Here is a 110836-nt window from a genome sequence, read left to right as displayed (position 1 = left end):
GGAAGAGGCGGCGCCCAGTGCACCGCCTCACCCATAGCGCAGCACCCAGCGGCCACGACAGCACCAACTCACCGGAACAGCAATACCAACAACCCGGAACACGCGTACCAACTCAAGCTATCTGCCATTCTGGGCACCGACGCTGTTCCAGACCGTGTTGATTCCACCGGCGACGGCAAAAGCTTCCGAAGCAGGGAAATAGGCGATGCTTCCACGTTCAAACTTTTGGTAACCGCCACCAAACCGTTGGGCTGTGATTTCGTCCGTTATCGGATTGCCAACCAGGGAGGCTACCGTGGCGTGTTTGGCCGCGATGGAACCCTGGACAGCAAGAGGCTCTTGGCCTGCGTCGATTTTGCCCTGAATCGCGAAACGGTCTGTCCGCAGGGTGCCTATACCGGGCCCTTCCACCTGAAAGAAGTTGTTCCCCGTCGGGCTTCCGACCACCGCATGCTCCACATTGGGATCACCAACATAGCCCTCCGGTGCTCCCGAGGTCCAGCGCAGGAACGGGCCGACGGTTCCGTTTGCTGCCCGCCCAAATTGTTCTTGAGTACACGGGGCGTCAAAGCAGCCTTCGTCCAGGGTGTAGTTGATGGTGCCGGTCGCGTCCGCGTCCTTGGTAACGGTTCCATATGGGTGCGTGATTGTATAACTCGTATTTGGAGTCACGCCGGCGACGCGAATACGGATTCGGCCAAAGGCCACCTGGTCACCCGCCTTGACTGCTTCGTTTGCAAAAGCGGCTTCTTGCGCCATCACCAGCAAGGCACTTGTGTTCCCGGACTCGATGGACGCCTCTCCTGCCCACCAGAACGCCTCATCCGGGAAGTTGTCGGGGTAGGACAACGGCTGGTCGGGGCGGGGCGAAAGTCGGTCGCCAGGCACAGCGGCCCGTCCAGGCACAGCTCGAGTTGCAGCGGACCCAGCCCCGCTGCAACGTTGCCTGCATCGGAATACCAGGCCGGAAAGCCATGGCTCGGGTCAATTGGCCCCGTGTCACTCAGTGCCGCTTCTGCGGGAACTGCAACGGTGGCGACCAGCATTGCTCTCGCCGCCATCCCGACAGTCGTTTTGCCCAGCCATCGCCGAGGCAGCCAGTGCCCATGACCTCCGCGATGGGACCCGCTGCTCAATTTGGTCGGATACATCTGAAACCATCTCCTAATACTTGATCGGGAGCGTTTCCACCCGCGGCTTCCCGTGCCGCCAAGTATCCGGGGACGAGCTTGCGGAAACCCTTTGGTAGTTAGGACCGGAGGTTTGTGCTTCGAGCGCAGGGACTTAGTCGATATAGCCGTGCCTGCGCGGACGCGAAGAAAATGCTCAACGGGACAGCCCCGGCTGGCTTTCTTCAGTCAGGCACCCCTCGACCAGGAACACCCCAATCAGGGCCGAATGTGCGCCCTGCCGATGCCCGCCGCTTGCGTTCTCAATCCCTTCCGAATGACGATGGAAAGAGACGACCGGGGACTGAGCGTCAGTCCCCGAAAGGACTCGTCCCCAGTCGCAGCCGAGGGCGCCGCCTACCGCCGCCGACTCACTGATCAGGATCCCTGTAGGTCCAGCAGGCCACCTAGAAGCGTGTGTAGGAATAAACACCTGCACCGTAAGGCTCCAGGCCTCGCACAGCGCTAGCCAAAACAGCTTTCCGGAGCGCACGTGACGCGTACGACCGGGCAGTGATAAGCGTGGAACCGCTGGTCCTTGGACGAGCTATTGTTCGTTTGGAAGTCCCAGCCCATGAACATACTCTTTCAAAGCCTCTTTCGAATCCCGCGGTGAGAAGCCCTGAGAAGCCAGTTTGCTGAGATCCAGTGTGCTGTTAAGCGGTCTCGGAGCAGCCCACTTATCTTTGAAATACTCGGCTGTGCTGACTCCCGTTACGGCTTGCCCGTCCACGCCGACCAACTCATACACTTCAGCAGCGATGTCAGCCCAACTCTGTGGTATGCCATCGTTAGTCAAGTTGTAGGTTCCGTAAGTAGCACCGGTTTCAAGGAGGTGCCTGATTCCCGAAGCTATGTCTGTAGTGAAACTCAATCGGCCGATCTGATCATTGACAACGGACGGTTTGACGCCGCGCAAGGCCAGGTTCGCCATGGTCCGTACGAAGTTGTTACCGTCGCCAATTACCCAACTGGTCCGCACGATGTAATGCCGCGGCACCACGGTAACAATAGCGTCTCCAGCGGCCTTCGTCTGTCCATATACACCCAATGGCGTGAACTGCTCGGCCTCGTCATGTACGTCACGGACGCCGTCGAACACATAGTCGGAAGAAATGTGAACCAGAGCAAGGTCATGGGCGACGGCGGTCTTCGCCAAGTACGACACCGCCGCAACATTGACGGTCCAGGCGGCCGCGCGGCCTTCAACGGTTTCCGCGGCATCAACTGCTGTATAGGCGGCAGCATTGATGATCGTGGAGTAGTTCTTCCAGTTCCGGGACTTGTAAGCGTACTCGTTGGCCAGGTCAAATTCTGCACGCCCAACGAACTCCACGGATACGTCACCGTCGTAAAGGTCCCGCAATGCCTTGCCGAGCTGTCCATCGGCGCCTACCACCAGGATCTTCTTCCCGGGCATGGGGACCACGTCCGCCAGGCGTGGATGCGCTTTGTCCTTGTCGGATAGTTCGGCCCGCTCCAAGGCGATGGGCCAGTGAATGGCCGCCGTCTCATCCGCAAGATTCAGGAACGTGTACTGGCCCTGTGCGTCCGCCGACCAGTGGTCGTTGACCAGGTAGGTGTAGGCCGTATTGTCTTCCAGGGTCTGAAAGGCGTTGCCGACGCCACGCGGGATGAAGATTGCCTGGCTCGCGTCCATCTCCGTGGTAAATACTGCGCCAAAGGACGGGCCTTCGCGCAGGTCGACCCAGGCCCCAAAAATGCGCCCTGTGGCCACCGAGATGAACTTGTCCCACGGCTCGGCGTGGATACCGCGGGTGGTGCCGACCTTCTGGTTGAAAGAAATGTTGTTCTGGACTGGACGGAAGTCCGGCAACCCGAGGGCAACCATTTTTTCCCGCTGCCAGTTTTCCTTGAACCAGCCACGATTGTCACCGTGGACCGGCAAGTCGTACAGGACGACGCCGGGAATCGGCGTTTCGTGTGCGGTCAGCTTTTTCGAAAACTCGATCGACATCGGCTACTGGCCCTGTTCCTTGTACTTGGCTTCGGTCTGGGCCTTCTGTGGCCGCCACCAGTCTTCGTTGTCCCGGTACCAGGCGATGGTGTCCACGATACCGGCGTCAAAGTTGGAGAACTGTGGCTCCCAGCCCAGCTCATTGCGGAGCTTGGTGGAGTCGATGGCGTAGCGCAGGTCATGGCCCGGGCGGTCCACCACATGGTCGTACGCATCCGGGGCCTGGCCCATATGCTTCAAAATCAGCTCAACAACATCCTTATTGTTCTTCTCCCCGTCGGCTCCGATCAGGTACGTCTCACCGATCCTGCCCTTGGCAATGATGGCCAGCACCGCCGAGGAGTGGTCGTTGGCGTGGATCCAGTCACGGACGTTCTCGCCCTTGCCGTAGAGCTTGGGCCGGATCCCGTCGATCACGTTGGTGATCTGGCGCGGGATGAACTTCTCCACGTGCTGGTACGGCCCGTAGTTGTTCGAGCAGTTGCTGATAGTCGCCTGCAGGCCAAAGGAACGGACCCAGGCGCGGACCAGCAGGTCAGAGCCGGCCTTCGTAGAGGAATACGGGCTTGAGGGGTTATACGGGGTCTGCTCAGTGAACCGCTCCGGGTCATCCAGTTCGAGGTCGCCGTAGACCTCGTCGGTGGAAATGTGGTGAAAACGCTTGTCGTGCTTCCGCGCAGCCTCAATCAGCGTATAAGAACCGATGATGTTCGTGTCCAGGAAGGGGCGGGGATCGTGCAGCGAGTTGTCGTTGTGTGACTCCGCCGCGTAATGGACAACAACGTCGGTCTCCGCCACCAGGCGGTCCACCAGCTCCGCATCAGCGATATCGCCGCGGACGAACTCAAAACGGTCTTCCGGCAGGCCCCGCAGAGACTCCAGGTTCCCTGCGTATGTCAGATTGTCTAGCACGGTGACCTGGTCATCCGTATTTTCCAGGACGTAATGGACAAAATTTGAGCCTATGAACCCGGCACCGCCGGTTACGAGGAGTCGCGACATATTCATAGGTTACCGGCTGGCTGTTGGTTCCTTGTCATCCATCAGGGTGTCCAGGCCCTATCGGCCTCGGCTCAATAACTGGGCGCCGGCGGATATCCGTAGTACTGCTCAAGGGTGGCAATGCCACGGCGGTGCATGTCCATAGCTATGTCCTTGCCGACGTACCTTAGGTGCCATGGTTCTTAGGCATACCCTGTCCAGTAGCTCATTCCTGCGGGGTACCGGACGATAAAGCCGAACTCATGGGCACGATTTGCCGCGAATTGCCCGGCGGCCGTTTGGGCAAAACAGTCCTGGAGCCCGCAGGCTCCACCAGGGTTCCCGATATCGACGGCCAGCCCGCTTTGGTGCTCGGAAAATCCGGCGCGAGCAGAGATCGTGTCAGCGCGTTCCTGCCCATACATAGCCACATAGCTGTTGTAGAGCGTCGCCTGGGTTGCGTAGCTCCGGAAGCCGCTGATCACCGTCACCGGCACGCCTGTGGTAGTTGCGGCATCGGCAAGCTGCCAGAAGCCCAGAGCTGCCTGATAACGCAAGGGGTGCCCGCCGACATTCACCATGTCGGAAGGCACATAGTCAATGGGCGAGAGTGGACAGCGCTTATTGATGACCCGCTGGTACTCCCCCGGCAGGTAGTACGTGACGGTAACGCCTATGGATGGGTGCCAGGCCAGGGTGCCGCCCTGGAAATTCTGGGTGCAGCCGGCATCACCGACGCAGACCTCCTCGGTCAAGGGGTAGCCCAAACGCCAGTTCTCCCATCCGAGGGTTCCCAAGACGTAATCAATGGAACCTCCCGTGGCATAGGCGCCGATGCCCGCCGCCCAATGGACCTGACCTCCCTGGAAGGACTGATAGCAGCCACCTGCCCACTAAGACCGCATCGTTTCGCGGCCACCGGATAGCCCAACGGACCGGATTCGAAGCCTCCGCCCGCCCATCTGTTTCTGATGGCCCCCCAGTGCGTCTGCTGTGCACCACTGGCAGTCGACCAATGGATTTGCCCGCCCTGAAAGCTCTGATAACAGCCCGACGTGACAAGCCCGCAGAATTCATCCGTAACCGCATAACCGAGCCGGCCTTGTTCCCACCCCTGCTGCTGCCAGAGGGCGCCCGCCGCACCCCAGGTGGCACGGGCTCCAGTGGCGGGCGTCCAGTGGATTTGGCCGCGTTGGCAGTCCTGGTAGCAGCCTCCGCCGGCGAGCCCACATCTTTCTCCGCCGATGGCGGCACCAGGATTGCCAGCCGGTCCCCCGAGCGCCTGATATTCGTCCTGGATCGGGGACGCTGCCCAACCGGGGGGTGACGACCAGGAGTCCGGCCAGTAGGCACAGGACGGTTAGGACCGTTGATACAGCGGGAACCCGAATGTACTTCATGTTCACCTGACTACTTGGTGGAAAGTAGAAATTTCCAGATGGACCCTCGCCGGGCAGGTGTATCACTGGCTCGTGCAGGTGATTCAATAGGCCCCGAAGCAGTACGGAACCATGGGCTTTTGCACCTTGTCTCGAGAACGGGCTAAGGCCGAAGCAAGAGCCTTATCGTAAGATCGAAAGGCGCCTGGGAAAGCCAGGTATCGCGTCGCCACGGAAAGCCCTCAATGAATTTGCCTTGGAAAAAGTCCGCCTCTGCGCAACCAGAGGAGGAGCCTGACGCTGCCAGTGACCGAACCATCAGCTCCAGAAGTGCGTCGGGCGTGGGCGCTGCCTCCATCGTCTCCGCGGCTGCTGGGTTCACCATCCTGGTGATTGCCGGAAACCACCTCCGCCCCGAGGAATATGCACAGTTCAGCGTGTTTTGGGGCGCATTGTTTGGCATCTTCGGTGTGCTGTCCGGCATCCAAAGCGAGACCACCCGAGCGGTTCGATCGGCGGAAACCCTGGGCGGAGCCCCCGGCGGTGCACAACGGCACCCCTCGGTATTGGCAAACGGCGTTCTGGTGGGGGCAATCCTGGCCGTCCTTGTCCTGGCATCCTCCTGGCTGTGGGCGCCGTCCGTCCTCGGCATTAACACCCCCTGGCTTTTGCCCACCCTGGTTACCGCCGCAATCGCCTATTCTGGCCATTCCGCCCTGGCAGGCGCCTCAGCAGGAACCCAGGATTGGAATTTGTACTCCAAACTAATGAGCGCTGAGGCAGTGTTCCGCCTGGCGACCGTAGGCACCGTGGCGCTGCTCGGCGTCGGACTCCTGGGTCTCGAACTCGCCTGCGCACTGGCTGCGATCCTTTGGCTGGTTTTCCTACTGGTCGCACCCTCTGCACGCCGCGCCGCAGTTGCCCGCGCCGATGTGCCCCGCACGGCGTACATGAAGCAGACCGGCCACGCCATGCTCTCCTCAAGCGCCACGGCTGCCCTCATCGTAGGCTTCCCTGTGATCCTGAGCTTCACCAGCAGCGCGCAGGAACTGGCCGCGGCCGGCGGGCTCCTCCTCGCCATCCAACTCACGAGGGCGCCCATCATGGTTCCGCTCCAGGCGTTTCAGGGTGTGGCCATCGCCGCGTTCGTGAACCAGCGCGATCGGGGCGTCCACGCGCTGATCACACCCGCGGCCCTCTTCCTCGCGGTGGGTGTGGCAGGCGGGATCGCAGCTGCTCTGCTGGGTCCCTGGCTCATGGAACTGCTGTTCCCCGGCAAATACGATGTACCTGCCTGGCTCTTGGCCGCGCTGACATTCGACGCCGCGCTCATGGCTGTCCTGACGCTTACCGGGACAGCAGCCCTAGCGGTGGGCATGCACCGCGGCTATTCCGCAGGCTGGGTCAGTGGCACGGTGGTCAGCGTGCTCTGCCTCCTGTTGCCGCTGCCGCTGCCCATCCGGACGGCTGTGGCCCTTGCGGCAGGACCCGTCGTAGGCGCGGCTATCCACGTGGCTTCGATCCTGCGTCTCGGGAGATCAGCCGCTGCTGCGACCACCTGATCTGACACCACTCTCCCCCGCCGACCACCCCAACGAAGGAAGACCTGTGACGAACAATTCCGACAGTCCGCGGACCACGGTGATTCTGCCCGCATACAACGCCGCTGGCTTCCTGGAACGGGCGGTGCGCAGTGTCATGGCCCAGACGGACCCAGACTTCGAACTGGTCATAGTGGACGACCACTCCACCGACGGAACGCTGGATTTGGCCAGGAGGCTCGAGGAGGAGTTCGAAAATCTGACAGTTATCGCTTTGCCCTCCAATGCGGGAGTGTCGGCCGCGCGGAACGCCGGCCTGGATGCGGCCCGGGGATCCTGGATCAGCTTCATTGACAGCGATGACCAGTACCTGCCCGCATTCCTCGAAACCATGCACGCAGCCACCGCACCAGATGTGGACCTTGTGGTCGGCGGCCGGATCGTGGTGCAGCCGGACGGCACGGAAACGCGCAATGGTTCGCGCGCGCTCGGCGAATTCGACGGCGCAGAAGCCTGCCGGTTGGCCATGTGCGACCAGCTCACTCCGTTCCCATGGGACAAGCTGTATCGGCGGGAACTGTTCAGCAAGGTCCGGTTCGCCGAAGGTGCCGCACGGTTCGAGGACATGGCTGTCAACGTCATTTTGCACTCACTATCCCGCCGGGTTCGATCCATCGATACGCCGGTTTATCGGTACTACATCATGGATGCTTCCCTTACCTGGGGCAGGGTTCCCACGGTGGCGGACACCACGGTGGCCATGAACCACCTGAACGAACACCTGGACCAGCGGTTCAAGGAGGGTAAGTACGGTGCCGCCTATGACTGCATGCGCTCTCTGGTAATCCTGCTGGTGGCACAAAGCGCGATCGCCCGCGGCACCGGCTCACCCGCCGCTGCCGCCACAGTGGCCGAGTGCCGGAAAGACCTTAGCTGGCGGATGCTTTACCGGACCCTCGCTGTGCACATAATCATCGGCGCCGGCGCCGTGTTACTCAAGCTGACGCCTTCCCTGTACGCCTATCTCTACCTCCGCCACATCCGCGCTGCATATGGCATGGGAAAGCCCCAAACGGCCTCGTCAGAAATGCCTGCAGCCGGGCCGCCCGCCACCCCCGCCAGCGGTTCTGGTATAGATTAGTACCTATGTCAATCCCCCCCTACACCCGCGCCCTCGTAATCATGCCGGCGTGGAACGAAGCGGAGTCCGTTGGCAATACCGTCCGCGAAGTGCTGGCGCTGAGTGAGACATATGACGTTCTGGTTGTGAATGACGGTTCCCAGGACAACACGGCTGCGGTAGCCCGAGAGGCAGGAGCCGTAGTTCTGGACCTCCCCTTCAACCTTGGCGTAGGCGGGGCCATGCGTGCCGGCTTCAAGTACGCAAAGCGTAACGGATACGACGCCGTCATTCAGGTGGACGCGGACGGCCAGCATGATCCCAAGGAAATTTCCCGGGTGCTGGCTGCCTTGGCGGATGCAGACATTGCCATCGGCGCCCGCTTCGCAGAGCGCGGCACCTACAAGGTCACGGGACCACGGCGCTGGGCCATGGTCCTGCTCGCCAAGGTCATCTCCGGCCTGGCCCATACCCGCCTGACGGACGTCACTTCTGGATTCAAGGCTGCCAATCGTCGTGGCATCGATCAGTTTATCGACCACTACCCGGCTGAGTATCTGGGCGACACCATCGATTCGCTGGTTGTGGCCATCAGGTCCGGCTGCGTGATCACCCAGGTTCCCGTGGAGATGCGGGCGCGCCAAGGCGGAACGCCCAGCCACAACCCGCTGAAATCTGCCATCTACCTAGGCCGGTCGGTGTTTGCCCTGCTCTTCGCCCTGACACGGCGACGCTCGCAGATCCAAACACCTTCCCCACAACTCGAAAGTGCATGATCTTGCCCGTTCTGGCTGCTTTCATACTTGCCCTCGTCATCGTCGTCCTCGTTTTCGAGATGCTCCGCCGGAAGAAGCTCCGCGAGAAGTATGCGGCGCTCTGGCTGGTGGTCGGTCTGGCCACACTGATCCTTGCGGCATTCCCGCAGCTTTTGGCTCATACGGCCCAGCTCCTCGGCGTGCAGGTCCCTTCCAACCTCCTGTTCTCTTTGACCATACTGTTGGCGCTGGGCGTCTGCCTGCACCTTTCGTGGGAAATCTCTGTGGTTGAGGATGAGACCCGCACCCTGGCCGAGGAAGCAGCAATCCTGCGAACCCACATTGAACGGCTGGAAGCCAGGATGGACGCCGAATTGGCTGGGTCTTCCCGGCCCTCATCAGCAAACGAGCCCGCTCCCCTTGACCGCGGCTAAAGCCGCACTGCCCAAAACGCATTGGATCCCTTATGGCACTTGATATTTTCATTCCCTACTGGGGCGACCCGGACTACATGAAGCAGACGGTCCGCAGCGTCCTCGAACAGGACTCTGACGACTGGCTCCTAACCGTCGTTGACGACGCTTACCCTGACCTCGAGATCCAGCGGTACATGGCCGGGATCGACGACCCCCGCGTTAAATACATCCGCAAGGAGCACAACGCCGGAATTACTGAGAACTACAAGAGCTGCGTCGCCCTCGCTACCGAGGAGGTCATGGTCATCCTGGGCTGTGACGATGTCCTGTTGCCCAACTACGTGAGGGTAATCAACGCCGCCCATCAGAGGTTCCCCGAGGCCGCCATCATCCAACCTGGCGTACGTGTCATCGACGGGGACGGCAGCGTAGTGCGAACACTGGTGGACATAACCAAGCAGCACCTTGTCCGGCCCCGGACCCAAGGGCCGCGTCTCCTGTCCGGCGAGTCTCTTGCGGTCAACCTGATGCACGGCGACTGGCTCTACTGGCCTTCACTCGCCTTCCGCACTGACAAGATTCGTGCCGTCGAATTCCGCTCCGGCTTCCCCATCATTCAAGACCTCGCCCTGGTGATGGACATGGTCTACCGGGGAGACCAGCTTCTCCTCGAGCCCACAGTGTGTTTTTCATACCGCCGGCACTCGGAAAGTGCCTCATCCACCAAGTTGGTTGACGGCTCCCGCTTTGCCGGCGAACGCGAGTACTTCGCGGTATCGGCAGAACAGGCCAGGCTCAACGGCTGGACCAAGGCCTCCCGCGCGGCAAATTTGCGCCTAACGTCCCGCGCCCACGCACTCGCCCTCTTGCCGAAGGCCGTGGGCAGGAGGAACTTCCCGGCCGCGAAGGTCCTCCTTGGCCACACATTCGGTAACTAGATGTCAGCTTCAGAAAGGCCCATCATGACAACAACGAACCCCGAAGCCGAGTCCCAGGGAACGGTCCTGGTGACCGGCGGCGCCGGCTTCATCGGGTGCGCAATCTCAAGCGACCTCGTGGCTAACTTCAGCCGTGTGGTGGTGGTGGACAACCTGCACCCGCAGATCCATGCCTCCGGTGAGCGCCCCGGCGGGCTTCACGAAGGTGCCGAATTGGTGGTTGCTGACATCACCGAGGCACAGACCTGGGACCAGGTCCTCGCCGACGTCGCTCCCGACTTCGTCATCCACCTCGCCGCCGAAACCGGGACGGGGCAGTCGCTGGAGGAATCCACGCGGCATGCGCACGTCAACGTAGTGGGTACCTCGCAGATGCTTGACGGATTGAACCGCCACGGCAAGCTCCCCCGGCGGATTGTCCTGTCCTCCAGCCGCGCGGTCTATGGCGAAGGCCCCTGGGACGATGCTGAGGGCCACCGGTTTTACCCCGGGCAGCGCACCAGCGCCACTCTGGACAAGGCCCAGTGGGATTTCCCCAACGCCACGCCTGCAGCCATGAAGGCCTCCGAGACCTTCCCCGCTCCGGTCAGCGTCTACGGCGCCACAAAGCTTGCCCAGGAAAACATCCTTCAGGCCTGGGCAAAGTCGTACGGCGTTGAGACCGTTATCCTGCGCCTCCAGAACGTCTACGGACCAGGTCAGTCCCTCATCAATCCCTATACAGGGATTATGAGTTTGTTCTGCCGCATGGCTATGGGCGGAAAATCCATTCCGCTGTATGAGGACGGCGAGGTCCGGCGGGACTTCGTCCTCATCGACGACGTAGCCTCGGCTATCGTGGCTGGCGCACTTTCCCCTACCGTTCAGGGAGAGCCGATGGACATTGGCTCCGGGGAATTCCAAACTATTGGTACCGCCGCCAAGATCATTGCGGCCCGCTACGGCGCGCCGGATCCGCACGTCACCGGCCAGTACCGTCAGGGCGATGTGCGGCATGCCTGGGCTGACGTCGAAGCTGCGAAGGCCACGCTTGGCTGGAAGCCTCAGTACAACTTGGAACAGGGCATCGAACGGCTCAGCACATGGATTGACGCGCAGCCGGACGTTCAGCCTTACTAGGCCATTGCCGGCGGAACAGCAGGCGACGGCGGTACCGGAAGCTTGAGTTCTAGCGGTCGTTGCAACACCCCGAGATTTTGGGAGTTGCAACGACCGTGCCGTCTTTAACGGAAAGATCGCGTTCTAACAGGACGTGCAGCCAGTTCGATAAGGATCTGTTTTTCGAGGCTCTGGACCGTGGCGGGACTGTCGCGTCGGTGGCCCGCGAGCTCGGTCTGGACAAGATGGCCTGTTATCGGTGGACACGGGCTGCAGGGATGCAGCTCCGGAAGCAGGAAGCCTCGCCGGACCAGAAAGATGCCTTCTTCGATCTGTTTGGCCGGCTTGGTAGCGCCACGGAAGCCGCAGCGCAGCTCGGACTGAACAGGAACACCTGTTACCGGTGGATCCAGAAGGCCGGGCTGGCCCGCAAGCGCGCCGATCAGCCCAGCCGGGAGGACTTCCGCCGGTTGCGCGAGTCCGGGCATTCGCGCCGCGACGCGGCCCGCGCGTTGGGCATCCATCCCACGACCGCGGGTGAGTGGGATACCGGGGTCCGCAAGACCGGCAGCGGACGTATTTACCCGGACGGGCGGGTGGTGGACTACAAACAAGGAGTGAAAAGCTTTGACACCCCTTCGGGACAAGCCTTGGGAACAGCATCGCCGGGGCTGGCCGCACTGGAGAGGGCCATCGACCCCCGTTACCTCTCGCTGGAAGAACGGGAAAGTATCCGGGACCTGCGGGAAGCCGGCGATTCCCTTCCCCGCCCCAACGGGCCCAACCCTGAAGGAACCCACCAAAGCAGAGGAACCAGCCCCAGCAGCAGGCTGAGCGATAGGGCAATGCGCGCAGAAAATGTCCGGGCTGTAGGGAGTGCCAACAGGCAGGCCAACAACAGGCCGATGGTCCAGCCACCGGTCAGGAAATCTGTAAGGCGCAGCGCAATCACGACTGCGGCCGCAGCAACAAAGGCGACGGTTCCCCTCAGCAGGGCGCCTGGTTTGGCTGCCCGCGGGGCCTGGAGGAACCAGCCGCTCCGGCCAGGCACGGCACGGTGAGTATCGCGACGCTGGGCCCCGCGACGGGTCTGCCCAGCGGTCACGAGGAAGTACGTACGGAGTCGGTCCTTGTGGCAGCTTGTTCAATAGGCGCGATAGCCATCGTTCTCTCCACCGGTATGGCTTTGGGCCGGTGATCCTTGCGGCGGACTCTGCGCATCACTGGCCGCTCAATCCAAACCCAGCTCGCGATCGCCGTAGGGATGGTGAGGGCCGCGGCAGCCAAGGAAAACAGGACAAGGCCCCACTCCTGGCCCCCGAAGACTGCCAGCAGTTGCTGGAACGCAAAGGCATAGATGTAAACGCCGTAGGAGACGTCATTCTTTGCGATGAGGCTGGGCTGCGGAAGCCAGGTTGAAATCCACAGGGTGCCGTAAGCAATCAGAACCCCGGACGCCTGACCGCCCCACAGCGGAAAAGCGGAAACCATGAGCAGCGACACGATGAGGCTGGCGACGGCCGGAACCCAATGGATTCCGATCCGGGACTTCCAAACGAACAGGACAGCACCGCCGAGGAAGAACGGCAGGAGCTTCAACAACAGCACTACATCAAAGTTCCCATTGGTGTACCGGTTGATGACGTCAATGTTTGCCTGCGCTGCGACCGAAGCGGCAAAAATCAAGGTAAGGAACCAAGGGGACTTCCGGAAAATCGCGAAGCACCCGAGCGCGGCCACTACGAGATAGCACAAAAACTCATAGTAGAGACTCCACAGCGAGCCGTTCCACGCCCCTGCGTAGGGGACATTGAGGGGCGTTCCAGCAACGTCGTAATGGTTCATTTTCAAGGTCAGGTTGGAAATGAGGAAATTCAACGGTGACGTGGCCGTGCTGAAATAACCCGACAGGCTTCCCCGAGCGACGAAGTAACCGATAGGTGCGAAGAAGGCCACCATTGTCAGCAGACAGACAATGAACGCCGGCATGATCCGGGCCACGCGGTGTACCAGATAGTCACCTAGTCCGTGGCTGAACCTGCTGCCGGTGATGAGGTAGCCGCTGATTACAAAGAAGCCAGAAACCGCCCATCCGCCCAGCGTCTCCCCGGCGAAGACCGGCTCGTTAGCGGAACCAGTCAGCGGCCAGCTGTGATGAACCAACACGGCCAGGGCCAGGATCAGCCGGATGAGGTTCAGGCTGTTGTTCCGGGGATCGAGTGGCTTGCCCAGGAGGAGTCCTGCAGGGGCTTTTTTTGATGACACGCGGGCTCCGGTTCGGCTCATGGGAATTGACACTGACATGCAATTCTACCGTGCCACGCTTAGCCCCCCAGTTTGCCCCGCGCGACAGCTAAGGCAATGATGGACTAATGCGCGGAATCATCCTTGCCGGAGGCACCGGATCCAGGCTCCATCCCATCACTCTTGGCATCAGCAAGCAACTGGTCCCGGTGTACGACAAGCCAATGATCTACTACCCCTTGTCCACGTTGATTCTTGCGGGCATCCGGGACATTCTCATCATCACCACGCCCCAGGACTCGGACCAGTTTCAGCGACTCCTGGGTGACGGTTCGCAGTTCGGCGTCAACCTTTCCTACGTTCAGCAGCCCAGCCCGGATGGCCTGGCGCAGGCATTTATCCTTGGGGCCGATCACATAGGCGACGACACCGTTGCTCTGGTTCTGGGAGACAACATTTTTTACGGCCAAGGCATGGGCACGCAACTGCGCCGGCACGCGAATATCAAGGGGGGCGCCGTCTTTGGCTACTGGGTCAAGGATCCGTCAGCCTACGGCGTGGTGGAATTCGACGGGGAAGGCAAGGCACTGTCCCTTGAGGAGAAACCAACCACCCCGCGTAGCCACTATGCCGTTCCCGGCCTCTATTTCTACGACAACGACGTCATCGACATCGCAAAGGGCCTCAAGCCGTCGGCCCGTGGGGAGTTGGAAATCACCGACGTCAACAAGGTGTATCTGGAGCGCGGCGATCTGCAAGTAGAAATCTTGCCTCGTGGAACCGCTTGGCTGGATACCGGGACCTTTAACGACCTTAGCGACGCATCGAACTTCATTCGGACAGTGGAAAATCGCCAGGGACAGAAGATTGGCGCACCGGAGGAAATAGCGTGGCGTTTGGGCTTCCTCACCGACGACGACCTGCGCCGCCGCGCGGAGCCGCTGGTGAAGAGCGGTTACGGCGCCTACCTTCTGGAACTCCTGGAGGAGTGACGCTTCGTTCTCCCCTAATAGGGTCTTCCTGCAGGGGTCGGACCGCAAGGAGCCGCGGCTGGCCGGGAAACCTTGGAAACTGTAGTAACGACGATTGCCACCGGCACTATCAGCAGATCAGATCCACTATCGCGAAGGCTGCACTTCAGCCAAGGAGCATCATGCGAACCCCACTCAAAGTAATTCTCTCGATAGTTGCTGCCGGTACAGCCCTCAGCTCATGCAGTATTGCCGATGCGCCCCCCAAGAGTTCGCCCACACCCACGCTTCAACCGACCCAGACCACCAGCCCCACGTACCCTCCGTCAGCCGGGGAACCAAGCGTGCGGCTGACTGTGACCACCCTGAGCGGAAATGCCGGGCAACAGTCGACACACCGTCTTGTTTGCGTTGGTACTTCCGCCGTAGAAGGAACAGATCTTCCGGACGGCGACGACGCCTGCAAGGTTTTGGACCGGCAACCGAACCTCCTGGAGTACGAGCCCGCCGAAACCAGTGAAGATTGCGAAGGGGTTAGCCAGGCGAACATTGCGGACGTTTTCGGCGAGATCAATGGCACGTCAGTCAGGACAAGCTTCCGCCGCGACAACGAATGCAACGTTAAGACTTGGAAGAAGCTGGAATCACTGCTCGGAACGGTTCAGGAGAAGTAGGCCGTCCGGTCCTGAAAATCAACTGGGATATTTTTCGGCTGCACGCCAGCCTCATCTGCAGGTAGGCGAGATGTAGGTGTCACTGCCGGTCCGGTATGCCGGCGCCTTTTTCCCTACCAGCACGCAACCACTTTGAACAGCCGGGCATCTGATCCTTCCGAATCGACGAGCTCCAGGCTTGCATTCTCTTCAAGATCCATCACACCGCCATAGCCGGCAAGGGTTCCCGTGACGGTCCTGGTGCCGAAGTCCAAAACATATCGGACGTTAAGGCGTCGAACAGACTCACAGACCGCCGGGAACTCAGCAGCGTCCTTCAGGCCAGCATTTACAACGTCGATATCAGACCCGTGCGTTGTCAGAATGTGGGGTTGTATAACAGTACGGCCAGACAACGCGTAGGCCAGAGCGGTCCCGCTGCTTGGCAGACCCGCAATATTGGCACCCGGCTCAGTTGATTCAGGAAGGCGCTCCAACAGTCTCCTTTCCTCCGGGGACAGCAGCGCAGAATTGGCGTCGCTGCGGTATTGCCAGTGTGCTTGGTAAGCCGCGAAATTAACCGGCATCAGTTGAGGTGCTATGAGCACAAGGGCCACGGCGTAGACAGCCGAAACCAGGACTGCTTGCCGTGTCGGACCGGGTTTACCGGGAAGCAGGGCCTTCCCAAGGACGGAACCGTCAGCCGCCCTGATCTTTTCCCTCACAAGATCTGAAAGGAACAGGGCGCCAATCACCGCTGGCCCTAATACGACAACCGGCAGCAATGCTGCCAAGCGGTAGCTGTCGAAGTACCAGACACCGGTAATAAACTGCCGAATCGGCGCGTTGTATCCTGCGGCAAAGAAAAACAGGGCCGCTCCGATGAGATAGGTTCCGATCAACCATCGTCGGGACTTCGTGGTCCACATATGGATTATGCCCGCAAGAAGGCAAACACTCAGTATTTCTTGGGACGGACGTCCCAACGGAGCGTTAAACAGGAGTTCGCCCACTGCCTGGGGAGGAGTCTCGACAACCCTCCAGTTCGCTGCATCCGACGGGGGCCGGAGGAAGTACCAAACTACTGTCAGCAGAGCCAGTCCACCGAGCAGCGCGGCGGTCAGAACCCACGCCTGGCGGCTGGAGTCCTTCGTTCGTGGCGGACAAAGAAGCCGGATTCGGAAGTAGTAGACCGCCAGTGCACCTGGAAGAGCGAACGCCAAGAACGCCATCAGCGTACTGGGGTGCGCGAGTGCGACTCCCGCGACGGCAACACTCAGGCTCAACCACGCGATCAGCGCCGGCGGACGGTTGTGGTAACCCAGCCCAAGCGCAGTAAAGGCAAGCCCCAGCGCAGCAGGCAGGACAGAGATCGAAAGCAGGTTTGGATACAGCACGCCCCAATCGATCATCAGTATCGGAAATGTCGCAAACCCGGCGGAGAAAACGAAGGTTACGATCGCCGTCGCCTTGCGATACCCGGCGACGGCGAAGGTGAGGAAGAGAGCGCTAAGCGGCCAGGCTACGGCACCGATGGCAATGCTCGTGGAATTCACGAGGACAGGTATGCCAGCACCGGTGAGCTCCCCGACGATTGCCACAATTGCGTGCCAACCCGCGGGGTAGGCACTGATCCCTGTAAAGGCTCCTAGGTTCAGAGGCGACGAATTTCTTGACTCCATGGCCCAACGGACTGCATTCAAATGGAAAACATTGTCGTAGGTCTGCGAGATGGAGTCGGGGTGGATCATTGCAGTTGCCATTTGCAGACCGACGACCAAAGCCGTGACGACGCTTCCGATGCCCACTACCAAAGATAAATGTTGCGTACTTGGACGCCGTGCTGGACGAGTCCACCCCGATCCCCAAGTCCGGGACACAAAGAACGCCACAGCGGAGACACCCGCGCAACCAACGAGTACCGGCACTGGCGCCCACGGGATTCCGGCAAATGGAAATATCAGAGCGAGGAAACCAATGGTTCCCACGCTAAAGGCTGGCGCAATCAGCACAGCAGGAATTCCGCGCATGCGTACAGCCAACGAAGTGGCCAAGCCAGGCAGCAGTAGCAGCAACACTGCTGTGAGGATTATTGGCAATGATTGCCACCAGGACACGTAACACCACTCTCGGGAGATTTGGGACAGATACTGACAGTTAGGTGCCGGCCAGGAAACCTGGTAACGCTAATTCACCGGCTTCTGTTGCTAGGTCTCGGTGAGTGACCGGCGGCGCAGTTCCGAAACCACGTCGTGCACATCTCCGTCCATGATGACTTGGCCGTGCTCCAGGAGGACGCCTCGCTCACAGACAGTTGCTACCAGGTCCAGATCATGGCTGACCACAAACAGGGTCTTGCCCAACTCGGCCAGTTCCTTGATTTTTGCGATGCACTTCCGTTGGAAGGGTTCGTCGCCGACAGCAAGAATTTCGTCGATCAGGAACACTTCCGGATCGGTGTGTACTGCTATGGAGAAAGCGAGTCGGAGATACATTCCAGACGAATAGAACTTGACTTCCGTGTCGATGAACTCGCCAATCTCGGAGAATTCGACTATCGAATCAAACATGCTGTCGATCTGTTTCTCAGTCATCCCAAGAATGGCGCCATTGAGGTACACGTTGTCGCGGCCACTGAGGTCATGATGAAACCCGGCACCCACTTCAATCAGTCCGGCCACCCGCCCCCGCGTCCGGACTGTCCCGCCGTCGGGCTGTAAAACTCCCGAAATGAGCTTCAGCAGTGTGGACTTTCCAGAGCCGTTCAGGCCCATCAGCGCCACAGTCTCCCCTTGTTTCACCTCAAGGGAGACATCTTTAAGGGCCAGGAACTTCTTGGACAGGTCCCCCTTGCGGCCCTTAACGAGCCACACAAGGGCTTCCTTCAACGAGCGCGTATGGCGAAGAACAAACTGCTTCCTGAGGCCCACACAACTGATGGCCACGTTGCCGTGGGAAGTCATCTCAAAGCTCCTGTGCAAAATGGATGGCAAGGCGGCGGAACGTCAGCTGGCCCAGGAACAGCACTGCCAATGTCACCAGCATTGCTACGGGCAACCAGAGCGTCAGCAGATCGGGCGGCATTGTGTCGGCTACCAGCTGATCAGCTTTCAAGGTCGGTTCCCAAAACGCCCAGTGGAAGACTTCGACGGCTACTGTCATCGGGTTCAGCTGATAGACCCAGAACCACGGTCCCATCACCCGTTCGACCATCGACCAGACGTACAGTACGGGAGAGGCCCAGGTCACGACCATTACGATCATATCCACAATGTTTTCGGAATCGCGGAAATATACATTGACAGCACCGAACATCAGGCCCAGCCCGGTGGCAAGAACAGCGACCATGCCGAAAATCAGGACCACGGCCGCCAGTTGCAGGATGGACGGCGTCCAGCCCACAACAAGACAGGCACCAATCAGCACCAGAAGCTGCGGGAGGAAATGAGCGGCCGAAACCCACACAGTGGACACGGGAAACAGTTCCCGAGGGAGGTAGATCTTCCGAATCAGATCACGGTTGTCCACGATCGAACGGGTTGCGTTGGACAGCGACTCTGTGAAGAAGTTCACCAGGACAATGCCGGCAAACAAATAGATAGCGTAGTTGGGAGTGCCCCGCTGGAGGTTCAGGAAGATGCCCAGTGCAACGAAATAGATGAGGAACTGCACCAACGGCTTGACGTAGGACCACAGCAGGCCCAGTACCGAGCCGCGGTAGCGCACCTTGATTTCCTTGCGCACCAGCAGCTTGAGCAGGAACCTGTCCCCGTAGACGTCGAGAAGCCCTCGTCCGCTTCCAGGTTTTATCAGCTGGTCGGTTTGACCGGCCATCTAGGCGTCGTCCTTCGCGTTCGCTTCAAACGTTTTTTTCCAGGCGTCGAAGGAGCTAATTTCCGGTACAGCCCGTCGATACTGGTCGGCGAGCTTGTCCCACTCGCGCAGTAGCTTGGCATGTAGCAGTGTCGCTTCGGCGAGCATTGATTTGAGCTTCTTCGGGTCCCGCTGGTACCAGGAGGCACCCGTTCCTTCGGCGTTAGACACCACAACGCTGTCATAGTGGGCCACCCGGAACCATCGGTTATCCCGGTGGGCCAAATATCCCTGAGGGCGCTCGGCGCTTTCCGGCCCGGGTGCTTTGATCAGTTGCCGGGCAACGGTCTTTATCCCCCAAGGAATCAGTTCCTTCTTGCTGGGCATCCCCACGACTGTGCCCCCCATTGGTCCACGGCCCAGTTTCGGTGCCGGGAAGTCATCCACGTCTTCCTTCAGTTGCGCGTCCGGGTACTGTGCCTTGAGGGAGTTGATCTCCGGCAGCTTAGTTCCCAAAACCTTGTGCAGATCGTCCGGGCCGTTCAGGAGGTCGCGCAGCGCGTCGATCCGGCCGTGCTCAGTGAAGTACTGCATCGACACCAGGTGCTTGACGTCCGACTGGAACGATTCCCGCAGTACCCGGCCGCCCTTGGGGTACGGGCTGTGGATCAGCGTTGTGATCAGCCGGTTGCGTGCGTGGAAGTATGCCTGCCAGCCGACGAGGTCGTCCTTGTCGATCCAGGACACATGCCAGACGGCGGCACCCGGCATTGAAACTGTGGCAAAGCCGGCTTCACGGGCGCGCAGCCCGTACTCGGCGTCGTCCCACTTGATGAACAGCGGCAGCGACAGGCCGATTTCGCGGATCACTTTCGTCGGGATCAGGCACATCCACCAACCGTTGTAGTCCACGTCCACCCGACGGTGCAGCCATGGTGTCTGCCGCAGGTTTGAGACGCTGAAATCGTGCCGTGTCTCCATGTCGGCGTGTGGCAGGGCCGGGACGATCCGGTACGGGTCGACGACCTCGCCGAAGGTGTGCAGGATGCTGCGGTTGTAGAGATCGAACATGTGGCCGCCGACGATGGTGGGCTTGCGGCAGCGGTCGGCGAACGTAAGCAGCCGCACGATGCTTTCCGGTTCAACTACGATGTCGTCATCCAGCAGCAGTGCGTAGTCACTTCCGTTCTCCACGGCCTCGAACATGCCGCGGGCGAAGCCGCCGGAACCGCCGAGGTTGGCCTGGTTGATGATGCGTAGCTTGCCCCCGAGGGCGTCCCTGACCTCCGCGAAGCCCGGCTGGTCCTCAACTTTCTGCGTGCCCTGGTCAACGATAAGGATTTCTTTGACATTCTCAAGGACGTCCGGGTTCGCGGCCAGGATGCGAGCGTTGTTCAGGCAGAAATCCGGCTTGTTCATGGTGGTGATTTCGACGGTGACCTTACCCTTGGTGGACGGGCCTGCCGCCGTCTCCCACTCACCGTTCCTGAGAATCAAGTCATCCGTGCTGGCTGCCAAGTCAAACCAGTACCAGCCGCCGTCACCGAAGGGTGTCAGAGACAAGTCAAAAGTGGAGGTTGCCTCGCCGTCGACGTGTCTGCCGTCGACGCGCTGTACCGAGCCGCGAGCGTTGGACTTATATACAGTGACGGTTCCCGGGCCGCTCGTCTCGACAACTAGGCGGACGTCCCGCACCGACGTCCACCTGCGCCAATAGCTGGCCGGGAAGGCGTTGAAGTAGCTCCCGAAGGAAACCTGCTCGCCCGAGCGCACCCGCATCGAGTGCCGGCCCAGGAGGTCTTCGAAGTGTGCCTCCCGGCTCTGCGAACTAAACATTTGAAGCTTGTCTTCGAGCAGCTTCGGCGTGCGCGCGAATTCATCGTTCTCGCGGAGCCGGATGCCGCTGGCCGTACCAGCATCGACGTAGAGGGGCACGGTGTCGGCCTGATCCGCCGAGGGCAGGATGACCCGCTGAATCGGGTTATAGCCGGTTGTTGTCTCTGTCGCGGCACTCATGCGTCCACTCCTCCGCTTTCCAGTTTGGCGCCGCTTTCGAAGTGCGGACGGATTTTGTTGTCGAACATACTCAATGCCGAGCCGATGGCCATGTGCATGTCCAGGTATTTGTACGTGCCGAGCCGGCCGCCGAACAGGACATCCTTCTCTGCGGCTGCTAGGTCACGGTACTTGAGCAGCCGTTCCCGGTCCGCTGCCGTGTTGATCGGGTAGTACGGCTCATCGCCCTTCTCGGCGGCGCGGGAGAATTCGCGCATGATGACGGTCTTTTCCGTCTGGTACTCGCGCTCGGGGTGGAAGTGGCGCGGCTCAATGATGCGCGTGTAAGCCACGTCATCGTCGTTGTAGTTGACCACGGACGTTCCCTGGAAGTCGCCGACGTCGAGAACCTCTTCTTCGAAGTCGATAGTGCGCCAGGAGAGATCACCTTCGGCGAAGTCGAAGTAACGGTCAACCGGACCGGTGTAGATGACTGGGATGTTGCCGACAACCTTGTTCTTGCTGTACTCGTGCGATTCGTCGAAGAAGTCAGTATTCAGACGTACTTCGATGTTCGGGTGTTCCGCCATCTTTTCGATCCACGCCGTGTAGCCGTTGGTGGGAAGGCCCTCGTACTTGTCGTTGAAGTACCGGTTGTCGTAGTTATAGCGGACCGGCAGTCGCGAGATGATGCCGGCGGGCAGGTCCTTCGGATCGGTCTGCCACTGCTTGCCGGTGTAGTGCTTGATGAACGCTTCGTACAGCGGCCGGCCGATGAGCTGGATGCCCTTGTCGTTCAGGTTCTGTGGATCGGTTCCGGCGAGCTCGCCCGCCTGCTCCCTGATCAGTTCCTGCGCCTGGCCCGGGGTCATGTTCGCGCGGAAAAACTGATTGATCGTGGCCAGGTTGATGGGCAGCGAGTAAACCTCGCCTTTATGCACGCCGTAAACCTTGTGGACGTAGTTTGTGAAGGTGGTGAAGCGGTTCACGTAATCCCACACTCGTTCGTTCGAGGTGTGGAAAAGGTGAGCACCGTAACGGTGCACTTCGATTCCCGTCTGCTCTTCCTTCTCGCTGTAGGCGTTTCCACCAATATGGTGGCGGCGGTCGAGAACAACCACCTTCAAGCCGAGCTCGGTGGCGGCCTGTTCTGCGATTGTCAGGCCGAAAAAGCCGGACCCTACGATGACGAGGTCAGCGGTCACAAAATCTCCTGGTTCGAATGCGGGCAGCGCAATGGTGCGCATTGTCTGCTAAACCAGCCTACCCGAGACCCCATCGTGACCTACTAATCCGGGGAGGCCGCCCCGATACCTAGCAGGGCCAAGCCGCCGCCTAATCGCTCACCTCGCGGAGGCCGCCGTCGTGCTCCCCATATCGGCTCCCCGTTTGCGGGCACACCCACGTCCCGTTGTCCGCGCGCAGCGGCAGTCCAGCTTTGCCCACCCAGCCAATGCGCTTGGCGGGGACGCCTGCCACCAGTGCGAAGTCCGGCACGTCGCGCGTCACCACTGCCCCGGCCGCCACTGTTGCCCAGGAGCCGATGGTCACCGGCGCAATGCACACTGCACGGGCGCCGATGGCTGCGCCCGCGTTGATCGTGACACCCACTTTGTCCCAGTCGTCCTCGGTTTTGAGCGTCCCGTCGGACGTGATCGCGCGGGGAAAAACGTCGTTCGTCAACACCACGGCAGGCCCGATGAATACCCCGACGCCAAGGACTGCAGGTTCGTACACCAAGGCGTAATTCTGCACCTTGCAGTTGTCGCCGAGCTTTACGCCGGGGCCGATGTAGGCGCCGCGGCCAATGATGCAGTTCTCCCCCAGCGACGCCCCCTCACGGACCTGCGCAAGATGCCAGATTTTCGCCCCCTGACCGATGGCTGCGTCTTCCGAAACATCGGCGCTTGCTTCCACTGAAATCACAGTGACGCTCCTTCTGCTGGGGCTGCTCGGCAACGGCGTAAGGCGTGGTTCCACTGACTCTAACCGAGCTGTACCTGCCGTGACAGGCCCCCACGGAGCCCATGCGCTTTTCCACATACGGCAACGCCTCCCGCGACACTTGGCCGCCCGATGGCTAGCTTGGAATCACGTTGAGCGTTAGGACTTTCACATCATGCCCCTGCACTGCACACTCGTTCGAAGTCCGCGGGCAGCCCTGCGGGAATCACCCGTGGAACTCACCATCGAGGGCCCGGACGGTGCGGCCGGGGCCGACTTGCAGAAGGAACTGACGTCCACGTTCGGCGCGGGCAGCGTCTCCATCGATGACCAGGAGCTGAGCTCGCTCCAGCTCGGGCTTCCGCCGCTGGTCAACGGCGCCATCCTGGTCGATGCGGCCGGAACGACTGCCCGCCGCCCGAGGCAGCGTCCGCCGGAACCCCCGGCTTCCCTGGCACTGGCTGTGCATAGCGGCGCCGGGGCCGGCCTTGTGGTTCCGCTCCGGCGCGGCAGCTATACCATTGGCCGCAACGATGCCGACATTGTCATTCCCGACCCCGACATGTCGCGTGCGCATGCACGCCTCGTGGTAACCGAAACCACCATCATGATTGAGGATCTGGGCAGCGCCAACGGCACCGAAGTGGACGGCGCGCGCCAGAGGAACGCCATCATCACCACCAACTCCACCATCCGGTGCGGCAACTCAACCATGTCGCTGGTCCTCCTGGAGCAGCCCGACAACCAACTGCATGACGCAGGGGCTGACGTCCGGGAGCCGATTATCCTCCGCCGGCCTGTGGACCCGGCGAACCGCGCGGCGCTCCTGCTGACCGCCATCCTTCCCGTACTCCTTGGTGTAGGCCTTGCCGCCATCACCGGAATGTGGATGTTCCTGGCCTTTACCGCTGTCTCCGCGGTGTCCGTCCTGGTGCCTGTGATCGGCGGGCGCAGGCAGCGCCGCGAACTCGCTGCGGCTGTCTGCTCCGCTGTCTCTAAAGACCAGAGCCGACGACGGCGGGCCGCGCCGGCGCTGTCCGCCCTCACCATCGGCGGTGGCAAAGGCAGGAACCGGGATGCTCGCGACTCAAGCAGCGGTGTCTGGCTGAGACTGGGGCAAGCCGTCCAACCAGCCAACCTCACATTCGAGCCGCCGGATCCGGCCCGTGTCATCCCGTCAGGAGGCATGTTACCGGTCACTCTCGACCCTGCACGTCCGCTCACGAGCATCAGCGGGCCTGGCGACTTAGCGGATGGCCTGGCGCGTTCCTTCCTCATGCAGTTCGCCGGCTACCCGCTCGGCAGCGATAGCCGCATCGTGGTCCACGGAATCGTGGACCGCATGCCCCTCGCAGCGCGTTTCCTCAACAACGTAACCTTGGCCAGCCGTCCCGCCGCCGCCAGGACACTGCTGCAGCGCGGGTTCAGGCCCTCGCATCGGCATGGCGTGTTGGTCCTTTTGGGCACCTCGAACACCTCTGGGATCATCGACACCGCTCTGGAACATGGGTGGCAGGTCATTCATTTCCACAACGACGGCGAACTCCCCTTCACTGCCGACATCCAATTGGGTGAACGCCGCTCCGAGTTCAGCGCGGGAACCGAAAGAATCCGATTCCTGCCGGACCTTGCGCCCGCAGGCGTATTTGAGGGCTTTTGCCGCCGTCTTGCCAAACATACCGACAAGCCGGGCAGGGCCAGCGAAAGCATCCCAATGTCCTGTCGATTATGGGACCTTCTACCAGCCTCCACGGACGAAGTAGCCAGGCGTTGGACTAATTTAGGAGGTCGACACGGTTTGGTTGTTCCTCTGGGGATAGGTACGGGGGGCATGCAGGCCCTGGACATCCAGTCCGACGGGCCGCATCTCTTGGTTGCCGGAACTACGGGCTCGGGAAAGTCTGAACTGCTCCGCAGCCTGACAGTTGCTTTGGCTCTCAGCTACCCGCCGGACCGCGTCAACTTCCTTTTTGTGGACTTCAAAGGGGGCTCCGGTTTGGGGCCCCTGACCGGGCTGCCGCACTGCGTAGGCATGCTCACCGATCTCAGCAGCCACGAACTTGAACGGTACCTGCAGTCGCTCGGTGCCGAAATCAGATTCCGGGAAGAACTTCTGGCAGCAGCGCAGGCACCCGATCTGACGTCCTACCGCGCGGCTCCGGCCGGGCTGGCGTCACCGCTCCCCCACCTCGTCATTGTCATCGACGAATTCCGCATGCTCGTGGAGGACGCCCCGGAGACGCTGCACGAACTCATGAAAATTGCCGCCATTGGCCGTTCACTGGGGATACACCTCATTATGGCCACACAACGACCCCAGGGCGCACTGACAGCGGACATCCGAGCCAACGTCACCACCAGCATCGCCTTGCGGGTCCAGTCGGAGATGGAGTCGATGGACATCATCAATTCAAAAGCCGCCGCCGGAATCAGCGTGGATAATCCGGGGCGGGCCTACCTGGCCCGTGGCACCGAGTCTCCCATCGAGTTCCAGTCCGGTTCCCTCACTGCCGAAGGCATTACGTCACCACCCGCCGGACTCTCGGTGCACTTGGCGTCCGACTACATCGACAGCCCTCCGACAGGAGACGAACCAGCAGCCGCCGGCGCTGAAAGGACACCAGCCCAAGCAACCATGCCGCTAATCGCTGCGCTGTCCGACGTGTGGGACGCCATGAATCGCGATCCGGTCCGAAAACCGGTCTCTCCTCCGCTCCCCTGCGTCCTGCCCTGGGAATCCGCCCCGCCGGACCAGGACTCCGCCAGACGGAACGGCTGGTCAGTCATGCTCGGCTTGATGGACCTGCCTTCCGAACAGCGGACGGCGCCGCTGATCTGGGAACCCGCCGGGCATGGACACCTGGCCCTGGTGGGAGGAACGGAATCAGGTGCGGCTGAGGCAATCGGGTTGGCCGTTCGTAGCCTCGCATGCCACCCGCGGGAATCACACCTCTACATCCTGGATCATGGCGGCTCATTTTCAGGGCTCGCTTCGAACTGCCGGGTGGGAGCAAGAGCGGGTCTGCACGAGCTTCGCCGGGCCGTGCGCATCGTGGAGCGCCTGGCACAGGAGCAATTGCGGAGACTGGCCGATCCGGCTGCCGACGCCACGCCTCTCGTGCTGGTGATCTCAGGCTGGGGTTCCTGGGTGTCGGCCTTTCGTGCCGGACCGTTAGCCTGGGCGGAGGATCTGGTCCACGACCTTGTTCGCGATGACGGCACGGCCGGTATCACCGTCATCATCTCCGGCCAACGCGAACTCGTTACCGCAAGGTTCTTCGCCGCCATTCCCAGCCGGGTCTACTTCCCCGCCGGTTCCAGCGAAGAGAGCCGGGTTGCGTGGCCGAACCTGCCGGCGACTCCGTCCGTCACGGGTCGGGCCGTGGCGATGGGCACAGTGTCGGCAGGAAAAACAGCGGTCTGCCAGTTCTACAGCGCCGGACCCGAAGAGGAGGGGCCAGGCGGCGGGCATAGGATTACGGTTTCCCGCAGGCCGTTCCGCGTTGAGCCACTGCCAGTGGTGGTTCCTGCGGCCCACGTGCTGAAGAAGGCCGGGACAGCCGGTCAGGCTAACGCGCCCGGCCTGACGGCGTCCGGGATGCAGGTCGGGGCCGGGCAAAAATCCGGGCTGCTCCTGATCGGAGTGGGCGGCGACGAGCTCGAGCCGGTCTCCGTTACGGCGCCTACAGGCGGGGTCCTGGCCGTGCTGGGCGCCTCTGCGTCAGGAAAATCAGCGTTTCTCCGGCTGCTGCCGACCCTCAGCCCCGCTGCGGGTCCCTGGCTCAGGCCTGGATCGACTACCCCGCCGACGGCCTATTGGCCCGAAATCCTGAGGCGGGCCTCAACCGGCGGTCTCGCTAAAGGATCCGTGGCCTTGGTGGACGATGCGGACCTCTTGCCGTCCGACGTGAACCGCCAACTCGCGGAGCTGAACATGCTCGGAATCACTGTGGTCATAACGGCAGGTTTCAGCCCCACACTGTCCCAACGGGTGCCCCTCGCACTCCACGCGCGTAGCCAGGGCACCGGGGTACTGATCGCTCCGCGGACGTTCCTGGACGGCGACCTCTTCGGCGTGCGGTTTGAGGCAGAACCCAACCCTCCACCGGGGCGCAGCGTCCTCATCCAGAACGGGCGCGCCGTGCCCGTCCAGCTGGGCTGGGTACCGCCGGGCTAAGCGCCGATCAAGACGCGCGCGCCACGGGCGCTCACCCACAATCCGCCAACAGCGCCCCACACAATCCCGTGAAGAATCAAAGGTGGCAGGACAACAACTTCCAAACGGCTTCAGAGTGCGGGGGGCGAGCCGCCCGTCCGGGATGCATAGCTGATGACGCGTTTATCGAAAAGCAGCACAATGGCGGTCAGCGCCGGCACGAGCATCGCCAGCCCGGCAAGCACCACCCCGGCGGAGAGCGTGGGAAAGCCGATGGTCAGGACAAACAGCTGGGCCACCAGCGCAGCAGCCCTGGTCCACCGGCGCCCACGGAAGAGGAAGTGTCCCACTGAATAGAGCCACGCCGAGAAGGCAAGCAACAGGGCCAGAGTGAAAATGGCGCCCCAGAACGAAAGTACGGGCGCGCCCGTCACCAGCTCGTAGGCATACCAGCCCCCTGCAACCAAAAGGGCTGTGGCCTCTGCCGCGACAATCACTGCAATCACCAGGATTCCGGCCGGCCGCACGGATGGCGCGGAACCCGTCTGCGGCGCACGTCGAACACCTTCGGGAGTGCCTCGGTATTCCGGATCGGAGGAAGACTCAGGAGTCGCACCGGCACGGCGTCCCAGCCTGTCGCCGGCGGACGAACTTGCGTTCCCGTGGTCGGGTTCGTGCAGCGGGTCTGAGGGGTCTCGGGGGGCTCTTGACACATTGGCACCCTACCCGACATAGTCGGACAGTGGTGGGGGTCGGCAACACGGATGTGATGTATCGCTCAGGAATCCGGGGATTTCAAGCTGTATTACCCCTTGTTTACACAGCGTTAACATGACAATCTTGATGAAGATGACCGATGGGGCCCACAGGGCCCTTTTCCTTTGTAACCCCTAGTGAATAATTTCACAAATGGCTTTTCCCAGAATTGGAGCAACTGATCAGCATGGATTGGCGTAACCGCGCGGCGTGCCTCGACAAGGACCCGGAACTGTTTTTCCCCGTTGGAAACACAGGGCCGGCGCTCCTCCAGATCGAGGAAGCGAAAAGCGTTTGCCGTCGCTGCCCCGTGGTTGACACCTGCCTCCAGTGGGCCCTCGAATCCGGCCAGGACGCAGGCGTCTGGGGCGGCATGAGCGAAGACGAGCGCCGCGCCCTCAAGCGCCGTGCCGCCAGGGCCCGCCGCGCTTCCTAGGCACAACACATTAAGCACAGGCATACGGGCGCCGGAATAGGGGTCCTGCCCTGAAAAAGCACCAGCTAGCTTGCGCAAAGCGATGGCCGCGACCCAATCCGGGTCGCGGCCATCGCCGTTAACTCAAAGCTTTACCGTGCCGCAAGGCTCAGTCGGATCTGGACAGCGGTACCGCCGCCCTCACGGGGTTGCCACTGAATGGTGCCGCCCAGCTCACTGGTGACCAGTGTCCGCACAATCTGCAGCCCCAGACCCTCAACGTGAGGCGTATCCGGCAGCCCCACACCGTCGTCGGCAACGGTCACGGTCAGCAGTTCCTCACCGTCCTCCTCTTCGGAACGGTCCGCGATGAGCCAGACCGTTCCGGTGCGCCCCTCCAGACCATGCTCGACGGCGTTGGTCACCAGCTCGTTAATCACCAGTGCCAGCGGCGTGGCAAAATCGCTGGGCAGTTCGCCGAATAGCCCGGCACGCTCGGTCTTGACCTGCTGGGAAGGGGACGCGACCTCCGCCGAAAGCCTGAACTGGCGGCCGATGAGCTCGTCAAAGTCAACGCTCTGCGCCAGGCCCTGGGAAAGAGTTTCATGGACCAAGGCGATAGTAGCCACACGGCGCATCGCCTGTTCCAACCCCTGTTTGGCCTCATCGCTGACCATCCGCCGTGACTGCATCCGCAGCAGGGCCGCCACCGTCTGCAGGTTGTTCTTCACCCGGTGGTGGATCTCGCGGATAGTGGCGTCCTTGGTCACCAGCTCCATCTCCCGGCGGCGCAGTTCCGAGACGTCCCGGCACAATACCAGCGCACCAAACCGCTGCTGTTCATCACGCAGCGGAATGGCCCGCAAGGACAGGCTCACACCCCGGGATTCAATCTCACTCCGCCACGGCATGCGCCCGGTGACCACCAGCGGCAGCGTTTCGTCGACCATGCGCCGGTCCTTCAGCAGGCTCGCCGTCACTTCGGCCAGTGACCTTCCTTCAAGCGATTCCCCGTCGCCGAGCCGTCGGAAGGCCGATACGCCATTAGGACTCGCGTACTGCACAATCCCCTCCGCATCGAGCCTGATCAGGCCGTCCCCCACGCGCGGAGCACCGCGCCGCGAGCCCGTAGGCGACGCGAAGTCCGGCCACAGCCCCAGGGTTCCCATCCGGAGAAGATCGTAGGCACACTGGCGGTAAGTAAGTTCCAGGCGGGAGGGCATCCGCGAACTGGACAGATCCATGTGCGTGGTCACCACGGCCAGGGTGCGGCCGTTGCGGACCATGGGCACGGCCTCTACCCGCAACGCCATGTCCGAGCTCCAGTTGGTCTCGCTGGACCGTTCGATGGCGCGGCTTGCCCAGGCCTTGTCCACCAGCGGCTGAAGGTCGGCCCGGATAGGTTCGCCCACAAAGTCACCGTGGAACACCGTGTGCGTGGTTGAGGGCCGCACATGCGCGAGCGCAACATAACCATGGTCCGGGTGCGGGAACCACAGGGCTAGGTCCGCGAACGCCAGGTCCGCAACCATCTGCCAGTCACCCACCAGGAGGTGCAGCCATTCGGCATCGCCCGGCCCGAAATCAGCATGTTCCCTGATAGGGTCCGTAAAGATTGCCACTGCACCTCCAGTTGCGACGCCAGGATTCCTAGCGTCGGACGATTGACCTCAAGAGCCTCAATGCTACCGACAGTGAGGCCATGTCGTCGGCCTCGAGTGCGTTAACCTCGTCGAACATGCTCTTTGCCCTGCCCAACTGCTCGGCGTTCTGGCCCTCCCAGTCCTTCAGCCGGTTCTCGGCAGAGTCCCCGGACGCGGTCGACTCCAGCACCGCCGTCGTCATGTCCGTAACGGTGGAGTACAGGTCATCGCGCAGCGCTGCCCGCGCAAGGGCCTGCCAGCGGTCCTGACGCGGAAGGTTGCTGATCCGTTCCAGAAGAGCATCGGCATGGAACCGGTTGAACACCGTGTAATAGACCGCCGCGATCTCCTCCACCGACTCCTTGCGGGCGTGCACGATCTTGGCGATGTCCAGCAGGACAAAACTCTCAAAGAGCTCGGCCCACCGCATCGCGAGGTCTTCCGGGAGTTCCCACCCGAGTCCCTTCTCCAGCCAGCCGGCCACCCGCTCGCGGTCATCGCCGCGCAGGTAATCAAGCAGCCTGCCCCGCATCGGATCCAACAGTGGCTTGAACTCGGCGACAGTCTCCGCAATCGGACGCGAACTGTCCCCCTGGGCCAGCAGCCACCTGACCGCCCGGTCCAGGATGCGGCGGATGTCCAGGTGGACCGCACTCCAGTGTTCAGTCGGGAAAGACGCCGGCAGGCTGTTCAACTGGTCCACCATGACGTTCAGTTCGAAAATTTCGCGGAGTGCCACGAAGGCCTTGGCCACCGCTACCTCCGTGGCCGAGGTTTCCTCCATGGTGCGGAACGCGAACGTGATGCCGCCCAAATTGATCATGTCGTTGGCCACCACCGTGGCGATGATCTCGCGCCGCAGCGGATGGGTGTCCAGTTCAGCGTCGAACCGTTCCCGCAACTGCGCCGGGAAGTACGCCCGGAGTGTGGCCCTGAACCAAGGATCATCGGCCAGGTTGCTGTCGCGAAGCGCTGAAGCGAGCTCAATTTTTGCATAGGCAGCCAATACCGAAAGCTCCGGCGACGTCAACCCCTGGCCCTGGCTCAGCCGCTCGTGCAAGGTCTCCGTACTCGGCAGCGCTTCAAGGTCGCGCTTGAGGTCCGCGGACTTCTCCAGCCAGTCCATCAGGCGCTCATAACTGGGGCTCCATTCGGCAACCCGCTGCCTGTCGTTCAGCAGCAGGATGTTCTGGTCGACGTTGTCCTCAAGGACCAGCCGCCCCACCTCGTCGGTCATGGACGCGAGGAACCCGGCCCGTTCCTCCGCCGACAGCTTGCCCGCGGCCACCATGCGGTCCACGAAGATCTTGATGTTGACCTCGTGGTCCGAGCAGTCCACGCCGGCTGAATTGTCGATGGCATCAGTGTTCAGGATGACACCCTGCAGCGCCGCTTCGATGCGGCCGCGCTGCGTCATGCCGAGGTTGCCGCCTTCCCCCACCACCTTGACCCTCAGGTCCTTGCCGTCCACGCGGATGGCATCATTCGCCTTGTCCCCCACGGATGAGTTGGTTTCGGTGCTTGCCTTCACGTACGTGCCGATCCCGCCGTTGTAGAGCAGGTCGGCGGGAGCCAGCAGGATGGCGCGAAGGAGCTCCGGCGGGCTCATTTCGCTGGTTCCCTCGGGCAGGCCGATGGCAGCCCGAACCTGCGGCGAAACCGGTATGGACTTCACCTGGCGGGGATATACACCGCCGCCCTCACTGATGAGGGACTTGTTGTAATCGTCCCAGGAGGAGCGCGGCAACTCAAAGAGCCGCTGCCGTTCCTTAAACGAGGCTTCCGGGTCCGGCGCCGGGTCGAGGAAGATGTGCCGGTGATCGAACGCGGCGAGCAAACGGATGTGCCGGGACAGCAGCATGCCGTTGCCAAACACGTCCCCGGACATGTCACCGACGCCCACCACGGAGAAATCCTGGGTCTGGGTGTCCACGTCCAGCTCGCTGAAGTGCCGTTTGACCGACTCCCACGCCCCGCGGGCCGTGATGCCCATGGCCTTGTGGTCATACCCCACGGAGCCGCCGGAGGCGAACGCGTCACCGAGCCAGAAACCGTAATCCGCGGCCAGCCCGTTGGCGATGTCGGAGAAGGTGGCCGTCCCCTTGTCCGCCGCGACCACAAGGTAGGAATCGTCGTCGTCGTGCCTCACCACATCCGACGGCGGCACGATGGTTTCCGAACCACCGCGGGCCACGAGGTTGTCCGTGAGGTCCAGCAGGCCACGGATGAACGTCTTGTAGCTTTCCACGCCCTCGGCCAGCCACGCGGCCCGGTCAACCGTGGGGTCAGGAAGCCGTTTGGCAAAGAAGCCGCCCTTGGCACCGGTAGGAACAATCACGGCATTCTTGACGGTCTGAGCCTTGACCAGGCCGAGGATCTCCGTCCGGAAGTCCTCGCGGCGGTCGGACCAGCGCAGCCCGCCGCGGGCCACCTTGCCGAAGCGCAGGTGCACTCCTTCAACCCGCGGGGAGTAGACCCAGATTTCAAACATGGGCCGCGGAAACGGCAGTCCCTCGATCATCGCAGGGTCGAGCTTGAAGCTCAGGTGCGGCTTGTTCTGGTAGAAGTTCGTGCGGAGCGTGGCCTCGATCAGGTTGGCGAAAGTCCGAAGGACACGGTCGGCGTCGAGCGTTGCCACCTCGTCGATGGCGGCCGAAAGCTCCGCACGGACCCCTTCCTGGGCGGCAGGCCTGTCCGCGCCGGAGAGGGCCGGATCGAAACGCGCGGCAAAGAGTCGTGTCAGTGCCTTCGTGACCTCAGGATTTGCCAGCAGGGTGTCCGCCACGAAGCCCATTGAGTTGGTGCTCCCCATTTGCCGCATGTAGCGCGCGTATGCCCTCAGCACCGTAATCTGGCGCCAATGCATCCCCTCGCGCAGGACAAGCCGGTCAAGGCTGTCCGACTCGATGGCGCCGGAGACGGCTGCCCCGAACGAGTCCCCCAGCAGTTCACCGGTGGCGAGCGGGCTGACACCTGCCGGGTACTTCAGTCCGAGGTCATAGAGGAAGAAGTCCCGACCGTCCGCCGTTTCGATTTCGAACGGCCGTTCGTCCAGCACCTCAAGGCCCAGGTTGTGGAAGTAGGGCAGAATCTGGCTCAGGCTCTTGGGTTCGAGCATGTACAGCTTGACGCGGGCATCCTCCTCCAGGTCCTGCCGCGCACCCTTGGGCAAGTAGACGTGGACTCCGGGGCGTTCCTGCCGGGCACCGCCGGCACGCTCCGCCTCGGCGCCGTATTTCTCGAACCGGACGATGTCCTCCAGGGCATCCTCCACCTCGTAGTCCACTCGGTAGCCTGCCGGGAAAGCTTCGGACCAGATGCCCGCAAGCTCCTTCGACTCCGGGCCGGCGGCACCGCTTCGCAGGACTTCCGCGACGCCTTCGCTCCATGAACGCGCCGCACGCACCAGCCTGCGTTCGAGCTCCTCAGTGTTCACGTGGCTTACGTCGGCGTCCTTCGGCAGGCGGATCCGGTAGAAAAGCCGGGCGAGGGCCGACTCCGTCATCCTGGCCTCATAGTCGATGCTTTCCGCCTTGAATGTGGAACGAAGTTCCTCCTCGATGCGGAGCCGGACATTGGTGGTGTACCGGTCACGCGGCAGGTAAATCACCGCCGACATAAACCGTCCGTAAATATCCGGGCGGAGGAAAAGCCGCGTCCGCCGCCGCTCCTGCAGCCTCTGGATACCGGCGGCAGTCGCGGCCAGATCCTCAACTTCGATCTGGAACAGCTCATCGCGCGGATACGTCTCCAGGATGCCCAGCAGGTCCTTGCCCGAATGCGAATCCGGCGGGAACCCGGCGCTTCCCAGCACGGCAGCTACCTTTTCCCGCACGATGGGAATGTCCCGGACCGACCCTGCATAGGCGCTGGTGGCGAACAGGCCGATAAAACGGCGCTCGCCGTTGACGTTGCCCGCAGCATCGAAGCTTTTGACGCCGATGTAGTCAAGGTAGGCGGGGCGGTGGACCGTGGACCGCGAGTTCGCCTTCGTGATAACCAGCGCGCGCTTCTCGCGGGCTTTTTTCCGGCCGGCCTCGGTCAGGTGCTGCAGATGCGGGGCGCCCGCCTTATCCCGCAGCAGGCCAAGCCCGCTGTCCTCGCGCAATTCCAGCACGTCCTCGCCGTTGACGTTGACGAGGTCGTACTCCCGGTATCCGAGGAACGTGAAGTTACCGTCATCAAGCCAGTGCAGCAGGTCCTGCGCCTGCTTCAGCTCGGCAATCTGCGCGGGGTTTGCCACCTGGTCCAGGCTTGCCGCGATCTGCATTGCCTTGTTGCGCATCTTGGGCCAGTCTTCGACGGCGGCGCGGACATCTGCCAGGACACGCTCCAGGCCTTCGAGCAAGGACGCACGTGCTTCGTCCGAAACGCGGTTGATCTCCACCGCGATCCAGGACTCCATGTGGGACGCGTTTTCGCCTTGCGCAATGAGGTGGGACAACAGAGGCATCGCGGCGGTGTCACCGCTGGAAATTCCGATGTGGGACGGCACCCGGTCCACCTTCACTAGTGCCCCTGTTTCCCTGTTCCGGGTGACAACAAAGAGCGGGTGCAGCACCAGGCGGATGGCCGCCCTCTGGCGGACGAGCTCGGCGTTGACCGAGTCCACGAGGAAAGGCATGTCGTCCGTGACGACGTAAACGACGCTGCTGTCTTCCTCGTTGACGACGGCGACATTGGCCTGTCCGGGCCGTCTGGTCGCAGCTACGTTCCGGTGAGTCTCCGCGCGGCTTGCCAGCACGTCCCGGGAGTAGCTCCGGGCATCCTCTTCAGCCAGATGCTGGTAGTAGTCCGCCAGGAATCCCTCCTGGTCTCCAATGGCTACGGACTGATCCTCCACGCTGGACCCAGACGACATCGACAAACGCCTCCATCACAAAGATTTACGCTGCACCGTTGCAGCTCATACGGCGAGCCTAACCCTTTAGCCTGCGGAACGCGGTGGTAGAAAAGACAGAGGATCGGCGGGATTGCTGGGCAGGTGCACAAACCAAATTGGCAATGGCGTGCCTGAGCTTCGAATCAGGAGCGGTTTCGAGCAATAGCGACCCGGCCAGCAGTGAAGCGTCCGCCGAGGCATTGTCCGCCGGCAGGAACGCATTCAGCGGCAGGGACGGCCCGTAACGCTCCCAGGCATCCTTCAGCTGGCGCTCCGGCGAACGGCCAACTGCCGCCGCCCGCACCTTATTCAGCACCACGACCGGTGAGGCCTGCGGGACCGCCAGTTCGAGTTCTGCCAACCCGCGGACCAGCCGTGGCACGCCCACGGGGTCGGCGGCCCCGATGGCGAAGACAGTGTCCGCCATCTCCAGGCTGCGCAGTGTAGCGGCGTTCCGGCGGGGGGCCATGGTGTCGAAGTTGATTTCCTCATCCGCTTCGAGGCAAAACCCTGTGTCCACCACTACAACGTCGGCGATCTCCTTGCCGCGTTCCAGGACCAGCGCCAGGGCTGCTGCCCGGAGTTCGGTCCACCGGTCCGCTCTGGTGATCCCGGTCAGAACGCGGAACGTTCCAAGTCTGGTACTGACCGGCATTGCCACCTTCAGCAGTGCCTCCGCGCCCAACAGGCCCTGGTCCGCCAAACGGCAAGCCTGTGCCAGCCCGGCAGATTCATCCAGGAGGCCCAGGACCGACGCTACGCTCGCGCCGTAGCTGTCCGCGTCAATCAGCAGCACGGACTTACCTTCCGCGGCCAGCTCCCCTGCGATATTCGCGGCGACGAAGGTCCGCCCCGGTGAGCCCGCCGGCCCCCACACGGCGATGATCTGTCCCGCACCGGATGCCGGCGGCACGTCAGCCGCTTCGGCGGGCAACGGGCGCAGCGCGGCACCAGTGTCACCGTGAGCACTTCGCAACGTGCCATCCTGGGGAGTCCCGGTCAGCTGGGAAACGGCCTCCGCGATCCTGCCGGCCAGGGCGGCCGATCCAACCCCGGTCAGCGCGGACGCGACACCGATGCCTCGCAGCCGTGCAGCTTCTTCCGTGCTGTCCGTGAGCGCGATGATTGCCACGCCCACTGCCCCGAGCCTGTCCACCAAGGATGCCGTGAGACCCTCCGAGCCATCGGCAACGACGGCTGCCCTCGCTAGCCCGCTTTGGCAGGCCGCCAATAATTCCGTGAGTTCGGCGCAACGGCGGACCACCGTGACGGGGCCATGGAGCCCCTCCAGGCCGCCCACCACGTCCTCGCGGGCCTGGCCGACGGTTACCACAGGAATGCTCATGACCGGCCGCCGCCCGGATTCCACACGACGGAGATCTTGGCCTGGTTGGCCTGGGCACCGAGCAGAGCCGGCATCTGGCTGTCAGCGACCAACACCATCAGGACGGTACTGCGGGACGAGCCCAAGGCCGTGGACGCCGCCGTCACCTGAGCAATTTCTGCGCCACGCAAGAGCAACTTTGGCTCGCTGAAGCCGTTCCGGGCATCGGGCAGGGCCACCCAGACGTCCACCCGGGTGCCGGCAACCGCCTGCGGAGGCAGCGGCTCGTTGATCGTCACTGCAACAGGCTTGCGGTCGAGGGAATCCACGGTTGCCAGGCTCTCCCTGGGCAACAATTGGCTCTTGCCGATTCTTTGTACGGCAACAAGGCCCTCGGGGAGGCCGGCTTCCACCGTGACGTAGTGCTCTTCAGTCTCCCCGAGGCGGACCTTGGCCCGGACGACATTGTCCGCCGTCAGCTTTTCTCCCACGGCGATGGATTCCCGGGCTGCGTAGACCTCGGTGGTCTGGTCCGCGCTGCCCACGAGCGAGATGACACCCACCACGGACGCCAGCACCAGCAACACTCCCACGAGCAGCCGGGGGTCCTTCCACGACGGAGGCTTCAACCTGCCGGCACCTGTGGTTCCCGTGTCGTGGCTCATGCCTTTTCCCCCTAAGCTCCGAGCCAGGCGGCATCGCCCGGACACCTCATTGTTGCGGCACGCGCCCCCGAACAAAAGTCAAAACACCAAACAACGTCAAACTGTGGATAACAGCACCAGATCACGCCTTAAGTGGCAAACTGGTTACATGCCCAGATTCCTCACCCTCGCCGACGTTGCGGAGCAGCTCCAGATCAACTCACCCGCGGCCTATGCGCTGGTCCGCAGCGGTGAACTGAAAGCCATCCAGGTGGGTGGCCGGGGCCAGTGGCGCGTTGAGGAAAAGATGCTCGAGCAGTACATCGAGGAGCGCTACGCCGAGGCCAGCCGCATGATCCAGGAAGCCAAGGCCAAGCAGGGCTAGCCTTCCTGCCGGCGGCTTGAGGGGTTTGCTAAAAGTCACCGGCGTGCCATGAACGGACCGCTCCCACAGCTTCGAACGGGACGGTGGAAACCTGCCGGACCTGTAGCGCACGCCGGGCCTCTCCGGGACTGACTAAAGCAAGGTCCAGGAAATCGGCGCCGACCCGGTCAATCACACCTGTCAGGCCACTGTCGGAGGGGGCGCCACCCCGCAGAATGAGCGCCACGCCCGCGCGGTCCCGCGCCAGGCTCCGCAAAGCATGCGCCAGCCCGATCCGGCGGCGTACGTGGGAGGGCTCGCCAAGGGAATCGCGCCCAAGACCCGCATAGTGGGCCACTGACCCATAGGGAATCAGGACCTGATGGCGCGCCTCGTCCAGGACGAGGGCCTCTGCCCCTGCATGACTGAGAACACCATCAAAAGTCCGTCCGCCCAGAAGATGGACGGCCACTTGACGCCCCATGGCACCCCGCAGCCTGTCGCGCAGGACAAGGGAGGCGGCTTCCGCCCTGGCCCGTTCAGAGATCTCGGCTTCGACCGCGAGCGTCGCACCCTCGGCTATCTGTGTCTCCATGTCCCCGAACAGTGCATCCCATCGCATGCGCCCAAGCGTAGGGGCGGCTTGCCCGCCGGTCAATTCACTCCATTCCCTAGACAAAATAGGTTGAATGGGCCCACACTGATCTAAATACATCAAACAGCATCAAACAACGCCAAATGGAAAGGGCAGTCATGTCTGTTCAGGCATCACGGGACCTCCGCGCGGACGCCATGATGGCTGTCTCCATTCTCTTGCTGGGATCTTTTTTGTACTTCACCGGCCTGGGCTTACTGGACCGATGGCACCTATCGGCCTCCAAAGGACAGGCACCCGACTTCGAAGACCTGCTGGGGGCAGCCGCGGTGGCAGCAGGACTTGTGATCGTCACGTGGTGGCTTTTCGGGGCCGCGACGGCCCTGGTGGTTGCCTTGCTGGTCCGCAACGGCAGGCGGGATGCCGCAGACCGTGCAGGCAGGTTCAGCCCGGCCTTTATGCGAAGGCTCGCCGTGGCAGCATTGTCCGCGCAGTTGCTCGCCGCTCCCGTTGCGCAAGCGGCTGAACCGCCCGGCGGGCCCGCCTGGACGCCGACGCAAGAAACGGCAGTGGAAGCCTCGTGGGCTCCCACCGGCCAAACACTGCCGGCACCAAGTGCAGACCCGCCCTCCGAGCAAGCATCGGCTCCTGTGGCACCGCAGCTCCGACCGTTACTGCCTGCCGTCCGGCCTGACTGGCGCCCCAGCCCGCCCGTCACTGACCCCGGTCTCCTGGCAGCCCGGCCAGCCAGGGCCACCCATGGCACTCCGCCAGCCAGTCCGGAGGTCGCGGTGCTGGCCGGGGACACGCTGTGGGACATTGCTGCGCACCAGCTGGGACCAACCGCCTCGGATGTCGACATCGCCCTGCACTGGCCCCGCTGGTATGAAGCAAACAAAGCCCAGATAGGCGAAAACCCGCACGTCCTGCTGCCCGGGCAGATCCTGAAGGCGCCCTCCACGGCATAAGAGATGTTCCAAGACCATCAGCAAACACTCACCTAGGGGAATCACATGAACGCAGTTACGCCCATTCGATCCGCGCGATCACATGGGGGCACGTCGGCAGCACTCCCCGGCCTTCCCCTTCGTTCCGCCACTACCCCAAGCCAACCTTTGAGGGCAGTGGATAACGATGCCGAAGTCCTCGCCATCGCACGTACTACTGTGCAGGCGGCCATGGAGGTACTGGCCGGGATCAGGCCGATCCATCAGCTGGCCCGGCGTCTTGATCCGCGTTGCCTGGCTTTGCTGGAGCACCGGGCCACCTTGATCCGGCGTGAACTGGCCCGCTCGACGTCCCCTACCCTGGCCCGGCTGCACAGGAATTCCGTGGTCCGTTCGGTCCGTTCCTGTGAGGTTGCGCCCGGCGTCTACGAGGCCTGTGCGGTGGTCATCGATGACGTCCGTGCCCGCGCTGTGGCGATCCGCCTGGAACGGGGCAAACAGGCCTGGCGGGTGACCGAGCTCGTGGTCGGCTGAGATCGCATACGGGTGGAAACACGAAGTGCCCGGAGCAGATGCTCCGGGCACTTCCCGTCTATCCGCCGCCGCTAGCGGCCCGCTGCCTCTAGCGGCGCTTCTTCTTTGTCTGACGCTTGGGGGCATCCTGCGCCGCCGCCTTGGCAGGGTTGCCGGACCGCGACGAGGAGCGTGCTTCAACCCGGGTTTCGGAAGCACCCGTCTCGCCAGGCGCCGTGTACTGGAGCTGCGCCGGCTTCTCCGGGGCCTCCAGGCCAGCGGCGTGGATCTGCGGTTCGACGTGCTCGGTGTGGCCGCCGGCCGCATCGGCCACCACAACATCCTGCGCGGGGGTGACCTCAACTTCCAGGTTGTACAGGAAGCCGACGCTCTCTTCGCGGATTGCCTCCATCATGGCTTGGAACATGGTGAAGCCCTCGCGCTGGTATTCCACGAGCGGGTCGCGCTGGGCCATGGCACGCAGGCCGATGCCTTCCTTGAGGTAGTCCATCTCGTAGAGGTGTTCCTGCCACTTGCGCCCAATAACCGAAAGCACCACGCGGCGTTCAAGCTCGCGCATGCTCTCCGACCCGATGGCCTCTTCGCGGGCCTGGTAGACCAGCCGCGCGTCCGAGAGCAGTTCCTCCTTGAGCATCTCAACGGTGAGCCGGGATTTGCCGCCGGCTTCCTCGATGATTTCCTCCGGTGTGACGCTCACCGGGTACAGCGTCTTCAGGTTGGTCCAAAGCTGCGCGAAGTCCCAGTCGTCACCGTTGCCCTCAGCGGTGGCCGAATCAATCAACGCCGTGATGGTGTCCTCGATGAAGAACTGCACTTTCTCGTGCAGATCGTCACCTTCCAGAATCCTGCGCCGGTCACCGTAGATCGCTTCGCGCTGGCGATTGAGCACGTCGTCATACTTGAGCACGTTCTTGCGCTGCTCGGCGTTGCGTCCTTCCACCTGGCCCTGCGCGGACGCGATGGCCCGTGAAACGAGCTTCGACTCCAATGCCACGTCGTCCGGCACGGAGCTGTTCATCAGGCGTTCGGCGGCACCCGAGTTGAAGAGCCGCATCAGGTCGTCGGTCAGCGAAAGGTAGAAGCGTGACTCGCCGGGATCGCCCTGGCGGCCGGAGCGGCCGCGGAGCTGGTTGTCGATGCGGCGGGATTCGTGGCGTTCGGTTCCGAGGACATAGAGACCACCGGTGTTCAGTACTTCCTCATGCTCGTCCTTGACTGCCTGTTTGGCAGCTTCCAGGGCTGCGGGCCACGCGGCCTCGTACTCCTCGGAGTTCTCCTCCGGATCCAGGCCCCGCTTGGCCAGTTCGGCCACGGCCGTGAACTCGGCGTTGCCGCCGAGCATGATGTCAGTTCCGCGGCCAGCCATGTTAGTGGCCACGGTGACAGCACCCTTGCGCCCGGCCTGCGCCACAATGGCTGCTTCACGCGCATGGTTCTTGGCGTTCAGGACCTCATGCCGGATGCCTTCCTTGGCCAGAAGCCGGGAGAGGTATTCGCTCTTTTCAACGCTGGTGGTGCCCACGAGGACCGGCTGCCCCTTTTCGTGGCGTTCGGCAATGTCCTGGACCACGGCGTCGAACTTGACGGTTTCGTTCTTGTAGACGAGGTCCGGCTGGTCGATGCGCTGCATGTCCCGGTTGGTGGGGATGGCCACAACACCCAGCTTGTAGGTGCTCATGAACTCGGCGGCCTCAGTCTCGGCCGTGCCGGTCATGCCGGAGAGTTTGGCGTACATGCGGAAGTAGTTCTGGAGGGTCACCGTGGCCAAGGTCTGGTTTTCGGCCTTGATCTCCACGGCTTCCTTGGCCTCAATGGCCTGGTGCATCCCCTCGTTGTACCGCCGCCCGGCAAGAATGCGGCCGGTGTGCTCGTCAACGATGAGCACCTCGCCGTCGAGGATGACATAGTCCTTGTCGCGCTTGAACAGTTCCTTGGCCTTGATGGCGTTGTTGAGGAAACCGATCAGCGGCGTGTTCGCGGATTCGTAGAGGTTCTGGATGCCCAGGTAGTCCTCCACCTTTTCGATGCCGCTCTCCAGGACTCCGACGGTGCGCTTCTTTTCGTCGGTCTCGTAGTCTTCGCCCAGCTTGAGGCGCTGCACCACCTTGGCGAATTCGCTGTACCAGCGGTTCGTGTCACCTTGGGCGGGCCCGGAAATGATCAGCGGGGTACGGGCTTCGTCGATGAGGATGGAGTCAACTTCATCAACAATGGCAAAGTTGTGGCCGCGCTGGACCAGTTCCGACTTGTCCCACGCCATGTTGTCGCGCAGGTAATCGAAGCCGAATTCGTTGTTGGTGCCGTACGTGATGTCCGCGGCGTACATCTGCCGGCGGACAGCGGGATCCTGGTTGGACAGAATGCAGCCGCTGGTCAGGCCGAGGAAGCGGTACACCCGGCCCATGAGGTCTGACTGGTATTCGGCGAGGTAGTCGTTCACGGTGATGACGTGGACGCCCTTGCCCGTGAGGGCGTTGAGGTAGGCGGGAGCGGTAGCGACGAGGGTCTTGCCTTCACCGGTCTTCATTTCGGCGATGTTGCCGAGGTGGAGGGCCGCGCCACCCATCAGCTGGACGTCGAAGTGCCGCATCCCCAGGGTGCGCGAGGAGGCCTCACGTACGGCTGCGAAAGCCTCCGGCAGCAGGTCGTCCAAATGTTCGCCGTCCAGGTGGCGGGCACGCAGGCGATCGGTCTCCTCACGGAGCTCTGCGTCCGTGAACGTCTGGAACGATTCTTCGAGAGCATTAATGGAGTCGGCATAATTCCGAAGTTGCCGCAGGGTTTTTTTGTCACCCGTACGGAGAAGTTTTTCGATAAGTGATGCCACGTGAAGATACTCCCAGTCTGATGCTGCCGAATTCTGGCGTTTTTAGTCTACGGGAGAGACGCGGGCCACGCGGCCGCTGTTCCCTGAAAGCGGATCGGCCCGGTTCCCGGACCGGAGCGCCGCCGCGAGGGGCGCAGCCAGGTCCCCCACGGGGCTGACCACAACGTCCCCCAGCCCGAGCCATTCGGCCATGAGTTCCAGCTCCTGGGAAAGTTCGACGGCGGTCCCCGGCGGTGCGTCCTGCTCACCGTAGGCGGATCTGACCAGGAGATTTCCTGCCGCACGGTCCGCTTTCAGATCCACGCGGGCCACGATCCTGTCCCCCAGCAGGAACGGCAGCACGTAGTACCCGTAGCGCCGCCGGTGCTCGGGCGTGTAGATCTCGATCCGGTAGTGAAAGCCAAACAGTTCCTCCAGTCTGCGCCGCTCAAACACTAGGGAATCGAACGGGCTCAGCAGGGCCCGGCCTGCGGCCCTCCGCGGCACTCTGGCAGCGGAGTGCAGGAACACCTTCCGGTCCCATCCTGCAACGCTGACGGGCTCCAGCCTCCCGGCCGCGACAAGATCAGCCACGGCGGCGGCCGCAGCTTTGACGGGTGTGCGGAAGTAGTCTGCGAAGCAGCGAACGGTGCCGATGCCGTGGGCCTGGGCGGCGGCATCGATGAGGCGGCGGACCGCATCCACGGGATCCCGCCGGCTGTCCGTGACCGGCCGGCGGTCCGGCAGCACCCGTTCCGTGATGGCGTACCTGCGCTCGAACTGCTCGCTCCTGGACGCCGCGGAGATCAGGCCTTCCTCAAAGAGGTGCTCAAGAACCCTTTTGACGACGTTCCAGTTCCACCCCCAGTTCTCGGTCCGGCGGTCCTCGACATGCCCGATTTTCGCGGTCAGTTCCGCTGCCGTCAGGGGCTTTCCGGCGGCCAGGACAGCAAGGATTTTGCCGGTCACCCCTTCACGCAGGGCAGGGTCCAAGGCGCCCGCGCCCACCCATGAGCGTTTCTGCCACAGCACCAGATCCGGAAACAGTTCCGGCCGGATAAAACTGGCTTCATGCGCCCAGTACTCCATCATCCGGCGGGGATGCGTTCCGGACATCCGCTGCAGGATGCTGCGGTCGTAGTTCCCCAGCCGGGAAAAGAAGGGAAGGTAATGGCTCCGGGACAGCACATTGACGGAATCGATCTGAACCAGCTGGAGCCGGGCAAAGGTACGGCCCACCGCCCGTGAGCTCACGGGGCCGGCGGGCCGTCCTTTGTCGAGTCCTTGTGCTGCCAGTGCGATCCGCCGGGCCTGGTTAAGGCTCAGCGTTGCCGGCACAACAGTCCTTTCATTGACGGGTGGATAACACCCTAGACATTCGCAGCCTGATCGTCGGAACGGTAAGCCAGGATCTTTTCTTCAACCACGGTATCCCCGGGTTCGCATTCGTGGTCAAGGGTGATGACCCCGTAGGTCCAGCCGCGCCGGCGGTAAACGACGGAGGGCGTGTTGGTGGCTTTGTCGACAAACAGGTAGAAGTCGTGGCCTACGAGCTCCATGTTGTCCACGGCGTCATCGAGGCTAAGGGAGGCAGCGGGGAAAACCTTGCGCCGGATCAGTACCGGGGAGTCCCCTGCGGGAATGTCGTTTTCGAGGTCGTAAGGCGACGCTTCGGCAGGCGCTGCCTGCTCTTCACTTCGGTGGCTTGCCTCGACATAGAGAGGTTCACTGGTGCTGGCTGGCTCCAGTGAAGCAGTTGCTTCACGTACTGCCTTGGGGGTGTGGCGGCCGTGGTGGACCTTTTTGCGGTCCTTGGCCCGGCGGAGGCGCTCAAGCAGCTTGGTGTAGGCGAGATCAAATGCCGCGAACTTGTCAGCGGCGCTGGCTTCCGCGCGGATCACCGGTCCGCGGCCCAGAACGGTTACCTCAACTGTGAGTTGGTCGCCCGTCTGGCGTGCGTTTGTCTCTTTGGACACCTTCGCATCCACCCGCTGGACCTTGTCGCCCAGTGACTCGATCTTCGAGATCTTCTCACCGGCGTATTCGCGGAATCGGTCTGAGACCGTCAGATTTCGTCCGCTGATCATAAACTCCATGGTGCCCTCCAAATGACTTCGGTGACACGACGACGGCACTTCCCAGAGGCCGATCTGATTGACAGTCGAGCCCCTTTCCGAGCCGCCATCGAAAGGTACAACTTGTTCTTGGTACCCACCAACGACGTTAGTTCATAGCCACCGCTTATTCATCCTTTATTCGTTTATTTTTTCCCGGAAGGGCGGCTTTCCGCCGCTTGTGGGGCATCCGCTCCGCTCCCGGCTGAATCCGGCGGGCGTGTCGCCGCAAGCACCACGGCACCGGCCACGATGGCGCCGCTGAGGTGGAGGGCACGTGCCGCTTCGGCAAGGGTGGCACCCGTGGTGAGGACGTCGTCCACGATGATGCACCTGCGGCCGAGGACCTGCCTGCGCATGCGTCCTATGACCTTCATGGACCCCCTGACCCTGGCCGCCCTGGCTCCGCGGCCAAGTCCCTTCTGGCCCCCGGGCAGGTGCTGCAAAGCCGCCCGGCTCCGGGATTTCCTGAGTGCATCCACTACCGGCGGTCCGGCCCGGGTGCGGCGCTGCCGCCGCGCGGACAGCAAAAGATGGATGGGGCTGAAGCCGCGTTTGATGAAAGCACCTGTGCCGGACGGGACCGGAACCAGGCAGACGGCGTCGAGTCCTGCCGCTGCCTCGTCGATGCCGTGGCCAAGGCCCGTGGCAAGGACTGCCTTGAGCTGGTGTTGGCCGTGCCGCTTGAAGGACAGCAGGGCCTGCGCCAGTTCCTCGCGGTACACGCCGGCAGCGACAACGGGGAGGATCATGCCACCGTCCACTTTCATCAGGGCCGGCGCCTGTTCCTCGGCCCTGAACGGGTGCCTGGTCAGCAGGCGGACCTGGCGTTCACAGCCCACGCACAGTGCCTGGTCCTCGGCACCGCAGCAGACACAGTCCACCGGGAGCGCAAGTGCCAGGAGCTCGGCAGCGGCGACCGCCGCGAGATCCGCGGCGCGCAACCATGCGGTGGGCTGCCCGCCGCGGTGCTTGGCGGACGGCCGGGGCGGCAGTAAGTCCGGATCCGTGGGAGCCCTGGCGGGACAGTCCCCGGACCGCCGCGCCGTGTGTTCTTTTCGCACCCCTCCATGTTCAGCCGGTAGCGGCTGCCCGGGAAGCGGGTCAGGGGGTTATGTGGACAACCGCTATCCAGGGAAGGATGGGTCGATGGGACCCTTGAGCTGCGGCGACCAGCCGTTCCCGAGCCGCTGGAAGATCCCCTCGGCGGACTGGCCATAGATCTCCTCGGGACCGTTGCCTGCGCTGAGCCACACCAGGCCGGGCCAGGGAGCCAGCTGCTGGGGTTGCCCCGAGGTGAGGGACAGCAGTTCCGGTGTGACGTTGGCGCTGGCTGAGCCCTTCATCACGGCGACGGTTGTGTCGCTGACCCAGACCCCCTGCTCCGGATTGCTTTCGGTCACCAGGTTAATGGGGGTGGTCAGTTCCTTGGGCGTACCGTCGGCATTGCGGATGATTCCCGTTACCTGGACCTTGGTCTGTCCGTTCTGCTCGGAAATCACCAGAGCGCGGGCGCCCTCCCGCGAAACCTTGAGATCCTTGACGGTCCTGCCGGCCAGCCACGCCGGGGTCATGGTCACTGCGGGAACTGGCGCACCCTCGGCGACTCCCGCCGGCCGGTATGCCACCACTTCGGTACCGCCTGCCGCGCCCGGGCCGGCTGCCCACACCCAGTCGTGAAGGCTGAATGAGGGATGGGTGATGGTGCTTCGGGTGGTCAGGGCACGAGCCGGCTGGCCGGGCACCATGCTGTACAGCGTCGTCCGGCTTTCGTTTAGGAAAGCCACCGTTTGCGACACGGGTGACTCCGCCGGGTAACGCGGACCGAGCGAGGAGACCGGCTGCATGTCCGGGAGCGGGGACACCCTGTTGTTCTCATAGCGCACCAATTCGTTGCCGCTGACGGCAATCTCCCGCGCCGGCACGTTCTTGTCCCGCACAGGGGGCAGCACGGAGCCGTTGTCCTCCACCCGCACCAGATCCTGGTTGGCGCGGAGTTCAACATTGACGACGTCGGGCTGGCTGCGGAACGTCAGAGCCAGCTGCGTCTGCATCCGGAGCCGGTCCTCCGTGGAAGCCTCGGTGAGTTCCTTGGCAGAAAGGTCCACCTGGGCTGCGCCGGAGACCACCGGGACGGATTCGCGCGCCAGTTTCATGCCGGACGGGAAGGCGCTCACCACGGCTCCCCGCAGATAGGGCGCCGGGCCGGCCAGCAGCGCGCTGGTCATGGCCTTGACCGTCTTGTTTTTGATGAACCAGCGGACGTCCGGAACGGCGTAAGTAAAACCGGGGTCGTAGAAGTAGATGGGGTATGCCCCGTAGATGACCTTGAACGTCTCCTCCGGGATCGCCGTCCCGTTGGGGATCGCCGAAATCCGCCACTCACCATCCACCTGGGTGAGCGTCACCGGGATGTTTTCGATGGTTCCTTCGGGCGACTGCGTGGCAATCCCGTCGACATCCACGGTGTAAGCCACGTCCAACTGGTAGTTATAGACGTTTTCGACGCCGGTCTCCACCACGGTCGCTGACCGGTAAACCAGGGCCCGCTGGTCCGGTTTCCAGGATACGGAGGCTGCCTGGGTGAGGTACTCCCGCGCTACCGCATAGTCGCCCTCGTACCCGGAACCTGCCCGGTAGAAATAGTCGATGATGTTCTCGGGAGTGGCACCGGCCTGCGGCGCGGCCGGGAGGAACACCGGGGCATTCACATTGCCTGCGCTGCCTTCCTCGCTCTTACCCACCGGTCCGGACGTGGGGATCCGGGCACAGGAGGCGAGGAGAACCATCACCACCAGCAGAACCGCGGCATGCAGCAGCCCACGCCTCGTGTAACCGGCCGCCGCTGTTTGCTTCATGGCTGATCCTTCGTTGGGGTGGTGCGGGCCGCCGCACGGGCACCGGAAAGGCCTGGACCAACGGACCCCTCAGCAATGCGGGCATCCGCGGCAGCTTTCGTGGCCCGGCCCTCGCTAGGTCCGTCGCTGCGTTCGGCGCCGGGGCCGCCGTTGCGTTCGGCGCCGGGGCCGCCGCTGAGGCCGCTGCCGAGTCCGGCGTCCGAAGCACTGGGTTCGGTCCCGCGTGCAGGGCCGGATCCCGGTCCGAACACCAGGATGTCCCCGTCGTGGTGGCTGGTCGGCAGGACGATGTCCCCCGGCTCGAGCTGGACGGGCGATCGGTCGATCTCCTCGCCCTGCCGCAAGGGAATAGTCAGCCGGAAATTGGATCCGCTGCCTTTGTTGCCCCACGCCTGCAGCCACCCGTTGTGAAGTTTGGTGTCCTCCATGGCGATGGACAGGCCCAGGCCGCTGCCTCCGGTGGTGCGTGCGCGCGCAGGATCAGCGCGCCAGAACCGGTCAAAGACGCGGGCAGCCTCAGCCGGCGTCATGCCGAGACCCTGGTCCCGTACGGCGACTCCCACGGCTGTCTGGTTGGCGGCCACCGTTACGGTGACCGGCTTGCCTTCCCCGTGTTCCACCGCATTCAGGATGAGATTCCGCAGGATTCGGTCGATCCGCCGTGCGTCCATTTCCGCCACGATGCCCGTCTCGGGCGCGCGCAGGATAATTTCCGATCCATACTCCGCGGCCACCGGGGCCGCTCCCTCAATGACATGGGCGATGACCTGCACGATGTCCTCGGGTTCGGCGTCGAGCATGGCCACGCCCGCGTCGAAGCGGGAAATCTCCAGGAGGTCCGCAAGCAGTGACTGGAACCGCTCCACCTGGTTATAGAGAAGTTCCGCGGACCGCTTGTTAATGGGGTCAAAGTCGTGGCGGGCATCAAAAAGAACCTCGGCCGCCATCCGCACCGTTGTGAGCGGTGTCCGGAGTTCGTGCGAAACGTCGGACACAAAGCGCTGCTGCATCTGGGACAAGGTGGCCAGCTGTGTGATCTGTTCCTGGAGGCTGGCAGCCATGTGGTTGAACGAGGCACCGAGACGGGCCACTTCATCCTCGCCTTTGACCACCATTCGCTCCTGCAACTGCCCGGCGGCAAGCTTCTCGGACACCAGCGCCGCGTGGCTGACCGGACTGACCACGTTCCGCGTGACGTACCAGGCGATGGCCCCGATCATCAGCACCAGCACGGCGCCGCCGGCCAGCAGCACGCCCTGGATCTCGTTGAGAGTCTGCTGGGCGGTGTTGAGGTCGTAAATCAAATACAGCTCGTATACGGTTCCGTTGAAGGTGACCAGGTTTCCGACGGCGATGCCCGGCCTGTCCTCGGTGCCCACCGGGATTACCGTGGAGGCCCAGTACTGGTCCTTGCCCGAGTCCTGCACGGCCTTCCGCAGGTCCGGCGGGATGACGCTGACAGTCAGCTGGTCTGAAGCCCGTGACTCCACCCAGCGGTTCCTGGGCTTGGTCTGCTCCGGCTTGGCCTCGAAAACGTAGCGGCGCTGGATGACGGAGCCGCGGCCCTCCACCGCGTTCAGGGTGTCGTACACCAGGGTGATGACGCTGGACTGATCGGTGACCTGGGCGCCGTCAAACGTCTCCTGCACCTGTTTGACGTTGTAGCGGGTCTCGGACTCAGCCTGCGTCAGCCGCTCCTGGAAGAGGTTGTTGGCGATCTGGTTGGAAAGGTACGCGCCCACGGCACCGAAGGACGTGACGGCCAGCAGGAGGGTGGTCAGGACTGTCCGGAACTGCAGGGACCGGCGCCAGCGCCGCTGCACCGAACGCGCCAGAAAGCGCATGGCCGGGAAGAACCGGCTCAGCCCGACGCGGACAAGGCGGGCCACCCGGAGTGCAACGATGATGCCGCGGCGCCGCCAGATCCGCGCACGGAAAGGCAGCGCCGCCAGTTCCGCGGGCAGCGCGTCTGTGTGTTCGGGGCCCTTGGCCGCTGCCGGATCCGGAGCGTGCGGGCCTTCTGGTCCCGAGGGCTCAGGAACCTGCTTTGTAGCCGACACCACGAACCGTCAATACAACTTCCGGGGCTTCCGGGTCCCGCTCAATCTTGGACCGGAGCCGCTGTACATGAACGTTGACCAGCCTGGTGTCTGCCGCGTGGCGGTAGCCCCACACCTGTTCCAGCAGCAGCTCCCGGGTGAACACCTGCCACGGCTTCCGCGCCAGCGCCACGAGGAGGTCGAATTCCAACGGGGTCAGGGAAATGCGTTCGTCGGCCCGCTTTACGGTATGGCCGGCAACGTCGATGGTGACGTCCGCGATCCGCAACGTTTCGGGCGCCTTCTGGTCGCCCGGCCGCAGCCGCGCCCTGACGCGGGCAACCAACTCGGCAGGCTTAAAGGGTTTGGGCACATAATCGTCGGCCCCGGACTCGAGCCCCCGGACGACGTCGGACGTGTCGGATTTCGCGGTGAGCATCACGATGGGCACGTCAGACTCCGACCGGATCTGCCGGCAGACCTCGATCCCGTCCACGCCGGGGAGCATAAGATCGAGCAGCACGAGGTCCGGCTTCGATGAACGGAAAACGTCAAGCGCCTGGCCGCCGTCAGCGCAAAAGACGGGGTCAAAGCCGTCATTACGCAGAACAATTCCAATCATTTCGGCCAGCGCTTCGTCATCGTCAACTACCAGAATGCGTGCCTTCATAGTTATATATTCCCCTATTGGACTAGGTTTGTCCTGTTCAACGCCCTCCGACATGGCGCAGCACGCGGGAGGGCAGTGTCTTCCGGCCGGTACATTGGAAGCAACCGCGGCGCCGCCGGCGGCCACCGTCCAGGAGGTCATTGATGAACGTACCGATCTACCAGCAGGCCCTGGGCAAGGACTTCACCCGGCTGCAACCTGAGCTGCAGGAGTACTTTTCGCTCCTGCCGGGCTCCGGACATTATGGCTTTGGTGAGGGCGTTTTCGACGTCGCCGGCTGCCGGCAGGCGTGGTTGCGGCCGTTGCTGAAGCTCACGTCCGGGGAAGAGGCGTTCTTTCCCGAATTCGGTGAGAGCGTCCCGTTCCGGATCGAAAACCATGCCCATCTTGATCCTTTCGGGCGCCCCAGCCTCACGGCCCGGCGCGAGATCCGCTTCCCGGGCCGCAGCAGGATTTTCCAGGACACCACCAGCCTGGTGGAATCCGACGGCGGCCCCCGGCTGGTGGACTACCTGGGAAGGTTCCGGCGCATGGTCACGGACCTGAAGCTCAGCGTCACGGACGAGGGCCGGCTGCGCGGGGTGTCAGAGGACTCCCGGCTGTTCCTCGGCCACCTGCGCCTGCCGCTGCCGGCAGCCTTGGATGCGAAGGCCTACGCCGAGCAGTGGTGGGAGGAAGACGCCGACGGCGCCGGGCGGCACCGGATCCAGGTCAAGGTCCTGCAGCCGCAGATCGGGGAGGTGCTGGTCTATGCCGGCCACATGCAGTACCGCCTGCGCCCCTACGTTGGCGGCAGCTCCGCACAGGACTTCCTGCCCGGTTACGCACGGCCGGACCGTTGGGAAGCCCGGATGTAACCTGCCGCCCAGCCACGGCGGGGTCAGCCGTGCACGCGCTGGTTCAGCCCGTCAGCCACCTGGGTCAGCCTGCCGAGCACGGCTGTGGCGGCCGCCGGCGTAAGGGCCGCCAGTCCCCCGGCGGGAGTGACACGCACACTGCCCAGGGACGACGCCGGCAGCCCCATCTGGTGCCACGGCCGCCAGACCGATTCGACGGCGTCGGCCACTTTGGGCAACGCGCGGCCGGGGTCAAGCGCGCCGGCCCAGACCCGTTTGCCCGCTTCCACGGCGCCGGCCAACTGCTCCCACTGCCGCGATGTCAGCGCCTGCAAGGGAACGGCCACGCCGTCCGCACCTGCGGCCACGATCCGGTCGATGGGGGCCTCCACTTCGGGCACGGAGACAACGATTTCGACGGCGCCCGCAGCCCTCAGCGCCTCAATGACCAGCTGCCAGGACTCGGTGACCTCCTGGCCGGCTACCGAGCGCAGGGTCCGGTAACCGCTCGACGTCGGAATGGTGCCGGCAAGCACGGCCGCAATATCAGGTTCATCGATTTGGACCACCAGCTTCGCGCCCGGCACCGCGCTGGACACCCGGGACAGGTAGGCGCCCACCCCGGCGGCCAGCGATTCGGTGATGTCCCGGCGTGCACCGTAGTCGATCAGGGCGCGTTCGCCGTTGTGCAGGTGCAGGCCCGCCGCGAGGCTAAGCGGCCCCAGCAGTTGCACTTTGAGTTCGCCCGCGGAAGTGTCCTCACCGCCTGCCACATCAGCCAGGACGTTGATGTCGGTGGACAGCGCCGAAACGGCCCGGCGGTAATCCTTGCCGGGCCGGTCCACGAGCCGCCAGCCGTAGGGCTGAACGTCCACAGCCAATTCCACCAGCAGCGAGGCCGTGCGGCCCAGAGCATCCGAACCCACCCCGCGGTCCGGAAGTTCCGCCAGGAAAGGCAGGTGCGGGCTGCCGAGTTCGCCCCGGACGATCCGCGCGGCCTCCAGCGGGTCCTCCCCCGGCCAGGGGCCCGGCGCGGTAGCTGTTACTTCCACTCTGCGGCGGCCTGATGGTCCTCGGCGATGGCTTCGTGATGACGGATGACCTCACCGATGATGAAATTCAGGAACTTTTCGGCAAACGCGGGGTCAAGGTGGGCATCCTCAGCCAGCCGCCGCAGCCGGGCGATCTGGGCGCTTTCGCGGCCCGGATCGCCCGCCGGAAGCCGGTGCGCAGCCTTGAGGAAGCCCACCTTCTGCGTCGCTTTGAACCGCTCGGCAAGGAGATAGACCAGGGTGGCATCGATGTTGTCGATGCTTGACCGGATGGACAGCAGTTCCGCCATCACCGAGTCATCCACCTGGCCGGCCAGCGAACTTGCGGCGGCGTCGTAGGTTTCGGCGTCGGGAACATCATGGTTTTGCTGCGTCATGCTCCAAGTCTATGTGGCCAGCAGAGCCCGGTGTGCCGCCCTTCGCCGTGCCTGTTCGTCGGGGTCGGGCACGGGCAGGGACGCGATCAGCCGCTTGGTGTAGTCGTGCTGCGGCGCGCCCATCACCTGGCTGCCGATCCCCTGTTCCACCAGTTTGCCCTTGTACAGCACGCCCACCCATTGCGACAGGATGTCCACCACTGCGAGGTCGTGGCTGATGAACAGGGCAGCGAAGCCGAACTCCGCCTGGATGTCCTTGAAGAGTTCAAGCACCTTCGCCTGCACCGACACGTCCAGCGCCGACGTCGGTTCGTCAGCGATCAGCAGCCTGGGGTTCAGGATGAGGGCACGCGCCAAGGACGCCCGTTGCCGCTGGCCGCCGGAGAGCTCGTGCGGGTAGCGGTCGGCATACGACGCCGGCAGCTGCACTGATTCGAGCAGCTCCCCCACGCGCTTGCGGGCCTGCGCCGGGCTGGGATTGGTGTGGATGATCATAGGCTCCGCCACGCAGTCGCCGATGGTCAGTTGGGGGTTGAAGGATGCGGCCGGGTCCTGGAAGACGAAGCCGATATCCTTCCGGTGGGGTTTGAAGGTCCGTTCCTTGAAGTTCAGCATTTCGTAGCCGAGCACTTTGAGGCTGCCCCCGGTGGTCCGGTTCAGCCCGGCAATGGCCCGCCCGATGGTGGTCTTTCCCGAGCCGGATTCGCCGACCAGGCCAAAAACTTCTCCTTCGGAGACCGTGAAGCTGACACCGTCCACTGCCTTGAACGCCGGTGTCCCCAACCGGCCGGGGTACTCGATGGTCAGGTCCGTTGCTTCGACCAGCACCGGTGCGTTCCTGTGGGCGCGTTCCGTGAGGCCTTCCGACGCCGAATTCCGGCCGAGGTGCGGCACGGCGGCCAGCAGCTTCCTGGTGTAGTCCTGTTTGGGTTCCGCGAACAGCACCCGGGCGGAGGCTTCCTCCACCACGTCGCCCTGGTACATCACCACCACGCGGTCCGCGAGGTCCGCGACGACGCCCATGTTGTGGGTGATCAGCACGATGGATGTGCCGTACTTGTCCCGCAGGTCCCGCAACAGCTCAAGGATCTCCGCCTGGACGGTGACGTCCAGTGCGGTGGTGGGCTCGTCCGCCACGATGAGGCCCGGGTTGAGGGCGAGCGCCGCCGCGATCACCACGCGCTGCTTCTGACCGCCGGAGAACTGATGCGGATAATAGTTGACGCGGTGCTCCGGGTCCGGGATACCCACTTTGCGCAGCGCCTCGATGGCCCTGGTTTTGGCCTCTTTGGCTGTGACCCGCCTGCCGTCGGTGGTGTGGGCACGAATGCCCTCGGCAATCTGCCAGCCGACGGTGAAAACCGGATTCAGCGCCGTGGATGGTTCCTGAAACACCATGGCCACGTCGCGGCCGCGGATCTGCCGCAGCTTCGAGGCGCTCACGCTGATCACGTTGTTGCCATTTATCAGCACCGCCCCCTCGCTGGCGGCGGTTTCGGGCAGGAGCCCGAGGATGGTCTTGGCCGTGACTGTCTTCCCGGATCCGGATTCGCCCACAATGGCCAGGACTTCCCCGGGGCGTACGTCCAGGCTTACATCCTTGACCGCGTAGACGTCCCCGCCATCGGTAGCGAACGTGACTTTCAGGTGGTCGATTTCGAGGACATGTCCCGCGGGTTGCCCGGCGCTGGTGTTGATGATCTCCGGGCCGCTCATGCGGTCACCTCCGTCTGGTTCTTTGATTCTCTGCCTTTGCCCTTGGTTCCTGCGCGCCGGCGTCCCCGCAGGCGGGGGTCGTTCAGGTCATTCATGCTCTCTCCCACCAGGGTCAGCCCGAGGACCGTGAGCACGATCGCCGCACCCGGAAACACGCCCGTCCACCAGATACCTGATGACGCATCAGACATCGCCTTGTTCAGGTCGAAGCCCCATTCGGAAGCGGAGCTCGGTTCGATGCCGAAGCCGAGGAAGCCCAGACCGGCCAGGGTGAGGATGGCCTCCGACGCGTTCAGCGTGAAGATCAGGGGAAGCGTCCGGGTGGCGTTGGCGAAAATGTGCCTGCCGATGATCCGTGCACTGGAGGCGCCCACCACCTGGGCGGACTCCACGAACGGTTCGGCTTTGAGCCGGATGGCTTCAGCCCTGATCACGCGGAAATACTGCGGCACAAAGACGGCTGTGATGGCAAACCCGCAGGCGAGGATTCCGCCCCAGAAGCCGGACTGTCCTTTGTTGATGGCAATGGAAACCACGATGGCCAGGAGGAGGGTAGGGAAGGCGTAGATTGCGTCCGCCACCACAACCAGCACCCGGTCCAGCCAGCCGCCAAAGTAGCCGCTGACGAGTCCCAGGAAGACCCCGAGGAAGATGGCCATGACCACAGCGACGACGATCACCGTGGCCGCCGTCTGCGATCCCCAGATCACCCGCGAGAACACGTCGTAGCCACCCACCGTGGTACCCCAGAGGTGTTTGCCGCCCGGGGCAGCCTGCGCGGGGAAGGTCCCGCCGTCGTCGGATATCTGCGAGTAGCCGTAGGGTGCGAGCAGCGGGGCAAAAACGGCAGTCACCAGGAACACGGCGCACAAGACAACGCCGATCAGCAGCATGGTGCGCTGCAGGCCGACGCTGCGCCGGATGTGGGACGAAACGGGCAGCCTGTCCAGCAGGGACTTTTTGGCGGGCCTGAAGGCTTCGGTGCTCATCAGTACCTCACCCGCGGATCGATCAGGGCGGCCAGGATATCCACCACAAAATTAGTGACAGCCACAATGACGGCCAGCAGCATCACAATGCCCTGGACCGCCACAAAGTCGCGCGCTGTCAGGTACTGCGCCAGCTGGTAGCCCAGGCCTTTCCACTCGAAGGTGGTCTCGGTCAGGACGGCGCCGCCGAGCAGCAGCGCGATCTGCAGGCCCATGACGGTGATGATGGGGATCAGCGCCGGTTTGTAGGCATGCTTGGTCACCAGCCGGTATTCACTGACGCCGCGGGACCGGCCGGCCTCGACGTAGTCCTTGCCGAGGGTCCCGATCACGTTGGTGCGGACCAGCCGCAGGAAGACACCGGCTGTCAGGAGCCCCAGCGCGATGGCAGGCAGGACCGCGTGGTGGATGATGTCGCCGAAGGCTGCCAGGTCGTTGCTCCGCAGGGCGTCCAGCCAATAGATGCCGGTGGGCGCCGACAAGCGGCTCATGGCCAGTTCGGTTGTGGTGGACGCGCGGCCGGCCACGGGAAACCAGCCCAGGCCGACGGAGAAGGTGAGCTTCAGGAGCAGGCCCGCGAAGAAGACAGGCGTGGCGTAGCAGAGGATGGCGAAGAAGCGCAGCAGGGCGTCCGAAACCTTGTCCCGCTTGTGTGCCGCGAACATGCCGAGCGGGATGCCCACCAGGAGCGCCACAATGAGGGAGTTAATGGCCAGTTCAAGGGTGGCCGCGCCGAATTTGGTGAGCATCTCAATCACGGGCCTGCCATCGGAAATGGTGCGGCCGAAGTTGCCCGTGGCGATGTTGCCGAGGTATTCGATGTACTGGATGAAGAGGTTGCGGTCGTAACCGGCCTGGTGGACCAGGATGTCGATTTGCTCCTGTGGGAGGCGTCCGCCCTGGGCAGCGGTGATGGGATCGCCGGTGATCCGCATGAGAAAGAACACCAGCGTGACGAGAATGAAGATTGTGGGGAAGATCAGCAGGAAGCGGACCAGGATGTACTTCCCGAGGCCACCTCCCGCGGATTTGGATTTGGGGGCCGCCACTGTTGGCGGCGGCGCATCAATCAAGGTGGTCATGCTGTCCCTGCTTGTTTGAAACTGGAAATTGGGGACCCAAAACGCAGGAGGCGAGGCCGCGTGGCCCCACCTCCTGACGCGGGTTATGTGGCGTTACGAGAGCCTGCTGTTATTTGGAAACCTGGCCGAGCCGGAACTTGAAGGAAGCGTCGAGGGTGGAATCCACGCCCTTCACGTCCTTCCCGGAGACGGCAACCTGGGCACCCTGCAGCAGCGGCAGCGTTGAGATGTCCTTGGCAAGGAGGTTCTGGATGTCCTGGACCTGCTTCTCACGGGCGGCCTTGTCGCCGTTGACGAGCTGCTGGGCGATCAGGGCTTCAACTTCGGGGTTGGAGTAGTGGTTCTTCATGAAGCCGCCGCCAACAAAGAACGGCGTGAGGTAGTTGTCCGGATCGCTGAAGTCGGGGAACCAGCCCAGCTGGAAGACCGGGTAACCGTCAGCCTTGGAGGTCTTGTTGTAGGTGACCCACTCGGTTGACTGCAGGTCCACCTTGAACAGACCGCTCTTCTCCAGCTGGTCCTTGATGGCCGCGTATTCGTCACCGGAGGACTTGCCGTAGTGGTCCGGGTTGTACTGGAGTTTGATGGTCACCGGGCTGGTGATGCCGGCGTCGGTCATGACCTGCTTGGCCTTGTCCGGGCTGGGCTTGCCGGAACCGTCCCCGTAGGCCTGCTTGAAGGATTCGTTCGCACCGAGGAAGCCTGAGGGCACGTTGGACCACATGGGCAGGTAGGTGCCCTTGTAGACCTGGTCCGAGATGGCCTGGCGGTCCACGAGGTTAGCCACGGCCTGGCGCACGGCCAAGGCCTTCTTCGGGTCAGCTTCCGGGGTCTTGGCACCGAAGGGCATGATGTCGAAGTTGAACACGATGTAGCGCATCTCGCCGCCGGGCCCAACGTTGACCTTGACGTTGGAGTCCTTCTTGAGGTCGTCAATGTCCGTGGCACTCAGGCTGCGGTTGGCAACATCGATCTGGCCGCCCTTGACCTCAAGCTTCATGTTGGTCTGGTCGGTGTAGTACTTGACGGTGGCGCCGTCGTTGGCAGGAGCGCCCAGGACACCCTTGTAGTCGGGCCAGGCCTTCAGGCTCACCAAGGTGTTCTTGTTGTAAGAGTCGATGGTGTAGGGGCCGTAGAAGGCGTTGGCCTTGACGATGTCCTCGTCGCTGAGGAGCTTGTCCGCCGGGAAGACCTCGTCATCCACGATCGGGCCGGCCGGGCTCTGCAGGATCTGGGCGAATGTCTGGTCGTTGGCCTGCTTCAAGGTGAAGACCACGGTGGTGGCGTCCGGCGCGGCAATCGATTCGATATTGGCCAGCAGAGACGCCGGACCGTTGGGATCGTTGATTTTGAGCTGGCGGTCAAAGGAGAACTTGACGTCCTTGGAGTCCAGCACGTGCCCGTTGGCCCACTTGAGTCCGCTCTTGAGCTTCACGGTGAACTCGGTGGGCTTGGTGAAGGACGAGGATTCCGCCAGGTCCGGCACGGGATCCGCGCCGCCGGGCTTGGAGTTCAGCAGGAAGGAGAACACCTGGTTCATCAGCATGAACGAGCCATTGTCGTACGAACCGGCCGGGTCCAGGGCGGTGACTTTGTCGGTGGTGCCGTACGTTATGACGCTGCTGGCACCGCCCGATGCCGTGCCGCCGCCTCCACCACCTGAGGGGCCCGTGCAGGCAGTCAAGGCGAAGGCGGAAATGCCTGCGAGCGCGATGGCGCTCCGCAAGGCTTTGGTGTTCTTGGTCATCTTTGAACTTTCTGTCCGATGAGTGCGCGTTGTACCTCCGCCCGGAGCTGTTACTCGGGGCGGCGGCGCGCTGTCCTGATGCCTAGATTCAATCAGACGCCGGGCTCATCAACCGGCTTATTTGTGAGTTGAGACACAAAATTTACCTGAACGGTGCGGACATTCTGCCCAGGCGTGTCCCGGGCGCCTAAAGTTCGGCGCGCTGCAGCGACCGGGCAGCGTCAATGGTGGCCTGGCCAAGGACGCGGCTGCCTTGGTACAGGACCACCGTCTGGCCGGGAGCCACTCCGCGCAGCGGCTCGGTCAGCGTCACCAGCAACTGCGGGGCGTCGCCGGAGACCATGCGGGCCGTTGCCGGGACCGGGTCGCCGTGGGCGCGCACCTGCGCGTGGCACTCAAATTCGGCCCCGGTTTCAATTTCGGCAATGGGCAGGCCTGCCCAGGAAACCTTGATGCCGCGGATCTCGTCGATGGCCAGCAGGGCCTGGGGCCCCACCACCACCTTGTTTTCCTTCGGCCGGATTTCCAGCACGAACCTCGGCTTGCCATCCGCGGCCGGCGTGCCCAGCTTCAGCCCGCGCCGCTGGCCAACCGTAAAGGCGTTTGCACCGGGATGCTCGCCCACCTTGGAGCCGGTTTCATCCACGATGTCGCCGGTGGTCATCTCGATTTTTTCGGCGAGCCAGCCGGCGGTGTCGCCGTCGGGGATGAAGCAGATGTCGTGACTGTCAGGCTTGTTCGCCACGGACAGCCCGCGGCGCTCGGCCTCTGCGCGCACTTCAGCCTTGGAGGGCGTCTCGGCCAGCGGGAACATGGAGTGCTTGAGCTGCTCGTGGGTCAGCACGCCCAGGACGTAACTTTGATCCTTTGCCCAGTCCGCCGCGCGGTGGAGTTCCGGATTCCCGTCCGGGTCGGTGATGACTTTGGCGTAGTGCCCCGTGCAGACGGCGTCGAAACCCAGCGCAATGGCCTTCTCCAGCAGGGCAGCAAACTTGATCCGCTCATTGCACCGCATGCAGGGATTGGGCGTGCGGCCGGCCGCGTATTCGTCGATGAAATCCTGGACCACGTCTTCCTTGAAGCGCTCCGAGAAGTCCCAGACATAATAGGGAATGCCGAGCACATCGCAGGCCCGCCAGGCATCGCGAGAGTCTTCAATGGTGCAGCAGCCCCGGCTGCCCGTCCGCAGGGTGCCGGGCATCCTGGACAGCGCAAGGTGAACGCCGACGACGTCGTGGCCGGCTTCCACGGCACGTGCTGCGGCTACGGCGGAATCTACTCCGCCGCTCATGGCTGCTAAGACTCGCATGCTGGCTTTCTGTTGGGGTTCAGGGTGTTGCAGGCACCGGTGCCGGGCGCTGGCCAGGCGGCCTGCGCGGATAACACAAGGCCTGCCGAACTATTCTACCGGCACGCCGATTCCTGCCCAAAAGTCCTTGACTGCCCGGGCCACCACTTCTAAAGTCAGCATTAACAGTTTTAGATACGGGTAAGCGTCGGGAAGCAGGCGGACATGGCTGTTCAGGACATCGTCATTGCGGGGGGCGGCTTGGCTGGAGCCACCGCCGCCAAAACCCTCCGGGCCGAAGGCTTCACCGGACGGGTGACCGTCGTGGGCGCCGAACACCACCACCCCTATCTCCGGCCGCCGCTGTCCAAGGAATACCTGCTGGGCAAGGCCGCGGAGGACGCCGTCCCGGTGGTGCCGGAGGGCTGGTACGCAGAGAACGACGTCGGCCTCCGCCTCGGCGTCCGGGTCACCGCCCTGCGGCCCAAGGAGCGGACAGTGGAGCTGGCGGACGGCTCGACCCTGGCGTACGGCTCCCTTCTCCTGGCCACCGGGGCAACGCCCCGGCACTTGCCGCTGCCCGGCAGTGACCTGGCCGGCGTGTCCACGTTCCGCACCCTGGATGACAGCAGGCGACTGCGCAGCCGCCTCGCTGACGGCGGCAAAAAGGTGGTGATGGTGGGTTCAGGCTGGATCGGGATGGAACTGGCGGCCGCGGCGGCCGCCTACGGCAACAGCGTCACCTTGCTGGGGCTGGAGGATATTCCGCTTGCGGGTGCCATTGGTCCGGAGCTGGGACTGTTCTTCCGGGGTTTGCACGAAGCCAACGGCGTCAGCTTCCGGCTACCCGCCTCGGCAAAGGAGATTACCGGAAAGGATGGTGGTGCCAGCGGCGTCATCACGGACACCGGGGAACTGCTCCCTGCGGACATCGTGATCATCGCCGTGGGGGTGGTGCCGGACACTGCGCTCGCCGGGGCCGCGGGCCTGGCCCTGGACAACGGCATCCTCACTGACTCCTCACTGCGAACCAGTGAACCAGGCATCTACGCCGCCGGCGACGTCGCCAACGCGTTGCATCCCTTTACCGGTCGGCATCATCGCAGCGAGCACTGGTCGAATGCCCTGAACGGGGGGAAAGTGGCAGCCAAGGCGATGCTGGGCCAGGACGCCATGCTCAGCACCATCCCGTATTTCTACACGGACCAGTTCGACGTCAGCATGGAGTATTCGGGCTTCCCCACCCTTGCCGCCGGCACCGAACCCGTGATCCGCGGGTCCCTGGAGGCCAAGGAGTTCATCGCTTTCTGGCAGCGGGATTCCGGGGTCGTTGCGGGCATGAGCGTCAACTGGCCGCGGAAGTCACAGCCGGGGGCCCAGAAGACCATCAAAGCCCTCATTTCGGCCCGGACGCCCGTTCCGGCGGAGCGCCTGGCGGACCACTCCGCCGGGCTCGATCAGCTCCTGCCGGAACCAGCCTGACGCGCCACGGTGCCCGCAGTCTGGATGGAGGATTCGTGGCCGGCCATTCCCGCCTGCCGCGCGCGCTCGTAGGCCGCGGGAAGGGCCGCCAGCAGGGCATCAACATCGGCCTCCGTCGAGGCATGACCCAGCGTAAAACGCTGGGCGCCGCGGGCGGTTTCCTCATCCAGACCCATGGCCAGCAGGACATGGGACGGCCGCGGCACGCCGGCGGTACACGCGGAACCGGTGGACGATTCCACACCGGCAAGGTCCAGCAGGAACAGCAGCGAATCCCCTTCGCACCCGGGGAAGGTGAAGTGGGCGTTCCCCGGCAGCCGCCCCGCTCCCGGCGCCCCGCGCAGCACGGCCTCGGGCACACGCTGCAGGACGCCGTCGATTAGCCGGTCACGAAGGGCCGAGATCCGCGCAGTCTCCGCTTCCAGATGGCCCGTGGCAGCTTCGGCCGCCGCAGCGAACGCGGCAATTGACGCCGTGTCCAGGGTGCCGGAGCGCACGTCGCGCTCCTGGCCGCCGCCGTGCTGCACCGGAGTCAGCTTGACCGCCCGCCCCAGCAGCAGGGCGCCCACACCCACCGGACCGCCGATCTTGTGGCCGGAAACAGACATGGCGTCCAGCCCTGACGCCTTGAAGTTCAGTGGCACCGATCCGAAGGCCTGAACCGCGTCGGAGTGAACCGGCACGCCGGCTGCGTGCGCCAGTTCCACGATGCGACGCACGGGCTGGATGGTCCCCACCTCGTTGTTGGCCCACATCACTGTTACGAGGGCGATGGAGCCGGGATCCCGCGACAGCTCAGCTGCCAGCACCTCAAGGTCCACCACGCCTTCGCTGTCCACGGGCAGCCAGGTGACGTGGGCGCCTTCGTGGCGTTCCAGCCATTCCACCGTGTCCAGCACCGCATGGTGCTCGACGGCGGAGCACAGGATGCGGCGCCGGGAGGGGTCCTCGCCGGACCTGGACCAGAACAGGCCCTTCACCGCCAGGTTGTCCGACTCAGTGCCGCCGGACGTAAAGATGACCTCGGAGGGATGGGCGCCTGCCGCCGTCGCGATGGCTTCCCTAGCGTCCTCTACGGACCGCCGGGCACGGCGCCCTGAACTGTGCAGGGACGACGGGTTGCCGGTGCGGGAAAGTTCCCGGGTCAGGGCGGCCAGCGCCTCCGCAGAAAGTGGTGTGGTGGCTGCATGATCAAGGTAGACGGGCACGGATCAATTCTAGCCGGGCCGGCGGGGATGGCTTCAGGACGGTGCGCCCCGTCCAGCGATCCTGGCGCAACACTGCCCCTGGACACTGTTCGGCGCGACGCAGTCCTCAGGCTCGCCGCACGCCGCGGCGGCGCCCCGAAGGAAGGAACCGTTCATTGCGCAGACCACGCCCGGATGCCCGTCCGAAAGCCGGTGAAACGGGCAGTTGGCCAGCACCAGGCCCCCTTCCCCGTCGGGCCGCGGGTCATAGCCCTCCCCGGCCATGAACTCCGTCAGGCTCCCCGCCCCGGCCGCCAGCTCCCGGCCCTTGCGGTACGACGTCATACGCAGTGAGTCGCCCACCGCCTCGCCCGTTGACGTGGAGTGCTCAATGGCTACGGCGAGGAGTTCCCCGGCCAAATCGTAGTTCCGGTCGGGTACCGAGGCATTTACTTCGTTCGCTGCCGGCCGGTACATCTTGGCGGGACGCCCGGAGCCCGGGCCGGTCCTGCCGGCGGATTTGTGGAACTCCACGGCCAGCAGGCCATCCTGGACCAGCTTGTCGAGATGGAAGGACGCTGTGCTTCGCGGCAAGCCCAGGGCGTCCGCGGCGTCGTCGCGCCCAACAGCTGTGTCCGAGGAGGCCACCAGTTGGAAGAGCTGGCGGCGTTTTTCGTCGCCGAGCGAGGCGATCGCCGTCACCCGGCGGGTCCATGGAGGTCTGCGCACTGGGGAACCCTTCTTTCTAAAAACAATATCCATTGCTTAATCTGCTGGCGTTTTCTAAAATTATGATACCTACTTTTAGAAGGAGAGCACCATGAAAACCACTACAGACACCAGCACCACCGGGCGCCTTTCCACCATGGCGCCGGAGCGTCAGGCATTCGTCCTCCTCCGGACTGTGTTCACCGTCGCTCCCATCGTGTTCGGGCTGGACAAGTTCACGAACATCCTCACCGACTGGACCACTTATCTGGCACCCGTTGCCACCTCAGTTGTCCCGGTCACCCCGCAGACCTTCATGTACATGGTCGGGGTGGTGGAGATCATTGCCGGCATCATGGTGGCCGTCCGCCCCCGCTTCGGTTCGCTGCTGGTGGCCGTCTGGTTGCTGGGAATCATCGTCAACCTCCTCGTCCTGGGTGAGTACTACGATGTAGCCCTGCGGGACTTCGGCCTGTTGGTCGGCGCACTTGCCCTGAACCGGCTCGCACCCGTCGGGTCCTGGCACCGCCGGCGTTAGTTTCGCAGCGCCGCTAGTTCAGCGGCGGAAGCACCACGAGGCGCGCTGCCACCTCGGTCCGGGCACCCGCCAGGGTGGCAGCATCGGGGCACGAAACCGAGACATACACTGACGACGCGGCTGCGCCGAAAACCCTCGCCATGACAGCCCTTGATTTGGCACCGGACTGACCAGGCTCCTCCAAAACCAGCACCTCCACCACAGGACCGGGTTTGCCCGGCTCACCGCCCCACCGCAGTGTTGCCGTCTTCAGGTACGTGGGCAGGATAGTGGGATCAAGATAGGTGAACAGGGCCGCCGTGGACTCGCGGTCATCTGCGCGAACCAGCGGAGACTGGTTGGCCCGCACCTTGGCCGCCACCAGGCAGCCGTCGGCCTTCGCGTACCGGCTCTCACCGGCAACATTTTCCTTCACCGCGGTCCAGCCCGGCGCATTTTTCAGGGCATCGGAGATGCCCACCGGAGCGCCCGCGGCCAGCGAGCCACCGGCGGAAAAGGGCATGTCCCTGGCGGCCACGGCTGCGGCGTCATGGCCCGGCGTGATGGTGGGGGTGGCAAACCCGGTGGCTGTCGGCGGGACCGACGGGGTTGCCGGATCCGGGACGCCGACGCTGCAGCCTGCGAGCGCCAGCAGGCCCAGCAGCGCCCCCACCGCGGGTCCAACTGCAGCCTGTGCCTTCACGTCCGCCCCCATGTGCTCCCCGGACAGCCCGCCTGCCGTCACCATCCAGAAGTCTAGACGGCGGGCGGTTCCCGTGTGCGGGCCGGGGCAGGGAACCAGGACCACCCACAAAGACGTTGTGTGGACAGCGGCTAAACTGGGCCAGCCGGGGCGCCTGCCGCGGGCCCGCCGGACGAACCCCAGCCGGGACGAAACCGAAGCCGGACGAACAGAAGGATGAGGGCTTGACCGAGAGCAGCAGCTCCCACTACGAGGTGCTCCGCGTCGCGGTGACAGCCACCGACAAGGAAATCAAGGTGGCCTACCGCCGTGCCGCCCGGATGGCCCATCCGGACCACGGCGGGGACGCTGCCACGTTCCGCCAAGTGACTGCAGCCTACGAAACCCTGATGGATCCCACACGGCGGAAGGCCTACGACCGCTCCTATGCCGCCGGCACCGCGGCCGCAGGGGCGCCCGAAGCGCACTTCGATGCACCCGCCGCGGGCAGCCACGCCTCGGCCACCGTGCACCGACCCAACACGCCCCGCAACACCGCCGGCGATCCGGCCGTGTACCTGCCGCCATACGATTCCGCCGCGTTCCAAGCAGCCGGGACAGTTCCCCTCATCCCCTTCAGCCAGGCCAGCCAGCAGGTGCACGGGATGCCACGGAAACGCGGCATCTTTGGTGCGGAGGCCAGAATCCAGCGTGAAATGAGGACGGTCCAGCTCATCACCCGCCAGGTGCTGCCGGCGATTCCTGCAGCCCGGCTCGTGAACGGACTTCAGTCCCCCGCGGACAACAGCCATATTGACCACGCACTGCTGTCCGGTTACCGGCTGGCGCTGATCGGCTCCATGCTTTTGCCCAAGGGCGCCTACGCGTGGGACGGACAGGCCCTCAGGCACGGCGGCCGTGCCATTGCCCCGCCGCAGCTGGCCCACGTGGTCCGGGCCATGCAGGATATTTTTCCCGAGCTCAATGTCACCGGGTGGACCGTGATCCACAGCCCCGACGGCAATCTCCACGAGCCCGTCATCGACCGCCACCGGCGCAGCGCCGGCGCCGGCGAAACGGTCCAGGTAGTCAACGCTGCAGGACTGGTCCGCGGCCTCAAACATTTCCTTTCCGCCGGACCGGCGCCAAACACGGTCAACGTCCCCATCCTGGCCAGGCTGCTGCGCGGCATGCACACTGGCTAGGATTGGACCGTGTTCCGAATCCTCTTCCACTCCCCCGAAATTCCGGGCAATACCGGCAATGCCATCAGGCTGGCTGCGATCACCGGAGCCGAACTCCACCTGGTGGAACCCCTTGGCTTCGATTTCTCTGACGCGAAGCTCAGGCGCGCCGGCCTCGATTATCACGACCTCGCCGTCGTGACGGTCCACAAGAGCATCGAGGATGCCTGGCGGGAACTGCAGCCCGAACGCGTTTACGCCTTCACCTCCGACGGCACGGCCAGCTATGCGGACATTACCTACCTGCCCGGCGACGTGCTGATGTTCGGCCAGGAATCCGTGGGCCTGCCCGAACACATCAAACGCGACCCGCACGTCACCGCCACCGTCCGGCTTCCCATGCTGCCCTCGCTCCGTTCGCTGAACCTCGCCAATGCCGCCTCCATCGCCGTGTACGAAGCCTGGCGCCAACAAGGGTTTGCCGGCGCCCAAATCTGACAGGCGCGTTGGAATCAATCCAGACCCATCCATGACACGGCCTGCACCGAATCCCTCCTGACAGCAATTCCGGGATGATGAAGGAGCGGCGGTGACACTGTTACAGGCCCGGCCGGAACCTCAGCCACCCGCGCCGTCCATTACCGGGCGCAGCCCCGGCGCCGCTACCGCGCATCCACCGCCAGGAGACCTATGCTTGGTAGTGATGGAAACTCCCAACGCGCCAAACTTCGAGTCCCCCGCGGCAGTGACAGACTCTCCGGCGGACCTAAGCCAGCGCCTGGGCGGCCTGCTCGCCCGGGTGGCCGGCGGCGACCAGGCAGCCTTTGCCGAGTTTTATCAGCTGACCTCGCGCCGGGTTTTTGGAATGGCCCGCCGGGTCCTCATCGATCCTGAGCTCAGCGAGGACACCACCCAGGAGGTCTTCCTCCAGGTGTGGCAGAATGCCGGGAAATTCAACCCGGAGGCGGGCAGCCCGTTGTCCTGGCTGATGACCATTTCCCATCGCCGGGCAGTGGACAAGGTGCGTTCCTCTCAGTCCGCCACCGACCGCGAAGCAAAATACGGCGCCAGCAGCCAGGAGGTTGACCACGACTCCGTATCGGCCGAAGTGGACAGCAAACTGGAGGCAGAGGCCGTGGTCCGGTGTCTGGAGACCCTGACCGACACGCAACAGGAATCGGTGCGGCTCGCCTACTATGGCGGCCTCACCTACCGGGAAGTCGCGGAGAGGCTCAATGCCGCAGTTCCCACCATCAAGTCCCGCATCCGCGACGGACTGATCCGCTTGAAGACATGTCTGGGGGTGAGTTGAGATGACAGATACGAACAGTCAGGGCGGCGCCCGCCGTCCCGGGTCCTTCGGCCTGGAAATTGCGGCCGACCTCGATTCCGGCCGGGCCGTGGATCTGGCCGAGCTCTATGCCCTGGACGCTGTCACCGATGACGAACGCTCAGCCATCGACCGCCACATCGCTGCCGCCCCTGCGGACGAGCGCAATTCCTTCCTGGAGCGTGTCCGCCAGGCACGGGAAACGCTAGCCGTGTCCTTTACCGCGGAGGCAGAACCTCCGGCGGACCTGTTCGACCGGATCGTGGCCCAACTGCCCTCACTCGCCCAACTGCCTGCTGACAGGCCTGCCGCGCCCGTCGGTGCAGCACTGCCGCCAGCCGGAAACCCGCACGAGGAAGCCGTGGATGAGCTTTCCGCGGCCCGGTTGAAGCGGGAATCACGACGCCGGCCCGGCAACCCCCGCCGCTGGCTCGCCGCTGCGGCAGCCGCCGCCGTCATCGCCCTCGGTGGCGTCGCGGTGGGAAGCTACGTCGCAGATCAGAACGATCCCCTGAACCAGGTGGCCCGGGCCCAGGACGTCCGCGAGGCGTCCGTCCCCGTCGCTGCAGGCGGCACGGCAACGGTCCTGATCTCACCGTCCAAGGACGCCCTGATCGTGAAGATGAAGGATGTCCCGGCACCCCCGGCGGGCAAGGTTTACCAGATGTGGCTGATCCCCAAGGACGGCTCCGCACCGGTGTCACAGGGCCTGATGGATAAAGAAGCGCTGTCCAGGCCGGCCGTGGTCAAGGGCATAGCTTCCGCGGCCTCCCTCGGCATCACTGTGGAGCCGGCAGGTGGCTCGGCAACCCCCACGTCGCCCACCGTGGCGGCCGCGCCCCTCGGGGCCTGAGAAGCACCATCCCACACGGGAGTTTTCTGTCCGGATAATGCGGCCTCAACAGGGCCGACTGCGCATTATCCGGACAGGATCCCTCTAGAACCCGGCGATGGTCCCCGGACCGTTGACCGCCACCACGTGGAACGCCTCGGCGCTGCGGCCCTCACCAAGCCCGGCGCGCCGGGCGTTTGTCAGCAGGCCCTGCCGGACCACTGCTTCCATGGCGGCAACGTCGGGATGCTGGCTGACATGTACATGGATGGCCTCAAGCTTGGTTGCCACGTGCTCCGTAACGTCCACAAAGTGGTTCTCGCGCTCGTCCGGACCGGCGTAGAGCCACAGCCAGGGCAGCTTGTAGGCGGCCAGGCCGGCCTCGGCGAGTTCCGGGTAGGCGAACGGGTTTTCCACTGCCGGGTAGACGGCCCGGGTCACGGCCTCCCCCACTGCCAAGTGGTCCGGGTGGCTCTTCTGGAGGCGTTTCCAGTTCCGTTCCGGATGCATGGCAAGCACGACGTCGGGGCGGACTTCGCGGATCAGCTGCACCACGCCCTTGATCACCTGGTGCGTCGGTTCCAGGTAGCCGTCGCGCTCGTGCAGGTAGAAAATTTCGGTGACGCCCACCAGTTCGGCGGCCCGGCGCTGCTCGTCGGCCCTCAGGGCGATGATCTCCGCCCGGTGGGCCGGATCAAAGCCGCCGGCATCGCCGTCGGTCATAATGCAGTAGCTCACCTGGACGCCGGCAGCCGTCCACGCCGCGATGGTGCCGGCAGCAGCGAAGTCGATATCGTCCGGGTGGGCGGCGAAACAGAGCACCCGCTCAACCCGGTGTGCGGCCGGGTTGAACGGGCTCTGTGCCATAGCGGGTTCGGCCACTGTCAGCCTTTACGCTTCTTGATTTCTGCCGTGGCCTGGGGCAGGACATCGAAGAGATCCCCGACGATGCCGAAGTCGGCGATCTCGAAAACCGGTGAGTCGGCGTCCTTGTTGATGGCCACGATGACCTTGGCCGTTTGCATGCCGGCCTTCTGCTGGATGGCGCCGGAGATGCCTGCCGAGACGTACAGCTGTGGGGACACGGTCTTCCCGGTCTGGCCCACCTGCGCGTCGTGGCTGATCCAGCCGGCGTCAGTGGCCGCACGGGAGGCACCCACGGCAGCGCCGAGGGCGTCGGCGAGTTCCTCCACGGGGCCGAAGTCGCCGTCCAGCCCGCGGCCGCCCGCCACCACAATCCGCGCGTCGGTGAGGTCCGGACGCCCGCTGGCCACCTTTTGCTCCCGGGAGGTGATGCGGGCAGCCGCTGCAGTGCCGTCGTCGGCCACCTCCACGGTGGAAGTCTCCGGTGCAGTGGCGGCGGGCGCCGGCTCGGGGGTAATGCTGTTGGCTTTCAGCGTCAGCACGGAGACCGGCGTGGTGGCTTTGGCGGCGGTGTTGTAGGAGCCGGCAAGGACCGACTTGTGAGCCGTGCCATCGGCGTCGACCGCCACGACGTCGGTGATCACGCCGGCGCTGAGCTTGATGCCCAGCCGGGCCGCGATTTCCTTGCCTTCGGGCGAATTATCGAGGAGCACCGTGGTGGCGCCCGCTGCCGTTGCGGCGGCGGCGAGGTAGGCGGCCTTCGGTGCGACGAGGTAGTCGTCCAAATTGGGGGCGGTGGGCTGGAAGATGGCCGTGACGCCATACTCCGCGAACGCCGCCGCGACTGCCGGGTGTACGTCCCCGTTGAGGGCGACGGCGGTTTCACCCAGGGCGCGGCCCGCGGTCAGCAGTTCCAGGCTGCTCTTTTTCAGGGCTTCTCCGGGCTGGTCAATGAATACAAGTACGTTAGCCATGTCTGTGATCCCTCTTAGAGCAGCTTCTGGGCGGCCAGGAAGTCGACGAGCTTGATGCCGGCGTCGCCTTCGTCGGTGATGATGGTGCCTGCGGTGCGTGGCGGCCGTTCCGCGGCGGCGGTCACGGTGGTCCAGGATCCGGCGTGGCCCACCTGTGCCGGGTCGACGCCGATCTCCGCCAGCGAGAGCGTGGTGATGTTCTTGCGTTTGGCGGCGATGATGCCCTTGAAGTTGGGGTAGCGCGGTTCGTTGATCTGGTCCGTCACCGAGACGACGGCGGGCAGCGCGGCTTCCACGGTCTCGGAGTAGGTGTCGGCGTCGCGGCGGGCCGTGAGCCGGCCGCCGTCCACCGTCAGCGATGACGCGAAAGTCACCTGCGGAAGGCCGAGTCGTTCGGCAAGCTGCGCCGGCACCAGGGATGTCTCGCCGTCGGTGGAGGCCATGCCGGTCAGGACGAGGTCCACCGCCCCGAGGTGCCGGACGGCTGCCGCGAGCGCCAGCGAGGTGGCGGCGGCGTCCGAACCCGCCAGGGCGCTGTCCGTCAGGTGCACGCCTTCGGTGGCACCCATCTGGAGCGACTTCTTGACGGCGTTGACCGCACCGGCCGGGCCCATGCTCAGCGCGATGACCTGGTTCCCCGCTTTGGCGCCGCCGCGCGCTTCGGCCAACTGCAGGGCAGCCTCCAGCGCGTACTCATCCAGCTCCGAAAGGATGCTTTCGTCGCGGTCCGTGGTGTAGCCCTCTCCGTTGAGGTGACGGTCGAACTGGGCGTCCGGTACATGCTTGACCAGGACGACGATCTTCAATGTATCTTCCACTGTGTTTACAGCAGCCTTCCATGCTTGTGGACAGCCAGCCGGGTGGGGTCATGGCCTCGGAACGCCCGGGGTACGGGTAGATCCTAGCTAACCATATAGTCGCGCCGCGTTGCCGTCCCGTTAACCCCTGTGTCAGGGCCGGGCGGCCTGGGGTGGAAGCATACGACGGCGGGGGTCACCGAGGTGACCGCCGCCGTCGTCTGCTCCTGTTTCAGTTCCTGTTGCTTCGGTTCCTACTGGTCCGCTGCCGTTCCCAGGGTGACGTCCAGAGTCTGCTCCTGGCCGTTGCGCTGGACGGTGATTTTGGCTGTGGATCCGCCGGCCTGCTCGCGGACGGCTGCCGTCAGCTGGTTGGGTTCACTGACGGTCAGGTCGTTGAACTTGGTGATCACATCACCCACCTTGATGCCTGCCTTCGCGGCTGCCGAATTGGGTTCGACGGTGGCTACGTCCGCTCCGACCGAGAAGCTGGACGAACTTCCCGAGGACTTGTCCCGAACGCTCACACCCAACTGGCCGTGGGATGCCTTGCCGGTATCGATGAGCTCCTGCGCCACCCGCTTGGCGTGGTTGATGGGGATGCTGAAGCCGACGCCAATGTTTCCGCTGGAGGACGACGAAGAAGAGTCGGAACCGGCGGACGCGATGGCAACGTTGACGCCGATGATCTCGCCCTTGGAGTTGACCAGGGCGCCGCCGGAGTTGCCGGGGTTGATTGCGGCGTCAGTCTGGATCACGTTGATGGCGATGGATCCCTGGTTGGCCGTGCTCTGGCCCTGCCCGCCCCCCGGGGGCGCGAACTGGAAGCCCTGGTCCCCGCCCTGGGAACTGTCCCCGTTTTTGGGTGCCGCGGAGGAGGCCACGCTAATGGTCCGGTTCAAGGTTGAGACGATACCGTCCGTCACAGTGCCGGTGAGACCCAGCGGGGAGCCGATTGCAATTGCCGTGTCACCGACATTGAGCTTGCCGGAATCCCCGAGGGTTGCCGGAGTGAGCCCGGAGGTATCGTCCACCTTGATCACGGCAAGGTCAGACAGCGGATCTGTCCCCACCAGCGTGGCTTTGAGGACCTTTCCTGCGCTGGTGCGGACCTCCAGGGCCGCGTTGGCTGTCTGGCCGTCCAGGGTAACGACGTGGGTATTGGTGAGGATGTGCCCCTTGTCGTCCAGGACGATGCCCGACCCCGTCCCGCCGGCATTGCCGGCCGAAGCGCTGATGGTCACCACACTGGGGGTAGCCTTCAGGGCCGCAGCCGTAATGGCATTGACATCGTCCTTGTTGTTGACGATCACCGTGCCGGGCTGGCTGCTGGTGCTGCCGACCGCTGAAGATGAATTGTTGACGAGTGCACCCGAACCGACGGTGGCCACGCCGCCACCCACGAGGCCGGCGGCGAGGATGCTGGCCACCAGGGTCCCGACACCGAAGGAGGCCTTCCTGCGGGGGGCGTCAGCGGGGTTGGGTGCCGAGTTGTATTGCCCGGGGTTGTACTGGCCGGTGTAACCGCCCGGCAGTGCTGAATGGGCGCCCTGCGGCTGCTGGTGCGGGTCGTGCTGGTTGTGCGCCTGCTGGCCGTATGGCTGCCCGCTGTGGGTTTGCTGGTCGCTTGCCTGCTGGCCGTAGAACGGCTCACGGGGAGGGTAGACCGGACGTGGCGCGCCGGGCAGTTGCTGGGTCGGGTTCCCGGGCGCCCCGGAGCGGTCCAGTTGCTCAGTCGGATGGGAGTGACCGCCAGTGCTGCTGCCGGCTTCCGCAGGGGCCTGGGCCGGGTTCCGGCTCCCGTCCGGCTGCCGGTTATCAGGCGCTGCACCCGGGTTTGGGTTCTCAGTCATTGGACTTCCTTTCATCCTCGTCTGCATTAACTATGTACCGTTTGACTGGAACTGGGGCGAACGTTGGCTGGGAGGTTCCTGAGTGCGTTAATTATCCGCTGATCCTCGAACTTCGGGGGGTTTCGCTGGTGGCATATTCGCCTCGATGGACGCACCCATAGGTGCACCATAGAATCAAAAGGAATTGCCACAGCGACCTGCGGCTTTACACCACGCGTGGGGGCGCTGCTGAATTCTGAGACGCTGATTCGTCCTGAATCGGTGTCAGGCGTGCTGAAGGGTTGCACATGCGGTCAAAGTTCAAACGTATCCTCGCCGTGATCGGCCTGACAGGGCTGCTCGCGGTTCCCGCCGGCGCGGCTTGGGCCGAACCGCCGGTAACCATCCCGTCCGGCACGAACATTGTGGATAACGCCAATGTTCTGGGCAGCCGCAAGGGCGAAGTGCAGACCGCCATCCAGACGCTGCTAAAGGACCACAAGTACAACCTCTATGTCGTGACGGTGAACTCCTTCGACAACCCGTCCAAGCCTGAGGACTGGGGCAAGGCTGTTGCTACCCAAAAATCAATGGGCAAGGCCGATGTCCTGCTGGCCATTTCCACGGCGGGCCAGTTCTACTTTGCGACTGACGCTTCGAGCGCCATCAGGTCGAAACAGTCCAACATCAGCCAGAATGCCGTCACCGCCAACCTGGCTGGTGGCAAGAAGGATTACGCCCAGGCCGCTATCGACACTGCAGCTGCCATTGGCGATGCAGCCGGAGGAGGCAGCGGCAACGTCCCATCCACCGGCGGCGCCGGCGCGAGTGTCCTGGTCGGAACGGGCGTGGTTGTTGCCGGCGGAGCCGGCGCATACCTTTACTTCCGCAACAAGCGGAAGAAGGCAGCCCAGGCATCCAGCGCCAGCTACGGACCGCAGGGAGCCGAACTCGATCCCCTGGCTTCGCTGAGCATCGAGGAACTCCGCCGCAAGAGCGGCTCCCTGATCATCGAGGCCGATGACGCCATCAAGTCCAGCGAGCAGGAGCTTGGCTTCGCCCAGGCACAGTACGGTGATGCCGCGGTAGGCAACTTCACAAAAGCCCTTGCGGAAGCCAAGGCGCATATGACCGAGTCGTTCAAGCTCCAGCAGCAGCTCGACGACCACATCCCGGACACCGAGGAACAGCAGCGCAGCTGGTACGGCGAGATCATCCGCCGTTCAGAGGCAGCGCTCGGCTCGCTCCAGGAGCAGAAGGCCGATTTCGACTCGCTGCGTGAGCTGGAGAAGAACGCTCCCCAGGCACTGGCTGCGGTGACGACGGGCGCCCATGACGCCGACGCCAAAATTGCCACAGCGGAACAGTCATTGACGGCCTTGCGTGCCAAGTATGCGGACAGCGCGCTGGTACAGGTCGCGGACAACATCACGCAGGCCAAGGAACGCCTCGCCTTTGTGCAGAATGCCACTGCCACCGCCCAGGAGAAGCTCGCAGCCGGTGAAGGCAGCCTGGCTGCTGTGGCCGTCCGCGCCGCAGAGGAAAGCCTGCACCAGACCAACGTCCTGCTCGATGCCATCGCCAAGGTCTCAGCCAGTTTGGACGAGGCCCGGAACGGGCTCGAGGCAGCCGTCGTCGAGACCTCCCAGGACCTTGCCCAGGCGAAGGCCATGATCCAGTCCGGCGAACACCCTGAACTGGCCGGCCCGGTGGCAGGCGTTGAAGCCGCGCTGGCTCAGGTGAAGGCCGAAATCCAGGGCGGGAAAATCGATCCCATCGCCACCCTGCAGCGCGTGGAGACGGCGCATCAGGCACTGGACCAGTCCCTCACCGGCATCCGGAACCAGCAGGATCAGGCCCGCCGCGCCCAGGCTTCGCTCCAGCAGACCATCATGTCGGCACAGGCACAGATCAGCGCGACGTCCGATTACATCACCGCCCGGCGCGGTGGTGTGGGCACCGAAGCCCGGACCCGGCTTGCTGAATCGCAGCGCAACCTTGACTACGCACTCTCCATCTCCCGCAACGACCCCGTCACCGCGCTCACGTATGCCCAGCAGGCCCATGCCCTCGCCGCCCAGGCCGCCCAACTGGCCCAGGCCGACGTCGACAACTTCGGCGGCTACGCCAACCAGGGCTTTGGCGGTGGCGGCATGTTCGGCGGTCGCGGCGGAGGCGGCGGCGGCCTCGGCGGCGCCATCCTGGGCGGCATCCTCATCAACTCCATCCTCAACGGCGGCGGGGGCGGCGGCTGGGGCGGCGGTCACAGCGACGGCGGTGGCTGGGGAGACGGCGGCGGTTTCGGCGGCGGCGGCGACTTCGGCGGAGGAGATTTCGGCGGAGGCGACTCCGGAAGTTTCTAGTCCGCAAGGATAGTCGTTGCCGGCGGTCCATCCCGGTGACGAACATAAACGGTACAACTGTTCACTGATTCCAGTGGCCACCATTGAGCAGGACGAAAGGTAACACCATGGTTAAGCAGTCCATTTTCGGCCGCATCGCGCAGCTTGCAAAGGCAAACATCAACTCTTTGCTGGACAACGCTGAGGATCCGCAGAAGATGCTGGACCAGATGGTCCGGGACTACACGAACAACATCGCCGAGGCCGAATCCGCCGTAGCCCAGACCATCGGGAACCTCCGGATGCTCGAGGACGACTACCGCGAGGACATTAAGAACGCGCAGGACTGGGGCAACAAGGCCCTCGCAGCCTCGCGGAAGGCGGACGAATACCGGGCCGGCGGCGACACTGTTGATGCCGAGAAGTTCGATAACCTCGCCAAGGTGGCCCTGCAGCGCCAAATGTCCGCCGAGAACGAAGCCAAGGGAGCAGAGCCCAGCATCGCTTCGCAGCGCGAAGTGGTGGACAAGCTCAAGAGCGGCCTCGATCAGATGAAGGGCAAGCTCAACGAACTGACCAGCAAGCGCAATGAGCTGGTGGCACGCTCCAAGACGGCCGCGGCGCAGTCCCAGGTGCATGATGCGATCAAGAGCATCGACTTCATGGACCCCACCAGCGAAGTTGGCCGTTTCGAAGAGAAGATCCGCCGCGAAGAGGCGAAGGTCCGCGGCCAGCAGGAGCTTGCTGCGTCGAGCCTGGACGCCCAGTTCAACCAGCTCGAGGACCTCGGCGAGCAGACCGAGATCGAGGCTCGTCTGGCCGCCCTGAAGTCCGGCGGTGCCAAGCCGGCCCTGGGGGCCTCGGGCTCGTCGGTTCCGGCAGGGTCCACTGTGGACGAAGCTGATTTCGACAAGCTGTAGCCAGAAGCGGGCCGCCCGGCAGGGCGGTCCAGCGGGGAGGCCGGAGTTCGCGATGAACTCCGGCCTCTGCTGTACCACCAAGCCACGGCTCTCCCGCCGTGGCCGCCGGAAGTGTGTAGCGTGGAGGCCATGGCCTCCCGCGACGCATCCACCATCGTTTGGCTCCGTGATGATCTCCGGCTGGACGACAATCCTGCCCTGACACACGCCGTCGACGTCGGCCTGCCGCTGACCGTGGTCTACATCCTCGACGAAGAATCGCCAGGAGTCCGGCCGCTTGGAGGTGCGGTCAAGTGGTGGCTGCACCATTCCCTCGCATCCCTTGCGGCGGCCCTGAAAGATGCCGGCTCCACACTGGTCCTCCGCCGGGGACCGGCGGGTCCGGTGATTCGCGGGCTGGCAGAGGAAACCGGCGCGAAGCACCTGCTGTGGAATCGACGCTACGGCGGCCCTGAACGGGCAGTGGACGCCGAAATCAAAACCTGGGCGGCGGAGAATGGCATCGATGCCGCCAGCTTCCAGGCCAGCCTGCTTTACGAACCGTGGACCATCACCACGGGCAGCGGAGGCCCCTACAAAGTCTTCACACCGTTCTGGCGGGCCTGCATGGCGTCAGGAGAACCCCGTAAGCCGATGGACGCCCCCACGCACCTCCCCTCCCCCGGCGCGGGGAGAGTGGCCAGTGACGTCCTGTCAGAGTGGTCCTTGCTGCCCGTCTCACCCGACTGGAGCGGCGGGCTGGCCAGGACCTGGCAGCCCGGGGAGGCCGGCGCCCACAGCCGACTGGACGATTTCCTGGACGGCCCGGTGAACGAGTACGGCGACGGCCGGGACGTGCCCGGCGTGGAGGGCACCAGCCGGCTGTCCCCGCATCTGCGTTTCGGCGAAATCAGTCCGTTCCGGGTCTGGCACGAGATCCGCCTCCGCTTTCCACGCGAGGCGACACCCGACGTCGGGATCTTCCGGTCCGAGCTCGGCTGGCGGGAGTTCTGCTGGCAGCTGCTCTATGTCAATCCGCAGCTTGCGACCCGAAACTACCGGCCGGAGTTTGACCGCTTTGAGTGGCAGGAACCCACCGCCGCGGAACTGGAGGCCTGGCGGCAGGGCCGGACCGGTTATCCGCTGGTGGACGCAGGGATGCGGCAGCTGTGGCAGACCGGATGGATGCATAACCGGGTACGGATGGCCGCGGCGTCGTTTCTGGTCAAGAACCTCCTTGCCGATTGGAGGTTGGGGGAAGCATGGTTCTGGGACACCCTGGTGGACGCGGACGCGGCCAGCAACCCGGCGAACTGGCAGTGGGTGGCAGGCTCCGGTGCCGACGCTTCACCCTATTTCCGGATCTTCAATCCGGTGACGCAGAGCAAAAAATTCGACGCTGAGGGCAGGTACCTTCGCGAGTTCATCCCCGAGCTGGCACCGCTGGACCGCAAGGCCATCCACGAGCCATGGAAATCACTGGGCCTTGAAGGCTACCCCGCACCGGTGGTGGGCCTCCCTGAGTCCCGTGAGCGTGCGCTGGCCACCTACCAGAGGCTTAAGGACACCCAAGGCTGAGGCCCGTCCGGGCCCGGCGGACGTCAGCGGCTCACTTTGCCCATCAGCGAGGCAATGGGCCGCAGGAAGAGCGGACGCGCCAGGAACCAGGCGGCGACCATCACGGCGACCGAAGCCAGGAACACCCAGAAACCGAACCAGCCGGCGTCGTCGCTGCCGCCGTACATGTGATTGAGGTTCCGCAGTGCTCCGGTGGCCAGCACCAGGAAGACGTGCACCACGATAAAAGCCACGAAGTAGATCATCACGGGGAAGTGAATGGCCCGTGCCACTTCGATGGGGTAGGCCTTGTTGAGGCCCGCAGCCTTCTTGGGCCACGCGGAGGATGTCCGGATACCGGAAATGAAGGCCAGTGGCGCGGCGATAAACACCGTGGCGAAGTACGTCAGCAGCTGCAGCGCGTTGTAGTTGACCCAGCCGTTCTCGGTGGGCCAGTTCAGCGAGGCGTACTGCAGCGCAGCCGAAAGCGCGTTGGGGAAGACGTCCCAACTGGTGGGCACAATCCGCACCCACTGGCCTGTGGCGAACAGGAGGACCGCAAATACCACTCCATTGAGGATCCACAGGGCATCCAGTGTCAGGTGCAGCCACAGTTCCAGGGTGATCTTCGTGGGCGCGTTCTTGGTCTTGATCAAGCCCTTGTTGTTTCGTGTCCAGTGCCCGCTGGGACGTGTTGTGGTCCGCACCTGCCAGCCGGTCCTGATGATCAGCAGCAGGAAAAAGCCGTTGAGGAAGTGCTGCCAGCCCAGCCAGGCCGGAAAGCCCACGGGTGCACCGTCAGGGAGTTCCGAGTGGCCCGGGTAGTCCGCAAGGAACGAAGCCACCGCAGGCAGCCCGGTCATCCACTTGGCCAGCAGCACCACCAGGACCAGCGCCACGAGAACGGCCGGAATGCCCCAGTAGAGCCTGGACGGCTTGCCCGTCGCAGAGGCGGGCTTCTTCGTGGGTGTCGACATCGAAAAACATTCCTCTCGAGAATGACTGACCAGTGCTCAAACGGCTCTGCGAACGAGAATACTAGGAACCACCAGCATCCAGGCAAAAAAAGACCCCGGCCGGCGTAACTCCCGGTCGGGGTCTTTCACATGGTTGCGGGGACAGGATTTGAACCTGTGACCTCTGGGTTATGAGCCCAGCGAGCTACCGAACTGCTCCACCCCGCGTCGCTTGATCAACACTACCGTACTTTGGAGCGGACAATTACCACTCCGCCTGCGGGGTCCGCCCGCGACTGGTTAAACAAAAGTCCGGACCCTGTTTCCAGGATCCGGACTCTTTCACCAGTTGCGGGGACAGGATTTGAACCTGTGACCTCTGGGTTATGAGCCCAGCGAGCTACCGAACTGCTCCACCCCGCGTCGCAAGATCAACTCTACCGCCCGGTGAACGGGAGGCCAAATCCTGGTGGCGTGATGTGCGTCTCGCTGGGCTGCCGTCAGCTAATGGCTGCCCTCACGTACTGGGCTGCCGTCACTTACTTGCCGAAGGGGACGGCGTGGCTGACGGAGTGGCTTCCGGCGCCGGGGTAGCTCCGGGTGCAGCAGCCGGAATCTTCCCCTCGGCGTCGAGAGCCTTCTGCAGGGCCGCTGCCAGCTTCTTCTGTTCCTCACCGTAGGCGGCAAAGTCGCCGGCGGCCAGGGCCGTCTGGCCTGCCTTGATGGCGGCGTTCGCCGCCTCCAGTGCAGCCCTCAGGTCGGCCTGGGCCCCCGCACTGACGGGCGGCGTCTCGCCCGGCGCGGGAGGAGTCTGTCCGGTGTTGGCAGAGTCACCGGCAGCTGCACCGGAGTCACCGCCGAAGAGTTGCTTCAGCGCGCCGTCGAGCGTTGGCGCGAAGCCCACCTTGTCACCGAAGGCGACCAGCACGCGCTGCAGCGTCGGGTACGAGGTCTCGCCGGTGGACTTGAGGTAAACAGGCTGGACGTAAAGGATGCCGCCGCCTACGGGCAGCGTCAGCAGGTTGCCGTTGAGCACCTCCGAAGCACCCTGCCGCAGAAGGTTCAGGGCCTGGGACACGGTGGGGTCCGAGTTGAACTTGTTCTGCGCCTGGCCCGGTCCGGGAACCTGGATCTCCGGTGGAATCTGGAGGAGCCTGAGCTTGCCGTAGGTGTCGGCCTTCACGCCCTTCTGGTTACCGGCGTCCGAGTCAGCGGCCAGGAATCCGTAGAGGACGTTTCGGGCGGTGCCGTTCACGATCTGCGGAATGTAGGAGGACGTCAGCTGGAAGGCCGGCTCCTTCTGGTCCGGCATCTGCAGCGACATGTAGAACGGCGGCTGCTTGACGTCGGTGGACACCGTGGGATCGTTGGGAACGCTCCAGACATCCTTCGCCTGGTAGAAGCTTCCCGGCTCCGTGACGTGGTAGCGGCCAAGGAGTTCACGCTGAACCTTGAACAGGTCCTCAGGGTAACGGACGTGACTCATGACGTCACCGGACATCTCCGAGAAGGGCTTCAGGGAGTTCGGGTAAACCTTCTGCCAGGCCTTCAGGATGGGGTCCTGGTCATCCCAGGCGTACAAAGTCACCGAACCGTCGTATGCGTCGACGGTGGCTTTGACGGAGTTCCTGATGTAGTTCACGGAGCTGTTGGGCAGTGCTACTGATCGCCCGGCAGAGGTCTGCGAGTCTGCAGTGGCCGCCGAGAGCTGTTCCTGCTGTGAGTAGGGGTAGTACTGGCTGGTGGTATAGCCGTCCACAATCCATTTGACGCGGCCGTCCACCACGGCAGGGTAGGCGTTGCCGTCAACGGTCAGGTAGGGCGCTACCTTTTCGACGCGCTCCCGGGGGTTGCGGTCGTACAGGATCTGCGACTCGGCGTTGACTCCGTCGGACAGCAGCAGGTCCGAGGACTGGAACTTGATGGAGTATAGGATTTTGTTGAAGAAGCTGCCCACGTTCGGGCCGCCGTTGCCTTCGAAGGTGTACTGGTTGTCCGCTTCACCCTCTTTACCGGAGGGCCTGTCCTGTTCACGGGGGGTCGCGCCCGCGGGGGCCCCAACAATGGAGTACTCCGGAGAATTCTCGCCGAAGTAGATCCGCGGCTGGTATGTCGAGTCGTTACCAAGGACGCCGGTGGAGGGAATGCCGGACTGCAGGAACTCCGGCTTTCCGTCAACGGTGAACTTGTTGCCCTTGGCCGCGACCACACCGTAGCCATGGGTATAGACAACGTGCTGGTTCAGCCAGCCCTGCTGGTTGGTGGCGACGTTGACGGGGTTCAGCTCACGCACCGCAATGACGGTGTCCTGGATCTTGCCGTCGATTTCGTACCGGTCAACGTTCAAGGACGCGGGGAACTGGTAGTACGGCCGGTACTGTTCCAGCTGGGCGAACGCGTCGGAGATGAGGTTGGGATCCAGGAGCCTGATGTTGGCTGTGGTCTGCGCGTCCGGGGCGAGCGCTCCGGTATTGGCCGTGTTTGTCGCGTTGTAGCGGTCCACCTGGATCTGGTCCAGGCCGTAGGCGGCCCGGGTCATCTTGATGTTCCGTTCAATGTAATCCTTCTCGAGCGTCTGCTCGGAAGGCCGCACCTGGAATTGCTGGATGACCCAGGGGTACACGCCACCGGCGAGGATCGAGGTAATGACCAGCATGGCGGTACCGATGACCGGCAGACGCCAGCGGCCGATGACGGCGGCGATGATGAAGAGGATGGCCACCAGTACTGCGGCGACGGCGAGGATTGCCTTGGTGGGAATCACGGCGTTGACGTCGGTGTACAGGGCGCCGGCCCAGCGGCCGCCGTTGCTTTGAAGTGCGGAATAGCGGTCCAGCCAGAAATTGACGCCAAGCAGGATCAGGAAGCTGGCGCCCGTGACGGCGAGGTGGATTTGCGCGGCCCTGCTGGTGAACACGCCGCGTTCCATCAGGCGGATGCTGCCGTAGAGGTAGTGGGTAAGAATGCCGGCGATGCCAGCCACAACCACCACGCTGATCAGGAATCCTGTGACGAATCCGAGGAACGGCAAGGTCATCACATAGAAGCTGATATCCAGTCTGAAGAGGGGGTCTTCCTGGCCGAAGGGTTGCTGGTTGAAGAAGAGCAGGACTTTCTGCCACTGGCTGGCGGCGGCGCTGCCGGCAAAGAGGCCGAACAGAATGGGCAGGCCCACCATGACAACGCGGCGGACAGGTTCAAGCTGTGCCTGGTACCGGTTAAGGTTGTCCCGCATTTCGGAGTCCGGTGCGTAGACGGGCCTCGCGCGGTAGGCGATGCGGATTGCAAAAAAAACCGCCGCGAACATCAGCGCGAAGCCGGCAAGGAAGATCAGGATCCTGGCGAGGTTCTCGGTCAGGAACACTTCGAAGTAACCGAGCTGCTGGTACCACAGGACGTCAGTCCACACGTTGGCGAAGAAGATGAAGCCCACAACTACCAGGGCAACGACTATCAGGGTGGGTGTCAGAGCCCCGCGTCGTGATGGGGGTCTTCCGGGCGGGATGGGGCTGGTGGGACGGGACAAACTCGGTACCTCATAGCTGATCGTCAGATTTACATTAAGAGCGTGCGTGCGGTTGACGTCCGGCACCGGTCAAGCGTGTGGCAACGTCCGTCATATCTGCCACGAGTGGCGGTAAAGCTTAGTTCCTGGCCTCAGTCTAGTTGCTGGCGCAGGAGGGCAAACCGGCCGTGTCCTGGGATGATGCCGCGCGTTCGACGGCGGATCGCGCCTGGTCAAGGTTCTCCACCTTGACCACCTGCAGGCCCTCCGGCACATTGCCCGCAACTTCGTCGCAGTTATCGGCCGGGGCGAGGAACAGTGTGGCCCCGCCGGCGCGCGCGCCGAGCATCTTCTGGCGTATCCCGCCGATGGGGCCCACAGTGCCGTCGGGACTGATGGTGCCCGTACCGGCGATGTGCTTGCCCCCGGTCAGGTCGCCGGGCGTGACGGTGTCCACGATGCCCAGCGCGAACATCAGCCCGGCACTCGGGCCGCCCACCTTGTCCAGGGAGATCTTGACGTCGAACGGGAACGTAAACACGTACTTCAGCATGATGCCGAGGATGTAACGGCCGGACCCGTTGTCCTTGGGTGTAATGGTCTGGGCCAAGGACTCCCCCGCCCGCTGCACCACGAGGGTCACGGGCGCTCCCCTGCCGGCGGCCAGTTCCTCCTGCACCACAGTGAGCGAGGTGATGGGCTTCCCGTTGATGGTCTCGAAAATGTCACCGTCCTGGACCTTGCCGGCCGACGGCGACCCGTTGGAGAGGCCCGCGGCCTGGAGCTGTTGGCCAAAAGGAATGTTGAGCTCCCGCAGAGCCGAGGCAACAGCGTTCTCCTGGGAGGTGGTCATGGCCACGGAACTCTGCTCTTCCGCCTGCTCCTTGGTGGTGCCCGTGGGATAGATCAGCTCCTGCGGGTACACGGACTTTGACCTGTCCAGCCATGCGCCGAAGACTCCCACAATGCTGACCGGGCCTGTGGGGCCGCCCTCGACGTAAACCGTGGTCAGGTCCAGGTTGCCTTTCGCGGGGTAGGTCTCGTGGCCCGTGACACTTATGACAGGGGTATCGCCGGACCTGTCGAGCGTATTGAACGTGGGGCCGGCCCGTTCCACTACATACGGCACCGGAATGGTGGCCGCCGCTATTCCCAGACCCACAGCCAGGACTCCCGAGAGCATCATGACGGAGACCCGCCTGTCCCCCGTCCGCCGATTCGGTGGGCCGTAGTTCCCGGCAGCGGCGACGCCGGCGGCAGGGCCCTCAGGCGGCCCGGCATGCACGGTTGCAGCGTCGTCGACCTCGGAAGAGTGGTCCTTGTGCGGGTGTTCGCCACGGGTTGCAGTCACTGAACCAACACTACGCGGTGGGGCCTTCAGCAGGCTCTTTGCCTAGAGCGAACGGCCGTCCTCCCGGGCAGACAGCCGTCCCGGCCCGGGGTACCGTGAAGTGAACGCTCAAACTCACGATCGGCGGGACCATGACCTCCAACCCACTCAATCCGTCCGACGGCGATGATACGCCGAAGGATCCATTGACCGAGATGCTGCAGAACCTGATGGGCGGCAAGGGTATGGAGAACTTCGACCCCGCCGAACTGGCGAAAGCCGCAGGCCTGCCGGATGACCCCAACCTGCTGGCGCAGATGTTCTCCCAGGTCCAGGCCATGATGAGTGCCCCCTCCGAGGGTCCCGTCAACTGGCAGCTCGCCCACGAGAATGCGCGCCGCGTCGCGGCCAGCAGTGCCGACCCGTCCGTCACGTCCCAGCAGAGCCGGGAAGTGGACGAAGCGCTGCGGTTGGCCGAACTCTGGCTCGATCCGGTGACCGACCTCCCGGCCACCGGCCTGATCGGCCGGGCCTGGTCCCGTGCCGAGTGGGTGGAAGCCACCCTTGGAACGTGGAAGCGGCTGACCGAGCCCGTGGCCAACAGCATCGCCAATGCCCTGTCCAGCGCCATGACCGAGCAGATGCCCGAAGAGATGAAGTCCATGATGGGCGGGGCATCCTCCATGCTGCAGAACATGGGCGGCGCCATCTTTGGCATGCAGCTCGGGCAGGCCATCGGCGCGCTCTCCGCCGATGTGGTCAGTTCAACTGACATCGGGGTGCCCCTGGCCGACCTGGAAATGGCGCTGTTGCCGTCCAACGTGGCGTCCTTCGGGGAAGGGCTGGGCCTGCCGGAGACCGACATCCGCCTGTTCCTCGCCGTCCGCGAGGCCGCCCACGCACGCCTGTTCGTGCAGGTCCCCTGGCTTCGTGGCCATCTGCTGGGTGCCATCGAGGCGTACGCCCGCGGCATCCACATCGACACCTCCCGCATCGAAGAACTGGCCCGGGACCTGGACCCCAGCAACCCCGAAGGCATCCAGGAAGCGCTGTCCCAGGGCGTCTTCATGCCGCAGCGGACACCTGCCCAGGAGCAGGCACTCGAAAAACTGGAAACGGCGCTCGCGCTCGTTGAAGGCTGGGTGGACGAGCTCACGGCTTCGGCCACGGAGAAGATGCTGCCCTCCGCGGCCGCCCTCCGTGAGACGGTCCGGCGGCGCCGCGCCACCGGCGGCCCCGCCGAGCATGCCTTTGCCTCCCTTGTGGGTCTGGAGCTCCGTCCGCGCCGCCTGCGGGACGCTGCCACCTTGTGGGCGGTCCTCAAGGAGGAGCGCGGCATTGCCGGGCGGGACGCCATCTGGCAGCACCCCGATCTGCTGCCCACGGCCGAGGACCTCGATGACCCCCAGGGCTTCAGCGGGCGCCGCAAGCTGGCCGAGGCCAGCGACAGCGAAGTGGACGACGCCCTGCAGAAGCTCCTCAGCGGCGGCTTCGACGACGCCGCCCCGGAGGACTCCGATGATTCCGCAGCTGAATCCGGGCATGACGACTCCGGCACGGGCGACGCCAGCAGGGAAGACGGCACGGATGCCGACGACGGCGATTCGGAGCAGCCGAAAGGCTAGGCGCAGTGCTTAGTCGGCGTCGCCTTGGCTGTGCCCGGTGACGCCGACGGGTTCTTCGTCGCCGGCAGGTTCTTCGTCGTCGACGTGGTACGCGCCGTCGGCGGGGAGGCCACGGGAGGTGGCGTAGGAGACGCCTTCCAGGAATGCCTTGGCGCGCATGGTGTCCGGATAGGCTTCCAGCAGTTTCCAGAAGGCGGCATTATGCCCGGCCACGAGCAAGTGTGCGAGCTCGTGCAGCAGCACGTAGTCGATGACCCACTGCGGCATGGGCCGGAGTTTGTCGGAGAGCCGGATGGTTCCTTCCGACGGCGTCGCCGAGCCCCAACGGGAGTTCTGGTTGCTGACCCAGCGGACCGAGGTCGGGACTGCCCTGCCGCCGAAGTACTTTGATGACAGGTGCGCGGCGTGGGCTGCCAACGCAGCGTCCGTGGCTGGCTGTTTCCGTCCTTTGTCTGCTCGCCGCTCCCCTTGCCGGTGCAGTTTCTCCAGCATCCGGTGGACCCATTCGGACTCCTGGGCAGCCGTGAACCTGGCCGGAATGGCCACCACCGCCGTCCCGTTTTCCCAGAAGGCAGCCACGGTCCGGGTGCGCCGGGCCGATCTCCGCACCTCCACGGGAGCCCCGCCGGTTGTCCTCAGACCTGATGGGCTGCTGCGCTTACCGGGTGTCACAGGATGCTGCTTTCAACGAGCACCCGCAGCACGTCCTCGCCATAGCGTTCCAGTTTCGCCGGGCCCACGCCGGCCAGCGCGGCAAGTTCCTCAAGCGTGGACGGCTTCGCCTCGGCGATCGCCGTCAGCGTGGCATCGGTAAAGACCACAAAAGCCGGGACCTCGGCGGCCAGGGCAATCTCCTTCCGCCACTGCCGCAGGGCGTCAAAGGTCTGTTCTTCGTAACTGGGCGGGCAGTCATTGCATCGGCCCACTTTGCGTTCAGCGCCGCTGGCCAGCATGCTCCCGCAGACCCTGCAGGTGGCAGGGGTGGCAGCTTTGCGGCGCGGGGCGGGCCCTTTGCCGCGGGTGCTGGAGCTGGCCACCGAATTGGGCCGGAGCCCGTCAAGGAAGCGTGAAGGCTTCCGGTTGGCCCGGCCACCGGGCGTCCGTGCGGTGGACCAGGACAGCGCGAGGTGTTCGCGTGCCCGGGTGATTCCCACATAAAGCAGGCGCCGCTCCTCGTCGACGGCCTCGGGAGTGTCGGCAAAGGAGATGGGCATGAGGCCCTCGCTGAGGCCCACAAGGAAAACAGCATCCCATTCCAGGCCTTTCGCGGCGTGCAGCGAGGCAAGCGTGACGCCCTGGACCGTGGGGGCATGCTGTGCCAGGGACCGCTCCTGGAGTTCATTGACGAAGTCCGCCAGCCCAAAGTTCCCGCCCCGGACCTGGACCAGTTCGTCGGCGAGTGCCACCAGCGCTGCCAGGGATTCCCAGCGTTCACGAAGTGCCCCGCCGTTGTGGGGTGGAGCTTCGGTATAGCCAAGGGAGGCGACGATGTCCCGGACCAGCTGGCCCAGCGGCTCCGGTGTTGCCGTCTCGGCCACCGCCCGGGTGGCTGCCCGCAGCTGGAGGATGGCATCCCGCACTTCCTTGCGGGCGAAGAACCGCTCGCCGCCGCGGAGCTGATAACCGATTCCGGCCGCCGCCAGGGCCTGTTCGTAGGCTTCGGACTGCCCGTTCGTGCGGAAAAGTATGGCTATCTGGCTGGCTGGCGTGCCGGCGTCGAGCAGTTCCCGGATCTTGGCCGCTGCCGTGGCGGCTTCGGCTTCATCATCCGAGCATTCGGTGAACTGCGGCACCGGACCCGAGGGGCGCTGCGCCACCAGTTGGAGCGGGGTTGCCCAGGCCGAGTCGGCAACAGGGCCGCCGCTGCGCCGCGCTGCCAGGAGGTCGTTGGCCAGTTTGACCACCTGGGGCGTGGAACGGTAATCGCGGATGAGCTTGACCACGCTGGCATCAGGGTACTGGGCCTTGAAACCCAGCAGGTGCCTGGGGGAAGCGCCGGTGAACGAGTAGATGGTCTGGCTTGCATCGCCCACGACGCAAAGCTCATCCCGGCCGCCAAGCCACAGTTCCAGGAGTCGCTGCTGCAGCGGCGAAACGTCCTGATACTCATCCACCACAAAATGCCGGTACTGCTCCCGGACTGTGGCGGCAACCTTCTGGTCCTCCTGCAGGATGCCGACCGTAATCAGCAGCACGTCCTCAAAATCGATGACATTGCGGTCCGTCTTGACGTCCTCGTAGGACTGGAAAACCCGGGCCACGGCGGTCAGGTCAAACCCGCCGGGCGTTCCCCGGTCCTGCGCGTTCTCCAGGTAGTTGGCCGGGGTCAGCATGGAAACCTTGGCCCACTCGATTTCCGATGCGAGGTCACGGATGGAAGCGCGGTCCGTACTGAGCCTGAGGCGGCGGGACGCCTCAGCGATCATCTGCGCTTTGTGGTCCAGCAGGTTGGGCAAGGTGCCTCCCACTGCCTGCGGCCAGAAGAACTGCAGCTGCCGTAGTGCGGCTGCGTGGAACGTGCGGGCCTGCACGTTGCCCACGCCGAGGTCCCGCAGCCGGCTGCGCATTTCAGCCGCAGCCCGGGCCGTGAAGGTGACGGCGAGGAGCCGCTGCGGACTGTAGACGCCGGAGTGGACCCCATAAGCAATCCGGTGCGTGATGGCCCGGGTCTTCCCGGTGCCGGCGCCGGCCAGGACACACAGCGGCCCGTTGAGGGTGCTGGCGACTTCCCGCTGCTCAGCATCGAGTCCGCCCAGGATGCGCTCCTCGAGGGACTGTACGCTGTCAAAATTCTCTGTGGTCACTTCTGCTGTTCTTGGTTGGTATTGCCGTTAGTGGGACTGCGGCCGGGGTTGCCGGGCAAGCTGCGACGCCTGCCTGGGCAGGTGCCGGAGTTCCGTGGTCACGTGTCAGTGCGGTCCATGATCCGGCCGCCATACCAATGCTCAATCAGGGAGCGCGCAATGGACAACCGGCTGGAGATGGTGATCTCGCCGGCGAGTACGGCGGCCTGCAGTTCCTCCCGGCTGAACCAGCGCGCCCGGGTGACCTCCACGCCGTCGGGCGTTGCCACGGAGTCCTCCGTGACCGCGGAGAACCCCAGCATCAGGGAGGCCGGGAACGGCCAGGACTGCGAGCCCAGGTACTGGGACCTGGTGATCCTGACGCCCACCTCCTCGTGGATTTCCCGGATCACGGCCTGCTCCAGGGATTCACCGGGCTCCACGAATCCGGCCAGCGTGGAGTAGTTTTTGGCGTCCAGCGGTCCGCCTCCGCCCAGCAGGAGCCGGCCGTCCGGTCCCACCACCGTCACGATGATGGCGGGGTCCGTCCGGGGGTAGTGCTCTGAATTGTCCTGGGGACAGCGCCGGACCCAGCCCCCGGCCTCCACCACGGTGAGGACACCGCAGCGGGGGCAGTGGGTGTGGGTGGCGTGCCAGTTTGCGATGGCGCTGGCCTCCACAAACAGCGCGGTGTCGGTCGGGTTCAGGACGGCGGCGATGTCGCGGAATCCTGCCCACTCGGCGTCAGACGGGATGCCGCCTTCACCTGGAGCGATAGCGTCCGGCAGTATGAGCAGAACGATGTCGGTGCCCGCAGGAAGATCCGAGCCCGGCAGGGCTGCACCCAGGAAGATGACCTGTTCGGGAACGGTATCCAGCTTCCGCAGCTGGGCCAGGAGTCCGTGCGCCGCGGGCATCAGGAGCTCGTTGGTGCGGATGAGGGCCTGCCGGCCAGCCAAAACCACTGCCAGCGTTTCGTCTCTGGCCAGCAGGTCTTCCACCATGCCTGGCCGCGCACGTGCCACGGAGCCGCGGTCCACCATGGCCGGGCGAACCGGCAGTACCGTGTCGGATAGATGGTTGGCCGGCAGCTGGACTGCCTGCGCCGGGTAGGCCGGTAAAGCGGACTCCGCATAACTCATGTGTCCACCGTACTGACTCAGACCGACAATTTACATTTGGCGGGAGGAATCGGCGGGACATGTGGCAAGGACCTCAGGATGTGGCAAAAGAGCCGACATTTGCACGGTATCTGGAGACTCGCCGCCACACATCATTGAGTTGGAGGCCAGCCAATCTACCGTGGAACGGTGAGAAGAAAACCGATCGAACTGGCAGCCGTTGCAACCGCGGCAGTCCCTGGACTGACCCCCACCGCCGTCCGCTCCGCCGCGGACGATCCCGCCGATTTCGACTCCGCCCTGCTCCTTGACTCCGAAGGCAAACGCTGGCGGGTCAGGTCACCGCAGCATGCAGAGGCCAGCGCAAGGCTCGAAACGGAATTTCTTGTGCTGCGGGCGTTCACACCGGCCATCCGGGCAGAGCTGCCCTTCCTGATGCCTACTGTTGCCGGCAGTGTCCGCCTCGGCAGCCTGAGCACGTTTGTGTACTCCCACCTGGGTGGCAGCACCCGCAGCGTGGAGGAACTGACGGCCGGCCCCGAAGCGTTGGCCCGGGAAATCGGAACGGCCTTGGCCGCAATCCACGACCTTCCACATTCCCTCGTCAGCAACGCGGATCTTCCCAGTTACACCCCCAACGAGTTCCGCCAGCGCCGGCTCAACGAACTTGACCAGGCGGCGACCACCGGCAAGATTCCGGCGTCGCTCCTGCGCCGCTGGGAACATGCCCTGGAAGATGTCTCCCTGTGGCGGTTCAACCCCAGCGTTGTTCACGGTGACCTCCATGAGGACAACCTGCTGGTGGAGGGCAGCCGCGTTACAGCGGTAACGGGCTGGACCGATCTGCGGATCGGCGATCCCGCCGATGACTTCGCGTGGCTGGTTGCCTCGAACGAGCAGGACTTCGTGGACGCTGTGCTGTCCAGTTACACGGCAAGCCGACGGGACGCCCCGGACCAGCACCTGCTGCGGCGCGCCGCCCTGTCGGCGGAGTTCGCCCTGGCGCAGTACCTCGTCAAGGGCATAGCGGCCGGTGATTCAGGCATGGTTGCCGAAGCTGAGGGGATGCTGGAGACTCTGGCCGCCGATGTGGAGGAGTACGGGGGCCAATCGATCAGCGTTGAGCCGCTGCCCGGCCGGTCCCCCGCCGAAGCGGGTGTTCCCCCCGGTGCGGGTGTTGCCGGTGCGGGCGTTCCCGCCGGTGACGTCCCTTCCGGAACGACGGCCGACGGCGTCCGGTCACCTGCGGCGACCGGTTCGGCGTCCCCCGCCGTTACCGTCGCCCCGGTCCCACCTGTCAGCAGTGTTCCGGTCCCGGCAGCCACCGTCACTCCCGTTCCGGCAGTGACGGTCATCCCGGTTCCCCGGGGCGAGGCCTTGGCAGCCTCTGTTGGCGAAGCATCCGCGGTCCACGTTCCCGTGCCCGTGTCACCGGCAGGCAGCGAACCCGCCGGTGACGCAGCTGCCGGTGACACGGTTGCCGGTGATACAGCCGTCAGCGATGCGGCGGAAGCCGAGGCAGAGGGCAGCGGGACGCGCTCCACCAATGCACCGGCTCCCCAGACCGCCGAAGACACCTCCACCGCGGCAATCAGTGTGGTGGACGTCAGGAAGCACTAGCTCCCAGCGCCGCTGTCACAATCTGCTCGAGCTCCTCGGCCGAACCCAGATCGTGCGGCCGTACCACCTGGTTATCGGCCACGTAGAAGAAGGCGGCGCGGACTTCATCCACGGGAACCCCTTTCAGTCGTGCCCAGGCGAGCCGGTAGGCGGCGAGCTGGACAGACTTGGCACGGAGCTGTGACGCGGAAGGCCGGCGGCCGGTCTTCCAGTCCACCAGGTCCCAGCGGCCGTCGGGATCCAGGAAGACGGCGTCAATGCGTCCGCGGACCACCACCTCGCCTACCCGGGTTTCCACCGGGACTTCAACAAACGCGGGCGACCTGTCGCTCCATTCCGAGGCCTTGAACGTGGCGACCATGGCGTCCAGGTCGTAGGCCGCATCTATGTGGTCATCCGAACCCGGGGCCTCGCCGAGGTCCAACATCCCGGCGGTGCCGAAGTACTCCTCCACCCAGGCGTGGAAGGCGGTGCCTTTTCGCGCCGACATGCCCGGCTCGCGGGGAACAGGGCGCCGGAGCCGGCCGACTACTCCCTGCGGGTCCTCGCCCAGGTCCACCAAGGTGGAGGCGGAGATGTGGCCGGGCAGGTGCACGTCCTGTCCGCCCGCCCGCCTGGACCGGCGTTCCAGGAGCAGCGCGGCTTCCCTGGCCCAGTCTGCAGCATTGCCCCGGAGCCTCGCGGCCGGTTCCACGGCAATAGCCGCCGCGCCGGCGGTGGAGGCATCCAGGTCATTCGGTGCATCCAGCGCCGCCCGGACGCGTGCGGCCGCACGGTCCATGGCCAGCCGCCGGCCGGGAACCACTCGGCGGCGTTCACCCGTACGGGGATCCACAGGCCCTTCGAGCGGGTCATACGGCCACGTAGCCAGCTCAGTTTCGGCAGTGAGCGGGCTTTTCTCCGGCAAGGACTCTTCCGCCACCGACAACGGATGCACCACGGCACCGGCAGTTGGTGGTTTCTCCCCGACGCCCGCGAGTTGCTCGAGCTCAGCGAGGAAGGGCGACATCTCGGCGCGGCCCGCCCGGGAGCCGACCCAGGCAGCGCTGGACACCCAGAGCACGTGCTTGGCCCTGGTGTAGGCGACGTACGCCAGCCGCCGCTCCTCGCCTTCGACGTGGAACTGGACGTCCGATTTGAAATCCTTTTCGGCATCCAGCCAGCCTTTTTGGTCAGGCTGATCGGTGTCCCATTGCGGCAGATCCGACCGGTCACCCCGCAACGGCCATGGCAGGGCGGCCGCGCCGGTGCTCCATCGGGAATCCTTGTTGCTCGGGAAGGCGCCGGCGTTCAGGCCAGGGACGAAAACAACGTCCCATTCCAGGCCTTTTGAAGCGTGGACGGTCAAAAGCTGCACGGCCTCGCGGTTGATCTCCGGCGGCGGCGCGTCGAGGCCGTTTTCTTCGGCCGAGGCAGCCTCCAGCCATGCGAGGAAGGCAAGGATGTCCACCCGGTGGGAAGTGCGCAGGAACCCCGCAGCCGCGTCCTGGAACGCGTCCAGGTTCCGCCGCGCCTGATGGATGCTGATGCCCGGCCGGGCCGCTACTTCGATATCGAGCAGCATGGCGCGTTCCACCTCGCCGAGCAGGGTGGTCAGGTCATCGCCGAGGTAGCCCCGCAGCTGCCTGAGCTCAGCCGAGAGCCGGCCGAGCCGTTCGCGCGCTTCGGAGGTCAGCGCCCGGCCCTGGGCGGAAACCCAGTCCTCCCGCGGCAGCCAGTCCAGCGCCTCGACCAGGCTGGCGCCGTCTGTCAGGTCGCTTTCAATCACGGCGTCGGCCAGAGCTTCCTCGGCGTTGACAGCCGCCCCGCCGGCATCCAGAGAAGCTGCCCCGGCGCGGTGTGCGCGGCGGCGTGCGAGTTGACTGGACCAGTCACGGAAGGCCATCAGGTCCGCCGGGCCGATCCGCCACCGCGCGCCGGCGAGGAGCCGCATCAGGGAGTCCGACCGCCCCGGATCCGCCAACACCCGCAGGGTGGCCACGAGATCGACGATTTCGGGAGTGTCCAGTAGTCCGCCGAGACCGACAATTTCGTACGGGATTCCCCGCGACTCGAACTCCCTGCGGATGGTCTCCATTTGGGCCCGGCGGCGGCAGAGTACAGCCAGGGCAGGCGGCACCGGTGTGCCGTCAGCTTCATGCTCGAAATCCGTGACCCGGTATCTCTGGACGTCACCGGCCAGCGCCGACGCCTCCCCGACGTCAGTGCCGAAGCGTCCGAGCACCACCTGCCCTTCAACCGCAAACGGGCTGGGCTGCAGCGGAGGCACTGCCGCCGCCACGGGGGTGGCGCCGGTCGGAGCCGTGTGTAGCCCAGCCCTGCCCAAGGCCTCGGACATGATATTCGCGGCGGAGAGTATCGTACGGCCATTGCGCCAGGCGGTGGTGAGGTACGAGGTTGGGGCCGGCTGGTAGACGGCGTGGCCAGCGTCGGTTTTCCCGTCCGCATCGCAGTCCTGGTCACGTTCCATGCGGACGGGAAATTCGCGGACAAAATGGAAAAGCTGGCCGGCAGAAGCTCCACGGAAGCCGTAGATGGACTGGTTCGGATCCCCCACCGCGGTAACGGCGTGCCCTTCCCCGAAAAGCCGGGAAAACAGCACCAGCTGGGCGTAGGAGGTGTCCTGGAACTCGTCCAGGAGCACCACTTTATATCGCTGGCGTTCCAGTTCCGCAGCCAGCGGGACCTCCCTGGACACCCGGGCGGCGAGCGCCACGAGGTCTCCGAAGTCCAGCGCTCCCCGCGCCCGCTTGGCCGCCGTGTAACGGCCCACCATGTCGGCGACACTTGCCCGTGTCCGGAGCATGCCGGCGAGGTCGGTCGCGGCCTGCGACGCGTTCTTCGCGGCACCGGCGACATAAGGCAGCGCCTCGAATTCCCCCAGGCGTGCCATCAGCCAGGCCTCGACGTCGGCCGGGTCCTGCAGGTGTTCGGCGCACTCACCTGCCAGTTGGATCACTGCCTTGACCAACGTGGACTTGGCCGCCCTGAAGTGGTGATAGTCGCCGTCGAACGCTTCCACCACCTCACTGGCCAGCTGCCAGGCCTGGGCGCCGCCGAGCAGCACAACGTCGCGTTCCACCCCGAGCCGCAGCCCGTAATCCGAGACGATCCCGCTCGCGAAGGAATGGTATGTGGACACCTTCGGCTCAAGGGCGTCGCTGCTGAGCAGGCCCTCCGGGAACACTGCATGCGCAGTGTCCTGGGCCGCAATCCGCTGCAGGGACGCCAGCTTGGCGCGGATGCGGGTGGCCAGTTCACCGGCCGCCTTCCTGGTGAACGTGACACCGAGGACTTCCTCGGGCCTGACCCAGCCGTTGGCGACGAGCCAGACTACGCGGTCGGCCATGGTGGCGGTTTTGCCGGATCCGGCACCTGCGATCACCAGCCGGGGGGCCAACGGGGACGAGATAATGGCGGACTGCTCAGGCGTGGGGGTGTTCTTTTCACCCAGCAGCGCGGACAGCTGTTCCGGGCTGAAGAGGGGCTCGGGAGGCCGGTGCCGGTTCATTCAGTGACCTGCTTGCCTCGGACACAGAGCGGGCATACCTCAGGAAGCCGGCAGCCGTGGCCGCCGTGGCTGCCCTTGGCCGGATCATGCCGGGCTTCGAAGCTGTTGCCCGACATCAGCACCGCCGCCTCGTTGACCATGTCCAGCGCCCAGTTGTCCTGCGGATCCAGCGGTTCCTGCTGCTGGATTCCAGGGCTCTTGGTGCTGGTGCCCAACTGTGCCAGCACGGCACCGCCGGGCGCTTCCGCCGCCGGGCGGCCAGCGTCCAGACCGGACGCGTCCGCGAAACCGCCGGCCAGAACTGCCGCCTGGTAGGCCCCCAGTTGCGGGTGGCGTGACAACTCTGTCTTGCCGGGTTGCCGTTTGCCCGTCTTGAGGTCCACCACCACCAGCCTTCCCTCGTTATCGATCTCCAGCCGGTCAACCTGTCCGCGGAGGATGGCAGTTCGCGGCTCCCCGCCGTCCGCCTGCAGCGGCGGCAGATCAGGCAGACGTACCTCGAAGTCCTGCTCAACACCCAGCAGGCTACGGCCCTCGCTTCGCATCACCAGGACGTACTGGGCGAGCTTGCGCACCATGGTTTCGGCCCGTTGGAAGTCGAGTTTGCCCTCCCAATTGTCCTTCATGCCCAGCGTGGGCCACCGGTGCACGAGTTCGGCCACGTACTGGCCACCCGACGCCTCAGGCATGTCCTGGGCGATGGCATGGACCAGTGTTCCCAGGCTGCGGGCAAAATCCGTGGCTGCTTCGCCTCCGGCGGCCTGCACAAACCAGTCGAGCGGGGACTTCTGCACTGATTCGACCTTCGACGGCGAGACATAGACGGTCCCGCCGGGTGGGACCACCGGCTCCGCCGTGCTGAGGGGCAGCAACCCCCACCAGCTGTCCGGGTGGGCGCCTGGCACGGGTGGTTCCGCGGTTGCCAGTTCGGCGAGGACCCTCGCAGCCTCGGCGGCCTCCGGCTCAAACCTGCCGTCCAGCTGCGCATACTGCCGCAGCTCGGCCACAAGGGCGCGCAGCGTCATGGGCCGCTCCACCTGGGTGAATCCCCTGCCCTCGCGGCCAGGTTCGAGGGGTGCCACGTAGTCGAGGAAGGACGAGGGCTGGTCATCCTCCGAGGAGACGGCCGTGCAGATCAGCAGCTGCTCCGCCCGCGAAACCGCCGTCGAAAAGCTGCGCAGTTCGTCGTAGCGGATTTCCCGCAGCCTGCTGAGCGGATCCAGCTGCAGGGCATAGCTGACCCCGTGCTCCACGGCGTCAGCGAACAGGCTGCTGCCCAGCAGCTCGCCGCGAAGCCTGGTGTTGGGCCATACGCCCTCCTGCAGTCCGGCCACAATGACCACGGGCCACTGGCGGCCTGCGGCACTGGCCGGGGTCATCAGCTCGACGGCGTCGTCCACCTGGGCACGGGCCGCCAGTGTGTCCATGGGCAGTTCCTGGTTGAGCAGATATTCGAGGAACTGCTCAGGGCCCGCGCCAGGCATTTGGTCCACATAGCGCTCCGCAGTATGGAAGAGCGCCATCATGGCGTCGAGATCGCGATCGGCCCGCGCACCGTGGGATCCGCCGGACAAGGCGGATCCCGTCCACTGGTTGGCCAGCCCGGTGGAGTGCCAGAGCGCCCAGAGAACTGACTCGGCGTTGGCACCGGGTTGGGACGCAGCATGCTGCCCCGCTTGGATCATGCGGGCGGTCCGGCGCGCTGACCGGCCCTCCATTCCAAGGGTCAGCAGCGCTCCGGGTTCCAGGAGTGCCTCGACCAGCAGGGCATCACTGGTCCGTCCCCCGCCGCCTTGCAGTTCCTCGCGCCGGAGGGATTGCCTGAGGCGCCGCAGTTCAATCGAGGTAGCGCCCCCGATCCGGGATGTCAGCAGCGCGACGGCCGCCTCCGGGGTCAGCAGGGAGGGGTCAAGGGCAATGGCATAAGCGTCCAGCAAGGGGCGCACAGCCACTTCGTCGCGGACCGCAGACTCGGCCACCGGCACGCGGACCGGGATCCCTTGCCCCGAAAGGTAGCGCTGCAGTTCGCTGAGTTGGCCGCCGTTTCGGACAATCACCGCGATCTCGGCGAGGTCCCGGCCGTGGTTGACGTGCTGGTCCAGGATGCGCTGGGCCACGTAGCGCAACTCATGCACCGGGGAAGGGATCAAGTGCGCTTCTACTGCTCCCGGGGGAGTCGGGAGGGTGCCGACGACGGCGGTTCCGGTGTCCGCAGATCCTGCCGCGGGTGCGGGCTGCTCGAGCCGGCGGGCCAGCTGCCCACCTGCGCGTTGCGAGATCCGGGCGGCCACGCCGAGCCAGGCCTGGGCGATTGCGGGAGTGTGCCGGTGGGTGTGCCAAAGCGGCCGTTCCAGGACGCCCGACTCCCCTGCCAGCAACTGCGGAAGGTCGGCGACCAGATCCGGCCTGGCACCGCGGAAGCCCTGCACCACGGTGTCCGGTGAGAACGCTACGAAGCAGTCCTTGCCGCCGGCAATATCAGCGAGCAGTTCGTAAACAGCGGGGTTTGCTTCCTGCACGTCATCCACCAGGATCAGTTGCAGCCGTTCGCGCTCGGCGGCCAGGAACCCGGGCTCGTCCTGGAAGATCTGCCGGGCCGTGGTGATGATGCCGGCGGGGTCGAAGGCTTCGGGCATCCGCAGGTCAAGGACGTCCCGGTATTCCGAGTACAGCGCTGCTGCGGCAAGCCAGTCCGGCCTGCCGCATTGACGGCCCAGGTCGGCAAGGTCCGCTGCGGTACGGCCGGATTCGATGATTCGGTCGAAGAGCAGGCGCACTTCGTGCCGGAAGCCCCGCGTTTCCAATGCCGTTTCCAGGTCCGCAGGCCAGGACAGCTCCAGGCCGGGCAGCCGGTGGCCTTCCAGCAGCTCCTTGATGATGAGGTCCTGTTCCGGACCCGAGAGCAGGCGCGGCGCACGCGGGAGCGGAAGGATTCCCTCGGCCTTCGCCCGGCGCATCAGGTCGAAAGCATAGGAGGACCAGGTGCGGGCCGGCGTGGTGCTCAGGCTCCTGTCCAGCCGTGCGGTAAACCGGTCCCGGAGTGAGTCGGCCGCCAGGCGGCCCGGTGCCAGGATCAGGATTCGTTCCGGATCCACGCCGTCCTGCACTGCACGGCGGACGGCAGCTTCGATCAGGACCGTGGACTTTCCGGTGCCGGGTGCGCCGGGCACCAGCACCGGTCCTGAACCGTGAGGCACCTCCACAGCTTCGCGCTGATCCACGGACAGGACCGGAAGCTCGGCATGGGCCTGCCGCGGCGGGAGAAGCCTGAGGCCTGTGCCGCCGGGGTGTTCCGGCGGTGAAGCCGGGCTGGCCGCACCGCCGGAGTGCTCGGCCGGATCAAGATCGGGAATTGTTAGGGTCACACAGACATTCCATCATCAGCCACTGACAATCTATGCAGCCGCCGCTCCAGGTGCTCCGCAATCGCATCAATCCGGTCGAACTCGTCCTCCCGCGGCGCCCAGCGTGCAGCCGTCAAGTCAACCCGCCAGCGGCCCTCGCCGGTGCGAAGATAGTCATCGGGGCGGCCCAGGAGCGGCGTCCCCTCGAGCAGGTAGTGGCGGAGAGCTTCAGCTTCGTGGCCAGCCGGACCATGCCCGCTGGACTTAAGGATCCGCCACCACGGGACGGAGCTGCCGTAGTGGCTCATAACGCGGCCAACCTGGCGGGGCCCCCCGGATCCCAGCAATTCCGCCACATCCCCGTACGCGAGTGCGGTCCCGGGCGGCACAAGCTCAACCAAGGCCAGCACCGCCTCGACGTACTCAATCCGCATGGATCCAGACTAGCTGCAGTGGCGCTGACCGATCCTGTCAGTGCCGGCCGGTAGCGTTGAAGCATGACCACCTGGAACACACTTCCCCGCGCCGCCTTCGACCTTGAAACCACTGGACGGAATTCGCGTGCCGCGCGCATTGTCACAGCTTCCGTGACTGTGGTGGACCATCAGGGGGACGTAATCAAGGAACACGAATGGCTTGCGGATCCGGGGGTTGAGATTCCCGCTGAAGCGAGCGAGGTCCATGGTGTTACCACCGAGCGGGCCCGCAGTGAGGGGCGCGCTGCCCACGAAGTCACAGCCGAGCTGGCCACCGTTTTGCAGGAACTGTTCGACGCCGGAATCCCGGTCATAGCCTTCAATGCCAGCTACGACTTTACGGTCCTGGCAGCGGAATCGGCCCGCTATGGCGTCCGCCAGCTCACCCGGTTTCCCGTTCTGGACCCCTACATCATGAATAAGCAGGTTGACCGTTACCGCAAGGGCAAACGCACGCTGACGGCTCTGTGCGAGGAGTACGGCATCAACCTGGACAACGCCCACACTTCGGCAGCGGACGCCCTTGCCACGCTCAGGATGCTGGACGCGATGACGGTCAAATTCCCCAAGCTGAAGATGCCGGCCAGCCAGCTGCACGAGCTGCAGAAGGACTGGGCCGTGAGCCAGGCGGCAGATTTTCAGAACTATTTGCGCAAGGCCAAACCCACTGCTGTCATCGAAGGGGAATGGCCTGTGCTTCCTCCGGAAGATGCCAGCCGAGGTGACTTCTAGCGAGAGCTAACTCACGTTCTGACGGAAACGGCAGGGCGGGGACCGCACCCCCCGGGCAATTCGGTCCGTGCGGCCACGTCCGTTCAAGTGAAGGACGGGCACTGTCCTGCGCTGCGTAATATTCGATGAAGCTCTAAGACTCACTCGATTTGTGCGGTGGAACCGGCAGAAAGCCGGGAATGAGATAATTATCTTCTGCGGTATTCCCGTCCCGGCCGATCGGCGTCCTGGGAGCAAGGCTCCCGACGTCCCTGTGCAGCCTCTTCGGCCCGGTTGAACTTATGACTCAGATGAAAGTGACTTCCTCATGAAGACTAAAGCCATGAAGTGGCTGGCCAGCGTTCCGGTAGCGGTGGCCCTGGCCGTCTCCCTGGCCGCCTGCGGGTCCGGCACTGCCCAGCCCAGCGGTACCCCCACGGACGCCCTGGCGGGCAGCGACCAGCAGACGCTGGACAAGTACACCACCGCCGATGTCACCCCGATCGACAAGATCGACAAGACCAAACTCGGCCTCATCACCGACGGCACCCTCCGCGTCGGCACCCTCTCCGACGCGCCGCCGAATATTTTCATTGACCCGTCGGGCAAGTTCACCGGCTACGACAACGAGCTCCTGCGGGCGATCGGCGACAAGCTGGGCCTCAAGGTGGAGTTTGCGTCCACCGATTTCTCCGCGCTCCTGTCCCAGGTCAAGAACAAGCAGTTCGACGTCGGATCCTCCTCCATCTCCACCACGGACAAGCGACGCGAGACCGTTGGCTTCACCAACGGCTACGACTTCGGCTACATGGCCGTGGTGACCAAGAGCGACGCCAAGGTCAAGGGCTTCGCCGACCTGAAGGAAGGCGTCCGCATCGGCGTTGTCCAGGGCACGGTGCAGGACGATTACGTCACCAACACCCTCAAGCTTGAGCCGGTCCGTTTCCCGGATTACAACACCGTGTACGCCAACGTGAAGAGCGGCCAGGTGGACGCCTGGGTCGCGCCCTCGCAGCAGGCCACCGGCCAGGTCAAGGAGGGCGACAACACCAAGATCGCCGAAAAGGTCGTTAACACGCAGAACTTCACCGCCTATGCGGTCAACAAGGACAACCAGCCGCTGATCGATGCCCTTAATGCAGGCCTCGACGCCGTGATCGCTGACGGCACATGGACCAAGCTCACGGCCCAGTGGTACACGGACCGCCCGACGGCTGCCGAGCAGACCCCACAGGGCTGGAAGCCGGGCAGCAAGGCCGTCCAGGTTCCCGCCAAGTAAGCCGGCGCATTCCGTGGATATCTTCAAACTGCTCTCTGATACCTTCCTGGACTGGAAGGCGATCGGCGAAGTCCTGCCCAAGATGTTCGCCGTCGGGCTGCCGAACACGCTCGTTCTGGCTGTCACCTCGGGCGTCATCGGGACGGCACTTGGCATGCTGCTTGCCCTCATGGGGATCTCCCGGAATGCGGCCGCCCGCTGGATTGCGCGCATCTACACCGATGTGCTGCGCGGGTTGCCCCCCATCCTCACCATCCTCGTGATCGGGCTTGGCTTCGGACCGATTTTCCGTCAGATCACCGGATCCAGCAGCCCGTATCCGATGGCCATCGCGGCCTTGTCCCTGATGTCGGCCGCTTACATCGGCGAGATCTTTCGCTCCGGAATCCAGAGTGTCGATAAGGGGCAGCTCGAGGCCACCCGCGCCCTGGGCTTCGGCTACGGGCCGGCCATGCGCCTGGTTGTGGTGCCCCAGGGTGTCCGGCGGGTCCTGCCGGCGCTTGTCAACCAGTTCATTGCCCTGATCAAGGAATCCTCCCTGGTCTTCATGCTCGGCCTCTTGGCGACGGAACGCGAAATCTTCCAGATCGGCAAGGATGCGGCATCCAACAGCGGCAACCTGTCGCCCTACGTGGCAGCTGCCGTTTTCTATCTGGTGCTCACTGTCCCGTTGACACACTTCGTGAACTGGATTGACCGCCGGCTGCGCTCAGGGCGGCCGGAGAAAAAAGAACCGGACGAGGTAGCTGCCGTCGTCGGAAAGGGAGCCCAGGCATGAGCGAGTTCGTTTCCGGAACTTTAACGGCACAGAACATCCATCTGGCTTTCGGGTCAAACCAGGTCCTGCGAGGCATCGACCTGCACGTCGAGAAAGGCACGACGGCTTCGGTCATCGGCCCTTCCGGCTCAGGCAAATCCACGCTCCTGCGCGTTATGAACCGGCTCATCGAGCCCGATCAGGGTGACATCCTGCTGGACGGGCGTTCGGTGCTCAAGGACAACCCGGACGAACTGCGGCGGCGGATCGGCATGGTCTTCCAGCAGTTCAACCTCTTTCCCCACAAGACCGTGGTGGAGAACGTCTCGCTGGCGCTGTGGAAGCTGCGCGGAATGTCCAAGGACAAGGCAAGGGAAGAAGCGCTCGGCCAGCTGGACCTGGTGGGCCTCAAGCACAAGGCGGATGTGCGTCCGGCCAACCTTTCCGGCGGCCAGATGCAGCGTGTCGCCATCGCCCGTGCACTGGCCATGAAGCCCGAAGTGATGTTCTTCGACGAGGCCACTTCGGCGCTGGACCCTGAGCTGGTCAAGGGCGTCCTGGCGCTCATGACCGATCTCGCCAAGGGGGGCATGACCATGGTGGTGGTGACCCACGAGATGGGCTTCTCCCGCAACGTCTCAGATACCGTGACGTTCATGGATGCCGGTGTGGTGGTTGAGTCAGGTCCGCCGGAACAGCTGTTCACGGATCCGCGGACGGACCGCCTGAAGGGCTTTCTCTCGGACGTCCTCTAGCCGGCCCCAACGGCAAATCCCCGCCTCCCGGACAATTCCCCTTCGCATGAAGGGGGGATTCGTTCGGGAGGCGGGGATTTTCGGCTTAACCCCGGAAACAGGGCCCGACGGCGGCGCTAGGCCTGTGCGGCTGCGGCGGCTTTCGCGGCGGCCGGCAGCGCGTCGAAGATCCGGTTCATGGCGGCGTCGTCGTGGGCGGCGGACAGGAACCAGGCCTCGAAGACGGACGGCGGCAGGTAGACCCCGGAGTCCAGCATGGAGTGGAAGAACGGCGCGTAGCGGAAGGTCTCCTGGGCCTGGGCATCCGCGTAGTTGTGGACGCCGTTGGCGGACGTGCCAAACGCCACCGAGAAGAGGTTTCCGGCGAACTGGATGGAGTGGTCCACTCCCTCACTGTCGAGGGCGGAGGACAGGGCCGAGGACAGTTCCAGCGAGCGGACGTCCACAAACGAGTACACGTCATGGGTGGCGTGGGTCAGGGTGGCCACGCCGGCTGCCATGGCAACCGGGTTTCCCGAGAGTGTGCCCGCCTGGTAGACGGGGCCCAGCGGCGCCAGGTAGTCCATCACGTCGGCACGTCCGGCAAGGGCCGCCGCCGGCATTCCACCGCCGATGACCTTGCCGAAGGTGAGCAGGTCCGGGGTCCAGGGTTCGGCAGCGTCCGGAGCGCCGCCGGTCAGGCCCCAGTATCCGGAGTAGCCGGTGCGGAAACCGGTCAGGACCTCGTCCACAATCAGGAGGGCACCGTGTTCGCGGGTGATGCGGGACAGGCCTAGGTTGAAGCCCTCCCCCGGGGTGACAACGCCCATGTTGGCGGGAGCGGCCTCGGTGATGACGGCGGCGATGCTGGGTCCGTGTGCGGCGAACGCAGCTTCTACTGCGGCGAGGTCGTTGTAGGGCAGGACCAGCGTTTCGGCGGCGGTGGCTTCGGTAACGCCGGCCGAGCCCGGCAGGGCCAGGGTGGCCACACCGGAGCCGGCGGCAGCCAGCAGGCCGTCGAGGTGGCCGTGGTAGCAGCCGGCAAACTTAATGATGAGGTTCCGGCCGGTAAAGCCACGGGCCAGCCGGACGGCCGTCATGGTGGCTTCGGTGCCGGTGGAGACCATCCGGACGCGTTCGGCCGCCGGCACGCGTTCCTGGACGAGGGCGGCCAGGTTGGCCTCGTCCGGGGTCGAGGCGCCGAACGATAGACCCCGGTCCACGGCCGCGTGGACAGCTTCAAGGACAGCAGGGTGGGCATGGCCCAGAAGCGCCGGGCCCCAGGAGCAGACCAGGTCCACGTACTCGGTGCCGTCGGCGTCAGTGAGGTACGGCCCCTTGGCAGAGACCATGAACCGCGGTGTCCCGCCCACCGAGCCGAAAGCCCGGACTGGCGAATTGACGCCTCCGGGCATCAGGGTCTGGGCACGGGCAAAGAGGGCATCGGAACGAGTCATATCCCTATTCTCCCATCCCCGTCAGGGTGGCCGGAGCCCACGCCACGCGCGGGCTCCGGAACGGAAAACAGACCTCAGCGTTTGGCCGGCATGTCCGCGAGCCTGTCGGCGACGAGAGGCGCCACCCTGGAGCCGAACAGTTCGATCGAACGCATCATCCGCTCGTGGGGCAGCGTGCCGCTGCTGTATTTCATCTCAAAGCGGTCCGCACCCAGCGTGCCCTTGAGCCGGACCACTTTCGCCGCCACCGTCTCGGGGGAGCCGATGAACAGGGCACCGTCCTCATCGGCCGCCGCCTCGAATTCGCCGCGCCCGGCCGGGCCCCAGCCGCGCTCGGCTCCGAGCTTGTTCCGCACGGCGAGCCAGTGCGGGTAGTACTCCTCGAGGGCCTGCTCGTCGGTGTCGGCCACGTAGCCGGGAGAATGGACGGACAGTGCCTGCGGTTCCTTGCCGAGCTCGGCAAGGGTCCGCCGGTACAGGTCGGCGTAGGGGCGGAACCGCTCCGGTTCGCCGCCGATGATGGCAAGGACCATGGGGTAGCCGTAGGACGCCGTGCGGACCACGGACTGGGGCGAGCCGCCCACACCGATCCACGTGGGCAGCAGGCGCCCTTCGACGTGCGGATAGACCATCTGGCCGCGGAGGCCGGCCCGGGTACGGCCGTCCCAGTTCACCGGCTTCTGGGAGCGTACGAGGTCGTAGAGCTCCAGCTTTTCCTCGAACAGCATGTCGTAATCGGCAAGATCCTGGCCGAAGAGCGGGAAGGACTCCGTGAAGGAGCCGCGGCCCAGGATCACTTCGGCGCGGCCGTTGGACAGGGCGTCGAGCGTGGCGAAGCGCTGGAAAACGCGGATGGGATCGTCCGAGCTCAGGACCGTCACCGCACTGCCGAGCCGGATTTTTTCGGTGGCTGTGGCGATGGCTGCCAGCACCACGTCAGGCGCGCTGACGGCGAAGTCTTTGCGGTGGTGCTCCCCCACGCCAAAGGAGTGGAGGCCGACGGCGTCGGCTACTTTGGCCTGTTCCACCACCTGCCGCAGCACCCGGGCATGGTGCTTGGGGACACCATCGGCGTCCAGGTCCACGTCGCCGAACGTGCTGACGCCCAACAGCATCGTGTCTGCCGCTACGGGAGCGGTGGGGTTTGCGGGCAAGGGAACAGTTTCGGAAGCTGCGCTATTTTCATGCATACGCATTCAAACCTCGCATGCTCCGAAAACATTCCCGTCCGGTCAGGATTCCTTGAGCCAGCCCGCAAGCTCGGCGGCCCAGTAGGTCAGGACGGTGTTGGCGCCGGCGCGCTTAATGCTCAGGACGGACTCCACAATCGCACCCCGGCGGTCGATCCAGCCATTCGCTGCCGCGGCCTCGATCATGGCGTACTCCCCCGAAACCTGGTAAGCGGAGACCGGCACCGGGCTCATGGCGGCAACGTCGGCCAGGATGTCCAGGTAGCTCATGGCCGGCTTGACCATGACCATGTCGGCGCCCTCTTCAAGGTCGAGTTCCACCTCAAGGATGGCTTCCCGGCGGTTGGCGGAGTCCATCTGGTAGGTCCGCCGATCGCCTGTGAGCTGCGAGTCCACGGCCTCCCGGAAGGGGCCGTAGAAGGGCGAGGCGTACTTGGCCGCGTAAGCCAGGATGGCGGTATTTTTGTGTCCTGCGTCTTCAAGGGCCTGGCGGATGACGGCCACCTGGCCGTCCATCATGCCTGAGGGGCCCACAACGTGCGCCCCTGCCTCGGCCTGGGCAACGCCCATCCGGCCATAAATTTCCAGGGTGGCATCGTTGTCCACGTAGCCCTCGGCGTCCAATACTCCGCAGTGGCCGTGATCAGTGAATTCGTCCAAACAGAGATCACTCATGATCACCAGGTCATCGCCTACCTCGGCCCGGATGTCGCGGATGCCCTTGTTGAGGACTCCGTCCGGATCCAGCGATGCGGTGCCGCGGGCATCGCGCACGGCCGGAACGCCGAAGAGCATGATGCCCCCGATGCCGAGTTCCACAGCCTCGGCGGCCGCCCGTTTAAGTGACTCGGAGGTGTGCTGGACCACCCCGGGCATGGACGTGATGGGGCTGGGCTCGCTGAGGCCCTCGCGGATGAAGGCCGGCAGGATCAGGTCCGCCGGGGCCAGCCGGTGCTCGGCGGTGAGCCGGCGCATGGCCGGAGTGGTGCGGAGACGACGCGGGCGGTGGTTCGGAAAGCTCATCTGGTGTTCCCTTCGTTAGCGAATACAGCGCCCAGGGCGGCGGCAATCCCGTCCGGGGTAGGTACTTTGGCGTTGGCAGCCACGGGGATGCCACGTGCGGTGGCCTCTGCCGCCGTCGGACGCCCAATGGCGATGAAACGGCACCTGCCCAGCGGCAGCAGGGTCGCGGCGATGCGGCGCGCCGCGCTGGGTGAGGCCGCCACCACTGCGTCGATGGTGCCGGCGTCGAGTTCCCGCCTCGCCTGCGGCGGACTGAGCTCCTGCGGTGCTGCGGGGGTGGAGCGGCCGACGGCGGGGGGCAGGTCGGCTGCCAACCGCCGTTCCGCACGGGCCGGGTAATCCACGGTGTGGTAGGCGATGACGGAGGTCACGTCGGCGCCTGCGGCGGCGAGGCCTTCGCGCAGTCCCGGCGCGGCGATGTCCGCCTGCGGCAGCAGCACACGTACCCGTTTTGCGGTCCAGAGCGCCACCAGCCCTTCGGCGGACTGGTTATCCTTCGGGGCAAGTGTCACGGGAATGCCCAGGGCTTCGAGGGCCTGCCTGGAGGACGGCCCGATGGTGGCCACCCGTGTACCGGCGGGTATCAGGGCGGCCGGGGTGCTCCCCCGCTGAGCCGCCTTTTCCGTGATCATGCGCAGCGTGGTGATGCTGCTGATGACAAGCCAGTCATAGGCTCCCGCCACCAGGTCATCAAGGGCAGCGTCGAGCGCCGCCTGGTCCGTGGCCCGCTCGAAATCGATGAGCGGCAGGACCAGGGGCTCGGCCCCCAGGCTGCTGAGCAGCGAGGCGAGCGGCCGGGCGCGGTCGGCGCTCCGGGTGATCAGGACACGCCGGCCAACCAACGAACCGGCCATTACTCCGGCGGTACCGTCAGGAAGCGGCAAGGTCCGCGATCTCCGCGGCACCGGCAGCGAGCAGGAGCTCGGCCACCTCGATGCCGAGCAGCGTGGCACCGACCTCGGTCAGGCCGTCCGTCGCCTTCTTTTCGCGGACGATTTTCGTCCCGTCCACGGCGCACACTGCGGCCTCGAGGTACAGCATGCTGCCTTTGCGGGAGGCGAAGGCGCCCACTGGAGCGGCGCAGCCCGCTTCGAGCCGCGCCAGCACTGCCCGTTCGGCGGTCACGGCGAGGCGGGTGTCCTCATCATTGAGCGCGGCCAGGGCCTGGGCGAGGACGCCCTGGGAGCCTTGGGTGGAACCGGCCGTGCGCGGGGCGTCGGCTGTCCTGCATTCAATGGCCAACGAACCCTGCCCGGGCGCGGGCAGCATCACGTCCGTCTCGAAGAATTCGCTGACGGTGTCCAGGCGGCCGATGCGTTCCAGCCCGGCGGCTGCCAGCACAACGGCGTCAAGATCGCCCGGCGCGGTTTCGGCATTGCCGGGCAGCCCGGGAACCCGGCCCAGGCGCGTGTCCACGTTGCCGCGGATATCGTGCACATCAAGGTCCGGGCGGGCGGCACGGAGCTGGGCGGCGCGGCGCGGCGAGCCGGTGCCCACCTTGGCCCCCTGCGGCAGATCGGCCAGTTTCAGGCCGTCGCGCGCACACAGCACGTCCCGGACATCCACTCGCCTGGGCGTCGCCGCGATGGTCAGGCCAAGTGCGGCGCCGGTCGGTAGGTCCTTGAGCGAGTGCACGGCAACATCGCAGGATTCCTGCAGCAGCGCATCGCGCAGGGCCGCGACAAACACTCCGGTGCCGCCCATCTGGGACAGGGATCCGGTTTTGACATCGCCCTCGGTGGTGATGTGGACCAGCTCCACCGGGAAGCCGCCGACGGCAGCCAGCTGGTCAGCCGTCTGCCGGGTCTGGGTCAGGGCGAGTTTGCTGGCCCGGGTTCCGATCCGAACGGTCACAGCGTGCCTTCTCCCCCGGCGGTGCCGGCGACGCCTGCCGGGTACTCGTCATGCCCGGTACCCACGGTGGTGTCAGCTCCGGCAATGGTCGGCTTTTCGCCGCGGAAGTTGGCGCAACAGCCGGGCCGGCAGACGTCGTACCAGGGCCCCAGGGCCGTCATGGCAGGGCGGTCGCTGATGTTGTTGGTCCGCGTCCGTTCGGAAATCAGGTCCACCAGGCCGTTCACGAACTTCCGGTGGGTACCGGGCGTCGGAACGCGTGTTGCGGCGAGTCCGAGGTTGCGGCAGGTTTCCATGGCTTCGGTGTCCAGGTCCCACACCACCTCCATATGGTCGCTGACGAAGCCCAGCGGGACGATGACGACGCCCTTGATGCCCTGGCCCGCGAGCTCTTCAATGGCATCGTTGATGTCGGGTTCCAGCCATGGCACGTGCGGCGCGCCGGAACGGGACTGGTACACGAGGGACCACGGCGCAGTCAGGCCGGACTCGGCCTTGACCCTGTCGATGACCGCCGCGCCTGTTGCCAGGTGCTGGGCCACGTAGGCCGAGCCTTCCGCGAACTCCCGCGGCTCAGCCTCGGACCGTCCGGCTGCTTCAGCATCACGGGTCGGGATGGAGTGCGTCGCAAAGAGAATGTGCACGGGGGCGTCCGGGGTGCCGGCAGCCGCCAGCTGGGCGCGGACGTCCGCAAGCCCTGCAGCGGTTCCTTCAATGAAGGGTTCCACAAAGCCGGGGTGGTCGAAGTACTGGCGTACCTTGTCCACTTCCAACCGGCCATCCAACCCGGTCTCCGTCAGGGCGACGCCGATGTCCTCGCGGTACTGGCGACAGCTGGAGTAACAGGAGTAGGCACTCGTGGTGACCATGAGCAGTTTGCGGTGGCCGGCGTCGTACGCGTCCTGCAGGGTCTGCGGAAGGTACGGGTCCCAGTTGCGGTTGCCCCACAGCACCGGAAGGCTGATGCCCCGCGCCGCGAGCTCGCCTTCGAGGGCAGCCTTCAGCTGGCGGTTCTGCTCGTTGATGGGGCTGATGCCGCCATTGGCCCGGTAATGATGGGACACCTCTTCAAGGCGCTCATCCGGGATGCCGCGGCCCCTGGTGACGTTGCGGAGGAAGGGAAGGACGTCCTCCTGGCCCTCTGGTCCGCCGAAGGACGCCAGGAGGACTGCGTCATATTCCTTGGGTGCCATCCGGCCGGCTTCGGTGACCGCGTTGATGGTGGTCACGGCAGGACCCGGCTGGGGATCGGCGGCGGTCATGCCAGAACCTCTGCGACCTCAGCCGAGGTGATGCGGCGGCCGGTGTAGAACGGGATTTCCTCGCGCACATGGTTGCGTGCCTCAGTGGAACGCAAATGGCGCATCAGGTCAACGAGGTCAACCAGCTCCGGAGCCTCGAGGCCGAGGATCCACTCCCAGTCGCCCAGCGCGAAGGATGAAACAGTGTTGGAGATGACCTGCGGGAAGTCCCGGCCCAGCAGGCCGTGGTCGCGGAGCATCTTGCCGCGTTCCGCCTCCGGGAGGATGTACCACTCGTAGGAGCGCACAAACGGGTAGACGCACAGCCATTCCGCCGGCGCAACGCCGCGGGAGTAGGCCGGGGTGTGGTTCTTGGCGAATTCCGCCTCACGGTGCACACCCATGGCCGACCAGACGATCTCGGTGCCGGCGAAAAGCTTGCTGCGGCGGATGTCGCGGATGGCCTTCTGGAGGTCTTCGGGTTTGGGTCCGTGGAGCCACACCATGATGTCGGCGTCGGCGCGCATGGCCGAGACGTCGTAGCTGCCGCGGTGGTTCACCCCGGCTTCCGCCAGGCGGGCGAGCAGTGCGTCGAAGTCGCTGGCAGCATCAGCGCTGCGCACGAGCTGCTCTGAGCGTTTGAAAACCGTCCAGAGGGTGAAGAACTGCTCGGCTGATTCTTCGGTTTTAGTGACAGATTCGGCAGAAGTGTGGCTCATGCTTACCAGTTTGCCCGTTAGTTACCCCCAAGTCGAAACGGGCGAGTTCTACAAGGCGTAGAAGTGCTCAATTTCACACCGGCGGCGGCTCAAAACTTGCGGATCCTGGCAAGCAGGAGGCCGGCCGCCCCGGCCGACCCCACCAGGCCGACGCCCAGCCAGACCTTGGTGGTCTCCGCCGCAGGCCCGGCGGCCGTCATGTCATGCCGGGCCGCGGGTGCCCCGGCACGATTCGGGTAGCCGGAGGCCACCGTGGAACCAGTGCCATGGGCGCCGGCTGAGGTCTGGACCGTTGCGGGTTCAGCGCCATCGTCGGCGTCGGACTGCCGGAGGCCGTGGCCCTCCGGTCCAGGCTGCGCCGTTCCCCGCGCCCCTGGACCGGCGGGGGTGCCGGCGCCCATTCCCTTGAGCACTCCGTGGGCCGCAGACTCGTTTCGCGGATTCCCGGACGTTGAAGATGGGGCCGACGGCGCCCCGTCAGCCCCTGGGGAAGCAGCCCCTGAGGACGGGGCGCCCGCGAAAGGGGCGCCTGTGGACGGGGCGCCTGAGGACGGGGCGCCTGGTGCGGGAACGGCTGGTGGAACAGCCGGCGGCGAGGTGGGAGACGTGGGCGACGTCGGCCCGGGAGCCCCAGGAGTGGGAGCCGGGGGTTGGGTGGCCGGGTCCGATGGCCGGGCCGGGTCGGCGGGTGCGGGGCGGGCGGGTGCCGTGGGTGCCGGGCCGACGGGTGCCGTGGGGATGGGGGCGGGTGCCGGGCTGGGGACCGGGCTCGGGGAAACCGGTGGTCCGGATGGCGACGGGCGGTCGTGGGAACGGCCTGCCGGACCGCCCCGGAGGTCCTTCAGCACACCGCCGAGCACCGACTCGTCTTTCGGCCCCTTGGCCTGGGCGGATTTGCCCGGCGAACTCTGGCCGTCGGCAACGGCGCCGTCAGCCGCCTGCGAGGCCGGAATGCCGCCGGAAAACACCAGTATCGCTCCGAGGGCAGCTCCCGCCGCGCCACGTCGAAGTCCCCCATGGATACCGGTCCTGGAACTGGAAAGCTGAGACCTGTAAATCACCATAGGTATCGACCCTAGTCACCGGATCGGACGGAGCGGAAACCCATATTCTGGCCCTCGGTGCGCTATCTCCGGGCCGGCAATCCGCTGAGCAGGAGCGATGGTCAGCCAGCCAGCACGCGGACTTCTTTGCGTGTGTCGAACACAACAGCGGCGAGTCCGTTACCGGCAACCCAGCCTCCGACAATGCCCAGCCCCTCTTCCGCCGAGCAGATACTGCGGATCTCGGCCACCCGCGCCTTGTGGCCAACGGCCGCGAAGGGCAGGGCTCCCTGCCAGCTCACCACGTCCCAGCCAACCACGTCCTTGTCCTGCACGGGCACATCCAGAAGAGCGGAGGCATCCCGCAGCGCGGTAGCCAGGAGATCCCGGTCTGTGGCCGGCGCGGCAGCATCCAGCGTGGCGTCTGCCGGGGCAGTGCCGTCGCCGGCACGCTCCAGCCGCCCGTACGAGAGCCGAAGCACGTGGGTACCGGGTCCGGCCGCAGCGGCCAGCCAGTCCCACTTCGCGGTGGCGTGGGTCAGTGCCTTGGCCTCGATGCCGGGGGTCTGCGGTGCTACCAGGACGCCCGTGCCGCGCGGCCTGCGGTCGAGTTCGGGCAGGTCCACCACCAGCGTCACAAGGCGGACGTCGGGCCCGTGCTCCGGGCTCCTGCCTGCCAGGGCCGGGACCGCCGCCTGAAGCAGCCCGACGGCGTCGGGGCCCGGAAGCGCCACCACCAGCAGGCCGCCGTCGTACGCTTCCTCACCGGCGGTGACGCGCCAGCCGCCTGCTGTCCGCGCCACTGCAGCGGCAGGGTGGCCGCTGAGCAGGGTAACGCCACGCTGCTGGAGGTCGCTCAGCAGCGCCGTGACCAGGGTGTGCATTCCGTATTCGAGACCGGCGACGGCGGAACCTGCCGTCGCCGCGGAAGGTCCGCCGGCATTGCGGCGCTGGGCAGCCACCGCGGCTGCCAGGGAACCGTGGGCCTTGATCCCGGCGCGCAGTCCCGGCGCCACCATGTCCACATCGAGGAGCCCCGGATCCGCCGAGTGCACGCCCCCCACCACGGGGGCAACGAGCCGCTCCAGCACACGGCGGCCCATCCGTGCCCGTACCAGGGCCGAAACGCTGGTGACCTCCGCGGCGGCACCGAACCTGGCCGGCAGGTACTTGTCCAGGGACGCCCGCAGGGAGCCCGCCAGGCCAAGGGAACGCCGGACCTCCGGGTCCCACGGGTTGGCGGGAATGCCCAGGACCCCGGTCTTGGGCAGTTCGCGGGGGCCGTCGGAAAGCTGCACCCATGCGCCGCCGGGGCGCGGCGCAACAATCCGGCCGGCAAGCCCAAGCTCAGCGGCGAGGTCAGCCACCGCGGTGGAGCGGGTGGCGAACGATTCCGCGCCGCTGTCCAGGGTCAGGCCAGCCACCACGTGGCTGCCCACGCAGCCACCCCAGGTGTCTGCCGCTTCCAGGACCGTCACGGCGTGGCCTGCAGCGGCCAACTCCCGCGCGGCCAACAGGCCGGAGACTCCGCCGCCCAGGACGATGGCGGTCCTGGCGGGCGTCAAGGAGCTGCCCACCTGCCTACTCCGGGGAGATTGAGTGAATGAGTTCGACCACCCGGGTGAGGACCGTGGCGTCGGTTTCGGGCGGCACGCCGTGGCCGAGGTTGAGGACGTGGCCGGGGGCCGAGGAGCCGGCTGCGATGACCTCCCGCACGTGGGCTTCGAGGACTTCCCACGGGGCAGACAGCAGCGCGGGATCAATGTTTCCCTGCAGCGGCACGGTTCCGCCGAGGCGGCGGTTCGCTTCATCCAGAGGAAGGCGGTAGTCAACGCCCACCACATCCACGCCGACGTCACGCATGGCCACCAGCAGTTCGGACGTGCCGGTGCCGAAGTGAATCAGGGGTGCGCCGAGGTGGCGGACGTGGTCCAGGGCCCTGGCAGATGCCGGCGCCACGTGCTTGGTGTAATCAGCCAGACCCAGCGACCCTGCCCAGGAGTCGAACAGCTGGGCGGCGGAGGCTCCGGCCTCGAGCTGCGCCCGGAGGAAGAGTCCGGAGGCGTCGGCCGCCCAATTGGCCAGCGCGGCCCAGGTTTCCGGGTCCGCGTGCATCATGGTGCGCGGGCCCAGGTGGTCCCGGGAGGGCTTGCCTTCAACCATGTAGGCGGCGAGCGTGAACGGTGCGCCGGCGAACCCGATCAGCGGAGTTTTGCCCAGTTCAGCCACGGTCAGGCGGACCGCTTCGCGGATGGGCTCCAACGCTTCCCAGGTCAGCTGCGGCAGGGCTGCCACGTCGGCCGCCGTGCGGACCGGCTTGTCCAGCACCGGGCCCACGCCGGGAACAATGTCCACTCCGATGCCGGCGAGCTTCAGCGGGATGACAATGTCGGAGAAGAAAATGGCCGCGTCCACGTCGTGGCGCCGCACGGGCTGCAGGGTGATCTCGGAGGCGAGTTCCGGCCGCAGGCACGAATCGAGCATTGCCACGCCTTCGCGAACCTTCAGGTATTCCGGAAGGGAGCGGCCGGCCTGGCGCAT

General features: G+C 64.7%; 87 protein-coding genes, 2 tRNA genes and 2 pseudogenes (1 of these 91 cut by a window edge). 30 read left to right on the top strand and 61 right to left on the bottom strand.

Going from position 1 to position 110836, the window contains the following annotated elements:
* Positions 1 to 117: 117 nt before the first annotated feature.
* The 6 genes and pseudogenes from PY310_RS02085 to PY310_RS21605 all read right to left on the bottom strand — a co-directional run.
* A complete protein-coding gene (locus tag PY310_RS02085) occupies positions 118 to 888 on the bottom strand; it encodes an LGFP repeat-containing protein (protein WP_275212476.1) in 771 nt (256 codons plus the stop codon).
* Positions 889 to 1716: 828 nt separating this feature from the next.
* Positions 1717 to 3147, bottom strand: coding sequence for a bifunctional dTDP-4-dehydrorhamnose 3,5-epimerase family protein/NAD(P)-dependent oxidoreductase (locus tag PY310_RS02080; RefSeq protein ID WP_275212475.1), 1431 nt, complete (start codon positions 3145 to 3147; stop codon positions 1717 to 1719).
* A gap of 3 nt (positions 3148 to 3150) precedes the next feature.
* A complete protein-coding gene (rfbB, locus tag PY310_RS02075) occupies positions 3151 to 4149 on the bottom strand; it encodes a dTDP-glucose 4,6-dehydratase (RefSeq protein ID WP_275212474.1) in 999 nt (332 codons plus the stop codon).
* Between the two features lie 182 nt (positions 4150 to 4331).
* The gene (locus PY310_RS02070; RefSeq protein WP_275212473.1) at positions 4332 to 4883 is read right to left on the bottom strand and encodes a M15 family metallopeptidase; all 552 of its coding nucleotides are present in this window, start codon (positions 4881 to 4883) and stop codon (positions 4332 to 4334) included.
* Between the two features lie 30 nt (positions 4884 to 4913).
* A pseudogene (locus PY310_RS21610) lies at positions 4914 to 5003 on the bottom strand (hypothetical protein); the annotation flags it as partial.
* 176 nt (positions 5004 to 5179) lie between these two features.
* Positions 5180 to 5374: pseudogene (locus PY310_RS21605) on the bottom strand (LGFP repeat-containing protein); the annotation flags it as partial.
* Between the two features lie 474 nt (positions 5375 to 5848).
* Between PY310_RS21605 and PY310_RS02065 the strand changes: the two are divergent.
* The 7 genes from PY310_RS02065 to PY310_RS02035 all read left to right on the top strand — a co-directional run bounded on the left by PY310_RS02065 (position 5849) and on the right by PY310_RS02035 (position 12436).
* Positions 5849 to 7069 carry a polysaccharide biosynthesis protein gene (locus tag PY310_RS02065; RefSeq protein WP_275212472.1) on the top strand — a complete coding sequence of 407 codons (1221 nt, stop codon included), beginning with the start codon at positions 5849 to 5851 and terminating at the stop codon, positions 7067 to 7069.
* A gap of 46 nt (positions 7070 to 7115) precedes the next feature.
* On the top strand, positions 7116 to 8189 hold the full coding sequence (locus PY310_RS02060) for a glycosyltransferase family 2 protein (RefSeq protein ID WP_275212471.1): 1074 nt from the start codon (positions 7116 to 7118) through the stop codon (positions 8187 to 8189).
* Between the two features lie 5 nt (positions 8190 to 8194).
* Positions 8195 to 8944 carry a glycosyltransferase family 2 protein gene (locus PY310_RS02055; protein WP_275212470.1) on the top strand — a complete coding sequence of 250 codons (750 nt, stop codon included), beginning with the start codon at positions 8195 to 8197 and terminating at the stop codon, positions 8942 to 8944.
* Positions 8941 to 9357 carry a DUF2304 domain-containing protein gene (locus PY310_RS02050; protein WP_275212469.1) on the top strand — a complete coding sequence of 139 codons (417 nt, stop codon included), beginning with the start codon at positions 8941 to 8943 and terminating at the stop codon, positions 9355 to 9357. The genes PY310_RS02055 and PY310_RS02050 overlap by 4 nt, the downstream gene beginning before the upstream one ends.
* Positions 9358 to 9389: 32 nt before the next feature.
* Positions 9390 to 10277, top strand: a complete 888-nt coding sequence (locus PY310_RS02045; protein ID WP_275212468.1) for a glycosyltransferase family 2 protein — start codon at positions 9390 to 9392, stop codon at positions 10275 to 10277.
* Positions 10278 to 10301: 24 nt separating this feature from the next.
* Positions 10302 to 11396, top strand: a complete 1095-nt coding sequence (locus tag PY310_RS02040; protein ID WP_275212467.1) for an NAD-dependent epimerase/dehydratase family protein — start codon at positions 10302 to 10304, stop codon at positions 11394 to 11396.
* A gap of 257 nt (positions 11397 to 11653) precedes the next feature.
* A complete protein-coding gene (locus PY310_RS02035; protein ID WP_275212466.1) occupies positions 11654 to 12436 on the top strand; it encodes a hypothetical protein in 783 nt (260 codons plus the stop codon).
* 40 nt (positions 12437 to 12476) lie between these two features.
* On the opposite strand, the gene PY310_RS02030 is transcribed toward PY310_RS02035, so the two are convergent.
* Entirely contained in the window at positions 12477 to 13661 is a 1185-nt protein-coding gene (locus PY310_RS02030; RefSeq protein WP_275212465.1) for an acyltransferase family protein, read from the bottom strand.
* A gap of 86 nt (positions 13662 to 13747) precedes the next feature.
* On the opposite strand from PY310_RS02030, the gene rfbA reads away from it, so the two are divergent.
* Both rfbA and PY310_RS02020 read left to right on the top strand, forming a co-directional pair.
* The gene (rfbA, locus tag PY310_RS02025) at positions 13748 to 14611 is read left to right on the top strand and encodes a glucose-1-phosphate thymidylyltransferase RfbA (RefSeq protein WP_163162345.1); all 864 of its coding nucleotides are present in this window, start codon (positions 13748 to 13750) and stop codon (positions 14609 to 14611) included.
* Positions 14612 to 14946: 335 nt separating this feature from the next.
* The gene (locus tag PY310_RS02020) at positions 14947 to 15264 is read left to right on the top strand and encodes a hypothetical protein (protein ID WP_275212464.1); all 318 of its coding nucleotides are present in this window, start codon (positions 14947 to 14949) and stop codon (positions 15262 to 15264) included.
* Positions 15265 to 15377: 113 nt separating this feature from the next.
* Here the strand turns inward: PY310_RS02020 and PY310_RS02015 are convergent, their stop codons facing one another.
* From PY310_RS02015 to PY310_RS01990, 6 genes are all read right to left on the bottom strand, one after another.
* Positions 15378 to 17321, bottom strand: a complete 1944-nt coding sequence (locus PY310_RS02015) for a DUF6541 family protein (protein ID WP_342755728.1) — start codon at positions 17319 to 17321, stop codon at positions 15378 to 15380.
* Between the two features lie 129 nt (positions 17322 to 17450).
* A complete protein-coding gene (locus PY310_RS02010; protein ID WP_275212462.1) occupies positions 17451 to 18206 on the bottom strand; it encodes an ABC transporter ATP-binding protein in 756 nt (251 codons plus the stop codon).
* 1 nt (position 18207) lies between these two features.
* Entirely contained in the window at positions 18208 to 19077 is an 870-nt protein-coding gene (locus tag PY310_RS02005; protein WP_275212461.1) for an ABC transporter permease, read from the bottom strand.
* Positions 19078 to 21072, bottom strand: coding sequence for a glycosyltransferase (locus PY310_RS02000; RefSeq protein WP_275212460.1), 1995 nt, complete (start codon positions 21070 to 21072; stop codon positions 19078 to 19080).
* Positions 21069 to 22256: a UDP-galactopyranose mutase gene (gene glf, locus PY310_RS01995; RefSeq protein WP_275212459.1), complete on the bottom strand. Its 1188-nt coding sequence runs from the start codon at positions 22254 to 22256 to the stop codon at positions 21069 to 21071. The genes PY310_RS02000 and glf overlap by 4 nt, the downstream gene beginning before the upstream one ends.
* A 130-nt stretch (positions 22257 to 22386) precedes the next feature.
* Positions 22387 to 22977 (bottom strand): acyltransferase, encoded by a 591-nt coding sequence (locus tag PY310_RS01990; protein ID WP_275212458.1) that lies wholly within the window; start codon positions 22975 to 22977, stop codon positions 22387 to 22389.
* Positions 22978 to 23170: 193 nt separating this feature from the next.
* Between PY310_RS01990 and PY310_RS01985 the strand changes: the two genes are divergently transcribed.
* Positions 23171 to 27172 carry an FtsK/SpoIIIE domain-containing protein gene (locus PY310_RS01985; protein WP_275212457.1) on the top strand — a complete coding sequence of 1334 codons (4002 nt, stop codon included), beginning with the start codon at positions 23171 to 23173 and terminating at the stop codon, positions 27170 to 27172.
* A 110-nt stretch (positions 27173 to 27282) separates the two neighbouring features.
* Here the strand turns inward: PY310_RS01985 and PY310_RS01980 are convergent, their stop codons facing one another.
* Complete coding sequence (locus PY310_RS01980) at positions 27283 to 27678, bottom strand: hypothetical protein (protein WP_275212492.1); 396 nt, start codon at positions 27676 to 27678, stop codon at positions 27283 to 27285.
* A 416-nt stretch (positions 27679 to 28094) separates the two neighbouring features.
* Between PY310_RS01980 and PY310_RS01975 the strand changes: the two genes are divergently transcribed.
* Entirely contained in the window at positions 28095 to 28343 is a 249-nt protein-coding gene (locus PY310_RS01975; protein ID WP_003804966.1) for a WhiB family transcriptional regulator, read from the top strand.
* A gap of 131 nt (positions 28344 to 28474) precedes the next feature.
* On the opposite strand, the gene PY310_RS01970 is transcribed toward PY310_RS01975, so the two are convergent.
* Genes PY310_RS01970 through PY310_RS01955 form a run of 4 tightly spaced genes read right to left on the bottom strand, consistent with a single transcriptional unit; the run spans position 28475 to position 36836 of the window.
* The gene (locus PY310_RS01970) at positions 28475 to 29944 is read right to left on the bottom strand and encodes a sensor histidine kinase (RefSeq protein ID WP_275212456.1); all 1470 of its coding nucleotides are present in this window, start codon (positions 29942 to 29944) and stop codon (positions 28475 to 28477) included.
* Positions 29945 to 29972: 28 nt separating this feature from the next.
* Complete coding sequence (locus tag PY310_RS01965; protein ID WP_275212455.1) at positions 29973 to 34826, bottom strand: NAD-glutamate dehydrogenase; 4854 nt, start codon at positions 34824 to 34826, stop codon at positions 29973 to 29975.
* Positions 34827 to 34884: 58 nt separating this feature from the next.
* Positions 34885 to 36192: a CpaE/TadZ family protein gene (locus PY310_RS01960; protein ID WP_275212454.1), complete on the bottom strand. Its 1308-nt coding sequence runs from the start codon at positions 36190 to 36192 to the stop codon at positions 34885 to 34887.
* Entirely contained in the window at positions 36189 to 36836 is a 648-nt protein-coding gene (locus PY310_RS01955) for a hypothetical protein (RefSeq protein ID WP_275212453.1), read from the bottom strand. The genes PY310_RS01960 and PY310_RS01955 overlap by 4 nt, the downstream gene beginning before the upstream one ends.
* A gap of 148 nt (positions 36837 to 36984) precedes the next feature.
* Here PY310_RS01955 and PY310_RS01950 point away from each other — a divergent pair, with 148 nt between their 5' ends.
* Positions 36985 to 37200, top strand: coding sequence for a helix-turn-helix domain-containing protein (locus tag PY310_RS01950; RefSeq protein ID WP_104062208.1), 216 nt, complete (start codon positions 36985 to 36987; stop codon positions 37198 to 37200).
* Positions 37201 to 37228: 28 nt separating this feature from the next.
* Here the strand turns inward: PY310_RS01950 and PY310_RS01945 are convergent, their stop codons facing one another.
* Positions 37229 to 37801, bottom strand: a complete 573-nt coding sequence (locus PY310_RS01945) for a hypothetical protein (RefSeq protein ID WP_275212452.1) — start codon at positions 37799 to 37801, stop codon at positions 37229 to 37231.
* Between the two features lie 131 nt (positions 37802 to 37932).
* Between PY310_RS01945 and PY310_RS01940 the strand changes: the two genes are divergently transcribed.
* Positions 37933 to 38742, top strand: coding sequence for a LysM peptidoglycan-binding domain-containing protein (locus PY310_RS01940; RefSeq protein ID WP_275212451.1), 810 nt, complete (start codon positions 37933 to 37935; stop codon positions 38740 to 38742).
* Between the two features lie 156 nt (positions 38743 to 38898).
* Positions 38899 to 39255 carry an Rv3235 family protein gene (locus tag PY310_RS01935; RefSeq protein WP_275212450.1) on the top strand — a complete coding sequence of 119 codons (357 nt, stop codon included), beginning with the start codon at positions 38899 to 38901 and terminating at the stop codon, positions 39253 to 39255.
* A gap of 88 nt (positions 39256 to 39343) precedes the next feature.
* On the opposite strand, the gene secA is transcribed toward PY310_RS01935, so the two are convergent.
* The 7 genes from secA to mtrA all read right to left on the bottom strand — a co-directional run bounded on the left by secA (position 39344) and on the right by mtrA (position 49742).
* Positions 39344 to 42082, bottom strand: coding sequence for a preprotein translocase subunit SecA (gene secA, locus PY310_RS01930; protein ID WP_275212449.1), 2739 nt, complete (start codon positions 42080 to 42082; stop codon positions 39344 to 39346).
* Between the two features lie 42 nt (positions 42083 to 42124).
* A complete protein-coding gene (locus PY310_RS01925; protein WP_275212448.1) occupies positions 42125 to 43399 on the bottom strand; it encodes a winged helix-turn-helix domain-containing protein in 1275 nt (424 codons plus the stop codon).
* 32 nt (positions 43400 to 43431) lie between these two features.
* Positions 43432 to 44157: a ribosome hibernation-promoting factor, HPF/YfiA family gene (gene hpf / locus PY310_RS01920; RefSeq protein ID WP_275212447.1), complete on the bottom strand. Its 726-nt coding sequence runs from the start codon at positions 44155 to 44157 to the stop codon at positions 43432 to 43434.
* 164 nt (positions 44158 to 44321) lie between these two features.
* Positions 44322 to 45239 (bottom strand): ComF family protein, encoded by a 918-nt coding sequence (locus tag PY310_RS01915; protein WP_275212446.1) that lies wholly within the window; start codon positions 45237 to 45239, stop codon positions 44322 to 44324.
* Positions 45240 to 45302: 63 nt separating this feature from the next.
* Positions 45303 to 47033, bottom strand: a complete 1731-nt coding sequence (locus PY310_RS01910) for an LpqB family beta-propeller domain-containing protein (RefSeq protein WP_275212445.1) — start codon at positions 47031 to 47033, stop codon at positions 45303 to 45305.
* A complete protein-coding gene (mtrB, locus tag PY310_RS01905; protein WP_419095439.1) occupies positions 47030 to 49093 on the bottom strand; it encodes an MtrAB system histidine kinase MtrB in 2064 nt (687 codons plus the stop codon). The genes PY310_RS01910 and mtrB overlap by 4 nt, the downstream gene beginning before the upstream one ends.
* A complete protein-coding gene (gene mtrA / locus PY310_RS01900; protein WP_275212443.1) occupies positions 49068 to 49742 on the bottom strand; it encodes an MtrAB system response regulator MtrA in 675 nt (224 codons plus the stop codon). Before mtrA ends, mtrB begins: the two co-directional genes overlap by 26 nt.
* A gap of 143 nt (positions 49743 to 49885) precedes the next feature.
* On the opposite strand from mtrA, the gene PY310_RS01895 reads away from it, so the two are divergent.
* The gene (locus PY310_RS01895; protein ID WP_275212442.1) at positions 49886 to 50599 is read left to right on the top strand and encodes a DUF4166 domain-containing protein; all 714 of its coding nucleotides are present in this window, start codon (positions 49886 to 49888) and stop codon (positions 50597 to 50599) included.
* A 23-nt stretch (positions 50600 to 50622) separates the two neighbouring features.
* On the opposite strand, the gene PY310_RS01890 is transcribed toward PY310_RS01895, so the two are convergent.
* The 7 genes from PY310_RS01890 to mnmA form a co-directional block, all read right to left on the bottom strand.
* Positions 50623 to 51630: a uroporphyrinogen decarboxylase/cobalamine-independent methonine synthase family protein gene (locus PY310_RS01890; RefSeq protein WP_275212441.1), complete on the bottom strand. Its 1008-nt coding sequence runs from the start codon at positions 51628 to 51630 to the stop codon at positions 50623 to 50625.
* Positions 51621 to 52007: a chorismate mutase gene (locus tag PY310_RS01885; protein WP_275212440.1), complete on the bottom strand. Its 387-nt coding sequence runs from the start codon at positions 52005 to 52007 to the stop codon at positions 51621 to 51623. The genes PY310_RS01890 and PY310_RS01885 overlap by 10 nt, the downstream gene beginning before the upstream one ends.
* Positions 52008 to 52016: 9 nt before the next feature.
* A complete protein-coding gene (locus PY310_RS01880; protein ID WP_275212439.1) occupies positions 52017 to 53723 on the bottom strand; it encodes an ABC transporter ATP-binding protein in 1707 nt (568 codons plus the stop codon).
* Entirely contained in the window at positions 53720 to 54712 is a 993-nt protein-coding gene (locus tag PY310_RS01875) for an ABC transporter permease (protein ID WP_275212438.1), read from the bottom strand. Before PY310_RS01875 ends, PY310_RS01880 begins: the two co-directional genes overlap by 4 nt.
* Positions 54712 to 55794 carry an ABC transporter permease gene (locus tag PY310_RS01870; protein ID WP_275212437.1) on the bottom strand — a complete coding sequence of 361 codons (1083 nt, stop codon included), beginning with the start codon at positions 55792 to 55794 and terminating at the stop codon, positions 54712 to 54714. The genes PY310_RS01875 and PY310_RS01870 overlap by 1 nt, the downstream gene beginning before the upstream one ends.
* Before the next feature lie 109 nt (positions 55795 to 55903).
* A complete protein-coding gene (locus tag PY310_RS01865) occupies positions 55904 to 57541 on the bottom strand; it encodes an ABC transporter substrate-binding protein (RefSeq protein WP_275212436.1) in 1638 nt (545 codons plus the stop codon).
* Between the two features lie 187 nt (positions 57542 to 57728).
* On the bottom strand, positions 57729 to 58850 hold the full coding sequence (gene mnmA, locus PY310_RS01860; protein WP_275212435.1) for a tRNA 2-thiouridine(34) synthase MnmA: 1122 nt from the start codon (positions 58848 to 58850) through the stop codon (positions 57729 to 57731).
* A 204-nt stretch (positions 58851 to 59054) separates the two neighbouring features.
* Between mnmA and PY310_RS01855 the strand changes: the two genes are divergently transcribed.
* Positions 59055 to 60311 carry an NAD(P)/FAD-dependent oxidoreductase gene (locus tag PY310_RS01855; RefSeq protein WP_275212434.1) on the top strand — a complete coding sequence of 419 codons (1257 nt, stop codon included), beginning with the start codon at positions 59055 to 59057 and terminating at the stop codon, positions 60309 to 60311.
* Here PY310_RS01855 and PY310_RS01850 read toward each other — a convergent pair.
* Complete coding sequence (locus PY310_RS01850) at positions 60287 to 61519, bottom strand: cysteine desulfurase family protein (RefSeq protein ID WP_275212433.1); 1233 nt, start codon at positions 61517 to 61519, stop codon at positions 60287 to 60289. The two genes, PY310_RS01855 and PY310_RS01850, sit on opposite strands and share 25 nt — an antisense overlap.
* Before the next feature lie 33 nt (positions 61520 to 61552).
* Entirely contained in the window at positions 61553 to 62227 is a 675-nt protein-coding gene (locus PY310_RS01845; protein WP_275212432.1) for a helix-turn-helix transcriptional regulator, read from the bottom strand.
* A 91-nt stretch (positions 62228 to 62318) separates the two neighbouring features.
* Here PY310_RS01845 and PY310_RS01840 point away from each other — a divergent pair, with 91 nt between their 5' ends.
* On the top strand, positions 62319 to 62744 hold the full coding sequence (locus tag PY310_RS01840; protein WP_275212431.1) for a DoxX family membrane protein: 426 nt from the start codon (positions 62319 to 62321) through the stop codon (positions 62742 to 62744).
* Between the two features lie 13 nt (positions 62745 to 62757).
* On the opposite strand, the gene PY310_RS01835 is transcribed toward PY310_RS01840, so the two are convergent.
* The gene (locus PY310_RS01835; RefSeq protein WP_275212430.1) at positions 62758 to 63471 is read right to left on the bottom strand and encodes a hypothetical protein; all 714 of its coding nucleotides are present in this window, start codon (positions 63469 to 63471) and stop codon (positions 62758 to 62760) included.
* 179 nt (positions 63472 to 63650) lie between these two features.
* Here PY310_RS01835 and PY310_RS01830 point away from each other — a divergent pair, with 179 nt between their 5' ends.
* From PY310_RS01830 to PY310_RS01815, 4 genes are all read left to right on the top strand, one after another.
* Complete coding sequence (locus PY310_RS01830; protein WP_275212429.1) at positions 63651 to 64610, top strand: J domain-containing protein; 960 nt, start codon at positions 63651 to 63653, stop codon at positions 64608 to 64610.
* 9 nt (positions 64611 to 64619) lie between these two features.
* Positions 64620 to 65087 (top strand): tRNA (cytidine(34)-2'-O)-methyltransferase, encoded by a 468-nt coding sequence (locus PY310_RS01825; RefSeq protein WP_275212428.1) that lies wholly within the window; start codon positions 64620 to 64622, stop codon positions 65085 to 65087.
* A gap of 205 nt (positions 65088 to 65292) precedes the next feature.
* Entirely contained in the window at positions 65293 to 65901 is a 609-nt protein-coding gene (locus tag PY310_RS01820; RefSeq protein WP_275212427.1) for a sigma-70 family RNA polymerase sigma factor, read from the top strand.
* A 1-nt stretch (position 65902) separates the two neighbouring features.
* Positions 65903 to 66772: an anti-sigma factor gene (locus PY310_RS01815; RefSeq protein ID WP_275212426.1), complete on the top strand. Its 870-nt coding sequence runs from the start codon at positions 65903 to 65905 to the stop codon at positions 66770 to 66772.
* A gap of 84 nt (positions 66773 to 66856) precedes the next feature.
* Here PY310_RS01815 and PY310_RS01810 read toward each other — a convergent pair whose 3' ends face one another.
* The 4 genes from PY310_RS01810 to PY310_RS01795 form a co-directional block, all read right to left on the bottom strand.
* Positions 66857 to 67618: a PIG-L deacetylase family protein gene (locus PY310_RS01810; RefSeq protein WP_275212491.1), complete on the bottom strand. Its 762-nt coding sequence runs from the start codon at positions 67616 to 67618 to the stop codon at positions 66857 to 66859.
* A gap of 17 nt (positions 67619 to 67635) precedes the next feature.
* On the bottom strand, positions 67636 to 68589 hold the full coding sequence (locus tag PY310_RS01805; protein WP_275212425.1) for an electron transfer flavoprotein subunit alpha/FixB family protein: 954 nt from the start codon (positions 68587 to 68589) through the stop codon (positions 67636 to 67638).
* A gap of 14 nt (positions 68590 to 68603) precedes the next feature.
* Entirely contained in the window at positions 68604 to 69395 is a 792-nt protein-coding gene (locus PY310_RS01800) for an electron transfer flavoprotein subunit beta/FixA family protein (protein ID WP_275212490.1), read from the bottom strand.
* A 245-nt stretch (positions 69396 to 69640) separates the two neighbouring features.
* The gene (locus PY310_RS01795) at positions 69641 to 71239 is read right to left on the bottom strand and encodes a S1C family serine protease (protein ID WP_275212424.1); all 1599 of its coding nucleotides are present in this window, start codon (positions 71237 to 71239) and stop codon (positions 69641 to 69643) included.
* 287 nt (positions 71240 to 71526) lie between these two features.
* On the opposite strand from PY310_RS01795, the gene PY310_RS01790 reads away from it, so the two are divergent.
* The 3 genes from PY310_RS01790 to PY310_RS01780 all read left to right on the top strand — a co-directional run bounded on the left by PY310_RS01790 (position 71527) and on the right by PY310_RS01780 (position 76037).
* Positions 71527 to 73581: a TPM domain-containing protein gene (locus PY310_RS01790; RefSeq protein WP_275212423.1), complete on the top strand. Its 2055-nt coding sequence runs from the start codon at positions 71527 to 71529 to the stop codon at positions 73579 to 73581.
* A gap of 107 nt (positions 73582 to 73688) precedes the next feature.
* Positions 73689 to 74480 (top strand): PspA/IM30 family protein, encoded by a 792-nt coding sequence (locus PY310_RS01785; protein ID WP_275212422.1) that lies wholly within the window; start codon positions 73689 to 73691, stop codon positions 74478 to 74480.
* A gap of 129 nt (positions 74481 to 74609) precedes the next feature.
* The gene (locus PY310_RS01780; protein ID WP_275212421.1) at positions 74610 to 76037 is read left to right on the top strand and encodes a cryptochrome/photolyase family protein; all 1428 of its coding nucleotides are present in this window, start codon (positions 74610 to 74612) and stop codon (positions 76035 to 76037) included.
* A 23-nt stretch (positions 76038 to 76060) separates the two neighbouring features.
* Here the strand turns inward: PY310_RS01780 and PY310_RS01775 are convergent, their stop codons facing one another.
* The 5 genes from PY310_RS01775 to PY310_RS01755 form a co-directional block, all read right to left on the bottom strand.
* Complete coding sequence (locus tag PY310_RS01775) at positions 76061 to 76993, bottom strand: cytochrome b/b6 domain-containing protein (protein ID WP_275212420.1); 933 nt, start codon at positions 76991 to 76993, stop codon at positions 76061 to 76063.
* A 130-nt stretch (positions 76994 to 77123) separates the two neighbouring features.
* Positions 77124 to 77200: transfer RNA gene (locus tag PY310_RS01770), tRNA-Met, on the bottom strand.
* 121 nt (positions 77201 to 77321) lie between these two features.
* A tRNA-Met gene (locus PY310_RS01765) sits at positions 77322 to 77395 on the bottom strand.
* A gap of 112 nt (positions 77396 to 77507) precedes the next feature.
* Positions 77508 to 80498 (bottom strand): UPF0182 family membrane protein, encoded by a 2991-nt coding sequence (locus tag PY310_RS01760; RefSeq protein ID WP_275212419.1) that lies wholly within the window; start codon positions 80496 to 80498, stop codon positions 77508 to 77510.
* A 136-nt stretch (positions 80499 to 80634) separates the two neighbouring features.
* Positions 80635 to 81828 (bottom strand): YlbL family protein, encoded by a 1194-nt coding sequence (locus PY310_RS01755; RefSeq protein WP_419095436.1) that lies wholly within the window; start codon positions 81826 to 81828, stop codon positions 80635 to 80637.
* Positions 81829 to 81959: 131 nt separating this feature from the next.
* Between PY310_RS01755 and PY310_RS01750 the strand changes: the two genes are divergently transcribed.
* Positions 81960 to 83432 (top strand): zinc-dependent metalloprotease, encoded by a 1473-nt coding sequence (locus PY310_RS01750; protein ID WP_275212418.1) that lies wholly within the window; start codon positions 81960 to 81962, stop codon positions 83430 to 83432.
* Positions 83433 to 83441: 9 nt separating this feature from the next.
* Here PY310_RS01750 and PY310_RS01745 read toward each other — a convergent pair whose 3' ends face one another.
* The 3 genes from PY310_RS01745 to nudC all read right to left on the bottom strand — a co-directional run bounded on the left by PY310_RS01745 (position 83442) and on the right by nudC (position 87357).
* Complete coding sequence (locus PY310_RS01745; protein ID WP_275212417.1) at positions 83442 to 84104, bottom strand: M48 metallopeptidase family protein; 663 nt, start codon at positions 84102 to 84104, stop codon at positions 83442 to 83444.
* Positions 84101 to 86236 (bottom strand): ATP-dependent DNA helicase UvrD2, encoded by a 2136-nt coding sequence (locus PY310_RS01740; RefSeq protein ID WP_275212416.1) that lies wholly within the window; start codon positions 86234 to 86236, stop codon positions 84101 to 84103. The genes PY310_RS01745 and PY310_RS01740 overlap by 4 nt, the downstream gene beginning before the upstream one ends.
* 98 nt (positions 86237 to 86334) lie before the next feature.
* On the bottom strand, positions 86335 to 87357 hold the full coding sequence (gene nudC, locus PY310_RS01735) for an NAD(+) diphosphatase (protein ID WP_275212415.1): 1023 nt from the start codon (positions 87355 to 87357) through the stop codon (positions 86335 to 86337).
* Between the two features lie 168 nt (positions 87358 to 87525).
* Here nudC and PY310_RS01730 point away from each other — a divergent pair, with 168 nt between their 5' ends.
* Positions 87526 to 88956 (top strand): macrolide 2'-phosphotransferase, encoded by a 1431-nt coding sequence (locus PY310_RS01730; protein WP_275212414.1) that lies wholly within the window; start codon positions 87526 to 87528, stop codon positions 88954 to 88956.
* On the opposite strand, the gene PY310_RS01725 is transcribed toward PY310_RS01730, so the two are convergent.
* The 3 genes from PY310_RS01725 to PY310_RS01715 all read right to left on the bottom strand — a co-directional run bounded on the left by PY310_RS01725 (position 88943) and on the right by PY310_RS01715 (position 96245).
* Complete coding sequence (locus PY310_RS01725) at positions 88943 to 92467, bottom strand: ATP-dependent helicase (RefSeq protein WP_275212413.1); 3525 nt, start codon at positions 92465 to 92467, stop codon at positions 88943 to 88945. The two genes, PY310_RS01730 and PY310_RS01725, sit on opposite strands and share 14 nt — an antisense overlap.
* Positions 92464 to 95694, bottom strand: coding sequence for an ATP-dependent helicase (locus tag PY310_RS01720; RefSeq protein ID WP_419095438.1), 3231 nt, complete (start codon positions 95692 to 95694; stop codon positions 92464 to 92466). The genes PY310_RS01725 and PY310_RS01720 overlap by 4 nt, the downstream gene beginning before the upstream one ends.
* 134 nt (positions 95695 to 95828) lie before the next feature.
* A complete protein-coding gene (locus PY310_RS01715) occupies positions 95829 to 96245 on the bottom strand; it encodes an MGMT family protein (protein WP_275212412.1) in 417 nt (138 codons plus the stop codon).
* A gap of 63 nt (positions 96246 to 96308) precedes the next feature.
* On the opposite strand from PY310_RS01715, the gene PY310_RS01710 reads away from it, so the two are divergent.
* The 4 genes from PY310_RS01710 (at position 96309) to PY310_RS01695 (ending at position 99789) form a co-directional block, all read left to right on the top strand.
* Entirely contained in the window at positions 96309 to 97019 is a 711-nt protein-coding gene (locus tag PY310_RS01710; RefSeq protein ID WP_275212411.1) for a 3'-5' exonuclease, read from the top strand.
* Positions 97020 to 97326: 307 nt separating this feature from the next.
* Positions 97327 to 98277, top strand: coding sequence for an ABC transporter substrate-binding protein (locus tag PY310_RS01705; protein ID WP_275212410.1), 951 nt, complete (start codon positions 97327 to 97329; stop codon positions 98275 to 98277).
* A 13-nt stretch (positions 98278 to 98290) separates the two neighbouring features.
* Entirely contained in the window at positions 98291 to 99055 is a 765-nt protein-coding gene (locus PY310_RS01700) for an amino acid ABC transporter permease (protein WP_275212409.1), read from the top strand.
* Positions 99052 to 99789, top strand: a complete 738-nt coding sequence (locus PY310_RS01695) for an amino acid ABC transporter ATP-binding protein (protein ID WP_275212408.1) — start codon at positions 99052 to 99054, stop codon at positions 99787 to 99789. The genes PY310_RS01700 and PY310_RS01695 overlap by 4 nt, the downstream gene beginning before the upstream one ends.
* 116 nt (positions 99790 to 99905) lie before the next feature.
* Here the strand turns inward: PY310_RS01695 and hemL are convergent, their stop codons facing one another.
* The 10 genes from hemL to hemE all read right to left on the bottom strand — a co-directional run.
* Positions 99906 to 101225: a glutamate-1-semialdehyde 2,1-aminomutase gene (gene hemL, locus PY310_RS01690; protein WP_275212407.1), complete on the bottom strand. Its 1320-nt coding sequence runs from the start codon at positions 101223 to 101225 to the stop codon at positions 99906 to 99908.
* A 74-nt stretch (positions 101226 to 101299) separates the two neighbouring features.
* Entirely contained in the window at positions 101300 to 102415 is a 1116-nt protein-coding gene (locus PY310_RS01685; RefSeq protein WP_275212406.1) for an LLM class flavin-dependent oxidoreductase, read from the bottom strand.
* 42 nt (positions 102416 to 102457) lie between these two features.
* The gene (gene hemB, locus PY310_RS01680; protein WP_275212405.1) at positions 102458 to 103438 is read right to left on the bottom strand and encodes a porphobilinogen synthase; all 981 of its coding nucleotides are present in this window, start codon (positions 103436 to 103438) and stop codon (positions 102458 to 102460) included.
* Positions 103435 to 104292, bottom strand: a complete 858-nt coding sequence (locus tag PY310_RS01675) for a uroporphyrinogen-III synthase (protein ID WP_275212404.1) — start codon at positions 104290 to 104292, stop codon at positions 103435 to 103437. Before PY310_RS01675 ends, hemB begins: the two co-directional genes overlap by 4 nt.
* A gap of 16 nt (positions 104293 to 104308) precedes the next feature.
* Positions 104309 to 105292 (bottom strand): hydroxymethylbilane synthase, encoded by a 984-nt coding sequence (gene hemC, locus PY310_RS01670; protein ID WP_275212403.1) that lies wholly within the window; start codon positions 105290 to 105292, stop codon positions 104309 to 104311.
* The gene (locus PY310_RS01665; protein WP_275212402.1) at positions 105289 to 106554 is read right to left on the bottom strand and encodes a ferrochelatase; all 1266 of its coding nucleotides are present in this window, start codon (positions 106552 to 106554) and stop codon (positions 105289 to 105291) included. Before PY310_RS01665 ends, hemC begins: the two co-directional genes overlap by 4 nt.
* Positions 106551 to 107252 carry a hydrogen peroxide-dependent heme synthase gene (gene hemQ / locus PY310_RS01660; RefSeq protein WP_275212401.1) on the bottom strand — a complete coding sequence of 234 codons (702 nt, stop codon included), beginning with the start codon at positions 107250 to 107252 and terminating at the stop codon, positions 106551 to 106553. Before hemQ ends, PY310_RS01665 begins: the two co-directional genes overlap by 4 nt.
* 89 nt (positions 107253 to 107341) lie before the next feature.
* Positions 107342 to 107653, bottom strand: coding sequence for a hypothetical protein (locus tag PY310_RS01655; RefSeq protein WP_275212400.1), 312 nt, complete (start codon positions 107651 to 107653; stop codon positions 107342 to 107344).
* A gap of 764 nt (positions 107654 to 108417) precedes the next feature.
* Positions 108418 to 109872, bottom strand: coding sequence for a protoporphyrinogen/coproporphyrinogen oxidase (locus PY310_RS01650; protein ID WP_275212399.1), 1455 nt, complete (start codon positions 109870 to 109872; stop codon positions 108418 to 108420).
* A 4-nt stretch (positions 109873 to 109876) separates the two neighbouring features.
* A protein-coding gene (gene hemE / locus PY310_RS01645) for a uroporphyrinogen decarboxylase (RefSeq protein ID WP_275212398.1) crosses the window boundary here: on the bottom strand, positions 109877 to 110836 show its 3' portion. Its footprint extends 159 nt past the window's final position; 960 of the gene's 1119 nt are visible here — the last part of the coding sequence; its start codon lies beyond the right edge, outside the window; the stop codon is at positions 109877 to 109879.

Source organism: Pseudarthrobacter naphthalenicus (genome assembly GCF_029076445.1).
Taxonomy (GTDB): domain Bacteria; phylum Actinomycetota; class Actinomycetes; order Actinomycetales; family Micrococcaceae; genus Arthrobacter; species Arthrobacter naphthalenicus.
The sequence above is the reverse complement of the archived record's forward strand: the minus strand, read 5'-3'. Positions and strand labels throughout refer to the sequence as shown.

What these genes read in the sequence shown, in the direction of transcription:
- PY310_RS02080 (WP_275212475.1), bottom strand. Translation starts at nt 3,147, where the DNA reads ATGTCGATCGAGTTTTCGAAAAAGCTGACCGCACACGAAACGCCGATT.
- rfbB (WP_275212474.1), bottom strand. Translation starts at nt 4,149, where the DNA reads ATGTCGCGACTCCTCGTAACCGGCGGTGCCGGGTTCATAGGCTCAAAT.
- PY310_RS02055 (WP_275212470.1), top strand. Translation starts at nt 8,195, where the DNA reads ATGTCAATCCCCCCCTACACCCGCGCCCTCGTAATCATGCCGGCGTGG.
- PY310_RS02050 (WP_275212469.1), top strand. Translation starts at nt 8,941, where the DNA reads ATGATCTTGCCCGTTCTGGCTGCTTTCATACTTGCCCTCGTCATCGTC.
- PY310_RS02045 (WP_275212468.1), top strand. Translation starts at nt 9,390, where the DNA reads ATGGCACTTGATATTTTCATTCCCTACTGGGGCGACCCGGACTACATG.
- PY310_RS02040 (WP_275212467.1), top strand. Translation starts at nt 10,302, where the DNA reads ATGACAACAACGAACCCCGAAGCCGAGTCCCAGGGAACGGTCCTGGTG.
- PY310_RS02035 (WP_275212466.1), top strand. Translation starts at nt 11,654, where the DNA reads ATGCAGCTCCGGAAGCAGGAAGCCTCGCCGGACCAGAAAGATGCCTTC.
- PY310_RS02030 (WP_275212465.1), bottom strand. Translation starts at nt 13,661, where the DNA reads ATGAGCCGAACCGGAGCCCGCGTGTCATCAAAAAAAGCCCCTGCAGGA.
- rfbA (WP_163162345.1), top strand. Translation starts at nt 13,748, where the DNA reads ATGCGCGGAATCATCCTTGCCGGAGGCACCGGATCCAGGCTCCATCCC.
- PY310_RS02010 (WP_275212462.1), bottom strand. Translation starts at nt 18,206, where the DNA reads ATGACTTCCCACGGCAACGTGGCCATCAGTTGTGTGGGCCTCAGGAAG.
- PY310_RS02005 (WP_275212461.1), bottom strand. Translation starts at nt 19,077, where the DNA reads ATGGCCGGTCAAACCGACCAGCTGATAAAACCTGGAAGCGGACGAGGG.
- PY310_RS02000 (WP_275212460.1), bottom strand. Translation starts at nt 21,072, where the DNA reads ATGAGTGCCGCGACAGAGACAACAACCGGCTATAACCCGATTCAGCGG.
- PY310_RS01985 (WP_275212457.1), top strand. Translation starts at nt 23,171, where the DNA reads ATGCCCCTGCACTGCACACTCGTTCGAAGTCCGCGGGCAGCCCTGCGG.
- PY310_RS01975 (WP_003804966.1), top strand. Translation starts at nt 28,095, where the DNA reads ATGGATTGGCGTAACCGCGCGGCGTGCCTCGACAAGGACCCGGAACTG.
- PY310_RS01965 (WP_275212455.1), bottom strand. Translation starts at nt 34,826, where the DNA reads ATGTCGTCTGGGTCCAGCGTGGAGGATCAGTCCGTAGCCATTGGAGAC.
- PY310_RS01960 (WP_275212454.1), bottom strand. Translation starts at nt 36,192, where the DNA reads ATGAGCATTCCTGTGGTAACCGTCGGCCAGGCCCGCGAGGACGTGGTG.
- PY310_RS01955 (WP_275212453.1), bottom strand. Translation starts at nt 36,836, where the DNA reads ATGAGCCACGACACGGGAACCACAGGTGCCGGCAGGTTGAAGCCTCCG.
- PY310_RS01950 (WP_104062208.1), top strand. Translation starts at nt 36,985, where the DNA reads ATGCCCAGATTCCTCACCCTCGCCGACGTTGCGGAGCAGCTCCAGATC.
- PY310_RS01945 (WP_275212452.1), bottom strand. Translation starts at nt 37,801, where the DNA reads ATGCGATGGGATGCACTGTTCGGGGACATGGAGACACAGATAGCCGAG.
- PY310_RS01940 (WP_275212451.1), top strand. Translation starts at nt 37,933, where the DNA reads ATGTCTGTTCAGGCATCACGGGACCTCCGCGCGGACGCCATGATGGCT.
- hpf (WP_275212447.1), bottom strand. Translation starts at nt 44,157, where the DNA reads ATGGAGTTTATGATCAGCGGACGAAATCTGACGGTCTCAGACCGATTC.
- PY310_RS01910 (WP_275212445.1), bottom strand. Translation starts at nt 47,033, where the DNA reads ATGAAGCAAACAGCGGCGGCCGGTTACACGAGGCGTGGGCTGCTGCAT.
- mtrA (WP_275212443.1), bottom strand. Translation starts at nt 49,742, where the DNA reads ATGAAGGCACGCATTCTGGTAGTTGACGATGACGAAGCGCTGGCCGAA.
- PY310_RS01895 (WP_275212442.1), top strand. Translation starts at nt 49,886, where the DNA reads ATGAACGTACCGATCTACCAGCAGGCCCTGGGCAAGGACTTCACCCGG.
- PY310_RS01885 (WP_275212440.1), bottom strand. Translation starts at nt 52,007, where the DNA reads ATGACGCAGCAAAACCATGATGTTCCCGACGCCGAAACCTACGACGCC.
- PY310_RS01880 (WP_275212439.1), bottom strand. Translation starts at nt 53,723, where the DNA reads ATGAGCGGCCCGGAGATCATCAACACCAGCGCCGGGCAACCCGCGGGA.
- PY310_RS01875 (WP_275212438.1), bottom strand. Translation starts at nt 54,712, where the DNA reads ATGAGCACCGAAGCCTTCAGGCCCGCCAAAAAGTCCCTGCTGGACAGG.
- PY310_RS01870 (WP_275212437.1), bottom strand. Translation starts at nt 55,794, where the DNA reads ATGACCACCTTGATTGATGCGCCGCCGCCAACAGTGGCGGCCCCCAAA.
- PY310_RS01865 (WP_275212436.1), bottom strand. Translation starts at nt 57,541, where the DNA reads ATGACCAAGAACACCAAAGCCTTGCGGAGCGCCATCGCGCTCGCAGGC.
- mnmA (WP_275212435.1), bottom strand. Translation starts at nt 58,850, where the DNA reads ATGCGAGTCTTAGCAGCCATGAGCGGCGGAGTAGATTCCGCCGTAGCC.
- PY310_RS01855 (WP_275212434.1), top strand. Translation starts at nt 59,055, where the DNA reads ATGGCTGTTCAGGACATCGTCATTGCGGGGGGCGGCTTGGCTGGAGCC.
- PY310_RS01840 (WP_275212431.1), top strand. Translation starts at nt 62,319, where the DNA reads ATGAAAACCACTACAGACACCAGCACCACCGGGCGCCTTTCCACCATG.
- PY310_RS01835 (WP_275212430.1), bottom strand. Translation starts at nt 63,471, where the DNA reads ATGGTGACGGCAGGCGGGCTGTCCGGGGAGCACATGGGGGCGGACGTG.
- PY310_RS01820 (WP_275212427.1), top strand. Translation starts at nt 65,293, where the DNA reads ATGGAAACTCCCAACGCGCCAAACTTCGAGTCCCCCGCGGCAGTGACA.
- PY310_RS01815 (WP_275212426.1), top strand. Translation starts at nt 65,903, where the DNA reads ATGACAGATACGAACAGTCAGGGCGGCGCCCGCCGTCCCGGGTCCTTC.
- PY310_RS01810 (WP_275212491.1), bottom strand. Translation starts at nt 67,618, where the DNA reads ATGGCACAGAGCCCGTTCAACCCGGCCGCACACCGGGTTGAGCGGGTG.
- PY310_RS01805 (WP_275212425.1), bottom strand. Translation starts at nt 68,589, where the DNA reads ATGGCTAACGTACTTGTATTCATTGACCAGCCCGGAGAAGCCCTGAAA.
- PY310_RS01795 (WP_275212424.1), bottom strand. Translation starts at nt 71,239, where the DNA reads ATGACTGAGAACCCAAACCCGGGTGCAGCGCCTGATAACCGGCAGCCG.
- PY310_RS01790 (WP_275212423.1), top strand. Translation starts at nt 71,527, where the DNA reads ATGCGGTCAAAGTTCAAACGTATCCTCGCCGTGATCGGCCTGACAGGG.
- PY310_RS01785 (WP_275212422.1), top strand. Translation starts at nt 73,689, where the DNA reads ATGGTTAAGCAGTCCATTTTCGGCCGCATCGCGCAGCTTGCAAAGGCA.
- PY310_RS01780 (WP_275212421.1), top strand. Translation starts at nt 74,610, where the DNA reads ATGGCCTCCCGCGACGCATCCACCATCGTTTGGCTCCGTGATGATCTC.
- PY310_RS01775 (WP_275212420.1), bottom strand. Translation starts at nt 76,993, where the DNA reads ATGTCGACACCCACGAAGAAGCCCGCCTCTGCGACGGGCAAGCCGTCC.
- PY310_RS01750 (WP_275212418.1), top strand. Translation starts at nt 81,960, where the DNA reads ATGACCTCCAACCCACTCAATCCGTCCGACGGCGATGATACGCCGAAG.
- nudC (WP_275212415.1), bottom strand. Translation starts at nt 87,357, where the DNA reads ATGAGTTATGCGGAGTCCGCTTTACCGGCCTACCCGGCGCAGGCAGTC.
- PY310_RS01725 (WP_275212413.1), bottom strand. Translation starts at nt 92,467, where the DNA reads ATGAACCGGCACCGGCCTCCCGAGCCCCTCTTCAGCCCGGAACAGCTG.
- PY310_RS01715 (WP_275212412.1), bottom strand. Translation starts at nt 96,245, where the DNA reads ATGCGGATTGAGTACGTCGAGGCGGTGCTGGCCTTGGTTGAGCTTGTG.
- PY310_RS01710 (WP_275212411.1), top strand. Translation starts at nt 96,309, where the DNA reads ATGACCACCTGGAACACACTTCCCCGCGCCGCCTTCGACCTTGAAACC.
- PY310_RS01705 (WP_275212410.1), top strand. Translation starts at nt 97,327, where the DNA reads ATGAAGACTAAAGCCATGAAGTGGCTGGCCAGCGTTCCGGTAGCGGTG.
- PY310_RS01695 (WP_275212408.1), top strand. Translation starts at nt 99,052, where the DNA reads ATGAGCGAGTTCGTTTCCGGAACTTTAACGGCACAGAACATCCATCTG.
- hemL (WP_275212407.1), bottom strand. Translation starts at nt 101,225, where the DNA reads ATGACTCGTTCCGATGCCCTCTTTGCCCGTGCCCAGACCCTGATGCCC.
- PY310_RS01685 (WP_275212406.1), bottom strand. Translation starts at nt 102,415, where the DNA reads ATGCATGAAAATAGCGCAGCTTCCGAAACTGTTCCCTTGCCCGCAAAC.
- hemB (WP_275212405.1), bottom strand. Translation starts at nt 103,438, where the DNA reads ATGAGCTTTCCGAACCACCGCCCGCGTCGTCTCCGCACCACTCCGGCC.
- PY310_RS01675 (WP_275212404.1), bottom strand. Translation starts at nt 104,292, where the DNA reads ATGGCCGGTTCGTTGGTTGGCCGGCGTGTCCTGATCACCCGGAGCGCC.
- PY310_RS01665 (WP_275212402.1), bottom strand. Translation starts at nt 106,554, where the DNA reads ATGACCGCCGCCGATCCCCAGCCGGGTCCTGCCGTGACCACCATCAAC.
- hemQ (WP_275212401.1), bottom strand. Translation starts at nt 107,252, where the DNA reads ATGAGCCACACTTCTGCCGAATCTGTCACTAAAACCGAAGAATCAGCC.
- PY310_RS01655 (WP_275212400.1), bottom strand. Translation starts at nt 107,653, where the DNA reads ATGGGCGCCGGCACCCCCGCCGGTCCAGGGGCGCGGGGAACGGCGCAG.